95 protein-coding genes and 2 pseudogenes (2 of these 97 only partly in view) are annotated in these 115,343 nt (G+C 29.4%); 41 read left to right on the top strand and 56 right to left on the bottom strand.

Translation table 4 applies throughout. The features are described from left to right. The 6 genes from ACM0IS_RS02265 to ACM0IS_RS02240 form a co-directional block, all read left to right on the top strand. Positions 1 to 1,525, top strand: partial view of a hypothetical protein gene (locus ACM0IS_RS02265; protein WP_416755867.1) — the end only. It extends 8,627 nt beyond the left edge of the window; only the last 1,525 of its 10,152 coding nucleotides appear in the window; its start codon lies off the left edge, out of view; it ends in the stop codon at positions 1,523 to 1,525. Between the two features lie 151 nt (positions 1,526 to 1,676). After that, positions 1,677 to 2,333: a LemA family protein gene (locus tag ACM0IS_RS02260; protein ID WP_416755866.1), complete on the top strand. Its 657-nt coding sequence runs from the start codon at positions 1,677 to 1,679 to the stop codon at positions 2,331 to 2,333. 4 nt (positions 2,334 to 2,337) lie between these two features. After that, on the top strand, positions 2,338 to 3,441 hold the full coding sequence (locus ACM0IS_RS02255) for a DUF3137 domain-containing protein (RefSeq protein ID WP_416755865.1): 1,104 nt from the start codon (positions 2,338 to 2,340) through the stop codon (positions 3,439 to 3,441). 87 nt (positions 3,442 to 3,528) lie between these two features. Then, positions 3,529 to 4,713, top strand: a complete 1,185-nt coding sequence (locus ACM0IS_RS02250) for a phosphoglycerate kinase (protein WP_416755864.1) — start codon at positions 3,529 to 3,531, stop codon at positions 4,711 to 4,713. A 107-nt stretch (positions 4,714 to 4,820) separates the two neighbouring features. After that, positions 4,821 to 6,326, top strand: coding sequence for a 2,3-bisphosphoglycerate-independent phosphoglycerate mutase (gene gpmI, locus ACM0IS_RS02245; RefSeq protein WP_416755862.1), 1,506 nt, complete (start codon positions 4,821 to 4,823; stop codon positions 6,324 to 6,326). A gap of 776 nt (positions 6,327 to 7,102) precedes the next feature. Beyond that, positions 7,103 to 8,803 (top strand): hypothetical protein, encoded by a 1,701-nt coding sequence (locus tag ACM0IS_RS02240; protein WP_416755860.1) that lies wholly within the window; start codon positions 7,103 to 7,105, stop codon positions 8,801 to 8,803. Between the two features lie 132 nt (positions 8,804 to 8,935). Here the strand turns inward: ACM0IS_RS02240 and ACM0IS_RS02235 are convergent, their stop codons facing one another. Genes ACM0IS_RS02235 through ACM0IS_RS02220 form a run of 4 tightly spaced genes read right to left on the bottom strand, consistent with a single transcriptional unit; the run spans position 8,936 to position 12,764 of the window. Further along, positions 8,936 to 10,186, bottom strand: coding sequence for a cell division protein FtsZ (locus ACM0IS_RS02235; protein ID WP_416755859.1), 1,251 nt, complete (start codon positions 10,184 to 10,186; stop codon positions 8,936 to 8,938). A 9-nt stretch (positions 10,187 to 10,195) separates the two neighbouring features. After that, positions 10,196 to 11,401, bottom strand: a complete 1,206-nt coding sequence (locus ACM0IS_RS02230; RefSeq protein WP_416755858.1) for an MAG3720 family protein — start codon at positions 11,399 to 11,401, stop codon at positions 10,196 to 10,198. Positions 11,402 to 11,434: 33 nt separating this feature from the next. After that, complete coding sequence (rsmH, locus tag ACM0IS_RS02225; protein WP_416755077.1) at positions 11,435 to 12,343, bottom strand: 16S rRNA (cytosine(1402)-N(4))-methyltransferase RsmH; 909 nt, start codon at positions 12,341 to 12,343, stop codon at positions 11,435 to 11,437. Beyond that, positions 12,330 to 12,764, bottom strand: a complete 435-nt coding sequence (locus ACM0IS_RS02220) for a division/cell wall cluster transcriptional repressor MraZ (protein ID WP_416755856.1) — start codon at positions 12,762 to 12,764, stop codon at positions 12,330 to 12,332. Before ACM0IS_RS02220 ends, rsmH begins: the two co-directional genes overlap by 14 nt. Positions 12,765 to 13,143: 379 nt before the next feature. Here ACM0IS_RS02220 and ACM0IS_RS02215 point away from each other — a divergent pair, with 379 nt between their 5' ends. Continuing rightward, positions 13,144 to 14,133, top strand: a complete 990-nt coding sequence (locus ACM0IS_RS02215; protein WP_416755855.1) for a hypothetical protein — start codon at positions 13,144 to 13,146, stop codon at positions 14,131 to 14,133. Positions 14,134 to 14,148: 15 nt separating this feature from the next. Here the strand turns inward: ACM0IS_RS02215 and ACM0IS_RS02210 are convergent, their stop codons facing one another. The 4 genes from ACM0IS_RS02210 to deoD all read right to left on the bottom strand — a co-directional run bounded on the left by ACM0IS_RS02210 (position 14,149) and on the right by deoD (position 22,900). Further along, positions 14,149 to 20,067, bottom strand: a complete 5,919-nt coding sequence (locus ACM0IS_RS02210; protein ID WP_416755854.1) for a hypothetical protein — start codon at positions 20,065 to 20,067, stop codon at positions 14,149 to 14,151. A gap of 142 nt (positions 20,068 to 20,209) precedes the next feature. Then, positions 20,210 to 20,872 carry a deoxyribose-phosphate aldolase gene (gene deoC / locus ACM0IS_RS02205; RefSeq protein WP_416755852.1) on the bottom strand — a complete coding sequence of 221 codons (663 nt, stop codon included), beginning with the start codon at positions 20,870 to 20,872 and terminating at the stop codon, positions 20,210 to 20,212. 25 nt (positions 20,873 to 20,897) lie between these two features. Beyond that, positions 20,898 to 22,193 carry a pyrimidine-nucleoside phosphorylase gene (locus ACM0IS_RS02200; RefSeq protein ID WP_416755851.1) on the bottom strand — a complete coding sequence of 432 codons (1,296 nt, stop codon included), beginning with the start codon at positions 22,191 to 22,193 and terminating at the stop codon, positions 20,898 to 20,900. 2 nt (positions 22,194 to 22,195) lie between these two features. Next, the gene (deoD, locus tag ACM0IS_RS02195; RefSeq protein WP_416755850.1) at positions 22,196 to 22,900 is read right to left on the bottom strand and encodes a purine-nucleoside phosphorylase; all 705 of its coding nucleotides are present in this window, start codon (positions 22,898 to 22,900) and stop codon (positions 22,196 to 22,198) included. A gap of 651 nt (positions 22,901 to 23,551) precedes the next feature. Between deoD and ACM0IS_RS02190 the strand changes: the two genes are divergently transcribed. The 4 genes from ACM0IS_RS02190 (at position 23,552) to ACM0IS_RS02175 (ending at position 27,163) form a co-directional block, all read left to right on the top strand. Continuing rightward, positions 23,552 to 23,683, top strand: coding sequence for a hypothetical protein (locus ACM0IS_RS02190; RefSeq protein WP_416755849.1), 132 nt, complete (start codon positions 23,552 to 23,554; stop codon positions 23,681 to 23,683). Positions 23,684 to 23,834: 151 nt separating this feature from the next. Then, the gene (locus ACM0IS_RS02185) at positions 23,835 to 23,957 is read left to right on the top strand and encodes a hypothetical protein (protein ID WP_416755848.1); all 123 of its coding nucleotides are present in this window, start codon (positions 23,835 to 23,837) and stop codon (positions 23,955 to 23,957) included. A gap of 289 nt (positions 23,958 to 24,246) precedes the next feature. Beyond that, a complete protein-coding gene (locus ACM0IS_RS02180; protein WP_416755847.1) occupies positions 24,247 to 25,200 on the top strand; it encodes a hypothetical protein in 954 nt (317 codons plus the stop codon). Between the two features lie 169 nt (positions 25,201 to 25,369). Continuing rightward, on the top strand, positions 25,370 to 27,163 hold the full coding sequence (locus ACM0IS_RS02175; RefSeq protein ID WP_416755845.1) for an endonuclease: 1,794 nt from the start codon (positions 25,370 to 25,372) through the stop codon (positions 27,161 to 27,163). A gap of 43 nt (positions 27,164 to 27,206) precedes the next feature. On the opposite strand, the gene ACM0IS_RS02170 is transcribed toward ACM0IS_RS02175, so the two are convergent. Further along, positions 27,207 to 27,680 (bottom strand): Sua5/YciO/YrdC/YwlC family protein, encoded by a 474-nt coding sequence (locus tag ACM0IS_RS02170; protein ID WP_416755844.1) that lies wholly within the window; start codon positions 27,678 to 27,680, stop codon positions 27,207 to 27,209. A gap of 124 nt (positions 27,681 to 27,804) precedes the next feature. On the opposite strand from ACM0IS_RS02170, the gene ACM0IS_RS02165 reads away from it, so the two are divergent. From ACM0IS_RS02165 to ACM0IS_RS02135, 7 genes are all read left to right on the top strand, one after another. Further along, on the top strand, positions 27,805 to 28,158 hold the full coding sequence (locus ACM0IS_RS02165) for a PTS glucose transporter subunit IIB (protein ID WP_416755843.1): 354 nt from the start codon (positions 27,805 to 27,807) through the stop codon (positions 28,156 to 28,158). 9 nt (positions 28,159 to 28,167) lie between these two features. Further along, entirely contained in the window at positions 28,168 to 32,379 is a 4,212-nt protein-coding gene (locus ACM0IS_RS02160; RefSeq protein ID WP_416755841.1) for an AAA domain-containing protein, read from the top strand. A gap of 11 nt (positions 32,380 to 32,390) precedes the next feature. Further along, the gene (locus ACM0IS_RS02155) at positions 32,391 to 32,774 is read left to right on the top strand and encodes an ArsR/SmtB family transcription factor (protein WP_416755052.1); all 384 of its coding nucleotides are present in this window, start codon (positions 32,391 to 32,393) and stop codon (positions 32,772 to 32,774) included. Next, positions 32,761 to 34,542, top strand: coding sequence for an ABC transporter ATP-binding protein (locus ACM0IS_RS02150; protein WP_416755840.1), 1,782 nt, complete (start codon positions 32,761 to 32,763; stop codon positions 34,540 to 34,542). Before ACM0IS_RS02155 ends, ACM0IS_RS02150 begins: the two co-directional genes overlap by 14 nt. Then, positions 34,526 to 36,478 carry an ABC transporter ATP-binding protein gene (locus ACM0IS_RS02145; protein ID WP_416755839.1) on the top strand — a complete coding sequence of 651 codons (1,953 nt, stop codon included), beginning with the start codon at positions 34,526 to 34,528 and terminating at the stop codon, positions 36,476 to 36,478. Before ACM0IS_RS02150 ends, ACM0IS_RS02145 begins: the two co-directional genes overlap by 17 nt. Positions 36,479 to 36,550: 72 nt before the next feature. After that, complete coding sequence (locus ACM0IS_RS02140) at positions 36,551 to 37,624, top strand: DNA-methyltransferase (RefSeq protein ID WP_416755838.1); 1,074 nt, start codon at positions 36,551 to 36,553, stop codon at positions 37,622 to 37,624. Positions 37,625 to 37,627: 3 nt separating this feature from the next. Next, the gene (locus tag ACM0IS_RS02135; protein WP_416755837.1) at positions 37,628 to 38,437 is read left to right on the top strand and encodes a HinfI family type II restriction enzyme; all 810 of its coding nucleotides are present in this window, start codon (positions 37,628 to 37,630) and stop codon (positions 38,435 to 38,437) included. A gap of 241 nt (positions 38,438 to 38,678) precedes the next feature. Here the strand turns inward: ACM0IS_RS02135 and ACM0IS_RS02130 are convergent. Beyond that, positions 38,679 to 40,277, bottom strand: a pseudogene (locus ACM0IS_RS02130) (IS1634 family transposase). Between the two features lie 193 nt (positions 40,278 to 40,470). Here ACM0IS_RS02130 and ACM0IS_RS02125 point away from each other — a divergent pair. The 3 genes from ACM0IS_RS02125 to rpsT all read left to right on the top strand — a co-directional run bounded on the left by ACM0IS_RS02125 (position 40,471) and on the right by rpsT (position 42,146). Then, positions 40,471 to 40,599, top strand: a complete 129-nt coding sequence (locus ACM0IS_RS02125) for a hypothetical protein (RefSeq protein WP_416755836.1) — start codon at positions 40,471 to 40,473, stop codon at positions 40,597 to 40,599. Positions 40,600 to 40,801: 202 nt separating this feature from the next. Continuing rightward, positions 40,802 to 40,975: a hypothetical protein gene (locus ACM0IS_RS02120; protein WP_416755835.1), complete on the top strand. Its 174-nt coding sequence runs from the start codon at positions 40,802 to 40,804 to the stop codon at positions 40,973 to 40,975. A 910-nt stretch (positions 40,976 to 41,885) separates the two neighbouring features. Continuing rightward, the gene (gene rpsT / locus ACM0IS_RS02115) at positions 41,886 to 42,146 is read left to right on the top strand and encodes a 30S ribosomal protein S20 (protein ID WP_416741452.1); all 261 of its coding nucleotides are present in this window, start codon (positions 41,886 to 41,888) and stop codon (positions 42,144 to 42,146) included. A gap of 134 nt (positions 42,147 to 42,280) precedes the next feature. Here the strand turns inward: rpsT and asnS are convergent, their stop codons facing one another. From asnS to dnaE, 8 genes are all read right to left on the bottom strand, one after another. Beyond that, on the bottom strand, positions 42,281 to 43,639 hold the full coding sequence (gene asnS, locus ACM0IS_RS02110; protein WP_416755834.1) for an asparagine--tRNA ligase: 1,359 nt from the start codon (positions 43,637 to 43,639) through the stop codon (positions 42,281 to 42,283). Between the two features lie 12 nt (positions 43,640 to 43,651). Then, positions 43,652 to 44,104 carry a YhcH/YjgK/YiaL family protein gene (locus ACM0IS_RS02105; protein WP_416755833.1) on the bottom strand — a complete coding sequence of 151 codons (453 nt, stop codon included), beginning with the start codon at positions 44,102 to 44,104 and terminating at the stop codon, positions 43,652 to 43,654. 130 nt (positions 44,105 to 44,234) lie between these two features. Further along, positions 44,235 to 45,080: a methionyl-tRNA formyltransferase gene (gene fmt / locus ACM0IS_RS02100; protein ID WP_416755832.1), complete on the bottom strand. Its 846-nt coding sequence runs from the start codon at positions 45,078 to 45,080 to the stop codon at positions 44,235 to 44,237. A gap of 11 nt (positions 45,081 to 45,091) precedes the next feature. Further along, on the bottom strand, positions 45,092 to 45,997 hold the full coding sequence (locus tag ACM0IS_RS02095; protein WP_416755830.1) for a hypothetical protein: 906 nt from the start codon (positions 45,995 to 45,997) through the stop codon (positions 45,092 to 45,094). A gap of 12 nt (positions 45,998 to 46,009) precedes the next feature. After that, positions 46,010 to 46,996, bottom strand: coding sequence for a hypothetical protein (locus ACM0IS_RS02090; RefSeq protein ID WP_416755829.1), 987 nt, complete (start codon positions 46,994 to 46,996; stop codon positions 46,010 to 46,012). Positions 46,997 to 47,040: 44 nt separating this feature from the next. Beyond that, a complete protein-coding gene (locus ACM0IS_RS02085) occupies positions 47,041 to 47,622 on the bottom strand; it encodes a dephospho-CoA kinase (protein WP_416755828.1) in 582 nt (193 codons plus the stop codon). Further along, on the bottom strand, positions 47,607 to 48,500 hold the full coding sequence (locus ACM0IS_RS02080) for a 5'-3' exonuclease (RefSeq protein WP_416756646.1): 894 nt from the start codon (positions 48,498 to 48,500) through the stop codon (positions 47,607 to 47,609). Before ACM0IS_RS02080 ends, ACM0IS_RS02085 begins: the two co-directional genes overlap by 16 nt. Beyond that, on the bottom strand, positions 48,484 to 51,414 hold the full coding sequence (gene dnaE, locus ACM0IS_RS02075) for a DNA polymerase III subunit alpha (RefSeq protein WP_416756644.1): 2,931 nt from the start codon (positions 51,412 to 51,414) through the stop codon (positions 48,484 to 48,486). The genes ACM0IS_RS02080 and dnaE overlap by 17 nt, the downstream gene beginning before the upstream one ends. A gap of 317 nt (positions 51,415 to 51,731) precedes the next feature. Here dnaE and ACM0IS_RS02070 point away from each other — a divergent pair, with 317 nt between their 5' ends. From ACM0IS_RS02070 to gyrA, 5 genes are all read left to right on the top strand, one after another. Further along, the gene (locus ACM0IS_RS02070; RefSeq protein WP_416756643.1) at positions 51,732 to 52,802 is read left to right on the top strand and encodes a M42 family metallopeptidase; all 1,071 of its coding nucleotides are present in this window, start codon (positions 51,732 to 51,734) and stop codon (positions 52,800 to 52,802) included. 28 nt (positions 52,803 to 52,830) lie between these two features. Next, positions 52,831 to 53,064: a YneF family protein gene (locus ACM0IS_RS02065; protein ID WP_416756642.1), complete on the top strand. Its 234-nt coding sequence runs from the start codon at positions 52,831 to 52,833 to the stop codon at positions 53,062 to 53,064. Between the two features lie 257 nt (positions 53,065 to 53,321). Beyond that, positions 53,322 to 55,109, top strand: a complete 1,788-nt coding sequence (locus ACM0IS_RS02060) for a TrkH family potassium uptake protein (protein WP_416756641.1) — start codon at positions 53,322 to 53,324, stop codon at positions 55,107 to 55,109. Between the two features lie 8 nt (positions 55,110 to 55,117). Continuing rightward, positions 55,118 to 55,813, top strand: a complete 696-nt coding sequence (locus ACM0IS_RS02055; RefSeq protein ID WP_416754105.1) for a potassium channel family protein — start codon at positions 55,118 to 55,120, stop codon at positions 55,811 to 55,813. A 143-nt stretch (positions 55,814 to 55,956) separates the two neighbouring features. After that, a complete protein-coding gene (gyrA, locus tag ACM0IS_RS02050) occupies positions 55,957 to 58,575 on the top strand; it encodes a DNA gyrase subunit A (RefSeq protein WP_416756640.1) in 2,619 nt (872 codons plus the stop codon). Positions 58,576 to 58,664: 89 nt separating this feature from the next. Here the strand turns inward: gyrA and ACM0IS_RS02045 are convergent, their stop codons facing one another. The 6 genes from ACM0IS_RS02045 to ACM0IS_RS02020 form a co-directional block, all read right to left on the bottom strand. Further along, on the bottom strand, positions 58,665 to 59,603 hold the full coding sequence (locus tag ACM0IS_RS02045) for a DDE-type integrase/transposase/recombinase (protein ID WP_416756639.1): 939 nt from the start codon (positions 59,601 to 59,603) through the stop codon (positions 58,665 to 58,667). After that, positions 59,588 to 59,944, bottom strand: coding sequence for a hypothetical protein (locus ACM0IS_RS02040; protein WP_416756072.1), 357 nt, complete (start codon positions 59,942 to 59,944; stop codon positions 59,588 to 59,590). The genes ACM0IS_RS02045 and ACM0IS_RS02040 overlap by 16 nt, the downstream gene beginning before the upstream one ends. A 487-nt stretch (positions 59,945 to 60,431) precedes the next feature. Further along, a complete protein-coding gene (locus ACM0IS_RS02035) occupies positions 60,432 to 60,530 on the bottom strand; it encodes a hypothetical protein (protein WP_416756652.1) in 99 nt (32 codons plus the stop codon). After that, a complete protein-coding gene (locus ACM0IS_RS02030) occupies positions 60,523 to 61,308 on the bottom strand; it encodes a transposase (RefSeq protein ID WP_416756638.1) in 786 nt (261 codons plus the stop codon). The genes ACM0IS_RS02035 and ACM0IS_RS02030 overlap by 8 nt, the downstream gene beginning before the upstream one ends. A 339-nt stretch (positions 61,309 to 61,647) precedes the next feature. Next, entirely contained in the window at positions 61,648 to 63,345 is a 1,698-nt protein-coding gene (locus ACM0IS_RS02025; protein ID WP_416756637.1) for a hypothetical protein, read from the bottom strand. Positions 63,346 to 63,577: 232 nt separating this feature from the next. After that, positions 63,578 to 65,113 carry a leucine-rich repeat protein gene (locus tag ACM0IS_RS02020; protein ID WP_416756635.1) on the bottom strand — a complete coding sequence of 512 codons (1,536 nt, stop codon included), beginning with the start codon at positions 65,111 to 65,113 and terminating at the stop codon, positions 63,578 to 63,580. A gap of 404 nt (positions 65,114 to 65,517) precedes the next feature. On the opposite strand from ACM0IS_RS02020, the gene ACM0IS_RS02015 reads away from it, so the two are divergent. From ACM0IS_RS02015 to ACM0IS_RS01970, 10 genes are all read left to right on the top strand, one after another. Next, the gene (locus tag ACM0IS_RS02015) at positions 65,518 to 66,000 is read left to right on the top strand and encodes an MscL family protein (RefSeq protein WP_416756634.1); all 483 of its coding nucleotides are present in this window, start codon (positions 65,518 to 65,520) and stop codon (positions 65,998 to 66,000) included. 158 nt (positions 66,001 to 66,158) lie between these two features. Then, positions 66,159 to 66,590, top strand: coding sequence for a hypothetical protein (locus ACM0IS_RS02010; protein WP_416756633.1), 432 nt, complete (start codon positions 66,159 to 66,161; stop codon positions 66,588 to 66,590). Beyond that, positions 66,590 to 67,138: a hypothetical protein gene (locus tag ACM0IS_RS02005; protein ID WP_416756632.1), complete on the top strand. Its 549-nt coding sequence runs from the start codon at positions 66,590 to 66,592 to the stop codon at positions 67,136 to 67,138. The genes ACM0IS_RS02010 and ACM0IS_RS02005 overlap by 1 nt, the downstream gene beginning before the upstream one ends. 148 nt (positions 67,139 to 67,286) lie before the next feature. Next, positions 67,287 to 67,763, top strand: coding sequence for a transcription antitermination factor NusB (locus ACM0IS_RS02000; protein WP_416756631.1), 477 nt, complete (start codon positions 67,287 to 67,289; stop codon positions 67,761 to 67,763). Then, a complete protein-coding gene (locus ACM0IS_RS01995) occupies positions 67,756 to 68,274 on the top strand; it encodes a hypothetical protein (RefSeq protein ID WP_416756629.1) in 519 nt (172 codons plus the stop codon). Before ACM0IS_RS02000 ends, ACM0IS_RS01995 begins: the two co-directional genes overlap by 8 nt. Next, the gene (locus tag ACM0IS_RS01990; RefSeq protein WP_416756628.1) at positions 68,274 to 69,428 is read left to right on the top strand and encodes an aminotransferase class V-fold PLP-dependent enzyme; all 1,155 of its coding nucleotides are present in this window, start codon (positions 68,274 to 68,276) and stop codon (positions 69,426 to 69,428) included. The genes ACM0IS_RS01995 and ACM0IS_RS01990 overlap by 1 nt, the downstream gene beginning before the upstream one ends. Further along, on the top strand, positions 69,418 to 69,831 hold the full coding sequence (locus ACM0IS_RS01985; RefSeq protein ID WP_416756627.1) for an iron-sulfur cluster assembly scaffold protein: 414 nt from the start codon (positions 69,418 to 69,420) through the stop codon (positions 69,829 to 69,831). Before ACM0IS_RS01990 ends, ACM0IS_RS01985 begins: the two co-directional genes overlap by 11 nt. Next, positions 69,824 to 71,065, top strand: a complete 1,242-nt coding sequence (locus ACM0IS_RS01980) for a Y-family DNA polymerase (protein ID WP_416756626.1) — start codon at positions 69,824 to 69,826, stop codon at positions 71,063 to 71,065. The genes ACM0IS_RS01985 and ACM0IS_RS01980 overlap by 8 nt, the downstream gene beginning before the upstream one ends. 5 nt (positions 71,066 to 71,070) lie before the next feature. Then, entirely contained in the window at positions 71,071 to 72,159 is a 1,089-nt protein-coding gene (locus ACM0IS_RS01975) for a nicotinate-nucleotide adenylyltransferase (protein ID WP_416756625.1), read from the top strand. After that, positions 72,146 to 72,880, top strand: a complete 735-nt coding sequence (locus ACM0IS_RS01970) for a pseudouridine synthase (RefSeq protein WP_416756624.1) — start codon at positions 72,146 to 72,148, stop codon at positions 72,878 to 72,880. Before ACM0IS_RS01975 ends, ACM0IS_RS01970 begins: the two co-directional genes overlap by 14 nt. A 141-nt stretch (positions 72,881 to 73,021) precedes the next feature. Here the strand turns inward: ACM0IS_RS01970 and ACM0IS_RS01965 are convergent, their stop codons facing one another. Further along, on the bottom strand, positions 73,022 to 73,420 hold the full coding sequence (locus ACM0IS_RS01965) for a hypothetical protein (protein WP_416756623.1): 399 nt from the start codon (positions 73,418 to 73,420) through the stop codon (positions 73,022 to 73,024). Between the two features lie 299 nt (positions 73,421 to 73,719). On the opposite strand from ACM0IS_RS01965, the gene ACM0IS_RS01960 reads away from it, so the two are divergent. The 3 genes and pseudogenes from ACM0IS_RS01960 to ACM0IS_RS01950 all read left to right on the top strand — a co-directional run bounded on the left by ACM0IS_RS01960 (position 73,720) and on the right by ACM0IS_RS01950 (position 78,183). Then, on the top strand, positions 73,720 to 76,527 hold the full coding sequence (locus tag ACM0IS_RS01960) for a leucine-rich repeat protein (RefSeq protein ID WP_416756622.1): 2,808 nt from the start codon (positions 73,720 to 73,722) through the stop codon (positions 76,525 to 76,527). A 483-nt stretch (positions 76,528 to 77,010) separates the two neighbouring features. Continuing rightward, positions 77,011 to 77,433, top strand: coding sequence for a transposase (locus tag ACM0IS_RS01955; RefSeq protein ID WP_416755872.1), 423 nt, complete (start codon positions 77,011 to 77,013; stop codon positions 77,431 to 77,433). A 22-nt stretch (positions 77,434 to 77,455) separates the two neighbouring features. Further along, a pseudogene (locus ACM0IS_RS01950) lies at positions 77,456 to 78,183 on the top strand (IS256 family transposase). Positions 78,184 to 78,383: 200 nt separating this feature from the next. On the opposite strand, the gene ACM0IS_RS01945 reads toward ACM0IS_RS01950, so the two are convergent. The 24 genes from ACM0IS_RS01945 to ACM0IS_RS01830 form a co-directional block, all read right to left on the bottom strand. Then, positions 78,384 to 80,585 (bottom strand): hypothetical protein, encoded by a 2,202-nt coding sequence (locus ACM0IS_RS01945; protein ID WP_416756621.1) that lies wholly within the window; start codon positions 80,583 to 80,585, stop codon positions 78,384 to 78,386. Beyond that, a complete protein-coding gene (locus ACM0IS_RS01940) occupies positions 80,585 to 81,373 on the bottom strand; it encodes an ABC transporter permease (RefSeq protein WP_416754966.1) in 789 nt (262 codons plus the stop codon). Before ACM0IS_RS01940 ends, ACM0IS_RS01945 begins: the two co-directional genes overlap by 1 nt. Then, positions 81,366 to 82,205: an ABC transporter permease gene (locus ACM0IS_RS01935; protein WP_416754965.1), complete on the bottom strand. Its 840-nt coding sequence runs from the start codon at positions 82,203 to 82,205 to the stop codon at positions 81,366 to 81,368. Before ACM0IS_RS01935 ends, ACM0IS_RS01940 begins: the two co-directional genes overlap by 8 nt. Then, complete coding sequence (locus ACM0IS_RS01930; protein WP_416756620.1) at positions 82,189 to 83,574, bottom strand: ABC transporter ATP-binding protein; 1,386 nt, start codon at positions 83,572 to 83,574, stop codon at positions 82,189 to 82,191. The genes ACM0IS_RS01935 and ACM0IS_RS01930 overlap by 17 nt, the downstream gene beginning before the upstream one ends. Before the next feature lie 38 nt (positions 83,575 to 83,612). Continuing rightward, positions 83,613 to 83,750 (bottom strand): hypothetical protein, encoded by a 138-nt coding sequence (locus ACM0IS_RS01925; protein WP_416754963.1) that lies wholly within the window; start codon positions 83,748 to 83,750, stop codon positions 83,613 to 83,615. 93 nt (positions 83,751 to 83,843) lie between these two features. Beyond that, a complete protein-coding gene (locus ACM0IS_RS01920) occupies positions 83,844 to 84,734 on the bottom strand; it encodes a variable surface lipoprotein (RefSeq protein WP_416754962.1) in 891 nt (296 codons plus the stop codon). 1 nt (position 84,735) lies between these two features. Further along, complete coding sequence (locus ACM0IS_RS01915; protein ID WP_416756619.1) at positions 84,736 to 85,707, bottom strand: aromatic motif membrane protein; 972 nt, start codon at positions 85,705 to 85,707, stop codon at positions 84,736 to 84,738. Continuing rightward, on the bottom strand, positions 85,676 to 86,713 hold the full coding sequence (locus ACM0IS_RS01910; RefSeq protein ID WP_416756618.1) for an aromatic motif membrane protein: 1,038 nt from the start codon (positions 86,711 to 86,713) through the stop codon (positions 85,676 to 85,678). The genes ACM0IS_RS01915 and ACM0IS_RS01910 overlap by 32 nt, the downstream gene beginning before the upstream one ends. After that, positions 86,703 to 87,773: an aromatic motif membrane protein gene (locus tag ACM0IS_RS01905; RefSeq protein ID WP_416756616.1), complete on the bottom strand. Its 1,071-nt coding sequence runs from the start codon at positions 87,771 to 87,773 to the stop codon at positions 86,703 to 86,705. Before ACM0IS_RS01905 ends, ACM0IS_RS01910 begins: the two co-directional genes overlap by 11 nt. Next, positions 87,751 to 88,458: an ABC transporter ATP-binding protein gene (locus ACM0IS_RS01900; protein WP_416756651.1), complete on the bottom strand. Its 708-nt coding sequence runs from the start codon at positions 88,456 to 88,458 to the stop codon at positions 87,751 to 87,753. Before ACM0IS_RS01900 ends, ACM0IS_RS01905 begins: the two co-directional genes overlap by 23 nt. Beyond that, complete coding sequence (locus tag ACM0IS_RS01895; protein WP_416756615.1) at positions 88,455 to 90,284, bottom strand: ABC transporter permease; 1,830 nt, start codon at positions 90,282 to 90,284, stop codon at positions 88,455 to 88,457. Before ACM0IS_RS01895 ends, ACM0IS_RS01900 begins: the two co-directional genes overlap by 4 nt. Before the next feature lie 128 nt (positions 90,285 to 90,412). After that, positions 90,413 to 95,956 (bottom strand): leucine-rich repeat protein, encoded by a 5,544-nt coding sequence (locus ACM0IS_RS01890; protein WP_416756613.1) that lies wholly within the window; start codon positions 95,954 to 95,956, stop codon positions 90,413 to 90,415. Between the two features lie 196 nt (positions 95,957 to 96,152). Beyond that, positions 96,153 to 96,524: a transposase gene (locus tag ACM0IS_RS01885; protein WP_416756265.1), complete on the bottom strand. Its 372-nt coding sequence runs from the start codon at positions 96,522 to 96,524 to the stop codon at positions 96,153 to 96,155. A 416-nt stretch (positions 96,525 to 96,940) separates the two neighbouring features. Then, positions 96,941 to 97,270, bottom strand: a complete 330-nt coding sequence (locus tag ACM0IS_RS01880; protein ID WP_416756476.1) for a transposase — start codon at positions 97,268 to 97,270, stop codon at positions 96,941 to 96,943. A 20-nt stretch (positions 97,271 to 97,290) separates the two neighbouring features. Beyond that, a complete protein-coding gene (locus ACM0IS_RS01875; RefSeq protein WP_416756262.1) occupies positions 97,291 to 97,797 on the bottom strand; it encodes a hypothetical protein in 507 nt (168 codons plus the stop codon). 338 nt (positions 97,798 to 98,135) lie between these two features. Further along, a complete protein-coding gene (locus ACM0IS_RS01870) occupies positions 98,136 to 99,401 on the bottom strand; it encodes an IS256 family transposase (protein WP_416756612.1) in 1,266 nt (421 codons plus the stop codon). Between the two features lie 139 nt (positions 99,402 to 99,540). Beyond that, a complete protein-coding gene (rpsR, locus tag ACM0IS_RS01865; protein WP_416742023.1) occupies positions 99,541 to 99,804 on the bottom strand; it encodes a 30S ribosomal protein S18 in 264 nt (87 codons plus the stop codon). A 14-nt stretch (positions 99,805 to 99,818) separates the two neighbouring features. Further along, complete coding sequence (locus ACM0IS_RS01860; protein ID WP_416756611.1) at positions 99,819 to 100,382, bottom strand: single-stranded DNA-binding protein; 564 nt, start codon at positions 100,380 to 100,382, stop codon at positions 99,819 to 99,821. A gap of 23 nt (positions 100,383 to 100,405) precedes the next feature. Continuing rightward, positions 100,406 to 100,813: a 30S ribosomal protein S6 gene (rpsF, locus tag ACM0IS_RS01855; protein WP_416756610.1), complete on the bottom strand. Its 408-nt coding sequence runs from the start codon at positions 100,811 to 100,813 to the stop codon at positions 100,406 to 100,408. A 193-nt stretch (positions 100,814 to 101,006) separates the two neighbouring features. Beyond that, positions 101,007 to 103,970 (bottom strand): hypothetical protein, encoded by a 2,964-nt coding sequence (locus tag ACM0IS_RS01850; RefSeq protein WP_416756609.1) that lies wholly within the window; start codon positions 103,968 to 103,970, stop codon positions 101,007 to 101,009. A 187-nt stretch (positions 103,971 to 104,157) separates the two neighbouring features. Next, complete coding sequence (locus tag ACM0IS_RS01845) at positions 104,158 to 105,471, bottom strand: lipoprotein 17-related variable surface protein (RefSeq protein ID WP_416756608.1); 1,314 nt, start codon at positions 105,469 to 105,471, stop codon at positions 104,158 to 104,160. Positions 105,472 to 105,500: 29 nt separating this feature from the next. Then, positions 105,501 to 105,839 (bottom strand): 30S ribosome-binding factor RbfA, encoded by a 339-nt coding sequence (rbfA, locus tag ACM0IS_RS01840; RefSeq protein WP_416756607.1) that lies wholly within the window; start codon positions 105,837 to 105,839, stop codon positions 105,501 to 105,503. Positions 105,840 to 105,978: 139 nt separating this feature from the next. Then, positions 105,979 to 107,754: a hypothetical protein gene (locus ACM0IS_RS01835; RefSeq protein WP_416756606.1), complete on the bottom strand. Its 1,776-nt coding sequence runs from the start codon at positions 107,752 to 107,754 to the stop codon at positions 105,979 to 105,981. 244 nt (positions 107,755 to 107,998) lie between these two features. Next, complete coding sequence (locus ACM0IS_RS01830; RefSeq protein WP_416756605.1) at positions 107,999 to 109,243, bottom strand: restriction endonuclease subunit S; 1,245 nt, start codon at positions 109,241 to 109,243, stop codon at positions 107,999 to 108,001. A gap of 216 nt (positions 109,244 to 109,459) precedes the next feature. On the opposite strand from ACM0IS_RS01830, the gene ACM0IS_RS01825 reads away from it, so the two are divergent. Both ACM0IS_RS01825 and ACM0IS_RS01820 read left to right on the top strand, forming a co-directional pair. After that, a complete protein-coding gene (locus ACM0IS_RS01825; RefSeq protein ID WP_416756604.1) occupies positions 109,460 to 110,314 on the top strand; it encodes a DegV family protein in 855 nt (284 codons plus the stop codon). Continuing rightward, positions 110,314 to 110,592 (top strand): hypothetical protein, encoded by a 279-nt coding sequence (locus ACM0IS_RS01820; RefSeq protein WP_416756602.1) that lies wholly within the window; start codon positions 110,314 to 110,316, stop codon positions 110,590 to 110,592. The genes ACM0IS_RS01825 and ACM0IS_RS01820 overlap by 1 nt, the downstream gene beginning before the upstream one ends. On the opposite strand, the gene ACM0IS_RS01815 is transcribed toward ACM0IS_RS01820, so the two are convergent. The 7 genes in view from ACM0IS_RS01815 to ACM0IS_RS01785 are tightly spaced (at most 25 nt apart) and all read right to left on the bottom strand, a layout consistent with a single transcriptional unit that may run on beyond the window. After that, positions 110,589 to 111,407 carry a hypothetical protein gene (locus tag ACM0IS_RS01815; RefSeq protein WP_416756601.1) on the bottom strand — a complete coding sequence of 273 codons (819 nt, stop codon included), beginning with the start codon at positions 111,405 to 111,407 and terminating at the stop codon, positions 110,589 to 110,591. The two genes, ACM0IS_RS01820 and ACM0IS_RS01815, sit on opposite strands and share 4 nt — an antisense overlap. Positions 111,408 to 111,432: 25 nt before the next feature. Further along, positions 111,433 to 112,095, bottom strand: a complete 663-nt coding sequence (pgsA, locus tag ACM0IS_RS01810) for a CDP-diacylglycerol--glycerol-3-phosphate 3-phosphatidyltransferase (RefSeq protein ID WP_416756650.1) — start codon at positions 112,093 to 112,095, stop codon at positions 111,433 to 111,435. Further along, positions 112,079 to 112,660, bottom strand: coding sequence for an MHJ_0274 family protein (locus ACM0IS_RS01805; RefSeq protein ID WP_416756600.1), 582 nt, complete (start codon positions 112,658 to 112,660; stop codon positions 112,079 to 112,081). Before ACM0IS_RS01805 ends, pgsA begins: the two co-directional genes overlap by 17 nt. Before the next feature lie 12 nt (positions 112,661 to 112,672). Continuing rightward, positions 112,673 to 112,996 carry a hypothetical protein gene (locus ACM0IS_RS01800; protein WP_416756598.1) on the bottom strand — a complete coding sequence of 108 codons (324 nt, stop codon included), beginning with the start codon at positions 112,994 to 112,996 and terminating at the stop codon, positions 112,673 to 112,675. Between the two features lie 9 nt (positions 112,997 to 113,005). After that, positions 113,006 to 114,478 (bottom strand): magnesium transporter, encoded by a 1,473-nt coding sequence (gene mgtE, locus ACM0IS_RS01795; RefSeq protein WP_416756597.1) that lies wholly within the window; start codon positions 114,476 to 114,478, stop codon positions 113,006 to 113,008. Further along, on the bottom strand, positions 114,478 to 115,119 hold the full coding sequence (locus ACM0IS_RS01790) for a diadenylate cyclase (protein ID WP_416756595.1): 642 nt from the start codon (positions 115,117 to 115,119) through the stop codon (positions 114,478 to 114,480). Before ACM0IS_RS01790 ends, mgtE begins: the two co-directional genes overlap by 1 nt. After that, positions 115,119 to 115,343, bottom strand: the 3' portion of a protein-coding gene (locus ACM0IS_RS01785; RefSeq protein WP_416756593.1) for a hypothetical protein. It continues 27 nt past the right edge of the window; the window shows 225 of its 252 coding nt (coding positions 28-252); its start codon lies beyond the right edge, outside the window; it ends in the stop codon at positions 115,119 to 115,121. The genes ACM0IS_RS01790 and ACM0IS_RS01785 overlap by 1 nt, the downstream gene beginning before the upstream one ends.

Raw genomic sequence — 115,343 nt, 5'->3', positions numbered from 1 at the left:
ATATTTAAATAATGCTCAAAAACAAGCTTTATATAACGAATTAGAAAATACATTAGCTCAGCCAAATGTAAATGAAAATAGCATTGAAACAATTAAAACTAAGGCAAGTTCACTTGAAGATAATATGAAAGCATTAAACAATTATGTTCAAGATATTGCACCAGCTTTAAAAGATAACCCAATTTCATCAATTAAATACACTTACGCAGATGCAAACAAGCAAAAAGCTTACATGCAAGCTTTAAACAACGCAAATTCAGTGTTAAATAAAACTACAGGTGGAGTAATTGAAAATAATGCTCCTGCAGCAATTGGACAATATTTAACTGACTTAAAAAATGCTTTGAATGCTTTAAATGGTAATCAGAATTTAGATCAAATTAAACAATCAGCTAGTGCACAAATTGATTCAGCAAGCCAATTAAGCAATGGTAATAAATACTTTAATGCTCCAGTTGCGTTACAAAATGCTTATCAAAAAGCAATTGAACAAGCAAATGAAGCACTTAAGGTAGTAAATCAAATGGAATCAGCAACTGATCACAGTAAGACCGATGCATTAAGTAAGGCTTTAGGAGATGTTAAAAATCTAGAAAATCAAATTAATCAATTCCCAGATACTGCTTACCAAAATGGTGATGATAAAATTCCTAATATTGATCATGTTTTAGATGGCTTAAATAACTTATCTCCTAGTGCAAAAGAACAATTTAAGCAAGCATATAATAAAACAATGAATCTTACTGACGCAAATAAAGTAATTCAACAAGCACAAGAACAAAACAATAAAGTTGCTGATGAAATAAATAATATTAGTCAACAAATTAAAACAGCAATCACCGCACTACCAAACGTTGATAAGCAAGCATTAAGTAATATTTCAAAACAAGCTAGTGATATTAGCTCATATGCACCAGCTCAAAAGGTTGCTGATATTAATAGTTTAGTTCAATCATTAACTAATGCAGATGCTTTAATAGATGCATTAAATCAATATAAAGCAAGTGATATTAAGGATTCTAAAACTTATAATAGAACTTTAACTAACTTAAATAATGCTATTGCAAAAGCAAATAAGACAATTGTTGCAAAACCTGCTAATATTGCATTAGCAAAAGAGTTGGACAGCAAGGTGACAAACTTGCAAGCTCAAGCTCGCGAACTTGAAAAAATGGTTAAAGCACTTGCTAATAATGAACCAGCTGCATTCAGTAAAGCAGCGCAAGCGTTAAGCATGACAAGCAAAAATCCAAATTACAATGCTTTAGCTAATGAACTTCAAAATAACAATTACTTCAATATTCTTTCTACACCAAAAGAAAAAATTAGTAAACAACAAGTGGCTGCTTTGAATAACATTCTTAACTCAACTGCTTTCAAAACTAGTGACAATGTTATCCGTTCAGCTATTATTACACAATTAAAAGTAGCTAGATCAAATATGCCATGATGAGCATATCTAATACTTGTTTCCTCAATTTTATGAGTGTCAGGAATGATTATTCTATACAATCGTAAAAAATAAATTAAAAATTAATTAATAAGCAATGGAAATGTCTGGAGTTTACTCTAGGCATTTTTTGCCTCTTGCTACAAGGGGCAAACATTTTAGTACTAAGCAAAAAATTACTGAGCTGCAATTTAAAAAAATATATAATTACAATAAAGGAGAAATTATGTCAAATTTATTTAATAACTCAGAAGTAAAAAATCCAGAAGGACTAGAACCAGTTGCAGACAACACAGAAGTTGCTGCTAAAGCATCAACACCTGCAAAAGTTGTTGTTTATGCATCATTTATTTTCATTATTCCTGTTATCTGATACATCTTTCGTAGAAATAAGTTTTTAAGAATGCAAAACGAAATCAACGAAGCAGCTTCAGGAATTGATACACAATTACAAAAACGTTCAGATACATTAAACAAAATTGTGTTACAAGTAAAATCTTACAAAATTCACGAAGAAAAAGTATTTGAAGATGTTGCAAAATTACGTTCATTAACTTTAGCTGGAAACACTGCTGCTAACAGCGAAGAAATTGAAAGCTTAAACAATTCAATCTTTGGTCGTTTAATGGCTGTTGGAGAAAACTATCCAGAACTTAAAGCAGATGGTTTATACAAAGAATTAATGGAAGAAACAGTTTATCTTGAAAGAGAAATTGCTGCTGCCAGAAGATTATATAACTCTAAAGCAAATGCATTTAACATGCAAATTATGACATGACCAGACAATGTTGTCTCATCAAATATGAAATTATCAACAGTTCCTCTATTCCAAGCTTCAGCTAAAGCTAGAAAAGATGTTGATATGAATGAATTAGGATTATAGTAAAATGAAACGCGTAGCTGACTATTTAAACTATGCAGATTTTAAAAGTGAAGCTGACCAAAAAGTCTTACCTGTTATTAAAAAAATAGTTAACGACTGTTTTCAAACACCTTTATATGCTAAATATAAAAACAGTTTAAAATTATTTTTTATTATAGGATCAGTTGCATTAGTATTACTAGTTATCACATTAAGTGTTTTTATCCCATGTGCTATTAGCGATAAAGAACCTGGGATGATTGTAGGTGGGGTATTTGGAGTAATTACTCTTCCAATTATTATTGTTGCAGCAGTTTACTTATGACAAGCATTGTCTGCAGCTAAAAGTATTTCATCAATGATTCGCAATAAGATTTCAAAAGATGATGTTTATAAAATGACAATTGATATCTTACAACCAAATTGAAACTTTAAAGGTATGAACTATGAAGATCCAAGTGCTGGAGTTAAATACTCATTTGCACCAGATACTCATGTTTTTACAATGGCTGAATATAAAAATTGCATGCCTGCAAATATCCCTAATGGTGCTAGATTAGTGCAGGCTAAGCCATGTCAAACTTTAATTATTGATGATAAGTATCCTGCTCATTTTTCTAACACCCATTGAATATATGAAACTACTTATACTGATTCAAAAGGTAATGTGCACCATAGTGAAACACATTATTATGCTACTTTGCTAAAAATTGATGCAAGATCGCTAGATCCAAAACATTGAACATCATTTTCATACTTTGAAGCGTTTGCAGGAAACAAGAAAAAGATTACACTTGAAAACCCTGAATTTAACAAGATTTTCAAACTTAAAGCAGATGATGAGCTTAAGGCTCGCGCAATGTTTACACCATTAGCTATGGAAAATCTAACTAATATGTGAAAAAGAAACCTTAAGTTTACTAATACTAACAATATTAAATTACATGCAGAAAATGATTTAATTTATATGGCTTTTATTTCGCCTCAAGGATTTGGAATAATTGATGTTCCTCAATATTCAACAAAACCAGAAAAAGTAACTAGAGCCATTTATAATGATGTTTTAAAAGATATTTTTTCACTTTATTTTTTACTTGAACTAGTTTACATTCCTAATTATTTATACTAGAAATATAGCGCTAAAAAGCTATATTTTTTTAATTTATTTTACTTAAAATAAAATATAATTTCAAAAGATAACATAGAGGAGATATCGATGAAAAAAACAATTGATGACCTTAATTTAAAAGGTAAAAAAGTATTAGTTAGAGTTGATTTTAACGTACCAGTAAAAAATGGTGTGATTACATCAACAAAAAGAATTGTTTCTGCTTTACCAACAATTAATAAAATTATTGCTGAAGGTGGAAAAGTTATTTTATTCTCACACTTAGGAAGAATTAAATCAGCTGAAGATTTAGTTTCAAAAACACTTAGACCAGTAGCTGTTGAACTAGCAAACGAATTACAACGTCCAGTTACATTTGTGCCTGAAACAAGAGGTGAATTATTAGAAAAAACAGTTGCAAACATGCAACCTGGTGATGTTGTTTTGGTTGAAAACACACGTTTTGAAGACTTAAATGACAAAGCTGAATCAAAAAATAATCCAGAACTTGGTGCTTACTGAGCTTCATTAGGTGATGTGTTTATTAATGACGCATTTGGAACAGCTCACAGAGCTCATGCTTCAAACGTTGGAATTTCTTCAAACATTAAAGAATCTGCACTTGGATATTTAATGCAAAAAGAAGTTGAATCACTTAACAAGGTAATTACAAACCCAGAACACCCATATGTAGCAATTATTGGTGGTGCTAAAGTTTCAGATAAAATTCAAGTTTTAGAAAATCTAGCTAAAATTGCTGACAAAATGATTATTGGTGGAGCTATGGCTTACACATTTATGGCAGCAAGAGGTGAAACAACAGGAACATCATTAGTTGAAAATGACTATGTTGAACTTGCAAAAGAATTCTTAGCAAAATATGGTGACAAAGTTATTTTACCAGTTGATCACGCTTGTGCAAAAGAATTCAAGGATGTAGAACCCGAAATGCAAGAAGGGTCAATTAAAGATGGCTACATGGGACTTGACCTTGGACCTAAATCAATTGAAAACATTAAAAATGCATTAAAAGATGCTAAAACAGTTGTTTGAAATGGACCTATGGGAGTGGCTGAATTTGTCAACTATGAAAAAGGAACACTTGCTGTTTGTGAATCAATTGCACAACTAAAAGGTGCTTACTCAGTAGTTGGTGGTGGTGACTCAGTTGCTGCTGTTGAAAAATTAGGTATGGAAGATAAATTTACCCATGTATCAACAGGTGGTGGAGCTTCACTTGAATTACTTCAAGGACTTAAATTACCTGGTGTAGAAGCTGTACAAGATAAATAATTTTAGTAAGAAGCTTAGGCTTCTTATTTTTTGATTATTGCAAGTTTTTATTTACATATTTATAAGAAAACAATATAATTTTTTTAATTAATTTAAAAGGAGAAAAAATGAAAAAAACTGTACTTATCGTTATTGATGGATTAGGGCTTAGAGCAGAAAAACAAGGGAATGCCTTTGCTTTAGCTAACACTCCTACATTTGATAACTTACTTACAAATTATCCAAACTCAGTGCTTCAAGCTTCTGGAGAATATGTAGGGCTTCCAAAAGGGCAAATGGGAAACTCAGAAGTTGGACACTTAAACATCGGGGCTGGAACTGTGGTATACACAGGGCTATCTTTAATTCAAAAAGCTTTGGATGATGGGACATTTGGTGAAAATAAAGCTTTTATTGAAGCTTTTGAAGCTGTTAAGAAAAATAATAAAACATTACATGTGATGGGATTACTTTCTCCTGGGGGAGTTCACTCACTTGAAAACCACTTATTTGAATTATTAAAATCAGCACATGCACATGGTGTTAAAAAAGTTGCAATTCACGCTTTCGGGGATGGACGTGATGTTGCTCCTAGAAGCATTAAACCTTCATTTGAAAAATTAGATGCTTTATGTAAAGAATACGGATATAATGTAGCTTCAATTTCAGGAAGATTTTATGCCATGGATAGAGACTCAATGTTTGATAGAGTCGAAAAAGCCTATGAAGCTATTTTAGGTAATTCAGATCATAAATTTAATACACCACTAGAATATGTTGATGCACAATATAGTCAAGATATTAGTGATGAATTCTTTGTACCAGCAATTAATGCTAACTTAACTAAAGAAGACTTTGCACAAGATGGAGATTCAATTATCTTCTTTAACTTTAGACCTGATAGAGCAAGACAATTAACACACTTATTTATTGGATCACCATTATATGATGTAAAACCAACACACCCAAGAAACATTGATAAATTTGTTTCAATGATGAAATATGAAGGAATTAATACAATTATTGCCTTTGATGAAATGCAAATTACAATGCCAATTGGTAGAGTTCTTGAACAAGCTGGATTAAAACAATTAAGAATCGCTGAAACTCAAAAATATGCTCACGTAACTTACTTCATGGATGGTGGAAACGATATTGAGTTTAAAAACTCAAAACGTATCATGGTAGATTCACTTAAAGTTGAATCATATGCTGATGCACCTCAAATGTCAGCTCAAGGAATTACAGATGAATTGCTCGCTAATGCGCTTGATTTTGATGTAACCATTATGAACTATGCTAACCCTGATATGGTAGGGCACACCGGTAATCTACAAGCTGCAATTAAAGCTGTTGAATTCTTAGATGGCCAAATTGCTAGAGTTATAAAATGAGCTCAAGAAAACGATGTAACAATCTTTATTACAGCTGATCATGGTAATGCTGAAATTACTGAAGATGCTAATGGTAAACCAGCTACAAAACACACTTCAAGTCCTGTAATGTTTGTATGTAGTGATAAAAGTGTTAAATTAGCAGATGGTAAACTTGCTAATGTAGCTCCAACTGTATTAGACTACATTCATGTAGCACAACCAAAAGAAATGGATGAACCATCTTTATTAGTTAAATAATATAAACAAGGACATAAACGAATAATTTAAGTTTACAGGGTAACAATAGTAACAGCATTTTGCTCTAACAAATAGTTTTGCATTCAAACATTAGTTCGTTTTTATGCAAAATAATTATTGTGGTAATTAAAGAAATCTGAAGAAATATCAGTCTTAGTGCAAAAAAAGCTACTAGAAATACATATCCCATATTAAATAAAATGATAAAAAGAATCAACTCTAATAAGGCAATAAGCAATTAATTTTAAAGACAATTTATTGAGCTAATATCTTATATATCTATAACAGCATTCTTTTTATATATTTCGCTTATAAGGTACATTTTCTATAAATGCTTTTTTTGTGAAACTGCGTAAGGATTTAGATGAATATTTAAGCCTAGATGTAGATATTTCGAATAATATTGAATGAATATCTTTTATAGGTAAAAATAGTAAGCATTATATTGCAAAAATTTATACACCAGCTATAAAAAAATTAGCGAAGCTACGCACTAGGTAGTTTCGTTTTTCTTTGCTTTATTAAAATCGAAATTAATGATCTAAATTATTTATTGTTTGAACATATCGTTTAAAAATTTTATTAAGAGTTCATTAATGCTCTTATTTATTTTACTTGATTTCTAAGTTTAAAGTATTTTAAGCTAAGAAATCTGAAAAAAAGGGAAAAAATGTGGAAATTTCCACACGAAATCAAATTTTATAATGTACTTAAGAACATAAGCCTATAATTATTGTATATACAATTATTTTTTGTATATAAATTAAAGAGGAAAAATGAAAAAACATAAATCATTATTATTACTTTTGGGTTCAATATCCTTTTTACCATTTTGCTCACTTGTATCATGCCATCAAACAGAAAAAAGTGAATTGAATGATAATTTGAACAAAATTAAAGGCATAAAAGAATTAATTTGAGTAAATCCAAACAAAAACTTTGATCTTGATGGGCTAAATAAAGCAGTATTAAAATTTATTCCAGCACAGGATCATGAAATTTACTATCCTTCAGAAACCTATTTAGAGTCGCTTAATTTAATTATTAAAACCATAAATAGAAATCCAAAGTTATACAACAATGATGGAACAATAAATAAAACAGCTTGAGTAAATATTAATTTAGTGAATAATTACTTAAACTATATGAATAGTTCTGATTGCTATTTTATAAAAAAAGAAGAGAAAAAAAGTAAACCAGGAGATATGGTACCAACTGTTTATATAGCATATAAGAAGATTACTATACCTTTATATAAACAAATGGATTTATCAAATAAAGATATTGGATTTTTTGCTCCTATAGAGGAAGGCAAAAACATAAATTTCTTACAGGATATTTTACAAAGTAAAAATAAAATTAATTTAGTTCAATATAGCAATGAACACAAGAAGCTTGTGCGGGATAATAGAAAATATGGACTAGATTTGGTCACTTCTCTTAGTCTTGCACAATTAGAAGGTAATCAAAAAGCAGAAATGATACCTGCATGAAATGTCGAAGAACAGATTTTTAATAAGCTTTACCCAAATTATGAATTTAATATTTCAAGTTTTTTAGCACAAGCTTGAGATAATAAGTTAGAATTTAGTGCTAAAAGTAAGGACCCAGAGTTTAATGCTCCTTTATCATACTTAAATAAAGATAAACTTGTGCAAGCTATAAATGGTTATACAGTACAAGAATTGTCATACGCAAATAATAAACTATCTACATTATTGGAAGATAAGAAACTATCAAGCAGCATGCATGAATCATTAGTTGCTTTAAAAAATAGTTTTTTATCTAATTATGATTTAGCGTACTTAGATAAGGATAAATTATATATCGACTATAAGCCAGAATTTGAAAAGAATAAATTAGAGGAATTAAATCCTAATGTACACTTTTATAAAATTTCTATTCCTGTAAACGTTCAACATGGCGAATTTAAGCCAGAATTATATATGGTTTATGGAATAACAAATAAGGTTTTTATTAACTATCAGCCAATAAAACATGTACCAGAAAGTCATGCATATACATATAACTCTTTTGAAAGTTTTAAATTATATTATCAAAAAGTCTTTAGTGATCAATTTGATAGATATCAAATAAAACCAAGTAATGAGCAAGCCTACATTGATCAATTATATGATTCAATAAAAGGTGATCAACTAAGCAGCGATATACAAAATACTATAGTGAATGAAACAGCTGAAACATTTGACTTCATTGTCCCACTAATCTTACAAGATAATGAACCTGAATTTGTTATAAATAAGGTTCCAAATGATTTTATTACAAGTCTAGTATATAGAACTTTTGATTACTTTAAACTTGATTCTCGTTTAAAATGACAGCCACATATGGCTATGGCTGCAGAAGACTTTGATAAACGCATTAGTAAAACTTATTTAAATAAAAATCCTTATGACTTAGCTACATTGCATAATTTATCAATGCCTGAAATTGCTGCTTTATTAAGCAAAAAATAGTTAAATGCTCTACTTTATTGTAGGGCATTTTTAACTAAAATATTATTAAACTGAGGGATAATAAAACAGCCTAGGTATTCGCTAGGCTGTTAACAAGGAAATGTTAATTATTCCAAGTCTTCGCAACATCGACTATTTTGAAATAAATCAACTTGTTTCTTCTTGTTCATCTGTTAATGAAGTATCATCAATATCAAAATATGAGTTTAATTCTTTAGTTTGAGCATATTTAACTTCCTCGGTAGCATGTAACAAGGCATTTGAATCTGCTTCTAAAGTATTTTTGATCATTTCATTTTCTTCTTCTTGTTCAAGCATTACTTCTTCGGTATTTTCAATTTCAGGTTGCAAGTCTGCAATTGCATCAATCTTAGAAGTTGCCTTTTTTTCTTGCACATCATCTGTAGTTGCATCTACACCTGAGGCAATAATAGAAACTTTGAAAATTTGTTTGTTATCTTCAGTTTCAACGATTTCTTGACCAATTTTGCAATCATTGATAAAGCCATCTTGACCTGAAAGAATTTCGTGTATAGTAGAAACAGCATTTCTAATTTCTTTGTTTGTGACTAATTTGTCATGTTGGATATTAATTAAAAGCTTAGATGCATGTTTAATGTCATATTCGTATAGATTTGTTTCGAAAGCTTTTTTAACAGCTTTTTCAGCACGATTTTCACCAACAGCTTGTCCGATACCAACAATAGTTAGACCAGAATCTTTAAGTGTGTGCTTAATGTCAGCAAAATCAATATTAATTGTACCAACACGATTTAAAACATCATGGATTGCCATAATAATATTTTTTAATGTTATGTTTGATAATTTAAGAGAATCAGCAAATGGGACATCTGGATTTTCATCAGATAATTTTTCATTTGAAAGAACAATATAAGAGTCAACAGCTTGTTTAAGTTGTTCAATACCATTTTGCGCTACAAGCATGCGATTTTTTCCTTCGTAAATAAATGGTGTAGTAACTAGACCAATAGTTAGTGCGCCACTTTCTTTTGCGATTTGAGCAATTTTAGGGCTGGCACCTGTACCGGTTCCACCACCAAATCCAGCAGTAATAATTACAACATCAGCGTCTTTTAAGGCTTCTTTGACTTCTGTTGTTGATTCATCAACTGCCTTGGCTCCAAGTTTAGGATCTGACCCTGCACCAAAACCACGATTTTCTTTTCCTAAAGCAACCTTATGAGTACATTTACTTTTTTCTAGTGATTGAAGATCTGTATTAGCAACGATAAAATCTACATTTGGTAAGTTTTCATCATACATCATATTAACTGCGTTGTTTCCAGCACCTCCAACCCCTATGACCTTTAGGGAAATGGCTGTCTTATATGATGCTGTGTTATTATTGAATTCATTATTCATAGTTTGCTCCTATCTTAAGAAAAATCTACTAAAGAGTTTGCTTAATACGTTATTTTTGGCTTTAGGGTGTGCATAATCAATTTTGCTTAGCACAGTGTTATTTTGGATTGTTTCAACTTTGTGTTCATTGGTAATTAGAACAACTTGTTCTAAAAGTGAATCTTCTAGAGCAAATAATCTAAAGTTGTTGTCATTGTCAAGACTTTGAATTGTCATATTGTGTTCATTAAAACGAGCGAAAAATGTTTCTTCAATATCCTTAACCATTCATGCAAGTTGACCAGTAAATGCAATATGGCTTAGTTGATTAATAAGAGGATTTTTGAAACTTGTCATAGTGTATTTTAATAATTCGTTAAGTAAGGAGTTTTTGAATGCACTATATTGTTGATTAATTCCTTCAAGTGCAGGAATTAATGATTCTTCTACTATTTCATTGTCTTCATTTTTGATTCTATTTTTAACTTGATATTTAATAACTTCTAAAGTATCAAGTTGGCTACTATTATCAAGTACATTGTAACCTAGAGGCAATTTTTTATAGGTTAAAATTGCGCCATTTTTAACTACAAAGAAAGCAATATAGTCAGCTTGTAAATCTACTACTAGGCTTGAAGTAGGAATATTTTTCATACTTGCTGCTAATACTTGACTTTGTAAAAAGTAATTAATTTGGCAATTTGGAATGTTAGCTGAAAAGCAAGCTTTAAAATCATTGATTGAATTTAAATTTGTTTTGAAAACTGATAAATATTGAGTAATTGTTTCAGCTATACGATTTTTGGGAATATCTTTATATTCCTTGATAATTTCATTTTTTTGCATGGTGTAATTGATTGGAAAACTAGCTAAGAAATCCTCAATTACATTAGCTTTAGTTAATGTGGCATTTTTTTGAGCAAATAATTCAGCTAGAATTCTTGAATCATAACTAGTGCTTTGACAATTTAGTTTATTAACCATAATTTTTTGTTCTAAATTAGGAAATAAATTGTCATCAAACACATAGTTTAATGTCACAATATCTTTTTTGACAATTTCCTTAACTTGAGACATAATGTCATCATGTCAAGAAACTAAGTCACTTGGATGTGAATAAGAAATATGATTTGTGGTGCTTAATTTAACATTTAAGTAGTTATCGTTTGTGTTATTGATGAACGCAAAAGAACATTCATTGGTACGAATGTGAAAGTTTATAAAATAATTCTTCATAACTACTCCTTTATAAATTATTGATTTATGTTGTTAAATTAATTTCTTTATGACACGTAATTTTGCGCTACGAGAGCGATTATTTTCTTCTATTTCTTGTTTTGAAGGTTTAACCTGTTTTACTAAGAATTTTTTCTCTTCCATAACAGGCATCTTGCTTGGAAGATCGCTTTTGGTTAAGTCTTTAATAAAATCCTTAACCATTTTATCTTCTAGCGAGTGGAATGTAATGATACTTAATGTTCCGTCCTTATTTAATAATTCAGTTGCATCAAGTAATAATTGTTTAAGCGAATCCAATTCATTGTTAACTTCAATTCTGATTGCTTGAAAGATTGCTTTAGCTGGATTTTTTTGTCTTAATAAAGCTGCTGGGTAGGCAGATTTAACAACATCAACTAACTGCATGGTGGTTGAAATTGGTCTAGCATTTACGATGGCTTTCGCAACTTTTTTGTTAAGTTTTACATCAGCGTATTTTCATAAAATATCAGCCAGTTTCTCTTCAGAGTATGAATTTACTACATCATAAGCACTTAGCTCTTGTTGTTGATTCATCCGCATATCTAATTTAGCATCTTTGTTATAACTAAATCCACGTTCGGCTTGATCTATTTGAGGTGAAGAAATTCCTAAATCAGCAATAATACCATCTACCTTATATATACCTAGTTGATAAAGTTTAGCTTTAATATCTTTAAAGTCACTTTTAACTAGGGTAAAATTAGAAGCAATTGCGCTTAATCTTATTTGTGATTGTGCTAAAGCATAATCATCTTTGTCGAAAGCAATTAGCCTTCCATTTGGTATCTTGGCTAGAATAGCGGAAGAGTGTCCGCCCATACCAACAGTTAAGTCTACATAAATACCATCAGGTTTTATATTTAGCGACTCAATAGTTTCATCTAGCATAACTGAGTAATGTAATTTATTTTGAGACATCTTGAGACAAGAATTGTGCTAATTCTGCCATATCCTCCACTGTATATTGATTTTGATTTTCATCATATTTTTCTTTAGCTCAGAGTTCAACAATTGAACCCACTCCGATAAAGATTACTTCTTTTTGGATAGATAATTTTTCAATTATTGGTTTAGGTAGGGAAATTCTGTTTTGGTTATCAAGTACGATTTCGAAAGTGTTTCCAAAAATATATCTAGCTAATGTTCTGGTTTTGACATCAAATCTAGATTTGTTTTCAATCATCGCAATGTATGCTTGAAAACCTTCTTGAGAACGCACTTCAGCATTACCATCAAATCCGATGGTGATGTAAAGTTTGCTTCCGAGTTCATCTCTAAAAACAGGAGGTAAAACTACTCTGTTTTTATCGTCGATATTTCGTGTTTGTGATCCGTACATATTTACCACTTCCTCCCACTATCCACCATAATTCTACCATTTATTAATAACACGAATCAAAAAAAGTTAAAAATTTTCTTGGAATTTTGGCGCTTTTGTAGTAGAAAAAACTATATAAAGCCATTTTTGAACTCTCAAATTAGCTAAAAAATTAAAAAACAGCTTATTTTATTGCTATTTTTTAATTTTTTTAGTATTATGAGTATATATTGCACAAAAAGCATAAATGTGGAAATTATGCAATTTTGTTCCACATTTTGCTTTTGGGTAAATAGTGGGAGGAAGTTATAAAGGTGCTAAAAATTAACTTTTTAGCTGTCATAATGCGATTTGTAAATTAGCATTTTTACTTTATAATATTACTTATTGAAAGGAAGTAATGAATTTAGAACAAAAGTATTGATACCTTAAACATTCTTTTTTATCTTGAACTGGGACAGATAATAACTTTGCTAGCAACTTATCGATTACTTTATTATTAATGAAACTTGGGCTAATTGCTACTGTAATCTTTGTGGTGCTATGATGAATATTTAAACGTCAAATAGCAGCTTCATGGCAAAAGAATAAACCATCTGAAAAAATGCAAGAGATCTTAATTAGAGCCACTGGAATTTTATTGCTACTTGGAATGTTTTTACGTTCATTAAATATGGGACTAAGTCATTATCCAAGAATTTGAGAGTCAATTCCATTGCACTTTTGTCGTTTAGTTGGTTTATGTATTGGATTTACTTTAGCGCTTAATAAACCCAAAGCCTTACGTTATTTTGCTTCACCTGCATATTTAGGAGCCTTTATTGCATTAGCAATTCCTGATGTTAAAATTGTATTTACTCCGAGTGAAACTTTTACTGTCTTTGGCCAAAGTTTCCAAGCTGGAGTAAATACCACATATTATGTAGCTTGAAACAATGTTTATTTCTATGATCTAATGGGATTACATATCTTTATGATTGTCTCTGTTTCTGTTTTTGCTGTACTTTACCCTTATAAGATGACTAAAAATGATGTTGTTACTCAATGTAAGATTTTTCTTTCATTCCTATTAACTGTCTTTACTATTAATGCTTTCACTGATGCGCTGGCACCAATTGAATGAAAGAGTAACTATTTCTATACAGGAATGAATCAATATAATGGTTTTGCTAACTTAATAGGTCCATTACTTCGTTGACCAGTAAGTCTAGTTACATTATCTGTTTTTGGAGCCTTTTACCTCTTTGCAAGTGCTTATCTATTTGATATCCAAGATAAAGTTGTATTTTCATTTAGTAAAGGAAAGAAATTTATTTCCTTAGCACCAAGCTCTAAAGGTTTTAAAGAATCATTTATAAGAAAAAGAGAATGCAAAAAAGCCCGTTGTTAACGGACTTTTTTCATACTATTTTTTGCGTTTTTTAAGTTTAAGTGGAAGATAAATTAGTAAACCTATAACTGGAATTAAAAGTAAGCTAAATCATGCATAAGCTGCATGAGAGTTTGAACCTTGAGTAGGTTTTTGTTCCTCTGGTGTAGGTTTAGAATCCGGATTATTTGGTTTTGAATTTGGCTTAGGATCTGGAATATGAATTGATTTTTTAACTTCAGAGAAGAAATTTTGAATTTTTGTATAAATATCATTTAGTTCGCTGAATGTTAAGTTATCCATACTAGCTTTTTGAATTTGATCATTAATAAATTTAGTTATTGTTTCTTTTTGTACACTTAGTTTGGCTTGATTATCTACTAAGAATTGTTTAAAGCTGTTAGCTAATTGATTAATTTCTTCTTGGATAGCTTGATACTTTTGAATCAGCATATTTGATTGCTCTTTAGTAGAATTGTATGCTTCATGAGCTTTTTGCTCAAGGATAAGTAATTGATTTATATTGAAGTTATATTGTAATTCTTTAGTAATGGCATCAATTTGAGCTTGATAGTTAGCTTGGATATCTTTTTCAATTGGTAAAGAGAAATCTTTAGCTTGCGCAAGTAATCCTTGCAATTCTTTTACAGCTGTTTCGTAGGCATTATTGTAGGCTAATTCATTTGTTAGATTTTGTTTTAATGCTTTCATTTGATCTTGAATGTTAATAGCGTTCGAAATTTTATCTAGCGAGTCAATTTGATTTAGTAAGTTTTTAAATTTGGCTTCATTAGCTTGAATGATAGCTGGGATTTCATTTTGCATTTTTGCTATTGTGCTTAATTCAAGTTTTAAGTCATTTTGTTTCATTTCTAATTCATGTTTAGCTTGTAGGGCTTTTTTGTAGGCTTGAGCAATTTCTTGACTTGTAGCTTGAATCAAGGAAACTGAAACTTGCTCTAATTCGTTAGGAGCAAAAATGGAATGTGCTGCAATAGCTTTTAAATCATTTAAGTAAGCATTATAAATTAGCTTTAAATTAGCGGGTTGTTGGAATTCATTTGCTTTAGTTTGATACTCTTGCAGAGTATTAAGCAATTCTTTATATTGAGGTTGCAGTTCAATAGTAGATTGGATAGTACTATCTAATGTTTTAATTTCTGTTTGATATTGAGCCAGATTATCTAAATTAAAACTTAGCGGACTAATATTAGCACTAATTTTTTGGCTTTGTTCAAGTAATTGTTCTTTAATCACTTTGAAGTTTGAGATTTCTAGGTTCGTAAGTTTATCTGTAGTATTAGTTAGTGATACTTTTAAGTTATTTATAACTTGATTAATTAGTTCTTTTTCTTGAGTTTGCCCATTTACTAATTGGCCTTGAATTTGACTGGTTAAAGTTTTAATTTGTTGTGTGCTTAATTCTGGACTTAATTGGTCTTGAGCAATAATATTTTCTAATGAAGCTTTAAGATCTTTAAATAAAGGATTTGTAAGTATGCTTGCATAGTTTGACAATTGCTTTAGGGCTATATCGTAGGCTTCTTTAGCTGAATTATATTGACTTAAAGCTAGTGTTCTAGCCTGAGCAGCATTGTCTATATATTTGCCAAAGTCTTGTTGTATTTTAGCTAGTTCTTGGGTATTGAAGTTAAAGTTTAGTTCATTTTGTAAGTTATCTAGACCTGTAACATAAGGTTGAAGCATATTATGATAAGCTGGTAAATTATAAAGACTTGCAGCTTGACTTTTAGCTTCTTGTATTTGGCTTTGTAACTTTTTATAAGCTTGAACGTAGTTATTATCACTAACGATTGAGTTTTCTAAAGTATCAATGTCTTGTGATATTATCCCAGCACCTTGAATCTGACTTAATTGATTAATCTTATCTTTAATTTGATTTATTAAGCTTGCTAAGTGGGCTAAAACTTTTTCTTTAGCTTCAGGAAGAATATTTTTTATAACTTCTTGTAATTGATTATTAAGCTCTTGTTTTTTGATAGCTAGATCAATTTGCTTGCATTGTTTTATACCATCTTGGTAGGTTTGAGTTAGCTCTTCAAGTAATGGTTGTAATGCGTTTGAATCAATAGAAGCAAAATCTTTAGCTTGATATTGATTTGAGGTAGTAACTTGAGTAACAACCTTAATAAATTGTTCTAATACAGTTTGATATGCAGGCTTATCAAATGCTTTTTTGCCTTGGGCAATTAAATCATTGATTTTGTCATAGTCGCGTTTCCAATTAGGAGCCACTTGTAATAAGTGAGAGATATTTTTGATTAAATCAAGTACTTCAGCTTTTTGGCTAAATGGCTTAGTATCATCATTTAATAAATCTATGTATTGATTTGCTAAGTTTAAATAGTTAGTTTTATAGGTTTCAAGATGAGGAATAGAGAATTCTTGTAATTGTTTAATTAAACTATTTAATTGTTTAATTAGTTCTTTTTTATTTGCTAGATACTCTAAATATTTTTCTTTTAATTGGTTTAGAGCGTTTAGCAATGCATCATAACTATCTTGAATTTGCTTTTTATCTAAACTAGTTGCTACTTTTGAACTAAAATCACTAGCAAGAGAATTGATATTTTCTTGCTCTTGACTAGAAGCATTAATATAGTAGGCTTCTTTACTATAGTTTAATGCATTAAAGGATGAATTTATAGTCTTAATAAAATCATTTAAATCAAGTGCTTGAGATAACTTGTTATTAAAACTTTCTTGATCTTGTTCTGCATTTAAGATTACAATTTCAGCTTGCTTTTGTTCTTGTGATAAGGCATCTAATAAAGCTTCTTTCGCTTGTGGCAAGTTTTGATTTTGTGCTTGAGTGAATTCTTTTTCAGCTAGAATATAGGCTTTTATGTTATCAATAGTAAGGTCTTGACCAGTAATTTGCCCTTTTAAAATATTTTTTTGGTATGTAAATAATTTGTTTGAAGTATTAATTTGATTAATTATTTTATCAACAGATTGTTTATAGTCATTTGCAAGTGAATCTTGCATTTTTGCAATGCTTTGTAATGCTGTAGTATAAGCTGATAAATCTGAAGAATTAGCCAGTGTTTCTTCACTTTGGCTTAATATTTTAGTTAATTCATCTTTTTGCTCAGTTGATAAGATATCAGTATCAGCAAGAGCTAAAGAGATATTATTTAGTGTTTGACTAGCTTGTGATAAAGCTATAGTTTTATTTCTTAATTTTAGAATGCTATTGAACTTAGCGATAAATGTTTCTGGATCTAAATCAGTGCTAGGATTAAAATCTAGTAATTTGCGTTCATTGCTATTTAGTGGGGCTAAAAAGTCTTCTTGAGTAACTTGCAATGGGTTTAGATCATTAATTTGTTTGATTTGTTCCATTAGTTGAGTTACTTGAGTTTGTTTATTATCTTCACTAAGACTAGAAAGCATTTTTATATAATCAGTTTTTTGTCAGTCAAATAAGTTTTTTGATTCATAAATAGTTTTTTCATTAGGATATAGCTTAATTATTTTTGACTTCAGTTCTTCAATTTGCGCTATTTGGGCCTTTAAATCTGCAAGTACAATAGGATTTTGTTTTTGAGCTTGCATTTCTAAAATAAGTTTATTAATTTGATCTAAATAAGCTTGTCTAGTTTCGGTCATAAAGGCGTTAAATTGGTAAGTAGTTTGGAAAGTGTCATTTTGTTCAATTAAGCTATGCGCTTGAGTTAAAGTGTTACCATAATCTTTGAAAGCTTCTTCCACTTGTTCTAGATTTGAAAGAGATTCAATTGCTGGCTTAATTTCAGATGCAAACAGTAAAACTTCTGGCTCTGCAAGTTGATATTTAGCAATTAGATCATTTAATTGAGATATAAAATTAGATACCTTAAGCAATTCGGTTGAAAATTCTGATAATTGTACTTTTAAAGCTAAATAGGTGTTAAGGCCATTTTTAATATCATAGCTTTGATTAAATGCACTATCTAGTGTGCTAAGGGTTTCTTTGTATGAATCTAGTTTCTTTTTTCAAACTTCTAGCCCTAAATTTTCGTATCTAAAACTTGCTTCAATCTTACTCATTAATTTAGTTACTCTTGCAAAAATATCAGCATCTAAACATAAGTTGACATTCATATTAAGATAATTGTTAATGTAATCTTTTACACTAGAAAAATTAATCTCGCTATTAGAAATATTATTATTAAGTTGAACATTAAAGTTAACTTTTAAGTCTAGCTTTAAGGCGTGGATGGTATTAGCTTGTAAAAGTGATGCTAGATTAGTATTATTTTTTTCTAATAAAGCATTATTTGTACTAATAGTGCTTTGTAATAGCTTGCTTAAATTATCCATGTTTAAGACATCTTGTTCAAATTTGCTTTTTAGTTGGCTTAATTTAGTTTCATTTTCAACTGTTGGCCTTAAAATTGTGCCAATCACATCTAAATAAGTTGTCTTTAAGTAAGTATCTAAATTACTTAAATTATATTCGTGTAGAATTTTATCTTTTCATTGGCTAATTTCGGCTTCAAAAGCTTCAATATTTTGATTATGTGGAGTGTTAATTACAGTTACATTGTAGCTAAATTGGTTATAGGCTCTAGCTTGATAAAAGGCATTAGCTGGAGTAAGTTTGTAAGCATTTACTGTATAGCTTGCATCTAATGGGAAATATAAGTCTTCACGTAAAGTAGCTGTATATTGGTTGCTAGTTCCTTCAGGCACTTCAAAGCTAGCAATTACTTTATTGCCTTGTTTAATATCAACATGATATCCAGCTAGATTTTGCCCTTGAATGGTAATGTGATTATCATTTACTAAAGGATTTGAGGCAGTAAGGGCTGAATTTCAGGTATTAATGTAATTATTTTGTAATTGCATATCGGTTAAATAGTAATTACGTTTATAAACATTTTGAATAATAGCAGGCCCTGGATAGTCCATATAAACTATTCCAAGCTTAGTAAATTGTTCATTGTCACTAAGGTATTTATTAAATTTTGGATCTAGGGTTTGAGATGAATTGTATGGATATCCACCAGCAACTGAAAAGAAGTTTAAATATAACATTCTAGAATCATAACTATTAGCATTAGCTATTGGCATAAAGTTAATTCCATCAGTATACTTTTGTTCAACGGAATCATTGAAGTTATCTTGCATAGTATTTCTTTGGATAGCTTCTCAGTAGTTAAATCCTCCTGATCAAACTTTAGCTTTATAGTCTTTTTGAATATCAATCATTTTACCAAGTACTTTATGGTGTCAAAAGTTAGCTATAACAATCTTTCCTCTCAAGTTTTTAAGTCTAAAATCATCCATTGTTAGTTGATCATATTCCTTACCTGTAGGGTTAAATAGTTTATTATAGATTCTTGGCTCACTAAGTAATTTTAAGTATTCCTTTGCAACATTATTTTGATTTCAAGAATTGTTAACATTAATTGCATCAGGCTCATCTTTGACTCTGAGGAAGACGAATTCACTTGGGTTTTTATCCAAGAAGGTAACAATATTATTTAATACATCCTCAAATTTTGATGCTAAATAAGTAACACCATGGCGCACATTTAAATAAGCATCACATCTAATATCAAAAGCACGAATTCCAGCATACATTTGTTGCATGTAGTTCATTGATTGAGTACGAGCAAATCTTCACCCAAGCCCTCAAGCTGGCCCTGCTCCTTCTCAAGCTCCGGAATCATGAGTTCCAGGCAGTGACATTTGGAAAATAGTTTTCATTCCATTAACATCTTTCATTCATTGATTAGCTTGATATTGTCCATAATATTTTGGATACTCGGTGCTTGCTCATTGCGTACCAAAATAAACGTATGATAAGTCATTATTTTTTCATACGTCGGTATTTGATACAGATACTGGACTAGTAGTTGTATTGCTACTTGCTCCTAAAACTGTAAGGGTACTTAGAGGAAGAGCTAGACAACTAGCTAAAAGAAGTGCTTTGCGTTTTTTCATATTGTGTTCCTATATTAAAATATTTATTTATAAATTATAATACAAACAAAAATACTAAAAAAAGCAAAAATGCTATTTTTTTAAGCACTTTTGCCTTTTTTAGTAAAGAAAAAATGCCTATTACTAGGCATTTGAAAGGTTATTAATATCCACCTTTAGATTCTTTTCCTTCAATAATTGCTACTGAACGACTTGTTCCGAATCTTGTAGCTCCAGCTTCATACATAGCGATTAAATCGTCCATGTTTGAAATTCCACCTGCAGCTTTAATTAATAATGTGTCTCCACATACGCTTTTCATGATTTTAATATCGTTTAAGTTAGCACCTCTAAAGCTAAATCCTGTAGATGTTTTGATAAATTCAGCTCCTGATTTCATAACGATTTCTGTAGCTTTTCTAATTTCATCTTCAGTTAATAAAGCTGTTTCGATAATAACTTTTAATACATGTGATCCACATGCTTCTTTAACTTTTTTAATGTCGTTTAATACGTATTCGTAATCACCTTGTTTAAATCTACCAATGTTAATTACCATATCGATTTCATCTGCACCATGTTCGATAGCTAATTTAGCTTCGTGAGCTTTAGCTTGAGTAATCATTGCACCTAGAGGGAAACCAACTACTGATGTAACTCCTACACCTGTTCCTTGTAATTTTTCAGCAACATATTTAACTCATGATGAGTTTACACAAACTGTTTTAAAGTCATATTTAATAGCTTCGTCTACTAATTTGTCAATATCTTTTTTAGTAGCTTCTGGTTTTAAGTATGTGTGGTCGATCATTTTATTGTAATTCATAATCTTTATCCTTTTTTTCTTTCTCTTATTTTAATTTATCTAAAATAATTTTGTTTTCCACTTTAGCTTGATTGAATTTGTATCCATTCTTAAGCTCTTCAACTAATTCAAGATCAATTGGGTTTGATGAGTAAAGTGTGAATAATACATCACCTTTTTTAACTTCTTCATTAGTCTTCTTGTTAAGAGTAATTCCAGCTTCGAAGTCAATTGAATCTTCTTTAGTTTTTCTACCTGCTCCAAGTTTCATTGAAACAATTCCGAATGTTAATGCGTCAAAGATTTCTAAGTAACCTTCTTGGTCCGCAATAACTTCTAATTTATATTTAGGGTTTCAGAATGTTGGAGATTTTAAAGCTTCTACATCACCATGTTGAACTGTAACAAATTCAAAGAATTTGTCTAAAGCTCTACCTGATTCAATAGCATCTTTAACCATTGCAAGGGCTTCTTCGTGGTTTGAAGCGATTTTAGCTTGTTCTAATATTGTTGCACATGAAGAGTAAACTAATTCATTAAAGTCTTGTGGTCCTTTACCTTGTAAAGTTCACATAGCTTCTAGTACTTCGTTTTTATTTCCAATTTCTCTACCTATTGGTCTAGACATGTTTGTGATTTCAGCTCTAACGTCAACATTTAATTCTTTTCCAATGTTAATCATTGTACGAGCTAATTCACGAGCAGATTCAAGATTTTTCATGAATGCACCATTACCACATTTTACGTCTAGTAAAATGGCATTTGATCCAGTAGCAAGTTTTTTAGACATGATAGATGATGCAATAAGAGGGATAGATTCAACTGTTGATGTAACGTCTCTTAAAGCATATAGTTTTTTGTCAGCTGGAACAAGTTGTGCACTTTGTCCAATAACTGCAATACCATGTGTTTTAACTTGTTCAATAAAGTCTTTTTCGCTAACTTCAACTGTAAAACCAGGGATTGATTCAAGTTTGTCAATAGTTCCACCTGTGTGTCCTAATCCACGTCCACTCATTTTAGCAACTGGAGCTCCACATGCTGCAACAATTGGTGCTACAGCTAATGTAGTTTTATCTCCAATTCCACCTGTTGAGTGTTTGTCAACTTTAATACCTGGGATAGCTGATAAGTCAATAACATCACCTGAGTGCATCATGTATTTTGTCATTGTGGCAATTTCTCTTGATGTCATTCCATTAAACATAACTGCCATTAGGAAAGCACTCATTTGGTAATCTGGTGTTTCGTTTTTAACATATGAAGTAATTAAGAATTTAATTTCTTCATTAGTTAATTCTTTGTTTAAACGTTTTTTTTCGATTATATCTACTACACGCATAATTATCTTGCTAATTTAAGAGCAATCTCCATCATTTTTGTGAATGCGAATTGACGTTCTTCAGCAGATGTTTCTTCGTGTGTAATAATGTTGTCGCTAATTGTTAATAAACAAGCAGCTTCTTTTCCAGTTGCTTCAGCGTTTGTGAATAATGCGTATGATTCCATTTCAACGCAAATTGTTTGTGTGTCTTCGATTCTCTTTTCAACTGGTACTACTGAGTAAAATACGTCAGATGAGTGAACTCTACCAACTGTAAGTGGTGTTCCGTTTTCTTTAGCAATAGCTTTAATTTCTTCATTTAATTTTGATGAAGGATAAGCAACATTTCCTTCTTTACCTAAAGCGATTCTTCTGAATGCATCAGCATCAGCAACAGCTTCTGAAGCAAGAACAACTTCGTATAATCCTAAATCAGCTTTGTATGATCCTGCTGACCCGATTCTGATAATTCTATCAACATCGTAGAATTTGAATAGTTCGTATGAGTAAATACCGATTGAAGGACATCCCATACCACTAGCAGCAACTGTGATTGGTTTTCCTTTGTATGTACCTGTGAACATAAACATGTTTCTAACTGTGTTAACTAGTCTGTATCCAGGGTCTAAGTAAGTTTCAGCAATAAATTTTGCTCTTAATGGGTCTCCTGGCATAATAACTGTTTTAGCAATATCTTCTTTTTTTGCATTAATGTGTGGTGTCATAATTAATAACCTCCTATTAATTAAATTAAAATGTTTATGACATTTGGACTTTTAAATAGTCAATATAATTTTAACACTTCAACCGCAAACGTAAATAAATAACTTTATTTTTATTATGGAATTTCAAATCGATTATTTAGGCAAATCATTTCAACTTATGTCATTATTAAAATAACAAAAAAACATAGTCATTTTTAAGCTAAATTATTTTATTTTAGTAAGCTTGAAAATTTTAAAATAATGTCTAAAAGGCTTATAAATGAGGCAAATAGTATAAAAATGTGAAAATAATGAACTATTTCCACAAATAATAGATAAATTAGGCTCGTTTTAAGGGAGAATTTTATAATAAATATGAAAGAGGCTAAATGAAACTAAAAACTAATTTATTATTTTATACACTACCCCCTAGTTAGGGTATTATCTTTTACAACAGTTGCTTGTTATAATAAGACTAAAACAGATAAAAAGCCAACAAAAGAGAAAACTAAATTAGTGTTTTCTCTCGAGTTTAAAGCAAAAATTGCAAAGCATTATCCATCATTAATTTCAAAAAATTTACTTAAAGATAATATTAGAATAGAAAACTTCGACGCTCATATTTATAGTAGCTATGATATCCGAGATATTAGTTATGATGCTAAAAGTAAAATGTTATATGCAACATATAAAGGCAAAAAATTTGCTTTATTAAATGAAATTAATCTAGCTAAAGATGAAAATCTTGTTGGTATAGAACTAAATATTAAGAATGAAAGCATTATAAATCCTGAAAAATACTAATCAAAGTGTATTCAAACACTCATTGTTTAGATATTTCCTATCGAGTATGTAAAAATGAAAATGTAATTGAGTTATTAACTAAAGAAAAACTCAACATATTCGCTTTAACCAAGTTGCAAAAGAAGAGCCTTATACTAGAAGTCGTCTTGATTTGGCATCTGAAACCGAAAAAGGTTTTGATAATGAAATTACAGAAAACTTAATTACTATAAGTGAGCAATATAATAAAAACAAAGATGCAATACTTGATTATTTAAAAGCAGAAAAGAGTTAAAAGTAGTCCGCAATGTCAAAGCAAAAGAATTACAAAATTTTATTATTTGTGTCTTAATTAAAGGCAAGGAAATAGCGATTTTAAATGCTAATGAAGACTTAACATACTTCAGCAACAATCACAATGTAACTTATAAATTTAACTAATTTTAGCTGCACTATATAATGGCGCAGCTTTATTACAAATGTGGAACAAAATGTGGAAATTATTTCTATTTTCACTGATTTTTTAACCAATGCTTAAAAATAGTAATAGAATAAAATTGGAATTAGAATTTTAGGAGAAACACATGAATAAATTAAAAACTATGTTCCTTGCAATTGCAGGGACTACAATAACTTTACTTCCAGTTGCTGCAACAGTAGCATGCAAACATGAAAATGAAGACAAAAAGCCGGCTAATAACAATGCCGGAGGAACTACTGCAACACCTGTAACCCAAGAAGGTGGAAAAACAACGTCAGGAACTCAAGAAGGTGGAAGCACCGCAGGTGAAGCAAAAGCCTCTGCAATCGTAGAAGCAGCTAAAAAATTAGCTTTAAATATTGAAGATAATTACCTAAATAATCCTGAATATAGAGCTTACTTAAATGCCTCAGCTTATTCATTAATATATGGAAAAGTTGGTGTAACTGGAATGGATACAGCTAAATATGATGTTAAAGTCAAAAACTTTACAATTGATGATGCAAACGGAAAAGTTACTTTTAATGTTGAAGCAACAGATAAAGCTGATAAAAGTCAAACTGTAACAAAAGCTTTAGAATTAACTGGCTTTAGACCAACGACAGCTGAAGAATTAGCTAAAGTCAATACTAAAGAAGTTCGTATTACACCAGTAACGAATGCAGAAGATATTAAATTCTATTTTGATTCAGATCCTAAATATATAGGATACTACTTTAGTACTTCTAAATTAAATAGTAAAAAAGATGGGCCAAATAGTTACTTTGATTTGTCAGAACCTATTTTTGAAGATAAAGACTCATTCCAATTATGTCAAGCAGATGATGTCTTATATGGAAAAAAGAATAAAAATGGAGATCTTAGAGTAAATCCAAGTTCTAGACTTACACTTAAAGCTGTGGACAAGGCTAAAAAGACAATTACATTTACATATAGAGTTGTTTATGTAATTAAATCATCAAATAAAAAGGTTCACCAAAAATATGTAATTTCAGAACCTAAAGAAATTACAGTAAGTTTTGCTGTTAAAGAAACAGCTGCTCAACCAGCTGCCTAGCAAGTACTTCAAGCCCATTATGGGCTTGATTTTTTTATCTAATTTTGTGGAAAACAAAGATTATATTCCACAAAATGTGGAAAGTTTCCACATATTAGAGCAAATGTTTTACCCTCCTAAAATAAGGTGTTAATATTAAATGGTTAGGTAACTAAATGAAGGAGAAAAAATGAAAAAATTCAAAACATTATTATTAACATTAGTCGGAGCTAGTTTAATTGCAACTCCATTAGTTGCTTCTCAATGTGATGATAAAAAAGCTAACGATAAAGATGATACCAATACAGCGGGTGTAGATAAGAATGGTAAAAGTCAAGATAAGCCTTCAAATGATGTGTTAAATAAAACTCCGGGTACAAATTTAAATGATGAAGATAAAAAACCTGATAAAAGTAAACTATCTGATGGAGACAAAAAGCCAGATGAACATAAAAAACTTGGTAAAAGTAAACCATCTGATGAAAGCAAAAAACCAGATGAAGATAAAAAACCTGGTGAAAGTAAGCCATCTGATGGAGACAAAAAGCCAGATGAAGATAAAAAACCTGATGAAAGTAAACCATCTGATGGAAACAAAAAACTAGTTGATAGCAAAGATAAAGAAGGAAATAAACCCGAAGCTCAAACTCAAGATCCAGAATTGGCAGCTGTTAATTTAGTAGATGGGAATTCATTATTCCAATTAATGCCTAATTTTGATAAAGCAGCAGTATTAAACCACATTAAAATTAGCGACAAATATGTTCAATTTGATCACAAGTCTAGAAAAATTACTACAAGTAAAAAGAATGGTACTAGCTTTTTACAATTCAAGCCAGAATATAGTGCAAGCGCTGTGCAACCTGTTAATGTAAGTAAAACCACATTTACCTATAAAAATAGAAATTTACCAAATGGAAATTTAAACTTTGTTTATGATGAAACAAGTGGATTACTACTAATTAAATATAAATTAGCACTGCAACAAGCTGATGGAACATTTAAATATACAAATAAAGCTTATACTTCAATAGTTAAGATTACAAATGAAACCGAAAATACTAATAACAATAATAATGGCACACCAACTAGTGATTCAGATATTCGTCCTGGAGAAAGCGATAATAATGTAACTCCAATAAATGTGGCAGCAAATGGCTATAATTATGTTTATGATGCAAATAATGACTATTATGCAAGTGCTAATGGCAAAAAAGGAAAAGATCTAATTGATGAATTATTAAGAATTCAAAAGTCACACTTAAAAGGAATACATAATTACAATTCTTTGCCAAGCTTTTACAATAAATCAAAAGCCTTTAGAGATCTATTTTATGAAAATGACAACACTATGTTGGATGTGTATTCAGAAAATCCATCTGGTAAAGATCCATATACGTATGCTAACTACAGCGGTGGTAGCGGAGGAGGTGAAGGCATAGGAATGAACCGTGAACACATGATTCCGCAATCATGATTTGGAAAAGCTAGCCCAATGGTTAGTGATGTCAACCACATCTTCCCTACAGATATAAAAGTAAATGGTGTTAGAAGTCACTTTGCTCATGATTATGTCACTTCACCAAAAGTAGTCTTTAGACAAGAAAGCACAATGGGTAGAAATAACCTAGGACTAAATGCGATGGAACCATTAGATGAATTTAAGGGAGATATAGCTAGAGCGTACTTATACTTTACAGCTACATACAATGATAAAAGCTTAAATAACATGTCTGAATCAATCTTTACTAGAACATTCCCTTATATCAAAGAACATTACTTAGCTACTTATCTAGAATGAAATAAAAATGATCAAGTTGGACCATGAGATGTTTTAAGAAATAATGAAATAGCTAAATTCCAAGAAGTTAGAAATCCATTTATTGATTATCCTGATTTAGCTAATAATATTTTTGGCCCAGACCCTAAGCCATTTGTTAACAAAGGTATTTTAATTAAGGCAGAGCCTATTAATAATAATTAATCCCGTAAGGGATTTTTTTGTTAAAAAAAGTAGCTTTGGCTTGCTACTTAGTACGAATAATTACTTCCCCAGTATCTAAATTATAGATATCACTAGGCTTACCATTTGGAGTGCAGAAATCATAAATATTTGTGACTTGTGGAAATACGTTTGCAACTTCGTGCAAGGTTAAAACAGTTTGCCCTGAAATATTAGCACTACTCATATAAATTGGTCCATTGGCAAGTAAATATGCTTGTAATAAAGGGCAATTTGGCATTCTAAAGCCTTGATCATTAACTACAATACTAACACCACCAGGTCATTTTTCTTGAGCTAGTTCTGTTGCTTGTTGGTTTCATTGAGGAAAGGCTTGAGCTTGTTGCAGTGAGCCAACTAAAATCATAATTTTCTTACTTTTAGGTCTATGTTTAAGTTCATAAATTAATTCTAGGGTTTGTTCATTAACAGGACCACCAATGCCACAAACTGTATCAGTTGAGCAAATTATTATATCTTTATATTTATCATTATTCATGTCTACCTACTTTAATAATTGATATTTTACTTCTTAATTATAAAAGCCAAAATATTTATCTTTAAGGCTAAAAAATGCATTTATTTATAAATTAATTTATAAATAAATAATATAATAAATGCATATGAAAAAGGATAAATTTTTAATAGTATTTTTAACAATCATTACATTTGGTCTAATTTGAATAAAATGAAACAAACAAACCAAAAAAGAAAAGAACACAATTTATCAAAATGATAAGTTGCCTTTTAAATTCAATGAGTTTTTAGCTCTACTTGGACAAGATAACATTCAAGAAGTGCAAACTAGACTCAATCGAATTAATATTTCGGTTAAAGATATTAAACTAGTCAAATTACAAGAATTAAATAAATTGAAAGGAATTGGTGGGATTGTTGCTCGTAGCAACGGAGTGTCTTTAGTTTTAGGTGAATATACAACAGTTGTTTATAACGAACTAAAAAAAATAATTAAGTAAGGAGGAAACATGCAAGAACAATTAAAATATAAAATCGTACTTGACAATTTACTTGATATTACGCAAAGTGATCCATCAATCTTTACTAGAATCAATGATAAAGATTATATGGATTTATATCAACTTGTAGGTGATAATAACATTGCCACAATTTTTGATAATGAAACTTTTGAAGTTTCAGCACTTGATGATAGTATTGTTGAACACATTAAGCGAATTATGAATCTTTCAAATTCAGAAAACTTAGTGCAATACATGGAAGCACATAGTGCTGATTTTGAACGTCTTAATATTAAGTTTAATTCAGAAAATATTTATGAAAATTATGAACATAACAAAGAAAAGATTTTAAACCAATTAGAACTTAGAGTCCAAAAGTCCATTTTAAAATGGAAAATTTTAAATGATAAAGTAACTAATATCTTGGATGAAACTAACATTTGACCATTACACATTGGTTTCTTATTTTTATCTCTAAAAAAAGATGATCGGGTAATTTATGCCCCACTATTTTTAAAAGAAGCTAATATTATCTTTAAAAATGGGAAGCCTATTATTAAAAGTGATGGTGATATCAAAGTTAATGAAAAATTATTATTTTTCTTAAACAATAATGAATTTAACTTAACAATTGATACAGACTTTAAAAACTACAAGATTTCTTCATTAATTCAAAAATTACGTGCAGATTGAGATGGCTTATATAAATTACCTGAAAATATCGCAGCACCTTTTGAAAAATTTACTTATGAAGATATAAATAATGAAAACATGAGATTTTATCCAGGAGCTGTATTAGGGATTTATAAACCTTGAGGTGGATATTCACGTAATCGGATGAAAGATATCATCATTAATAATGAAATGGATGACATTATTAAGGTTGAATTCAATAAAAATGTTTATAAAGAAGTAATTAATAAATTAATTTTTAATCCTAACTTAACATTACTTAGAATCACTGAGTCAAACTTATCACAAGATAAAGCTATTGTTTCGGCTCTAAATCAAAATACTGTAATTTGAGGTCCACCTGGAACGGGTAAATCTCAAACAATTGTTAACTTACTTGCTAATATTTTATTCTATGGAAAAACAGCTATTGTAGCTAGTCAAAAGAAAGCTGCACTTGATGTTATTAAAAATAGAATGAATTCACTAGCTCCATTCTGTCTTTTTATTCTAAATAGCAAAGATCTGAATCGTAAAGCATTCTATAAACCAATTAAAGACTATCTTGATATGCTAGAAAACTTTAATGATTCACGTAAGATTGAATCAATTGGCACTATCACAAAACGTGAACTTGAGTTTATTTCACAAGCTTCTGAATACCTTAATGATGCTTTAGCTCAAAACGTGCTAAAAGCTTACTACTACATTGCGGAGCATAAAGATAATTTTGACTTTAATAAAGATATGGAATTTATCTTATCTTTACCAAGAGATATCAAATATCCTCAAAATCCAACACATTGTCAAACTGCTAAAGAATTACTTAAGATTTCGCGTTTAACTTTCTTCCCATTTGTGAAGAAATATTATGAATTAAAACGCATTGGAAACGAAATTGATAGTCGTATGCCTAATTTTGATGGTTCATGAGCTGATCTAATGAACTTTATTATTAGCATTGGATTTAATAATATTGATTCAGAATATTCTCCATTTAGAAGACTAAATGAATTAATTAAACTGAATGCTGACATTGCTCATAAACCTTTAATTTCAAATGAAGAAGCCTTAAAACAAATTATTACTGAAAAAATCTTTAATCGAATTAATCATTTTAACGAAGACCAAAAACGTTTATACCGTGAATTTGCTCAATCTGTACGGATCAATAATTTGGAACCATATAGATTTGTTAAAAAATACTCAGAAATGATTAAATTAATTTTTCCAATTATTATTGCCACACCAAATACAGATTTATCTGGTTGAGGTAAAGAAGAATTTGACTATGCTATCTTAGATGAATCAAGCCAAATCTTTATTGAAAATGCTTTACCAATTTTATATTTAGCGAAAGTAAATATTTTAGCTGGTGATACTGAACAAATGAAGCCTAGTAACTGATTTGGAATCCGTTATACTGACGATTCAATCTTTGGTCAAGTTGAATCTGTACTTGATTATGCCTTATCTTTAGGTGTGCATTCAATTATGCTAAATAAAAACTATAGATCAAATCATGCTGCCTTAATGACCTTTTCATCTCGCAATTTCTATGAAGGAAAACTTGATGTTTTAGATGCAGCTAGTGTTTGAAACAATGATCCAATCGAAGTATATGAAGTCAATGGAGAATGAGATAATAACCGTAATATACTAGAAGCTCATTTAGCTATCCAAAAAGTTAAAGAAAACCTAGACAAATACAATAAGATTATTTTGTTAGCCTTTAACGCTAAACAAAGTGAATACTTAACTAATGAAATTTATAAACAACACCATGAATTAGAAGATGCAATTGCAGCTAAACGTTTACTTATTAGAAATATTGAAAATATTCAAGGGGATGAAGCTGATTTAGTTGTAGCCACTGTAGCTTACGATAAAAATACTAAGTTAAATTCAACTTATGTATGTAGGCCTGGCGGTAAAAATGCACTTAATGTTGCTATTTCACGTGCTAAAGATAAAATGATTGTGATTAAAACAATTAAATCAAGTGATATTGTTTCTCAATATGAAATGAGCGATGATATGCGCATCTTTAAAAAATGACTAGAATTCCTAGAACGCAGTCCTGAACAACGCTTAAAGATGCTTAAAAATTCATTCGAATCAAAACATGATGCTATTTCAAATACCTTTAATAAAGATCAATGATTCAAGGATATAGTGTTTGATAAAATTGCTCGAACGATTGCTAATAATCCAAGATTTGAAATTTTTAAAGACTACACAGTAGGTTCACTTGATATTGATATTGTAGTTACATATAACAAGATACCATTCAAATGCATTTGTTTTGATACATTTAATTATTCAAATTCAATTGAAAAATACGTTAAATTATATGATGCAATCAAATTCTTAAAATCTAAGAAATATGATGTTACTGTTATTAATCCGATTTCATGAATTTATGAACAAAATAATGTTGAAAAATGATTTAATGCTAAAGAAATTAATAGCTTTGAAAAAACTTCAGTTGCCAATAAGACTAATACTTATGCAATCAACAAGATTGAACAAGATGAATTTGAGGATAATGAAGATGTTTTAGGCCTAAATGTTAAGCCTGAACAATTAGCTACAGCAACCTATAAGTTAAATTCAGAAGCTAAGTTAGATCAAGCAAGTGATAATATGACCCAAAATTCAGTTGAAAGTATTATTGAACAAGAAACTAATTTAGATTCAAGCACTCAAGATTTAATATTAGAAGAAGATAACTTAGAAGCTAAACCTGATCAAGAAGTTATGGCATATGAAGCCGAAGATCAAAATGATTTTGATACCTATGAAGCTACATATGAATCTGAGTCTATTCAAGAAGATATAACTCAAAAAGATATATTAGAAGAAAACAATGGTGAGCAATTACCTCAAGAGCAAATTGAAAATGAAGCTGCAATCCAACCTAATAGTCAAGATGCACAAAATAACCTAGAAGAGGAAGATGCAAATATTGAACAATTTGATGAAGACCTAACAACTGAAGATGAATACGAAACTGATTTTTCTGAATTAGGTATTAATCTTTCTAAACTAGAAGAAAAAATTTCAATTTATGCTAATGATCAAATTTATAATGAACCAACTAAATTAATTGAAAATGATGAAGAAGATAGCGCCCAAATTTCACTTGCAATCGAAACTTCTTCTGAACAATTAACTAAAGAAGTAACACAATTTATTAAAAAAGTTGAAAATGATGAAAGTAATGCTGCAGAAAACATCATTGATACTGATATAAACGTTCAAGATATTGAATTAAGGCAAGAACAAACAAGTGCTGAGTCTAATTGAGTTGAAGATGATGAAGACTTAGCTGATGATGATTTTGTAATCAATTTCAATTTTGATGATGTAGATGATGAGTCTAATAAAACACAAGTTATCTCACATGAAGAAATTGAACAAAGCGCCTTAAACAAAGTGCAACAAGTCGAAAACAAAGTAAAAAGAAACACAAAAACAATAGATCAACCAAGTATGCAAGATGCGACTGCTGAATGAATAATTGAATCTATTGATGAAGAAGAATAAGGAGATGCTATATGGATACATTACAAATTTTAAATTTCTTATCAAAGGATGTTAAATTAAAGTTAATTATTCACCTTTATACCTGCCACGAACGTGAGTGTGATGTTAATGACTTGCTTAATGCCTTAAATGAAAAACAAGCTAATGTTTCAAAACACTTAGGTAATTTAAAAAGAGCCGGAGTGGTAAAAATTAGAAAAGAAGGTGTAGCTAGTTATTACTATTTAGCCCCGGCATTTATTAAAAAATATGGTGTGCTAATTGAAGAAATTATGCGACTTGTTAAAGAAGACGTTTATCAAAAATATACATGTAAATGTTTTAATGACGGACACGAACAAATACATGAACATAGCGAAAAAGATTGTTTATTAAATAGTCATGACAAAAAGTAAAGAACAAAAAATAGTAAAGAGGGTAAAAACTAAAATGCCCTCTTTATTCCGACTTACCAAAGGTGCCCGTTGGTATTCGGCAATTTGTATTATTTTAGTAATTGCAGAAGTACTTATGCAAGTATTTATGCCTAAAATAGTAGGGAATGTAATTGACAGTGGAATTATTCAAGGTAATAAAACTGTCGTTATTCAAAAAGGACTTATTTTAATTGGATTAGCTCTTGCTTCGCTAGCCTCTGGTGTGATAGTATCCTTTGTATCAGCTAAGGCAGCAACTATCTTTTCACGCAATATTCGCCACGCAATATTCGCTCAAGTCCAAGAATTTTCATTTAATGATATTGACAAATACAGCAATGGGGTAATTCTAAATCGTTTAAATAATGATGTTAATAACATTCAAATGGCCTTTATGATGATTATAAGAGCCTTTATTAGATTACCTTTTATGTTTATTGCAGCAATTGTTTTTGCAATTAAAGTTTCACTAAAACTTTCAACCATTTTTACAGTGTCTCTACCTTTAATTGCTGCTTTATTCTTGGTTATTTGATACACTTCATATCCAAAATATAAATTACTATACAAGGAATATGATGCATATAACCAAAAGATTCAAGAAAACCTTAATGGAATGAGAACAATTAAGGCTTATGTTACTGAAAAATCAGAAGCTGATAAGGTTGAATTATTAGCTAATAAGCTAAAAAGTACTAATACAAAAGTAGACAAAATAGTATCTTGAAATACTCCAATTATTTTTGGAACCATCTTTATGTCAGTGGTGGCTCTTGGTGGGATTGGAACACGTTTAGCCCTTGGTGGAAGCATCCAAGTTGGGGATATAGTTGCCTTTGGTTCTTATATTTGAATGATTTCAGGTTCTTTAATGGGAATTATGAATGTGCTTGGAATGGTTTTAATGGCTATACCAAGTTCAAAACGTGTTAAAGAAATTATTAATCATCAACCAAGTATTGTTAATAAACCCAATGCTCTAAAAGCAAACTTACAAGGTGGAATTACTTTTGAAAATGTAACATTTAACTATTTAGGTACTAATCACCCAAGTATTAAAAATGTTTCAATTAAAATTCAGCCAGGTGAATCGATAGGTATTATTGGAGAAACTGGTTCAGGAAAGACAACTTTCACATCCTTAATTGCTAGATTTTATGATCCACAAGAAGGAAGAATTTTACTTGATGATCATGATATTAAAGATTTAGATTTACACTACACCAAAGCACAAATCGCTCAAGTGTTCCAAGAATCTATCCTCTTTAAAGGTACTATTCGAGACAATATGTTATGAGGTAAGCAAGATGCTAGTGATGAAGAAATTTATCATGCATTAGCTCAAGCTAATATAGAAGACTATGTCACAGGCTTAAAAGAAAAACTGGATTCACCAGTTGAACAAAAAGGACAAAATTTCTCAGGTGGTCAAAAGCAACGTTTATGTATAGCACGTGCCTTAATAAAACAACCAAGAATTTTAATTTTAGATGATGCAACTTCTGCTGTTGACTTTAAAACAGAAGCACAAATCAAACACGCAATTAGCCAAATTGATAATTGCACCAAAATCATTATTGCTCAAAAAATTAATTCAATCAAAGACTGTGATCGGATCTTAGTCTTTGACAACGGAGAAATTAAGCACATTGGTTCACACCAAGAATTGCTTAAGGAATCAAGCTTTTATGCTGAGTTATACAAAGCTCAACAAGCTATGGGAGGTATTGATGAAATCCTTCAATAAAATGGGTTCTAGACCAGTTTATACCAAATTAACTAAGCAACAAAAGAAAGCTACTTTCTCTCGCTTAATTAAAATCCTATGAGGTGATAATAAGTGATGATTAATTCTAGCTGCTGGCTTAATTTTACTTTCAACAGTAGGTATGCTATACCAACAAGTCTTTATAGGTAAAATTGTTGTGCAATTATTCTTACAACCTGCGCTAGATAATGGACTAACGGTTGAGACCTTTAACTGAGATCAATTCTACTTAATGTTATTTGGCTCAGTAGCTTTATTCTTAGTAAGTATATTTTCAGGTTTTGCAGCCAACAGAATCATGATTAATATTACTTACAAAACAATGACTAGCATGCGGGTAAAACTTTATCGCCATATGCAATCATTGCCAATTAAATTCTTTGATTCTAATGCTAAGGGAAATTTAGTTTCTCGGCTTACAGCTGATATTGATACTTTAAGACAATTCTTATCAAAAACTTTCCCTTCAATTACTCAATCATTAATTATCTTAACTGCTTCAATTATTATTATGTTAGTGCTAGATTGAGCTTTAAGCTTAATTATGATTGGAGTTATTATTCTAATTTTTGCTGCCAGCTTTATAATTGGAAAATTCTCTTCTAAAGCCTTTGTTAAGAGACAAAAGCAAATTGGAGAATTAACTGGATATGCTGAAGAAATGATTAGTGGACTTAAAACTGTTAAAATCTTCGGTCAAGAAGCTAATGCGATTAATCAATATGATCAAATTAATGCAAAACTAGCTAAAGTAAGTTTCAAATCAGAATTTTGAGCTAACGTAATTTTCCCAACTAGCCAAAACTTAGGAAACATTGCTTATGCAATAGTTACTATTTTTGGTGGAATTATGGTAATTAATAATTTCACTAGTGGCAATATTGCGACTGCTGGTTCACTAGCTGGACTTGAACTTGGAACCTTTATTGCTTTTACACAATTTGCTAAATCATTTTCAGGACCAGTTTCTTCTATGACACAAAATGCCAATTCAGTAGTATTAGCACTTGCCGGTGCTAATCGTGTGTTTGATATTATGGATCAAAAACCAGAAGCTGATGAAGGTAAAATCACTTTAGTACGCGTTGAAGAAGCAATGGGCAAATACATAGAAGTGCCACTTGCTGAAGGTTATGGAAAATTTGCATGAAAAATACCTGTTGGTTCAAGCTATGAATATAAATTATTACAAGGTCATATTGAGTTTAAAAATGTATCATTCAAATATCAAAATGAATATACATTGAAAAATATTTCATTTGAAGCTTTACCTGGCCAAAAAATAGCTTTAGTCGGAGCGACTGGAGCTGGTAAAACAACAATAACAAGTTTAATCTCACGCTTTTATGAAATTGCTGAAGGAGAAATCTTGTATGATGGAATCTTAATTCAAGCAATTCAAAAAGATTCATTGCGTAAGTCCTTAGGATATGTACTACAAGAAACTGTTCTTTTTAGTGATACAGTTAAAAATAACATCGCCTATGGAGCTGAAGGAATTAATGAATATGTCCTTAATGATGTAACAGAAGCTGCTCACTTAAATGGACATATTGATAAATTAAATGATAAGTACGAAACTATACTGGTAAATTCAGGATCTAACTTGTCTCAAGGGCAAAGACAATTGGTTTCAATTGCACGTGCAAGTTATAAAAATCCTCCAGTATTAATTTTGGATGAAGCTACTTCAAATATTGATACACATACTGAAATCATTGTTGAAAAAGCCATGAATAAACTAGTTGAAAACAGAACTTCATTTATCATTGCACATAGACTTTCAACTATAGTTAATGCTGATAAAATTATTGTTCTTAATAATGGACAAATACTAGAACAAGGTAATCATAAAGAATTGCTTAAAGCCAAGGGTGCTTATTGATCTTTATGGCAAAATGCTGCAGGGAAATAAGACAAAAAAATATAAGATTTTAATCTTATATTTTTTTTGTTATATATAATTAAAGTGCTAATGAGGAGAAAAATGGAAAATAAGATAAATACAATAATAAAAGGTGATTCTATAGATGAATTAAAGAAAATGCCAGATAATTCAATTGATTTTATCTTCGCAGACCCACCATATTTTATGCAAACTGAAGGTAATTTAATGCGATATGAAGGAACTGTTTTTAATGGTGTAGATGATGAATGAGACAAATTTAGCAGTTTTAAAGAATACGATAAGTTTTCTCTTGAATGACTTATGGAATGCAAAAGAGTTTTAAAAAAAGATGGAAGCATCTGTGTTATCGGATCATTTCAAAACATTTATAGATTGGGATATTTCATGCAAAATTTAGATTACTGAATTTTAAATGATATTGTATGAAATAAATTAAATCCCGTTCCTAATTTTGCTGGTAAGAGATTTTGCAATTCACATGAAACTATGATTTGAGCTGCGAAAAGTAAAACATCAAAAGTTACTTTTAACTATAAAACTATGAAATATTTAAATGGTGGTAAGCAAGAAAAATCAGTTTGAAATATCGCGTTATGTACCGGTAAAGAAAGACTTAAAGACGAAAATGGTAAAAAAATTCATTCGACACAAAAACCAGAAGAACTATTATATAAGATTATATTAGCAGCTACTAAACCTGGGGATGTTATACTAGATCCATTTTTTGGCACAGGAACAACAGGTGCGGTTGCAAAAAAATTAGGACGCAATTACATCGGTATAGAACGTGAGATGAAATACATAGAAGCTGCTGAAAAGAGATTAAGCAGTATTGTTCCCAAATTAGATGATATATCTTTATTGAAACATGAGATAAAGCCTCCAAAAGTTCCTATGAAAAAATTACTTGATTCTGGATTTATTTCACCTGGTGATAAACTTTTCGACAAGAATGAAAAATTTATTTGCACTGTATCACAAAATGGAACAGTTATTGATCCTGATACCAATAATGAGCTTTCTATTCATCAAATGAGCGCAAAAGCTTTGGGCAAAATAAATCATAATGGCTGACAATATTTTTACTTGTTTGATAAAGACAATGGAAGATTAATTTCACTAGATGAATTAAGATATAAATATAAGGAATAAAATATGCTTGATAAACAAATTCAAATATATGCAAAAACGTTTCTTAAGGATACAATTAATAAATCTTTCAGTGACAAAGAAATTACAAAAATTGTTTCAAAACATAATTTAAAAAGTCATTTTATACCCTTAAAGTATCGTGTTGCAGCGGGTGTTATCCAAAGTTTGAATATTAAGTTTGGCAATTTTTTAGAAGAGTTTTTAAGATTAATCATAAGTTCATCATATTCAGAATTTGAATTAGTAAATGAATATTTATCAACACGTAAAAATAAATTTTCACTTCGTTTTGAAACAGATGATTTAATAGATAAATATATAACAAAACAACAAATAGAATCTCAAAATGTTCTTGAAGCTTTTACTGAATTAAAGAATAATATAACTAAATTAGCTTCAGAACCATCATCTGATAATAAGTTAATAAAACATGATATTGATTTATTATTCAAGAATGATGACAAAAAAATTATTTACTACGTCGAAGTAAAGTATAATGATGACCATGACTCCGGAAAGTTTATAGATATTAATCGAAAAATAATAAAAACATATGCGTATTTAGAAGAAGAATTTGCTCATAAAAACTATAAAATTATCCCAATTCTTTACTATTTTAATAAAGGCATAAAAAGTAGTGTAAATCCTTATTTGCCGGCTGATAATATAATGTACGGCTCAGATTTTTTTGAAAGATTTACATCCATTAAATATGCTGATGTTATAGAATTTATACAAAATTTATCAAGTGATCCAGAAATAGCAGAACTTTTTGATACATGATTAAACATTATATTCAATGGACATTTTTAAATTTTAATTATTGTGTTTTAGTTAAAAATACTTTTAGCGATAATAAACCAAATAATATGTTTTTTAAACGACTCATTCGAAAGAATGGGTTGTTTTTGTTTTAATTAATTTAAACAAATCTATCAGTAAATAATTGACAGTAGTAGGAAGGCAAATGAAAGAACTATCACAACCTACGTTTCCCAGCAGTAGCATAATAAAATAAACCAGCCACAGTGAATGCTGTAGTTGGCTTGAAACTTTATTTAATATTTAAATGATTAAAAATATTTAATATTAATTGGTAGTCTTCCCAGCTTTGTTGTAAGGCTGGGTTTTTAATTTCGATTGTATTTATAAGTTTTTTGTCAAAATAGTGTTCAACTTGTTTAACATCATTAATCATAGTAATGATTCTAGATGTAGTCATTTTATCCTTCTTAGCAAGACCTAAAAAATCATTAATTTTATAGGTAAGGAATTTTAACATTACTAAAGAAAGAAAACATAAACAAATATATCCTTGTATATTTTTTCATGTAGAAAGATACATTGGTCTTAATGATAATGCGCCTTTTAATGTTCTAAAGTTTTCTTCAGCCTGTCATTGTTTTGCATATAGCTCAACGATTTCAGTTTCTTTAAGATCAACTCTATTAGTTTCGTAAACATAAAATCCATCGAATTTTTCATCTTCTAGGACTTTATCATAGTCTAATTCATAAAAACCTGACTTATCTGTTGGTTTAAAGAAACGATATTTCTTTCCTCCAACCATATCTTCATATGACACTTTTCCATTTTTAGCTTTCTTATTGAAGTTATCAATAAGAATTTTTCTATCTTCATAGTCTTTTTTTGCTCTTTTTTCACTAAAAGTGATTATTTGTTTTCTAGTGTGACCATTTTTTCTTCCATTACGGTATAGAGATATTATCTCTCTGCTCTTATATAAGAGTCCATTTTCATTAATGTAATCCTTTTCGCTAAGAACATATTCTTTGAATTCTTTTGAACCTTTTTTCATTCTGTATGAAATAATGTAATTTAGTTTTTTATCTTCTAAAAATCTTATATTTTTATTTACAGACATTCCTTTATCAGCAATAACAGTAACTGTGGTTATGTTGTATATTTTTGCAGTTCAAGTATAAAAGGAATAAAAGTGGATGAATCAGCTGTATTTCCGGGGAAAACTTTGTAGTGCACTGGTATACCATTACTATCAGTGGCGAGTCCAATAACGATTTGGTCTTCTTTAAATTTTCCATCTTTTGAATAACCTGGTTTCTTATAACCATCTCGACTAAATGTTTCAAAATAAGCTGTTGTTGAGTCAAATCAAACTATACTTACATCTCTTTTGTACTCATTTTTCATGGTTTCATTTATATTGCTTAAGTATTTGATTTTTGTTATCAGCAATATATTCTAGTGATCTATAAAACGAATTTTTAGAATAAAAATCTTGTTTTTCTTTAGTTGCATTTTTGTACGTAGCATAAACACTTAAGTGGATTTTTAATTCTTTGATATATTTGTTGCTTTACAACATCATTTAAACTTACTGATTTTGTAGTTTTACAATCCTTGAAAATATCAAAATAATCAATTAATCGAGAAATTAAGTCGAATCCAACAAATTTTTCATATGTCTCATTTATTTTAGGGCTTTTATTTTTGATCTTTTATTAATTTCATTAATAACCTCTTCTTTTGTCATTGAGAGAGGAAGAGTTTTTATAATTTGTTTTATTTTTTCGACTGAATTTTCTTGGTATTTATCAAAATCTTCTTCATATCCTATCCCGAATCTTACAGCATATCCTGTTTTGTTTGTGCTTTGATATCCAACAGATATATAAGTTCCTTTTTGTCTTTTAGATCTTGAAATTATTCAATTTATTTCATGTAGGTTCTTCTTTTTCATGAATATATTATACCACATTTAGTAGCATAGTAGCATAATATTTATATTTTTTTCAAAAATATAGCCACCTAAAAAGTGACTATATTTGGCCCAAGTGGGAAACGCAGGAGTAGTAGGAAGGCAAATGAAAGAACTATCACAAATTTTAGTTATAAGTGCAGAATCTATGGTTAAGCAATTAAATGATGCTATGAAAAAAAGTAAAGTCTTTTATTTGAGAAGGAAAAAGTTTAAATCCAGGCAGCAATATTAAAAGAAATGGCTATAGAAAGTCTGCAAAGTATACTTTAAGCAAAAAAATTACTTTGGAAATGCTAAGAGTAAGAGGAAAGAACTTTATCCCTAGCGCATTAGTAAAATAAAAAAATTAAATTTATTATCTTCTGGAATGTTTAAACAAACCATTCTCCTTGAATGGTTAGCTTTATTTATTGGCGCATTCATATCACGATGTTATGAAGCGATACAATCCTATAACAGGAGAAATTGCTGAAAACATTTTGGGTGTTGAAGATAAGAAGAATTTTATCAAAAAGAGCTATAAGGTAGGCGTATATACAGCAATAGGGATAAATATAGATGATATAAAGAACTTTTATTTGTACAAGTTAAAGATGCAGGTTCTATAATAAATTGAAGTAAATTCCTATATAAATTAAAGGAAAGAGGGATGATTGATCCTAAATTCATAATATACAATAATTTTTCTGAGAATGATATTTTCAAAGAAATATTTAAAACTTCTGAAATGCAAAAATGCGTTATTCATAAGATAAGAAACTAACTTTCATAAGTAAACTATAAAGATAGAAAATCCTTTGTTGAAGCATTTAAAAAAATACTCAGAATCAAACTTAGAAATTGTACAAAAGTTTATTTATTTTAAGCAAATGAATTTTGATAAATATCAAAAGCTAGAAATATTAAAAAACATTAGATGGAATTTTGAAATTCATGAAATTATCTGCAAAGCTTAGAGAATAAATTTATACAAACAATATAATCTAATCGCATGCACAGTGCCCTACTTATAAATGTAAAAAAGTGGAGCACTGTTTTTGTGCTCCACTGAAAACCCCTCAGAAAGGATTTCGCATAAATTATACTTTTACTTGGTAGTATACAATACTACCTAATGTAATTATAACATTATTATGTGAAATAAGATTTATTTTGTCACCACCTTATAAAATAATTGTGAAATAAGATTTATTTTGTCACCCCTCCAAATAAGATTTATTTTGTCACCACCTTATAAAATAATGGTTAATATATAAAATTCTTGTATGAATTTCAAAATAGACATAAATAAAATAAATGGACTAACAGATTATGAATAAAGCGTTATTTCTTCTCATATTTATTTGCTCATTATATTGAAAAATATTCCTGTGGATGATTAATAACTTTAAACTATTAAAATATAAATTATTTGTTTAATAACTATAATTAAGGAATATTTGTATTTTACTAATATCTAAAATTAATATATAATATACTTGATTTTTCAATAAACAATATTAGAAAAAGGGGGACATAATGGCAAACATTAAGTCAAAAATCAAAAGTATAGCTAAAATGGAAGAAGCACACAAAAAGAATTCAGCAATGAAATCTCGTGTTAAAACAGCTGTACGTAAAGCTAGAGAAGCTGTATTAGCTAAAGATGAAAAAGCTGCTGAATTAGTAGCATTCGCACACAAAACAATTGCTAAAGCAGTTTCAAAAGGTGTTTTCCACGCTAACAAAGGTGCTAGAAAACACGCTAGATTAGATGATTTTGTTAACAAAAACAAATAATCTATTAAATTAGTTAACTAATCTAATTAGTTCCAGGCCATTCCTGGAATTTTTTATTTCTAAAAATGAGAGTTAAAAAATGTATCACCATTTTACTGGCAATACATGCATTTTTATTGATATAGCGAAAAACTTTACATCTTAATGTTACCATTTGTTCTAGGATAAGGAATAGCTTCTCTAATATTTTCTGTACCTGTTACATACATAACAAGTCTTTCAAATCCAAGGCCAAATCCTGAAGTTAACATATGACCATATCTACGTAAGTTTAAGTATCATTCTAGGTCTTTTTCATCAATTCCGAGTTCTCTAACTCTAGTTAATAATTTATTGTAATCTGATTCACGTTGAGAACCACCTACAAGTTCACCAACACCAGGAACAAGTAAGTCGAATGCTGCTACAGTTTTACCATCTTCATTTTGCTTCATGTAGAAAGCTTTGAAATCTTTAGGAAAGTTAATAACTGCAATTGGGGCGTTGTATACTTTTTCAGTTAAGTATTTTTCGTGTTCTGAACCTAAGTCTAAACCAAATTCAATATCTTTGTTTTCGAATATATCTCTTACTTTTTGCAATTCTTTGATTGCGTCCTTATAATCAACTACTAAAAGTGGTGTTTCAACAAAATGGTTTAGTCTATCTAAAAGCCCATTGTTTGTTACTTGATCTAAGTATTCTAATTCAAGCTTGTTTTTAGCCATTGTGTTTCTAATTACAACTTTAAGCATATCATCAGCTAAAGCAATTGTGTCAAATAAATCGTAAAAAGCAACTTCAGGTTCAATCATTCAGAATTCAGCTAAATGTCTCTTTGTATTTGATTTTTCAGCTCTAAAAGTAGGTGCAAAAGTATAAATTTTCTTCATACCTACAGCATAAGATTCACCGTGTAATTGACCAGTAACTCCAAGAGTTGCTTTCTTGCTTTTACCAAAGAATGGGTCAGCTCAGCTTGGATCTGAAACAATAAAAGTTTCTCCAGCCCCTTCTCCATCATTGCTTGTAATAATTGGACTAGCCATTAAGAAGAAGTCTTTATTAATAAAGAACTTGTGGATTTCTTGAGCTAAAGTTGAACGGACTAACATAATTGCTCTTAATAAGTTAGTTCTATGTCTTAGATGAGGAATTTCACGTAAAGTTTCTAAGTTAATTTCTTGGTTTTGAATTGGATAGTCTTCATCTACTTTCTTGTATTCAACTAAAGTATCAGCAACTAACTCAATTGGTTGAGGTGCATTAGGTGTAGCGTGTAAAGTACCCTTAACCACAATAGCTGAACCAGGTTTTAAACTATCTAAGGCTTCGAAATCAAAGTTTTCTCCCTTAAATACTACTTGTAAGTTTTTTACTGTAGAACCATCATTTACTTCGATAAAACGAATTTTTTTGTTTCCACGGTTAGATGAAACTCACCCTTTAACTGTGACATCTGTTCATGTGTCATAAAACCCAGGTTTTAATATAAATTTTTTAATAGAATGCATAGCATTATCTCCTTAATATTTAACTTTAATAATAATTTTGTCTTTATTTGTTAATTGCTCATTAGCAAAAGTAATCTTGTGTAATTCGCCAGGGAAAAATAAAGCAAATGTCCCTTGACTTAATCTAATTTGATTATGATATTGTGGTGCTTTAATGTAGAAGACATCATTTGGTTTGGAAGCACTTAAAATATCTGCTTGGGTATAATGTGATTGTGGGTCGAAGTAAATTACTTCATCCCCAGCATAATAAACATGAATATCAATGTGTTGGTCATGTAATTCACCATAATTTTCTTCAAATAAGGGGCTAAAATTCCGTTTGACAAGCTTAATGTCATCATTAAACTCATGAATCCCGTATTCATACGTATCAAAATCAGCATTTGCAGCTAATTCTAGTGCTGCCTTAATTGCTGGATTGACTTGATATTTCTTAATATTTGAAAGTTTGTCAAAAATCATTTTTTCCTCCTTAAAATAGCTTGTTAAATTATAAACATTTTTAGCTAGATTGATATAAATATTTTATTTATATCAGTATAAAAAATAAATCAAGCTAGTAAAAGTATATTTTCTAACTTGATTTAAGATCTTAAACAATTTTGACACGTTTCTTAGTTTCGAATTGATAATCGGTTGCCCATAAAGAACCATTGGCAAAATCCAATTTTATGCCATTTGCAACTTTTTGTTTAGAAGCATAATATATTTTTATTCTTTTGCCATTAATTATGTAGTAACATCCAGGATTTGAGCTAAAAGCTCTAATACGATTAAAAGCTTCCTCCAGATCAAAACTTGGATCTAAATAAGCATCTTCTTTATTTAATTTAGGGCTTAGGGACACTAGTAAAGGATCTTGAACTTCTGGTTTATATTTGCCTTGAGCAAAATTAGTAATTCAATTCACAATATTGCTTGCTGCTAGAGATGATAATTTCTCAAACAGTGTATCACTAGTATCTGTAGGCAAGATATCTAAGCTAGCTTTTACTATCATATCGCCTGCATCCATAGCTTTAACCATATACATCAAAGTAATTCCAGTAGTACTGTCTCCATTTCATAAAGCATATTGAATTGGTGCAGCTCCACGATATTTAGGTAGTAAACTACCATGTACATTTAAAGCAGCTAAATTAGGCAAAGCTAATACTTTTTCAGGAATAATTTGACCAAAAGCACAAGTTAGAAAAATATCGAAATCCATTTTTGCTAATTGATCATAAATTTCAGAAATTTTATTGGGTTGAAAAACTGGTATGTTGTATTTTTGAGCTAATAATTTAGTTGGTGTAGGTTCAAGCTTATATCCACGATTAGCCGGTCTATCAGGTTGAGAAATCAAAGCGATGACATCAAAATTTTTAATAACTTCTTCAAAAACTGGGACAGCAAATTGTGGCGTTCCAGCTAAAACAATTTTTATTTTATCCATAAAGTTCCTTTCTAAACCCCTATAAATGTTTCGACTTTAGTAAGTTCAATAATTAAATGAATGATTTTATCAATCAAAGGTTTTGGAATAGTGCTTACTACATTCCCTTTTTTAGTTGCTATTAAGGTTTTAGCTAATGCGCTAAGGGGGTAGAATGATCCAAAATAAGTCAATAAATGATTTTGAGCACGATTTTGTAAAACTTTAACTAAAACTGTATCTAAAAATCACTCAGTATAATTTTTTAATCCTATTTCATCAAGAATTAACACAGGCACACGTGAAAGTTCATTGACTAAATATTTAATATCATCATTATTTCCGATAAGTTGTTTAACTCATTCATCAAGTTGATTTACATCAATATAAGCGACTGGAATATCATTTAAAGCAAAAGTATTTGCTATAGAAGATAAATATTTAGTGCGATAACTGTTAGCTGGTCCGTGGAAATAAACTCCATATAGTAAGTTAGAATTTTGATGTTTTGGTTCTAATGACAACAATATTTCAGCTCGAATCCCAGCTAAATCATAATATAAGTTGTCATTGATATCCAAATCTTGCAAAGTAGTATCATAAAAAGGCGAAGAAATATGTTGTAATAATAAATTATTTAATAAACGAAATCGATTGCCTTTTTCATTATGTGCAAGTTTTTTTTCTATTATAAGTTTATTTTCACTATCACGTTTAAAATCAAACAAATAAGGTGATTGATTAGGATTGATAATTTGATTTTTATAATCAATAAAATAATTAAAGTAATCTCAGATTTCTGAATCTGAGACTTTTAATTTTTTAAATAATTTATTAAGCAATGGATCTTTTTTGACCTGTTTAATTAAGTTTTCTTTATTTATTGGAGCTTCTTTTAAGAAATCAAACGTTTGCATTGGTTTATTGATTGAACTCATAATTAACTCCTTTTACTTTAACATCGATTTAAGAATTTCCTTCTTTTGGAAAATTTTAATATCATAGGTATTTCTGATTTTGCCATCGAAGTAGTTTTCTACTACTGTGAAATCAAGTAAATTCATTTGTAATACTTCATTAATCATACTTCCAGCATGCTTAAATCATTCTTTTAATGGTCTACCTGTGCTTTTAGCTGAATGATAAAATGATAAGAATAAGATTAAGTTAATGATTTTATCATCTTGTACTTTATCTTGTCATTGTTGTAGTGTTGCAACATAACTTGCCTCTAATTCATCATTGATTAATTGTTGGGCAAATTCAATAGAATTTAGCTTTAAAATTGCTTCATATTCATTTGAATACTTGATTTTACCAATTTCTAGTCTAGTAGCTGTTGAGAATGATAGTTTTTCATTTTCGAGGCGACTTTTTCTCATTTCACCAAGACGTAAAACATCTTCAACAAAACTATTTTGAAACATTATTTGTTTTTTATTAGTTTGACTATTATTAGCGAATTCAGTAAAGAAATCTGTAGTAACATCTTCGACATCAAACGCATCTCTATAAGTGGCAGGACGAGTTTTTGCTAGTACCATGTGTTTATAGTTTTCTTCACCTACTTTGTCACGTAATAAGTCAGTAATTAATTGATTTTGTTTAATACCAAAAGCATTCAATGGCTTTTGTAATGAAAAGATCATAATTTTTTTACTGTGGTCAGCATATGTATTGATAAGACCAGTTGCTTCCAATTGTCTTCTAGCTTTTGATAAAGCAGCCTCATCCATATTTAAAAATACAGTTAAGGATAAAAAGTCATAAGCAAAACGTTTAAATTGGCTATCTCTAACATAATCTAATAAATATTGGTATAAAAAGATTGGGTTAGAACCTAAAAATGGCCCATAAAACTCTCTAAAATTAACTAAATCATCATTTGTGATTTCTGAATTTTTTTCAACTGCGAAATATGAATATTGTAGGTCCATTTTTGCTCCTTTTAACGTAAAAAATATTTGATAGTAATCATATTTTACCTGACTATAGCAAGCTCATGAAGCACTTTTGAAATTTTTTCTATATTATCACGCTTATCCAATGAGATATGCACAACCCTTTTTTCACGAAAAAATTTTTTTATCCCTCAATCATAGGCGTTTTGGTTATCTAAAAATTGCAAAGTAAAGTTATCCACACCCTTTTGTTGTAGAAATTTTTGTCTGATATCTTCTGAAATTTGCATATGAAAAATACAGCTAAATAAAGGCGCAAAGTCTACAACATCTGTATATAAAATTGGGATTTCTACAAAATCATATTGATGTTCTAATAAATGCGATTTTAGCTTTAAAAATACCTCTTTTTCTAACTTTTTTAAATTAGTTGAGTCTTGCAAAATTCATTTTTTAATTTCGCTCTTATCAAGCACATTATCTTTAAGTAAAAAAGTACCAAATTTTTCTGCAATTAATTTAATAAACTCTTTATCTTGGCTATATAAATAACTAACATATTGATCGCAGTTAAAAGTGCTATATCCTAACTGAGCACAAGCAGCTAAAAAGGTGCTTTTGCCAGAAGCCATGCGCCCAACAATTGCTATCATTTGTTTCATTTTTCAATAATTGATCTAAGTTCAAGTTGTTCTAATAATGGTAGAGCATTTTGAATGTTTAATTTTAAAACGTAAGCTTCTTTTTCTGGATTAAAACTATCAACATTAGGATTCAATGTCGCCATTTTTAAACAAAATAAAGCATCATTTTTACCCGCAATCAGTTTATTGATTACTCCTTTAGTAAGCATGGCGCTTCATTTATCCTGTGAAGCATATAAATTAGGAACAGTATGAAATTTCTCAAGAATTGAAATAGCTGTTTTTTCTCCAATTCCTTTTACTCCAGGTAAATTATCGCTACTATCTCCTGCCAATGCTTTATAGTCTACTACTTGAGATGGTAAAAATCCATAGTTTTCAAAATAGTTTTCATTTGTAAGTAAAGAATATCCGTAATTTTCTTTTTGAATAATACTAATATTTGTCGCAATTAATTGATGTAAATCTTTATCTCTTGAAAAAATAATTTTAGGCTCATTTAAAGCCACTTTGTTACAGTAAGCTGCGACCAAATCATCTGCTTCAAAACCTGCCAATTCTTGTTGAACAACTCCTAAGAGATCTAAAATTTGTTTAATTAAGTTAAATTGAACATAAAGTTCATTAGGTGCCTTAGCACGCCCTGCTTTATATTCATCATATAGTTCGTGCCGAAAACTTTTATCTTTTGAGTCAAAAGCAATATATAAATATTTAGGACGATAAAACTCAATTAATTTATTTAATTGATGTAAAAATAAGTTAATTCCATTAGTTGGAGTTCCATTAGAAGCACGCATAATATTATCGGGGTTACCATAATAGGTAGCATAAAATGATTGGAACATTAAGTAATTTCCATCAATTATTAAGTGGGTATTAGTTGTTGTTTTCATCTTGAATCTCTTTTCAGTCTATAAATGTGTAGTAATTAGCTTTTGACAATTTTAATAATGCAACAATCATGCGTGGTTGAGTGTGGTTTAAAATTTCGGTAGCACGAGAAGTAAATCCAAAAGCCATAATACTTTTGCTTTTATCAGTTAATGAAACTCTAGGTCTACCTTTAGCATCTTTTTGAACCTTTGACATAAGACATTTAACTCAAATTGGGATTAGTCCAACATCAACTATTTGTTTATAACCAGTTGATTCTTGTAATGAATTTAATGCATTATATACATCACCAAGTAAATTTGCTTCTGATTTCATTTCTTCAATTAAATTAGTAGGGATTAATTCCATTACTATTTCATTAATCCCTTGTGACTTGATGAAATTTAAAAGTAAGTCACTTTTATCACCATCAACTTTTTTATATGAATCTTCAAATAATTTATTAAATGGTAGAGCATATTTATCTTTAGCATTCAATAAAGTATCAATTCCACCAAATTCTCTAAAGGTATTGGATTTAATTAAATTATCTAAAATGCTTTCGGAAACATTAGCTATATTTCTAAGTCTTAAATAAGCTTCTAAAAAGCTATTGTAAGAACCATTTATCTTACGTTCTTCTACTATTTTATGTGCTGCAACAGCACCTAACCCTTTAATCATTACCAAAGGTAAATATAACTGCTCATCAACAATTTCAACAATTTCTGATGAATGATTAATTTCGGGTGAAAATACTTTAATTCCTTGACTTGAAGCATCAGCAACATATTTTTTAATATTTTGTTGATCAGATGATGAATTTGAAATCAATACTTTATAAAAAATAAGAGGGTATTTCACTTTATAATAAGCTAATTTGTAGGCTATAAGAGCATAAGCAACAGCATGGGATTTGTTAAATCCATATGCAGCAAAACGCTCAATATTTGAATATATTTTTTCCAATACTTCTGCTGAAATTCCATTCTTAAGCCCACCAGCAAAAAAATCACTCTTATAACTGTGCAACTTTGTTTCGTCTTTTTTAGAAATAGCTCTTCGCAATAAATCTGCTTGAGCAAAAGACATTCCGGCTACTTTTTGAGCAATTTGCATAATTTGCTCTTGATATAAAATTATTCCGAATGTATTTTTTACAATTTCGTCATATGCTGGATGTAATTTTTCAATATTATTAGGATTTAGCTTATTTCGACTGTATGTTGAAATATATTGCATTGGTCCAGGTCTAAAAAGTGAAATAATTGCATAAATATCATCGAAGGAATCGATATGTACTTCTTTAATAGCATTTTGCATACCAGGTGATTCTAATTGAAAAATCCCGTTAGTTAGCAAATTATTTAATAGTTTAGCCACATCTGGATCAATAAACTTACCATAGCTTCTTCCAACTAGATTATCGAATCGATAATTGCTTGGGATAAGGTCTTCTATTTCTTGCAATATTGTTAAGTTTTTCAAACCTAAGAAATCAATTTTAATTAGTCCAAATCTTTCAAGATAATTAAGTGTAAATTGCACTTGCGGCAAGGTGCTGGTGTTATTTGAAACCGGAATAATGTGTTTTATATTTCTATCGCAAATAATTACCCCAGCAGCATGAATTCCAACTTGCCGAGGTAAACCTTCAATTTGACTAGCATATTGATGCAATTTTGGATACATATCTACTAGCATCTTGTATTTTTCATTATTTTCATAAGCTTTTATTAAACTTTCGTCACTGTTTTTTAAAGCATTACAAATCTTATCAACTTCTGGCACTGGAATGGAAAGGTAACGAGCAATATCTCTTAATGAGTTTTTTAATGCTAATGTTTGAAAAACACTAATTAAAGCAACATTATTTTCGCCATATTTATCCTTAATATATTGCAATAATTCATCACGCCGAGTATCTTGAATGTCAATATCGATATCAGGTAATGATACTCTATCAACATTTAAAAATCTTTCAAATAGTAAATCAAATTCAAGGGGATTAATGTCAGTAATTCCTAGTAAATATGAAATTAATGATCCGGATGCTGAGCCCCGTCCTGGCCCGATTGCAATCCCTTTATTTTTAGCATAATTAATAATGTCTTGAATGATTAAAAAATAATCTAGAAAACCTAATTTTTTGATGACATTATATTCATAATAAACTCGGTTAGTAACTACATCTTCACCATATGTATAAATTAAATCCAATGCTTTTTTATTAGACATCAAGCGAGCTAGTTCTTCCTTTACATTTCCTTGAAATTTAGCTAATTTAATACTTTTATCAGGCATTACAACATTGCAACTTTCAGCAATAAATAAAATATTTTGTTCTACTTGTGGATCTAGGTTAGAAAAATCATCATCATCTAAATATTCAGTATAAAAAACATGTTCAATTTCTTTACCTGCAATGCTATTTAAAATTGGAATTAATTCATTTTGCTCGCTATATAAAATCTTTTTGCATGGAGCATAAACTGTTTGAATTTCTTGCGTTGTTTTCGCGTTTAAGTAAAAGTTGCTCAAGTATTTTTTTACTTGAATGTTTTTTGCTTTCATTCCTAGGAATTGGTGATCAATGACAAAAACGTGTTCATTTTCTAATTCATAGTATGATATGTCTTTACCACTTGTTCTAGCGTAAATTAAATCATTTAAAAAACAATATCCATCATTATCTTTAGCAAGTAAAAAAACACTAAACCCTTCAATTAGATTTAGTTCTAAACCAATTAAAGGCTTAATACCATAAGTCGCTTGTGCTTCTCAGTAATATTGCAATGCATATAGATTATCAATATCGGTTAAAGGTAAATATTTTATGTCATTTTCTCTAGCTAAATTTATTAATTCTTTAACACGAATTGTTGAATTTAAAAAAGAATACTCAGTATTTGTGTGTAGATATATTTTATTCATGTTGTTATTATATTTTATTTAACTTAAAAAGGTAAAAAATAAATCTTTAATAATATAATTCGAGTATTGTAAAATTAAAATACAAACTAAAAAATCTAGCTAAAAAAACCTTAGTTAGAATAACTAACTATAAAAATATTATTAAATTTGACGTTATAATAGACCCTTATATTAAGGAAATTGAAAATATCTTTAGAATAAGGAAGTAGAACTTAATATTATTTTTTAACAATGTAATAAAAAGCCTTTGTCAAGCTATTTATTAAAATTTTAATTAGAATTTGATAAACTTTAAATATTATATTTAAGGAGTGGAAATGAATCAAACATTTAAAGAAAGAATCATCAAATATATGGAAATTGAAGCAATGTCAAGATATGAAGAACCTGTTGCTGACGAATTGAGAAAAAATATTACAGGTTATGAAGTATCACGTGATAAAATGGGCTCAATTATTTTCCATAAACCTTCTAAAAATCCTAATGCACCTAAGGTGATGGTTGCTGCTCATATGGATGAAGTTGGTTATATTGTTCGTAGAATTGATAAGTCTGGTCAAATTTTACTTAGCCCAATTGGCGGAATTTGAGCAAGTACGGTGATTGGAACTAAAGCTAAGCTAATTACAAGTAAAAAAACATATTTAGGAGTATTCGGGCATACTTCAATTCATATCATGGAAAGAGAAAAAGTTTCAAAAGCCATTTCTAATGATGATCTATATGCTGATTTTGGTTTTAGATCTGAACAAGAAGCTATTGAAGCTGGTGTAGAGATTGGTAACCAAGTTCGCATGAGTGGAGAAACAATTATTTTTGACAATGAAGATTTAATTGGTGGAAAAGCGATGGATAATCGTGCAGGAGTTGCTGTATTTGAACGTATTGCTCAAAGTGTTGCTAATGCAGATTTAGACTGTGATTTATACATGGTTGGTACTGTACAAGAAGAAGTTGGAACTAGAGGTGCTAAAACTTCAGTATCAATAGTAAATCCTGATATCGCAATTGCTTTGGATACTACTTCATCACACGATACAATTGGAACAATCCCTGGCACAACAGCTTTATTTAAAGGAGCTGCATTAAGAATTAAAGATGGTGGAAACTTAATGGACATTGGTCTTATTGCACAAATGGAAGAAGTGGCAAAAAAACACAATATTCCTGCTTATAAATTTGTATCAATGGGTGGTGGAACAGATGCTCATGAATTACAATATGCACGTGGTGGAGCTGCTACTTTAACAATTTCATTGCCACAAAGATATTTACACTCACCAATTGGTGTTTGCGCAATATCGGATTTATTAGCTGCAAGTGACTTAATCTCTAATTTTATATTAGAGTTTAATTCAGAAAAATATGATAAAATAAAATACAAATAAAGCAATATAGGAGGTGAATATGGTCAATATGACAACAGGCGCTTTTGTTGGAATGATTATTGGTGTTGTGCTTTTAGTTGGTATCGCTGTTGCATTAGTTACATTTTTTGTTACTAAAAGAATCTTTGAAAAACAACTAAGAGAAAACCCACCTATTAATGAAAAAATGATTCGTATCATGTTTAAACAAATGGGAAGAACAGCAAGCGAATCACAAATTAGACAAATTATGAAGTCTATGAATGATGCTAAAAATAAATAAATTCAATAAATCATATTAATTCACTTTAAAGTGAATTTTTATATATCTAAAAGCAAGTAAAAAAAGAATTTTTTGCCATTTTCTTTGCTCATAATTGAAAAAATAGTTTTTAAATACATGATAAAACTATTGTAATTACTTTTGTGCCTATAAAATAGGGTAAAAAAATATAAAAAAGCATTATTATTCATTTTAACTGCATTTATATTTTTATATAAATTTAATATAATCATTTTATAGACTAAATTAGGAGTACGATGAAGCGACTGAAATATAACTTAAAAAGTAAATTAGTAAATTCTAAGTTCATTAAAAGTATAATGCGTTTTTGACGCTGAAAATCGAATGTTTCAAAATTAAAATATTTATTATTTGTTTATTTTTTAATTGTTTTAATTTCTAGCTTATTGCTATTTTCGCCATGAGCGCAAAATCAATCAGCAAATAGAATCTCTTATATTGATGCTGTATTTACTACTGCTTCTGCTTTTAGTGATACTGGGCTAGTCGTTGCTGATACCTTCCAACAATGAAATGATTTCGGGCAAGCAATTATTGCAATATTAATTTTATCTGGTGGTATTGGAATATTTGCCTTAAAATTCTTTATTATCAATTTTATTTTCCGTAAAAAATCCTCCTCACTTGGTGAAATTAAGTTAATCCAAAGTGAACGTGGAGGAACTGATATTGCTAAAATCACTCAAATTATTATTTCTTCAATAAAATTCCTTTTCATTTGTATTTTTATTTTTAGTGTTGCATTAACAATTTATTTTTATTTTGCTTCACCAATTCATACAAATGGAATTGATTTAATGTTATCTAATGGGTTAAGACCTAATGATCCTGATTACATTAAAAACATGAATCAGAATTTTATTTCACCACAAGGAAATTTCCTCTTATCTTTAAAATTTGGAATTTTCCACACTATTTCAGCAATTAATAATGCAGGATTTGATATTATGTCTTCATCAAGTTTGATGCCATACTATCAAAATTATTTCCTACAAATCTGTTTTATTATTTTGCTAGTAATTGGAGGAATAGGATACCCAGCAATTTACGATTTAACTTGCTTTATTAAGCATAAAATCAGAAGAGAAAAAGCGACATATCATTTCTCAGTTTTTACAAAAATTTCGTTAGTAACATATGTCTTAGTTTTTATTGTAGGTTTCTTAATTTCAATTGGATTTGAAGCCAGTTCGCAAAATGCTTATGCTTTATGAAACCAATATTACATACCTGAAAATTTAAAACACGCAAATGGTCAGATATATACAACTAATGACATGTATATTTTCCACACTCAATATGTTGAATGGTTTAAAAATGGTCATCATTTAGAACAACTTAGTGATCCGAAATATGCATTACTAAACCAACAAAGATGAATTTTTGAAAATGGCCAATTATATGGAAATTGATTCGACAAAACTTTTGCAACACTCTTTACCTCACTTTCAACCCGAAGTGCAGGATTTGCAACCGTTAATATCAAACACTTTACACAAGGATCTACTTTTACCTTTATTTTCATGATGATTATTGGATCTGCTCCAGCCTCAACTGGTGGAGGAATTAGAACAACAACATTTGCTCTAATTATTATGGGAATTGTGCGGGTATTGTTTGGATTGCCTCGAGTAAGAATGTTTAAACGTTCAATCAATCAAGATACAGTTAATATGTCATCACAAGTTTTAGCAATTGCATTTATTTTAATTGTTATCGCTTCATTAGTTTTATTCTCATCATTTAAAGATTATGGCGGGCAAATTCAAACACTATCAAATACAAATAATGCGAATGAAATTTATACAACTCAAAACATTATTTTTGAAGTTGCTAGTGCCTTCGGGACAACTGGACTAACTTCTGGAATTACTAAAAGTTTAAACACTGTTTCTAAATTAGCATTAATACTTGTTATGTTTATTGGGCAATTTGGAATTTCTTCAACGTTACTTGTTTGAAAACGTAAGAAGAACTGAAAACGTACATTTGAATACGTCGATGCAGACGTTGCAATTGGATAGGAGAATATATGAAATTAAATTATAAAAATGATATTGTAGTTATTGGTACTGGTCGTTTTGGCCAAGCAGTAATAGAACAATTGATCAAAATGGAAAAAAGCGTTTTTGTTTTAGATAAAGACCAAGAAACAGCTAAATTATTTGCAGATGAAGTAGATCGTATCGTTATCGGAGATGCTGCAGACACAAGAACATTAAAATCACTTGGTATTGATCAAGCAGAAACAGTTGTTGTTGCTGTTTCAGATAACATCGAAATTGTTGCTGCCTTATTAGAATTAAAAGTTAAAAATATTATTGCTCGTGCTACATCTAAACGTCATGCTAGAGTACTAAAACAAATTGGAGTAGATGTTATTATTAGACCTGAATATGAATCAGGAATTAGAGCTGCCCTTATTGCAACAAATCGTAATTTCATTCGTTATTCTCAAAATTTACAAGAAATTGGTGGAAATTTTGTTATTGGGTCAACTAAAGTTAATAATAATGAACTTGAAAACAAACAAATTAAAGATCTACATTTATCTCAAATGGGGATTACAATTGTGCTAATTAAAACAGGTAATACATTTAAACGTGCTACTGGTGATACTGTTATTCAAAAAGATGATATTATCACAATTATTGGTGAAGTTGGAAATGTTACAAATGCACTAGAATGATTAAACGATAAAGAAGATGTAACAGAAGAAAACAAATAATTAAATTTCTAATACTTCGGTATTAGATTTTTTTTATTTTTATCTCTATCATATAGGGCTGAAAACTCAAGTAGCTTATTAGGCAAAAGTACAAAAATCTATATAATTTAATTAATTATATTAATTAAATTATGAGGTAAAACATGAATGATAAAGATAAAATCTTAGTAAATGATAATGAAGAAGAAAAAGTAAAAATTCAAGATGATACAGAGTTTGAATATGAAGAAAACAACACAATGATTTTTAGAAAGAAAAAGCCTGTGGTTATTGAAGAAGATGAAGAAGAAATTCCTCAAGAAAGTGAAGAATATGTTGTTACATCACAAATTATTACTGAACCAACTGATGGTCTACATCCAGTAGTAATTGATAATGAAATGAAACAATCATTCCTTGAATACTCAATGAGTGTTATTGTTTCTCGTGCTTTACCAGATGCAAGAGATGGATTAAAACCTGTACATCGTAGAATTTTATATGATATGAGTGAGCTAGGAATTACTCCAGGCAGTCAACACCGTAAGTCAGCTCGTATTGTTGGGGATGTACTTGGTAAGTACCACCCACATGGTGATTCTTCAGTGTATGAAGCAATGGTTAGAATGGCACAAGACTTCTCAATGCGTTATCCATTAGTAGATGGGCACGGAAACTTTGGATCAATTGATGGTGATGCTGCAGCTGCGATGCGTTATACTGAAGCTAGAATGGCTAAAATAGCAGTTGAAATGCTGGATGGTATTAAGAAAGATACTGTAGATTTTGTTGATAACTATGATGGTAGTGAACAAGAACCTACAGTGCTTCCATGTCGTTTTCCTAACTTACTTGTTTCAGGTTCTTCAGGTATTGCTGTTGGGATGGCAACAGAAATTCCGCCACACAACCTTGGAGAAACCATTGATGCTACAATTGCACTCGCTAAAAACCCTGAAATTACAGTCAAAGAATTAATGCAATATATTAAAGGACCTGATTTCCCTACTGGAGCAATTATTTTAGGTACTAAAGGCATTTTAGAAGCTTATGAAACAGGTAGAGGAAGTATACCAGTACGCTCTAAGTGTGAAGTAATTGAACAAAGCAATGGAAAAAGCAAGATTATTATTCGTGAAATTCCTTATGCAATTAAGAAGACTACAATCATTGAAAAGATTGCTGAATTACACAAAACTAAAGTTATCGAAGGAATTGTTGACTTAAGAGATGAATCTAACCGTGAAGGTATTAGACTTGTTATTGACGTTAAAAAAGGAGTAAATCCTCATATTTTACTTAATAAGCTATACCAAAAATCAAATATCCAAACTACATTTAATTTTAACTTAGTTGCTATTGTTAATAATGAACCAAAAACTTTAAACTTAAAACAAGCTTTAGAAGTCTTTATTGATCACCAAAAAGAAGTAGTAACTCGTAGATTAAAATTTGACTTAAATAAAGCTGAAGAAAGAGCTCATATCTTAGATGGATTAAAAATCGCTGTTTCTAATATTGATGAAGTTGTAGCAATTATTAAGAAATCTAAGACAGATGTAGACGCACAACAAGCTTTAGGTCAAAGATTCGGCTTAAGTGAAAAACAAACAAAAGCTATCTTAGAAATGCGTTTAAGTCGTCTTACAGGTTTAAGCATAGAAAAGATGGATGCAGAAATCACTGAACTACAAGTTGAAATAGCTCATTACAAAGATATCTTATCTTCAGAAGCTAAATTAATTGATGAAATCGTGCTCGAATTACAAGAAGTTAAAGAAAAATACAATGATGAAAGAAGAACTGTAATTGATGCTTCTGCAGTTGGCTCAATTTCGGATGAAGATTTAATTCCTGAAAGAGAAATTGTTATTACAATGTCTTCAAAAGGTTATGTAAAACGTATGGATCTAGATGAATACAACACTCAACGTCGTGGTGGAATGGGCTCAGTTTCAATGAAGACTTATGACGATGATGATATAGCAATGATTATTCATGCTTCAACCCATACAGACTTATTACTATTTTCAAACTATGGAAAAGTATATAGCCTTAGAGGACACCAAATTCCTGAAGGTTCTAAACAATCAAAAGGATTACCATTTATCAATATTATTCAAGGACTTGATACTGAAAATGGTGAAAAGATCGTTTCAATTTTAGATATTGATTCTTATGCTGATAATCAATATTTAGTAACTGTAACTAAACAAGGTATGTTTAAAAAGTCTGAACTTAACTTATTTAGCAACATTAGAAGAAATGGATTAATTGCGTTTAAACTACGTGAAGGTGACCAATTAGTAAGAGCTTTTGTAATTGGCAAAAATGACGCTGTTTTACTAGCTAATAACGTTAAAAATATCGTAATGTTTAAATCAGATGATGTTAGACCACTTGGGCGTTCTTCTTTAGGAGTTAAAGGTATTTCGCTAGCTCCTGGTCAAGAAGTAATTTCAGCTTCTGCAGACAATGAAGGGGATTATGTTCTAACACTTGGAGAAAAAGGATTTGGAAAATTAACTTCTAAAGATCAATTTAGATTAACTAACCGTGGTGTTAAAGGTGTAACTGGAATTAATGCAGAAAAAGCCGGAAAACTAGTTTTTGCTCGCTTTGTTAACCTAAGTGATGAATTACTAGTTATTACTTCTTCAGGTGTTACAATTCGTACTCAAGTTGATCAAATTTCAGAGGCTTCACGTAACACTAAAGGGGTTAAAATCATTAACCTTAAAGATGGTGATAGTATTGTTGATGTTGAAGTTATCAAACAATAATTTAAGTAATTGTAAGCTTATGCCTATGGCATAGGCTTTTTTATTTAAAAACCCAGCACCTATTGGTGCTGTATATTAGGATAAAAATTTTAGACACATAGCGCCATATGATTAGAAATATCATATGGTGTTTTATATTCTAAATTTCTTTGTGGTCTTTCTGTGTTATATCAAAACACGAATGAATTAATTAAATTATAAACTATTTCATATTCTAAATTGGATGTATTATAAAAGTCAAAAAGTTCTCTTTGAAATATTGAAAATAAGAATTCTGATGGCCTATTTCTTAATGAATTGCCCTTTGGAGACATTGATTGAGCTATATTAAGAGACTTTAAAAAATTTGAAAACATTTTGTTTGCATATTCGATACCATGATCAGAGTGAAAAACACTTGGTTTTATATTATATTTATCGATGCATGCCTGCAATAAATTTATACTTGCTTGTGCAGTTCTATCAATAGATAATGTTCAGCCAAGTATCGCACCAGAATAAGTTTCAGTAACCACATGTAAATAATGTCAAACACCATTTACTTTCACATATTTAATATCTGCATGTAAAACTTCTCCAAAATAACTTGAAACGAAATTTCCTTTAATCAAATCTGGAGCCCAAACTCTATCATATTTTTCTTCCTTTGGTGGTTTATCTTTTCTTCTATTTTTATATGCATTTGATTTATAACCCAAAGAATCAAAATTAATTCTAAAAGCATAAGTTGAAATTTTATGCCCTGTCTCATAGACGTATTTGTGAAAAAGTTTATCTCTTCCAATGACATTATTTGATAATTCGATTTGCGTTTTTAGCCAATCAATAACAGTATCATCTAAATATTGATTTCTTCTATCTATTTTTTCTGCTTTTTCATATGTGCTGTAAATAGATGTTCTGTTTACATGAAATACCTCAGCTGCTAATTTATTGTTATGAAATGATTGATTTTTTTGCTTTCTTTCTTTTATCTTTTGAATGATTACATTTGGATTAATACCATTTTCCTCTAATATTTCTTCCATAATTTCTTGATATAAATTTCTATCATGATCATCGAATTCATTAATGCTTCTACGTTTAGGTGGCCTACCTGATGCTTTCCCTTTTTAGAAGATTTTCCGGTTTGAGATTCTAATTTTGTCATATCAGTATTATATATGTTAATTCAATATTTGATATATTTGTATGCGTATCGATAAGGATTAACATTACGTTTTCTTCTGGCATATGAAGTGTATACGTCTTTGTATCTTTCTTCTCAAAATTCTTCAACAAATTCTATTTGAGCATACTCGATTCCTTTATTTAAAGCAAGATTAATATATTTTAATTTTTGTTCTACAGTGAATTGTTTTCTTGACATAAAAAACACATTCCTTTCTTAATTTTGGAATGTGTCTTAAAATTTTCTCCTAATATACACCTATTGGTGCTGTGTCCTGCATTCTTATCGTGTATTTCTCACTTAGGGATAACGGACCTACTAGTGGGTCCAAACTCGTTCTTAATTTATAAGAACTTGTAAAAATTAAATATAATTTATCTGCATTGTCTATAAGATAATGAGTTTGTTAGCTTAGTTTTTCATTATTCAGAGGCTAACAAGATTACAAAAATATTGAAGCGTTCTCGCACTAGCGTGAGAGCGTTTTTCATTTATGTATCTTTTTAGCGCTGAATTAAAATTTTCACTTATATTATTTGTGTAAATAAATTTTCTAAGCTTTATAGGTAGTTTCATAAATTTCAAAATTTCATCTAATGATTTTTTCTAGTATTTCTACAGCTTTTGGATATTTATCATAGTAATTTGTTTAAAGTTTAAAATAAATAAACTCTTTTTCTACAATTTATAGGTTTGACGCTGTATAAATCTTTTTAAATGCTTCAACAAAAGATTTTCTGTCTTTATAGTTTACATTTGTAAGTGCATTTTGCTTCTTATGAATAACGCATTTTTTGTATTTGTGATGTGGGGAATATTTCTTTTAAAATGGCATTGCCTAAAAAGTCATCGCAAATTATAAATTCCGGATCAACTAGTCCTCTTTCTTTTAATCCATATAGAAACTTACTTAAATTTATCTTAGATTCAGCATCTTGTACTTTCATAGATAAAAGTTCTTTATAACCATCTTTATTTATACCAATTGCTGTGTATACTTCTACCTTATAGCTCTTTTTGATAAAATTCTTCTTATCTTCAACATCAAAAATGTTTTCAGCAATTTCTCCTGTTATAGGATTGTATCACTTCATAACATTGTGATATGAAGCATCAATAAATAGAGCTAATCATTCTCCTTGAATATCATGCTTAAACATTTGTGATGATAATACATCTATCTTTTGTTTTATCCTGTTTATTAAAGAATGTCCAACTTTAATTCCTGTGAATAGTTCAACAATTCTTGAAACTTGTTCATATGATAAGAAAGAAGCTAGAAGTATTGCAATTAAAGTTTCAAAATCTCTTGAGCATTTTTCGTATTTTGTTAATGCACTAGGTATAAAGTTTTTGCCTCTTACTCTTGGTATTTTTAATGTAATTTTTCCATTCAAAGTATATTTTGTGGATTCTCTGTAACCATTTCTTTTGACATTGCTATCTGGATTTAAATCTTTTTCTTCTCTTATAAAAGACTTCGCTTCTTTATCCATAGTATCATTAAATTGTTCAATCATAGATTCTGTAGTTATACCTAAAATTTGTGCTAATTCTTTCATCTGTCTTCCTACTTCTGTCAATTGTTTGATTTATATATTTGTTTATATTAATCATAACAAAAAAGCCCTTCTTTGGAACGAGTGATTTAAAAGTCGCATTATTTAGCCTGTTATCTGTTATTTTTTGAGTTGAAATTCCGAAACTCAAGAAAATTATTGACAGCATCATCCGAGCTTTAATTAATCATATATATTGACTGTTAAATTAATATTAAAAAAACCAGAGTTTAACTCTGGAATTTAGTAAAAGATGGTAACTAACCAATTTAATTTCCTTATTTTAAGGTATAAAAGTAAAAAATAAATTACTATGTACATTTATTCCATTTATATTAGATATTAACAACGCCCTTTAATATGAAAGTAAATATTTAATCCTTTCAAAATCGCTTCTTGAATTTCGCTATTTGAATATTGCAACAATTCTAATGCTTTTAAATCAAATCATGAATCTTGATTAAATATAGTACGATTAAATGCTTTAAAGTTTACATTAGCTGCATTAAAACGAATGAAAAAGGCTTGTGGGTGTATGATAGAAAAATCTAGGTTTTTGCTTCCTAAGAAATATAAACTCGTAAAAATGTCATAAATTACATAAAAATCTTCAAAAATTTCTTCTTTCGAAAATATTATTGGATGCTGTTGATATGTTCGATTTTCTCAAAATCTCAAGTTTTCATCTAGATATTGAATGTACATTCCCATGTCCTGTCCCTCAACCTCAGAGCCTACTATGCCCATCAGTTCATTGTTGATGTCAAATAGTGAATTAATTATCTTGAATTCACATAAATATTTGTTAAATGCCTTAATATGTTCTGCTGGTACATCGCTAATATCATTTTCTGAAATATTAAATTGAACTTCTTGCTTGCTGCGCAACATCGGTGCAAACATAATTTCTCTAAATAATTTTTTAGTAAGTTTTTGGAATGACTCTTTCTTAGGCGATTTAAAACGTTTAAATGTTAATAATTCTGATATAACTTCATTTACAAATGGTATAAATTCATTATAAGTTCCAATTTTAGAACTCCCCTTTTTCTCACTTATTTCGAATTTGTTATGGCATTGATTTCCAAAAATAGCCTTATGTCCTAATGTGAAATAGTTTTTATAATTTTCTAATTCTTGACTTAATTCTCATGCAACGTTTTTTTGGTTGTTGTTCTTGTTTACTCGAATGTTTTTGTTGTAAGAGAACAAGAAATCTAAAGCAGTTTCTACATTATATTGTTCTTCTTCATGTTTTTGCAATGCACCGTAATACATAACGAATAAAATTAAAGAAACGACAGTGAAGTGGTACTCTGATACAGAATTTAAATAAAAGTAATATTTAGAATTTGATCATTCGGTTCTAAAATGCTTATACACACTAGGCATAAAGTTCTTATACATTTTATAAAAAGAGTGATCTAAAGTTTGTTGAATCTGCTTGATACAGTGTTCAAATATCTTACCTTCTTGTGATATTGTATGATCACTAAAATATTGCCGAGCATATTTTTGATTGTCGGGAATATCCTCTCATTGATTAACTTCTATTGGTAATGAAAAGAAACTGCATAAGCCCATTTTATAAAATTCGCTTGTGCAAAATAACTCGTAACATTTTCGCTTATCCTTATTTTTAAAATTAGCAAATAAATTAAAGTGTTGAATAATATCATCAAAGTAATTATAAGCTAATGAATCAACTGAATGAATATGAGTACTTTTTCTTATTAACTCCTCTTTTATAGTGTGCTCACAATGACTTCTAGAATTAGATGGCATATCTATAATCTTTTGTAAAGATTCTAAAAGTCCTAATAGTTCATCTTTTGTAGTTTCTATAGGGAAGTCTGCTTCTTTTAATAATCTATCACTAAGAAATTCTAATATTTCATTAAAATCAGGAAACCTTTGAAGAACATTTTTTAATTTTCCAATTTTAAATTCTTTTACTTTTTTTCCTTTGACTAGAGTGAGAATTACCTCATCTTCTGGTTTACAGTTTTGATTATTTCATGTTATTGATTGTGTTTTCATATCTATATTATAATGGCACTTTAATTATTTCTTTCTAAAAAATATTTTTTATGTTTATGAAATAATCGAAACAATATTTAAGAAATTTGTACAAGTAATTTAATATAAGGAAAAACTAATAGCTCTACAATACTGTGCTATTCGTTTTTAAACCTTTAAAACTCCGAAACCAAGGATAATAATAGCATTCAAAAAGCCAGTGGCAATATAACCACTGACTAATACAAAATTATTATTTTTTTGTTACGGTAGGTATTTTTTCAAGATGATCAGCTCCTGAAAATGCTGCATCACCTATTTGTTCTAGTTTAGGGAAATCAGCTGTTTTTAATTTAATAGCTCCTGAAAATGCCAATGTATCAATGAATGTGACTTTAGGGAATGAAACGGATGTCAATTCAATTGCTTCTTTAAATGCCTCATTTCCTATTCTTGTGACATTTGGTGCATCTATATTTGTTAGGCTTGAAGCTTTTTTAAATGCATAATCAGATATGATAGTTGCTTTAGGGAATGAAACAGTTGTTAGCGCTTCGGCGTTTTCAAATAAAGCATCAGAAATATTGGTTACATTAGGAAATGAAGCAGAAGTTATTTCTTTATTATCGCGGAAAACAGCACCCACTATAGCAGTAACTTCATTATTAGATACTTCTCCTTTTGCATCATCTCATTTAACTAAAATCTTATTAATTATCATTTTAGTTGGTAATTTTGGCGTCATATAAAAGGCAGCTTTATCAATTGACTTGACTTCAGGAAATTCGATATGTTCTAAGTTTTTATTATTGTAAAATGCATATTCACCAATTGATGTAACTTTAGGGAAGCTAACCATTTTTAAGCTTTCAGCATTGTAGAATGCACTATTACCAATAACCTCTAATTTCGGTGCTGAAATTGAAATTAAATTTTTGGCATTTTCGAATGCACAATAATCAATTTCAGTTACATTAGGGAATAAAACTGAAGTGATTTTATCATTGCCAGAAAAGACTTTTGAAAATATTATTTTAATACTGTCATCGTTAATTTCGCCTGTTGCATTTGGATATTTAATTAATATTCCATTTAATACAATTTTGTCGTTAATGTCAGGGAAGATTTTTCCTTCTGGGCCTAAAAATGCTTCGCCATCAATACTTTTAACATTAGGGAAATCTACTCCAGTAATTTTTGCAGTATCCATAAAAGCATATTTTACAATTTTAGTTACATTAGGATCTGTTATATTCCCTGATGCTTTATCTCACTTAATCAAAAGGCCATTTATAGTTACTTTATCATCGCTTAAGTTTTTAAAAAGTCATGGTCTTGTTGGCGCACCAAAAATTGGCTGCGTATATCCGTTTACACTTTCTAATTTTGGAGCAATAAGTTTTTTAACTTTTATTGATGTATCTCCTGGATATCCAGCTCAAATAGTTTTGGTATCAGGACATTCTAGAGTAATATCTCCTACATTATGAATAAGTTCATCATCTAACTTTCTAATAAATTCACTTAAAATTTTATAAGTAATAGTTGGAGCATTTTTAATTGTCATTACTTTTGTTTCTTTATTAAATTCCATTTTTACATTAGGGTCTGAAGATTTTAAGTCAATTAATGCTGGAATTTCTTCTTTGTTTCTGTCGCCTGAACCATCACTTGGATTAGTTTGAATAATTTTATCATCAGGTTTATTACATGCACCTGCCACCAAAGGAGCACATACAACTGAGAGCGAAGAAATCCCTAATAAAATGAATAATTTGTTACGTTTCATATTTTCTCCTTAAATTATTAATCTAACCTTATTTAAAATTCTTGTTCGCATATTAATTATTAATTAAATAAACAATATCATCATATTATAATTATTTCACTTTTCTACATTTTGACAATTACTAATATCCCAATAGGCTAGTGAATAAAATTTTCTTTCATTCATTTAAAAAACATTTATCATAGCAAGCCAAAGAAATAGTCAAAAAATATAATAATGATTAAATATAATTAATGAAATTTATGACGTTATATTTTAATTTCCTAATAAAAAATAAGAAAATAACATTTTTTTAGTCAAAAAAATAACTTTTTAGTTTTAAATATTATGCTAAAATATCAAAGTCTATTCCAATATAATTTAAAAAGTGATAAGATAAATAACAGACACAAAAAGGAGTTACTATGTCATCAAAATCAACATGCAAAGATTTACATAAAAAATCTTGATCAGAATCTAAAGCTCAAATGAAACGTGGAAACTTATTGATGTTAGCAATCGGTTTCTTACTTGGGGGAGTTTTTACAGCATTAGTATCATCATTTGCAAATGATATTATTATGGCTGCTATTACAACAGCATTCGGTAAAACACCAGATACATGAGTAATAGCTCAAAAATCTGATGGAACAGGTGGAATTTATATCGGTAAATTCTTAGCTGCATTAATCCAATTTATTATTGTATCTGCAGTAGTATTTGGAATCTTATACTTCTACTTCCTAATTAGAAATTACAGAGCTTACCGTAAAGAGCTTAAAAACCCAGTTGTTGAAGCACCAGCAGCACCTGCTCCAGTTCCTACAACAGAAGAATTAATCTTAGCTGAATTAAAGAAATTAAATTCAAATGTTGACGATTCTAAATCACTATTTAACGTAAAATAAATATAGTATTTCCACTATCTGCTCTAGCAGGTAGTGTTTTTATATCTAACACTCCATATAATAAAATTAAGTTATAATATTTAATATATAAAATAAAAGCAAACATAGTATATTTTCTATAGTAAGCTAGATATAAAAGTATATGGAGAGAGGATAAAATGCAAGAAATTCAAAATCAAGAGGCTCATGCAAAAGCAAAAATATCACTTGATAAAGCGATGAGTAAATATCGAAAAATAATGTTGATTAGAGCGCTACTTATTTTGCCAGTGCTTATGGCAGTATTTGCTATTATTTCTCTTGTTAAATGGAACACAGTTGCGGGTTGAATATTGTTGGCACTTTGCATCGTTACATTAATTTGCTATTGAGTTTATTCTACATTTAGAATAAATCCTAGAATTAAAAAAATGGAGCAGTGGTTAGAGATTTATAAGCCCTATTTTAAGGAATATTACTTTAAATTATCGTTTTTTAACAAATTCATTTTTAAATATTTTTTCATTATCGAACTTTATGATCAAGAGCAAGTTAATATATTATTAAACGATGACAAAGCAGAACAAGATACCAATATCAAGGAGAATTAATGAAGAAAACTATGGATGAATTAAATGCATTAGATAAAGAAAAATATTTAACAGCTGAAAAATGTCTACTTCAATCTTTGAAATTTTATAAAAAGAACTTATTAGTAAAATTACTTTTATTTATTCCCTTTGCCATTATTATATCAGCTATCTTTCTAGGCGTATTTTTATCTCAAATGTGGTATATTGCTTTAATATTGATTGTAGCAATTATTGTAATTTGCCATATTTGTTACATTATGTTGGTAATTAATCCATCAATTCGTGAATCAGCAAAGTTTTTAGCTCAATATAAGTCACAAATGGCTGCATTTTATAAAAGTACAAAATTAAATTGATTTAATAGATTTATTTTTAAACAATTTTTCTTAGTAGATATGTATGGTGTACATGAGGCTATATCTATTATGAAATTTCCAGAAAAATATGAAAGAGTACAAGCGAATTTAGAAGACAAAACTGGCCTTAATATGACTAATGAGGAGCAAAATAAAGAACCTGGAATTTTTGAGACAATAATGCGTGCTAGTAGTCAAGATAATGAATAATTTTTATCATTAAGTCAAATATCCAAGTGAGGATATTTTTTATTATTTTTTATCTATAACTCTATTATTAAGCATTAGATTTTCATACTCTTTAAGCTGAAAAAATTCTAAATTATAATATAATTTAGAAACTAAATAAGGAGCGCATATGCAACAACAAAAAAAATCAAGAAGAGAAATGAGAAAAACAGTTATTGCTGTTTTATACAAATATGAATTATTAGAAGAACCAATTAAAGTGGAAGAAGCCTTTGAAGAGTTTTTTCTAGATCGCGAAGAGTTACTAAGATTAGAGCTAATAGCAAGAAACTATGCATTTTTACGCAAATCTTTAAATGCATTATTAAATAAAAACTGAAAATGAGAAAGAATTTCTCCTTTAATTCGAGCTATTATTTTAAATGGTGCTTTTGAACTATATAACACGAATCCAAAAATTGTTATTAATGAAGCAATCGAAATAACTAAAATTTATTTCCCTAAAGATCTCCCTGATCAACCAGCCACATTACAAGGTAAGCAATACAAATTTGTTAATGCTATCTTAGAAAATTATTTAAAACTAATTCAAACCTTTGAACTAGCTGAAAAATTAGAAAAACAAACAAGTCAAGACAATGAGTAAGATAAACAATCGCAGATTGTGATCTAAGATGGTTTTATCATTTGCTTACAAATCACATTATCATGGAATTTTAAATAAAATCAACTCAACCTATAAAAAATTTCATGAGATGCATTTATTGTCTCATGAACAATTGGAAAAATTTGAAACTAAAAAATTTGCTGAACGTAGTAAAAACTTAAATGAATTTATTGATAACTTTAACCAAGAACTAGAATTTTACCCCGAAGTTACCAATGAGCAAAAAGAAATGATTTATAACTTTTATTATTATTTGTTTTACGATCTTTTTATCAAATATTATGATCGAGACGAGTTAGAGGTGAAAAACTTTCTGGGTGAAGTTTTTAAAACTATTGATCTTGATAAAGATAAGAAGATTCGCAAGCAACAGTTTCAAATTATTGTTAATAAAGTCAAGCGTGAATATTACTATTTATTTCTTGATGAATTTCAAAAAATCCCAGGGTACAACACTGCTCTAAGAGAAATTTTAAGAAAGGTCCTATAATGAATCAAAATGATATTCGCAAGCATTTCCCTATTTTAGAAAAAATTACTTATTTTGATTCAGCTGCTTTAGTGCTTAAGCCTAAAGAAGCTAGTGATGCAATTTATGATTACTATTGCAATAAGTCAATTTCTTCCCGTACTGCTGACACTCCTTTAGGCAATGAAGTTAATTCAACTATATTACGTGTACGTAGTAAAGTTGCTAACTTATTGCAAGCCAATGAAAATGAAGTAATCTTTACAAGTGGCACAACTGAAAGTATTAATCTTTTTGTTAATATGTTTCAGTCTTTACTTGCGCCTGGAGATGAAATTTTACTTAGTGCATATAACCACTCATCTAATTTGATTCCTTGAATTGAAATGAGCAAAAAAGTAGGAGCTAAAATAGTTATAGCACAAGATATTTTGGCTGCCATTAATCCTAAAACTAAAATTGTGGCCTTAAGTCATGAAACCAATAATTTTAATCAACATTTTGATATAGAGACTATTGCTGCAAAAGCTCATCAATATGGGGCATTTTTATTTGATGATGCAGCTCAAGCTATTTCACATGAGCCTGTTTCATTACAAGTAGTTGATGCAATAGCTTTTTCAACTAATAAATTTTATGGACCAACTGGTATGGGTGTATTGGCTATTAATAAAAACTTACTTACACAATTAAAGCCAGTTAAATTTGGTGGAGGATCAGTTAATGCCATTGATACAAATGCCTGCTGAGATCCTAAACAAACTATAGCTGCCTATGAACCTGGAACTCCTGATATTGCTGGTTTCTTTATGTTTGATAAAGCACTAGATTTCTTTGCTCAAGTTGGATATAAGCAAACGCAAGAAATCTTATATGAGTTATCTACTTATTTACATGAAGCTTTAGCTAGCTTACCTAATGTTACAGTATATACTAAAGCAGGAGACAATATTGCTCTAATCAATGTCAATGGAATTAATGCTCAAGATGTAGCCACTTATCTAGGAAGCAAAAACATTTATACGATAGCCGGTATCTTTTGTGCCCCTTACTTAAGAAATATTCAAGATACTTATTCTTTCTTAAGAATTTCACTTGGAATTTATAATACAAAAGCAGATATCGATAAGTTAGTCGAAGAATTAAAAAATGGAGGTGATTTTTATGCATTTTAATCAAAATGAAGCTAGAGAAATAATCATGAATCACTATATGAATCCAACTAATAAAATAACTTTAAATGGTGATTTTATGACTTGTTATAGTAATACATGTTCAGATAAATTGGAACTACAAGTAAATTGAGAAAATGGTAAAGTGTCTCAAGCTAAATTCAATGGTCATGGGTGTGCTGTTTTTATAGCTGCTACAGATATTTTTCTTAGCCTAATTGTAGGTAAAACCAAGCAAGAAATTGCTGCTTTAGTGGATACATTTACTAAATTTGTGGCACAAGAGCCACTAGATGAAGCCAGCATCGCTTCACTTGGAGAGTTATGAGCCTTTTATAATGTTAAAACACATTTAAATCGAGTAGCATGTGCATTATTAACTCCAAATACTTTTATTAATGAATAAACCAATTTTATTTCATATTGATTTTGACTGTTATTTTGTCTCGGCTGCTCGAACAATTCAGCCAGAATTGAACAATAAGCCTGTAGCAATTTCTCGCTCCTCAGCGCATGCTATTGCTGTTTCGATTTCATATGAATTAAAAAACAAAGGGATTAAAGCTGGAATGAAAAACTTTGAGATTTTAGCCTTAGAGCCTAGCACCATTATAGTTCCCAGCAATATGGCTTTATATGAGGAACTTTCTAGCAAGATTTTTGAATATCTTGCAACTGCATACAGCGGAAATATCCAAATAGCTTCTATTGATGAATGCTATATGGATGTTACTGATCTGGTTGCTAAACTTGGGATTAGACCTGTACAACTAGCTCAAAAGGTGCAAAGAGATATTATGTCAAAATTTAGAATACCAATTACAATTGGAATTTCACATAATAAATTTGCAGCTAAAATGACTACAAACATATCTAAACCATTTGGAATTGGCTATACTACAGAGCAAAATTTTGCTAGCCATTTTTTTGATTTAGATATTGAAAAGTACCACGGAATAGGTAAAAAAACAGCAGCTAAATTACGTCAGGTTAATATCAATACCATTGGTCAACTAGCAAGTAAAAAAGTTAGCGATCTAGAAATTAGTGCCATCTTTGGGCGTATTGGCCAAGATATCTTACGTAATTTAGATCCATATGTTTATGAACATATTACTTTTAAAGACGAAAAGGCCTTAGGTATAGGCAACGAAATCACTTTTGAGCATTACGATATGCCTTATGAAATGAAGATGGAATATCTAGATTCATTATGTAATAAAGTTTCTTCGCGTTTAATTCAAGAAAATTTAGCCGGAAATGTTATAGCATTAACTATTCGTTATAAATCTAAAAAATGAACCACTAAGCAAGTTAAAATTGCCTCTTATATTAATTCTGCAAGTGATTTATATAAAATTATTTATAACATCTTTATTAAGAATTTTTCTGAGAGTGAATTTATAGGTCTTGGAGTTAGGGTTACAAATTTAATAGATCTAAACAATATGTATCTGCTAGTGAGTTTAATCAATAACATTAAACCAAATATACAAGATAATATTATTAAAGAGGTAATTGCAGAAGTACAAGGGCTTTTTGCTAATCCAACATTAAAAGTATTGAGTGAAGAAGAAATAAAAAATAGCAATTTACATAAAGGCGCTTATCGCTTTAAGAAAATGCTATTTAGAAAGTAGGGATTATGAAAATTGGAATTTATGGAGGATCATTTGATCCTATACACAAAGGACATATCAAGACTGCTCGTTATGTAATTAATAAACTAGGGCTAGATAAATTATTAATTGTACCAGCTGCTACTTCACCTTTTAAAACTAAAGGCAAGAAAGCTAGTGGTCAAGATCGCCAAAACATGGTGCAATTAGTACTCGAAGATAAAATGGAACTTTGTGACTTTGAACTAAAACGTGGAGGAGTTTCTTACACAATTGATACAGTTCAATATTTAGCTAATAAATATAAAGATGCCCAACTTTACTTAATTATAGGAAGTGATTTAGTTCCTAATATTTCAGGTTGAAAAAATATTGAGCAAATTGCTAGCTTAGCAAAAATTACTGTAGTTCGTCGTAATAGCAAAATTAATAAAGTTAATATTAAGAAATACAATGGTATTTTACTTGATAATCCTATTTTTGAGGCTTCTTCAACTGACTTTAAAAAAGGAATGTTTAACTTAGTTGATGATAAAGTAGCTCAATATATTGCTGCTCATAATCTTTATTTAGAACAACTAGTGCATAATACTCTATCAGCTAAACGAGCAAAACATTGTGTTTCTACTGCTTCCTTTGCAGCAGAATTAGCCAAAGCACATGGTCTAGATGCTAAAAAAGCTTACCTAGCTGGATTATTGCACGATATTGCTAAAGAATTTAGTGATGAGCAAGTACTTTACTTAATAAACAAATACGAGCCAGCTTTAGCTAATGGTTTATTACCTTATAAATATCATCAAACAGCTGGATATATATGGGTTAAATATGGATATAAACTTCCGGACGAAGAAATTGCACAAGCCATTTTATGTCATACATCAATGCGTGAAGACATGACTTGACTTGATAAAGTACTGTTTATAGCAGATAAAATTTGTGAAGGAAGAAGATACCCAGATATCCAGCAAACACGTAAATTGTGCTTTGAAAACTTAGAAGCAGGATTTGCACAAGTTGTACAAGAAACTTATCAATATAATCTTGATAAAGGAGTAGTTTTTACACCAGATCAAGTAAAACTTTATAATAAATATAGAAATGGAAACAAATAATATGGTTAAAGAAGAAAGAATTCAAAAACTCCTTTCTCAAGCAGGAATTGCCTCAAGAAGAGAAGCAGAAAGTATGATACTAGCCGGTAGAGTAAAACTAAATGGACGTCTTGCTAAATTAGGCGATAAAGCTACTTTTGCAGATACAATTTTAGTTGATAATCAACCAATTCAAGGGCAAGAAGAAAAGGTTTATTTTGTACTAAATAAACCACCTAAAACAGTATGTACATTAAAAGATAATTTTAATCGTACTATTGTAACTGATTTAATTGATACCCCTTATCGTATCTTTCCAGTCGGAAGACTAGATTACGATACTACTGGAGTATTAATTCTTACAAATGATGGAGAATTAGCAAGTAAACTTACACACCCTTCTTACGGTGTAGTTCGTGTATATCGTGCTAGATTAAATGAACCATTAGACAAACGTCAAATGGCTAAATTAAACAAGCCAGTAATGATTAATGGAACTTGATCAAAACAAGATGTAATTCAAGCTGATGTCAAAAGTTACTTTGTAGTTTTAACTCAAGGAACATACCACCACGTTAAAGAACTATTTAAAACTGTTGATCGCCAAGTAATCAACCTTAAAAGAGTTGAATATGGTGGAATTACATGTAAAAACATCCCGGTTGGGATGTATCGTCCTTTAACCATTAAAGAAGTAAAAACTCTTTACAGTTTAGTTAAAAATCCTAAAAAAGAACAATAATTTCGATCTTAAGCTAGCTAATGCTGGCTTTTATTATACTTTTATGCCTTATCTAAGGATATATTAAATCAAAATTGATTTTTCATAAGCATTCTTTAATACAGCATTATAGTTACTTGAATAATAAAGCCAACTACCTTATTATTTAGTAGCTAGCTCTTCATTATTTTGTTCTTTTTTATCCATTATTGCTTGTTGCAGTTTAGAATATCCATAGCTCATTCCAAAAAACAATATCATAAGAATATAGAAACCACGAGCAATGAAATTTAATGATAAGTAATATTCAGCTGCCTTATCATAATTATCATTGTAAATATCACGGAATTTATTTATGTAGAATAAAGTCCCAGTTCTAATGATTGCTGGTACCAAAATTAATATAGCTCCACAAATTAAAAATGTCATATATCTATCATCTTCTATTTCTAATGTGCTTCCTAATACAACCAAAGTTATCCCTGCAACAATGCAAGCAAGCATTAATATGAATAATATATTAAAAATAAAAAAGATTCTTTTATTTGATTTTTCAAACATATATCTCCTTATATATTAATGCTATTATTATAATTTATTTATTAATAGTACATATTAAATAAAGTTTAAGGAGCTAGTTAAATCCTTAAATGTGGAAATTTTCAAAAGTTTGTTCCATTTTCTTCTGTTTTTTTTTTTTTTTGTAAATTAGTTATAGGAGAATTTTAAATTTAGCAAATAAAATAAAAAAGACATTTATTTTTAGGGTTAAAAAGAGAATCTTTTATGCTTTCCATAGTAAATTTAAAATTATTCCTTTATATTTAACATAATAATTTTGCGTTATGAGAGAGGAATTTATGCACAAAAATAAGAAAATATTTATAGGTGCCTTAGTAGGGACTGCTATTTCTCTACCTTTAATATCAGCATCTTGTGGAAGTGATAAAGAAAGCAAGATTTCTGAATTAGAAAAGGATATTAAGAATCTGCAAGGCAAACTTGAAAAAAGCGAATCGAATCTAGACGGAGAAAAAAATGCTAATAGTGAATTGAATAATAAAATTCCAGAAAAGGATAAACAAATAGAGGATTTATCAAAAACCATTAGCAGTAGTGCGCCAAAACAAAATCTGGCTAATAACACAATTACTTTTTCATGTTACCCAGATGCTAATAGCCAAATAGATGTTATATATGATAAAAAGAATAAAACCCTTACTCTATCAGGTGCAAAAACTATAAATAATGCATTATTGACAGCCATAGATAATGCTTTATCCAAGTTTTTACATTCTAGCGAAAGAGTAACTTTAATTTCAAACGATACAACAAGAATTAATCCTTATATAACTCAGCTAAGTTTTATAGAAATAATTGATTTGCAATTACCTAAATTAATTGAAGTATCAAGTTCTTCTGATCACAATCTTAAAAACCTATTTGATTATTTGCAAATAAGTAAAGTAGTTCAAAATGGAATATTGTTAAAATGGTCAGGGGCATTTGGAGAGATAAATGATGATCAAGTTACAGCAATAGCACCTGAAGTATTTTCACGTAATGAAGGCATTACATCTGCAAGCTTTATTAATGTTAAAAATATAGGAGCAAGTAGTTTTGAAGGCTGCCGTAAATTAAAATCCATTCACTTTCCTAATGCTATCACCATAGAAAAAAGCGCTTTTAAAAATTGTGATTTAAATTCAGCAATTTTTGATAAAGTTCAAACTATTAATGATTCTGTATTCGAGGAAAATACAAACCTAGTAACAGCACTTTTCCCTAAAGCGATAGCAATCGGTAACAACGCTTTTAAAAGTGCTCACAACTTAATTGCTACAGATTTTAATAAGTGTCAAACCATAGGTGATGAAGCGTTTTGAGGTGCAGATAAGTTATTATCAATTAATTTGCCCAACGTGACCACAATAGGTAATGATTCATTTGCTTACAGTCAATCTCTTGCTGAAATTCATTGTCCAAGTGTTACAAGTATTGGAAAAAGAGCCTTTTCTAAAACAAAATTAAAAAATGTTTCTTTACAACAATTAGCAAAACTTGGCGAATCAGCTTTTAGTGAATGTACAAACTTAAAAGCAGTTGATTTTCCACTATTAAATCATATTGAACCTAATACTTTTAGTGATTGTACAAATTTATCTTCTGCAAGAATACCTAATTCGCTAATTATTGGTAAAAGTGCATTTTCTAATACAACAAGTTTGCATGGAATAGAATTAAATAATGTATTAAAAATTGAGACCGGTGCATTTAAAGACTCTAAACTTGAAAATATAGATTTTAACCAGCTAGAATATGTAGGAGCAGAAGCATTTAAAAATAATAAAAATCTAAGAACTGTTATTTTACCTAATGTAACAGTAATACATGCCAAAGCGTTTGAAGAAAATACTTCATTAGAAAAAATCTATATTCCGAGTGTTGAATATATCGATAATGAAGCTTTTTATCATGCATCTAATATTAATGAAATATCACTCCCAAAAGTAAAAAGCATAGGATATAAAGCGTTTTCTTGTATCGATCATCTACAATCATTTATTGCTCCTGAATTATCTATTATTAGTGACTATGCTTTGTCCGGCAATAACGATTTAATACATGTAGAAATACCAAATGCAGAAATCATTAGTTCTTACGCACTTAGCAATAATTCATCTTTAGCCACGGTTGCAATGAATAAAAAAATTAAATTAGGAAGGGGTGTTTTTTACAATACTCCTAAACTTAAAAGCAAAATAGTAGTTAATAGAAAATTAATTAAATGAACTGGTGCTAGTGGTGATATTCTCGATGATAGTATCACAAGTATAGCTGATGGTGCTTTTGAAAATAATAAAGCTATTACATCAATTTCATTCCCTAATGTGACAAGTATTGGAGATAGAGCTTTTAAAGGCACAACAAGCCTAACATCAATTTCATTCCCTAATGTGACAAGTATAGGAAATAGTGCTTTTAAAGGCACAACAAGCCTAACATCAGTATCATTTCCTAATGCCACAATTATTGAAGAGGGTGCTTTTGAAAATAATAAAGCTATTACATCAATTTCATTCCCTAATGTTACAAGTATTGGAGATAGAGCTTTTGCATATGCAACAAATCTAAATTCTGTTTCATTCCCTAATGTGACAAGTATAGGAAATAGTGCTTTTGAAAATAATAAAGCTATTACATCAATTTCATTCCCTAATGTGACAAGTATTGGATATAGAGCTTTTAAAGACACAACAAGCCTAACATCAATTTCATTCCCTAATGTGACAAGTATAGGAGATGAGGCTTTTTGAGGTGCCACAAACCTAACATCGGTAGATATGCCAAAATTAAAAGAATTAGGGTCGTGAGCATTTGAAAACACACCAAAACTAACAAGTAAAATTGTAGTCAATGGCGAATTGATTAGATGAGATGGCGCTAGTGGTGATGTTGTTGATGATAGTATCACAAAAATAGATGATGGTGTATTTAAATATAATTGAAGCATTACTTCGGCTTCATTCCCTAATGTAACAAGTATAGGAAATCAAGCTTTTAAAGGTGCAATAAACCTAACAATGGCAGACATGCCGAAATTAGAAAAGATTGGATACTCCGCATTTGAAAATACCCCGAAACTAATTAACAAACCAGGTCAGTAATGTATTAAAAGTCTATTTTATATTCATATCATTCTATTCTTATATACAGTGAAATATTAAAAATTTATGCCAATTATCCAGCTAAATCAAGAGAAAATACTAGACACATTCTTTAAAATTAAAGGAGTGTGTTTTTCTATGCCTAGAAAATAGTTTACAATTGGTAAAAACTAAGATATTTTATATTTTCAAGTTGATAAGATTAAAAAAGCAAAATAATATAGGATTATTTAATTTCTTAACACTTAAAACTCCGAAACTCAGGAGCAAAAAAATACTCAGCAACCATCTGGAATCCAAAATTTAAACAGTGAAATAATTGCATACTTCCTTATTAGTTACGTAGTTTCTTTCTCAGGAACATACATTGCAACAATGCTAATAAAAGCATTCATTCATAATACATATCCAAAACTTAGCTAAATAGAATTTATATTTGTGTGCCTATTATAGGTACACTTTTTTTTGATACTATCCAAAATCTTGTGTAAATTTAAAATTACCCAAAAAAGGGTAAAAAGAAAAGATAAGTTACCTTATAATTTTTTTGAACAAGAAAGGAACTTATCTATGAATAATTTTAAACTATTAAACCAAGATTTTATTAAAAACTTTTCTAAAAGTATAAATAGTATTGATGACTTTATGAAACTAATGCTTGAACAATACAAAAACGATATTCAACATATATTAAACGAACTATTAAAAGATGGATTAACTGAATTTCTTAAATACGAGAAATACAAAAGAGCAGATACTGATAATTATAGAAATGGGTACTACACAAGAAAATTATTATTAGAAATCGGAGAAATTGAACTAAATATTCCTAGAGATAGAAATGGGGATTTCAATAATAAACTAATTAAAAATATCAAAGAACACAAGAAGAAGTGACAAAATTAGTCAAAATTTTATTTAAAAGGGAATGGATTATTCAGATATTATCGATGTCACGACTGATTTATTTGGAAAGCAGTTATCTAAACAATCTATAACAAATATAACTGATAAATTTTTGGTAAATGTTGAAGAATTTAAGAAAAGACAACTTAAAAAGAATATAAAGTTGTCTACTTGGATGCAACATTTTTGAGCATTAAACGTGGTACATATAGCAAAGAAGCTGTTTATATAGCACTCGGTATAAGCCTTGAAGGAAATAAAGAGGTACTAGCTTTTGATATTAATCCTAATGAAAGCGCAAACAACTGAGATGAAATACTTCAAGATATAAAGAATCGTGGTGTTGAGAACGTCGAACTTTTTGTTACTGATGGATTAGCCGGAATTAAAGATGTAATCTTCAAAAACTTTCCATCTACTAAATTTCAAAGATGTTGAACGCATATATCTCGTAATATATCTACAAAAGTGAAACCATCAGATAATTTTGAAATTATCCAAGACTTAAAATTAATTTACAATCAAACCGATGAAGAACAAGCTATTCAAAAATTCAATTCATTTTTAAATAAGTGAAACAAGAAATACCCAAACATTACAAGAGGACTCCTTAAAATTGCGGATGATTTATTTGCGTTCTATTCTTTTCCTTATGCAATACGAAAATCAATATATACGACTAACTTAATAGAAGCATTAAATTCACAAATAAAAAGACAATTAAAGGGTAAAAACAATTCTCCACAGTAGAAGCTGCGGAGAAAATACTTGTTGCAATGTTTGAAGAGTACAATTTTAAGAATTCTCAATACAAACATTGTGGGTTTAAAAACATTTAATAAATTATGTATAATTTGTATACCATAAGAATTATAAAACTTATCTTTACAAATTTACACAAAATTATTTATAGTATCTTTTTTTTATAAAAAACCAGGATTGCTCCTGATTTAACTTTTTGTTTCCATAAAATAATATTGTGAAGCTTCTGAAGAAATTTGTTCACTAATTGGGCTTAGAGCTTTATGTTCAATAATTCCATTGTTCTTTCAAGCCTTAATAATAATTGGATTATGTTTTTCTTTTTCGATATTATTTAATAAATTATCGATTTCAGCTTCATTATTTTGATTTAAAGCTGTTTTAATTAAGTTTAATTTTTCTTCAGCTTGATCTAAGTATTCACGATCTTCATCACTTAAAGTAGAATTGCTACTAAACTTATTAATTAATTCTTGTAATTCGCTAGCAAAGATTTCAAGCTTATCACTTTGATTTGAAACATCAACTATTTTATAGATGTCAATTACATTTTTGTCTTGACCATCTACTACATCAGCAAAATAGTTACGTAATACTAATTGATAATCAATTTCCTGAGTAGGTACATAGTTAATGTAATTGAAGTTAGTTAAGTTACCTCAACCTTCAATATTTTCCTCATCAGAGATATCAATAAAAGCTATTTTGCGACCTAGGTACAAGGCTAAAGCATCTTTTTTGTCTTCTTCTTGTGCTATAAATTCTTGAATTTGTTCTTTATTACTTGCTACAATAGCACTTAATATAGCATCTTCGCTAGAAGGAGATTCTAAAGTCATATTTTTAGCTTCTGAATCATTTAAAAAGGCTAAGAATTGTTCTAATAATGCATCTTTTGACTCAATAAAATAAGATTGTAACATGCTAGGAGCAATGTTGATTTTAGCATCATAATTTTCTATCTCTTCATCTCTTTGCGCTTGCATATGAGCATACTTTTCAAATCATGATTTATTTTGAGGCAATGATAAGTTAATTAAATCACTATATTTAGTTATCAATTCATTTACTTGATTTTCCTCAATTGGCTGACTTAATAAACTAGGATCTCATAGATGTTTAAAAGCGCCTTGCTCTTGGATTTTCTTTCAAACTTGAGCAGTGACATTTTCGCTAAATTGAACTTTTGCTGTTTTATTATAGTTATCTAATGAAATTTGATCTTTCCCAATTTCTCAGTAAGCATTCAAATTGCTATAAATGCTTTGGCCAAGAATTTGTAAATATAAAGAATTTTCACGTTCATTATTGGCTGAAGAAAGCATAATTCCATCAACTAATAATAAATTTTGCTTAGGTTTAATCACTCTGATATCGCCATCATGGCTAATTCCTAATGCTTCTTCTTTTTCACTTGCGGGATAGTTATCAGATCCATAGTAAGCATCAATTGCATCACCATTATACATAATGGCAGCTGTAATATCAGGGCGTTTTGGATTAATTAGCTGATTTAAAAGCTCTAATCCATCACCTTCAAATGAAATATGACGATTATTTCGAACATCATAACCAGTACCATCTTTAATTAATTGCTTAAATGAATCAATTAAAATTTTATAAGTATCTGATTTAACATCACCAGTAAATTTGCTTGAAGTTCTTTCTCCGTCAGGTAAAAGTCAATATGAAGATCCATAAAGCATATTATCACGCATAGCGTCTGTAATGATAAAAGAATTAAACCCATTAGCATGTACAGCTTTTAATACGTTAATAAATGAATTATAAGCTTCTTTATTGTTAAAATCTTGTTCTTTAATTCATGAAGTAGCAATACCAGATAGCTGATCTGTTTCATCTTCACGATTTGCTGGTGCAATTGGATTTTTACGGGTGTTATAAGCCACTACAGCGTCTTGAGAATAATATGGGAAAAAGTATTCTCATAATTCGCCTTTATTAGCTTGTGCTAGTTCATCATTATAGTGTGCTAAATGATTTCAAATTTCATCCCGTAAAAATAAACGAACTATATTTTTAGTTTTTTGATAATTATTTTTTAAACTAGGGTCATTGAATAGAATTGAATAATCAATTTTACTAATTAAACCTTTTTTAGCAAGCTGAGCAGCTAGGAAATCAGTTCCTACTCCAGCTGCAGCTTTATGGTTTATTAGTGCATTATTAAATTCACTAATTTCACTAAACTGTGTATATGTAAAGTGCTCTCTCAAAATATCTTGATTGTCTTCTGACATATATGATTTAAAGTTATAAAATGCTGGTTTGTATTGGTGAGTAGCTTTATAAGCTAATGCACTACCTACAACTGCCCCTGTAACCAGTAGGCTGGAACAAATAAGTAAATTACGATAAAGTTTTCTCATTACTTTTTATTCTTCTTAACTAAGGTGTAAATGATATTAGCAACTATTGTAATAAATAAAATAATAGTTCCTAAAACAAGTCCTCAAGGTTCAAATGAACCTTCATATAATTTAGTTCCAAGTGTAGGTGAGTTAGACACAGTACGTGTAATAATAAAGTCATCAAAACTAAGTACAGAAGAAACCACTACTGCCATAATGATTGACGGAATCATATAAATGAAATATGTTCTAAATCATGATCTAATTTTTGAATATCCGAGGTCTTGACTTGCCTCAAATAAGTTATTATTAAATTTTTCGCTTCTAGGTAGCATTAAAGAAATTCCATATGGTATTGCCATTACGGTATGAGCAACGATAACACGAGCAAATCCTTCATTATCAGTTTGTACCACCCCGAAGAAAGCACCAAAGACTAAAACAAGTCCTATTGCAGTAATGTTATCAGGGTTAATAAGAGGAACATTCGAACTAGCTGTAACAAATCCACGTACAGTTTTATTTTTTTGACGATATAAAGCATAAACTGTAACTAGCGAAATAACACAAACTAAGAATGAAACAATAATTGCTAACAAAATTGAGTTTACTAATGCTGAAATTCTATCATTGTCAAATAAATGAATTCAGTTTTCTACAGTTCCTTTAGTTCAAGTTGTGTTAAATAAACCTTTTGGAGTAGCTTCGTTGAATGTGAAAATTGCTCCAAAAAAGAGAGGAATATAAACTATTGCCAGAATTAAGTAAATGTAACTTTTTCTTAAAAATGAGCTAATTTTACTCATAGTGTGCTCCTTTCTTAAGTTTAAAAATTAACTTAGGTATAAAGAGCATTAATGCATAAATTGAAATAAATACTAAAGAAACAACAATAACTAAAGAAGAACCAGCTGACAGGTCAAATTTATTTCCTGGGTTAATCTTTGAGTTAATAATATCTCCAATTAATTGGTGTTGCGATCCATCTGGTAGCAATTTAGCTGAAATAATAAAGGTAGTTGCACTGGCTAAGAAAATCATAGCCAAACCAGATAAAATCGCTTTAGTTCCATAAGGAATAATAACTTTGAAAATTGTTTGCACATTATTGTATCCAAGGTCATTACTTGCTTCAACAATGTTTTTAGGCATGTCTTTAAATACTGTATATAAAGGCATAATCATTAAAGGTAAGTTTAAATAAGTTAGTCCAAATACAATAAACATCTCATTATTTAAACTTTTTGGATCTGAAGCAAAAATTGCCAAAAATAAAGCTTTAATTGAATAAACTCTTGCAATGGTAAAAATAGCCATCGGAGAAAGGATTAAGCTTAAAGCATAAATCCGAAAAACTTTAGATTTAGAGGTTGAAATAAAATAAGCATACGGAAAGCCTATAATTAGGCAAAAGATAGCAGAAACTAGTCCAATTCAAAGGCTACGCCCCATAATTCTTCAAGTGTTTTTACTTGTTACTAGTTCCCATGAATTAAAGTTATCTCCTGTAACCGAAAAGGCAGAATAAATAATCATAATTAATGGCAAAATAATAAGTAAAATAGCCACTAAAATATATGGGATAGCTAAATAAAGCTTACGATTTAGAGCAAGTTTATCTTTAATTTTGGAAATCATTATTTGAATAATCTCACTTCGGATCTTTTTTCATCAAGTGAATTGAATCTATGGTTCAACTCATATAAACTTTTTCATCTAAATCGAACTTTTTAGCTGTTTCAACATAAATATATTCATCTTCAGCAATTTCCACTTTTAAGTAGTAATAAGAACCACGATATGAAATATCAACGATTTTTCCTGCAATTTTGTCTTTTGTTGTTGATGGGTTGGCGTTAATATCAATATCTTCTGGACGAATTAAAGCATCTAACATTTCGTTTGGAGCAAACTCATCCATTTCATGAATAGTTTTAAATTCTTTACCAAGGAGTTTAATTTTTCCATTTTTAGGGTTGAATTTAGCGTTAAAAATATTTGAATCACCAATAAATTTAGCTACTCAAATATTTACTGGGTAGTCATAAATATTTTTTGGTGTGTCATATTGTTCAATTCTTCCATCACGCATAACTGCAATTCGATCTGAAAGTTCTAATGCCTCATCTTGGTCATGAGTAACAAAAATAAAGGTTAGTCCTAATTCTTGCTGTACGCTTCTTAAAAGTACTTGCATTTTTTTTCTAATTTTAGCATCTAGTGCTGATAAAGGTTCATCAAGTAATAAAATTTCAGGTTCGATAACTAGAGATCTAGCTAGTGCTACTCTTTGTTTCATACCACCTGAAAGTGCACTAATGGGTTTAGTAGCATTGCCACTAAGTCCAACTAAGTCAATCATTTGAGCAATTTTGCTATTCATTTCATCTTTGGTCATCTTACGTTTGAAATAACGATTTTTAAAGGCTTCAGATTTTTGATTTACATAGTTTTCTCAATATGAGTATTTGAAGTCAGAATCATCAAGTCAATTTTGACGTCTTCTGTATTGATATGTTCCAGGTTTTGTAGATTCCAGTTCAGCTTCATATTTTTCTTGAATCTTGTCAAGTTGAGCCATTTTTGCTTCTGAAAGCGCTGTTCATTGAGCTAATTTCTTTTGGTATAAAGCATTATATTTATCATTAATTACTTCACGAGGAACTCTTTTAAGTTTAAGTCCATATGCAATATTACCTTCAACATTTAAATGTGGAAATAAAGCATAATCTTGGAAAATTGTTGATACATTTCTTTTATATGGTTCTAAGTCTTTAATGTCATAACCATCGAACTTAATTTCACCACGAGTAGCTCATTCAAAGCCACCAATTAGTCTTAAAATTGTGGTTTTACCTGATCCAGAAGGCCCAAGTAAAGTAACAAATTCGCCACGCTTAATTTGTAAATTAATACTGTGTAAAACAGTTTTGTCTTGGAATTCTTTAACAACATCAATTAATTCAATAACTGGTTGTTCTTCTTTATTGATTTTTTTCTTTGCCATTTTGTGTCTCCTTTCATAATTTTAAAAATCAATTATGCTTACAGGGAGACAGTATCATATAAATTTTCAGAGTATTCTTCAACTAAGTATTGTGCACTTGAATATTCAATATCATTAAAAACTCTAAAGATATTTTTGATCTGAAGAATTTGAATTAACATTGCTTTATTTTTCATATTGACTATTTTACTAAAAGATAACAAAAAAACAGCAAAATTTTACAATTTCTTATGTTGTAAATTCTGCTGTTTTATAGGTTTAAAAGTTAATTAATAAATAAGATTAAATTGAGGGTATTTAATATCTGGCATTGTAGCGAACTTTTCTTCAAACAGATTGATATCTTTATTAGTCAACTTAGCTTCATTTTTTTCCATTGCTTCAAGAGTTTCTTGTGGGTTAACTGCCTTAGTTGGATCTGATTGTGAGAAGTATATACATAAAGGATCTAATGTTATTGCTCCCTCAGGTGAAACATAAATTTTTAATATTGTGCTTTTAAATGAAACATATAGAACTTTATATCCTGGTTTTTTCTCAGAATCTTGTAATTTTGAAAAAGTCAAGTGTTTAACTAGAATATTTGGCTTTACGTTATTACGATTATATGTAAAGTGCTTGTGAATAGCCTCATTGCTAGCTGAAAATTCATTTTTAACATTAGCAGCTCAGTGTAAATATCTTGGAGAATGAACTGCATGTGTATTTGATTCTTTTTCAAATGTCAATAATCCATAATCATAAAACTTGGTAGTAAAGTTATATAAGTATTTTAAATAAGGTAGTAAATTTAAGGATAATATCTCTTCGTTTTGTTGCAATAATTGATTAATTTGAGCTTGTTTAGCTGAAGTTTGTTCTGCAGTTAAAGAATCATTAGCTAATTCAGCTTTAAGCGCAAAGATACTTTTAGCATTCGTTTGTAGAGATTGATTTATTTCATTATATGCTTTTATATCAAAATTTTGATAAGCTTGTTCTTGTTGAGAAGAAAAATGAACATTATATTTAGCTAATTCAGCTTTTACTTCTGTTGCAAAGTGTTCTTTTGCTAATCTTAAGCTTGTTTGAGTTCCAGATCCATCACATGCTGCTGCCACAAAAGGCATGCTAGCTAATGGTAAAATACTTAATGAAAAGAGAAATTTAAATTTTTTCATGCTATTTAACATCTATTGCTGAATATTGCAATAGAATACCTCCATAATAATCTTTGTATAAAACTTCCTCAGTTTGAGTTTTATTTGAATTATCTAAGTCAAAAGAAGCAAATAAAGAAACATATTTATTTAAATTAAAAATTGTATCTTTATTACTTGCACTGAGTAGTTTTGGGAATGTTTTGATGTAACTAAAAACACTAGCTTTAGCAGTAACTTCTTTAGTTTCGTCATCTATTTGTTTGCTAATATCAATTTGTAAAATAAAACCATCTTTATTTAATAAATAATAATGCACATCATTTGAGTTTGCTTCTACTTGTTTAACAAACTGTGTAAATATATTTGATTTAATATTTGAGAAAATTGAATAAATTAACTTATTTTCATGGTCTCTTAAACTAAATGAAGATTCAGATTCATTATTATCACGAGTAAAAGTGCTATTTTGCATAAAAATAAAACGATTGATATTAAATAAAGTTCACAATCAATTAGTTTCATTAGCTTGATCAATAACTTTATCAGCTTGTTTTACTGGGTAAGGATATGCTCGTGATGTCATTCAAAAGAATTCACCTGGCTCTTCATATGAAGAAGACTGACGAGTAATAACATTAGCATATTTGAGTGCTGTTGATAACTGTTTTAAATAATCATTATGTAACAAAGCTTCTTGAGAAGCAATATATTTTTCTTTTGCTTCAGCATTTGTGCCATACACTTCATTAAGAAGTGATTCAATTGCAGCTTGTTTTAAAAACATTTTTCAACGCAATGTTAAGTCATCTTCAAACTTAATACCATCATTTATTTTAGCATTAATGTCTTTATTTGATTCTTGCTTAGACAGCATACTTGTTGTAGCTTTTTGCTGTTTATTGCTAATGGCAGAAATGCTAGGAGCAAGAATTGCACAACCTGCTGTTAAAGCAAAAAAACTAGTTAGCATTATTTTCAGTGACTTTTTCATTTTGCTCCTTTCCAAATGGGAATACAAAAGCTGGATAACCATATCTTTGCTTTACTGGCATATCTTCTTGATATTGTTTAAGACCTGATTCATAGTCATGAATAAATCCACTATGAATAGTTTGAGAAATTAAGTTAAGTGAAATTGTTTTAGCTTGTGCAGCTCCAAAATAAATTCCAACAAAGCTTAAATCTACTTGTGAAATATTGCTTGAAATATTTCTAATCATAATGCGGAAAACTAATTTATCTTTTTTGATATAGTAAGCATCATTATCTCCTATTTCAGAAGACTCATCACCTAATTTAATATCGTCTAGATAGCTATCTTTGAAATTTAATGTAGTAAAAGGTTTTTGTTTATTAGCATTATTAATATATTCATCCGTAAGCATTTTTTTCTTGCTTGTAGGTTCATAAGGATTAAATGCCATTGATACAAAATCTCAATCAAACTTATCTAAATTATTTAAAATAAAATATCAATTTTGATTAATTAACTCTTTATACTGTGCTAAATAATCAAGAGCAGAGATGGCTGGTTTATTATTTTTTGCTTCATCAATTTGACTTTGTAATGATTTGATTTCATCTAAGGTTTCTTGATAACGTTTTTTATCACCTCTTAAGAAAACTAGCATAGAATTTAATCGATTGATTTTTGCTTCTAGCTCACCAATATTGATGCTTTTATAGATCTTTTTATATTCTGATGCTATTTCGGTAAACTTAGCTAAAATAGTACCCTGATCTTGTTGTTGTTTTAGTAGATAAATTTCTTTTGCATTTTGTGCTTCTGGGGTATTTTTGTACACTAATGAAAGTAATTGATTCATAATTTTTTGATGACTTAAGGCTTCTGCAGATGTTGCTGCTGGAGAAGTGTCTTTATCATAATCAATATATGCATTTAACTTAGTTCCTTGCTCATAATTGCTGCATGAAACTGTTGCAAATCCTAATGGAGCAAAGCCTAATATAGTTAAAATTTTTCATTTAGTTTTCATCAATTTCCCCTCATGTGTATCTTAAAATTTGCATTTTACTTTTATTTAATTCCATAAAAGCTTTATAAAATATCGTAGAATAATTATTTTCATTATATAGTTGAATTAAGTTTGCATCATTATGCTTTAAGTATACTTGTGCAGCTGTTTGTTCATCATTTGGCTCACCAGTTTTAACTGCATAATCTATATCAGATTGAATGATGGATTGATATGCAGTTTTAAAGGCTTGTACAAAGGCATTAATAGTACCATCAATATCATTATTTAAAACTAAAAAAACATCTGGGATTATTAAAATAGCTTTTTTTATAATTTCTTGTTTCTCATTCTTTATAATTTTGTTATATGTGAAATAAGGAATAAAACGATTTTGATCCAGTACCAAGAAGTTTAAATATTTACTTATATAAACATCTTTGATTTTTGCAGGCAGTTCAAAACTTTGAATTTTCATTATTTTAGCATCATTAAGTGTTAACGAGTATGAACCATATTTTTCCGCTACATAGTCAAATAATTCTTGAGTACTGCGAGGAATTACTTGTTGCTTCTCTTCATTTTTTTCAGTTGATAAAGTACTATTTTGATTAGAAGTTGAATCTATTCCAGTTAAATTTTTGTAATCAGCATCAAATGGATTAAAAACATAGGTATTGTGAGATAAGTGATCTAAGTATCAATATCAATTAATACTTAAAACATTAACAATTGAATTAATTGAATTTTTGACTTGTCCGGCTAAAGTACTTGGTGATTTTTCAAGCACTTTTACATTTGAAATATTGGCATAAATCATTGCTGATTTTAATTCTGTGTAAATTGCTGCTGGAATATTTTGCTGAGTTTTTAAATATAAATCTTGTTCCTGTATATTGCTATTAAGTGTTTTTAGTATTTCGTTTAATTTAATTTGGTTTTGGCTTAAAGGCTTAATTTCTTTAAGTTTAATATCATCATCATTTAGTTTATCTTGTTTGCTGCAAGCTACCATAGTAACTGAGCATGGTAAAGAACCTAGGGATAATCATAGTAACTTATTTTTTAATAACTTTTTCATAAAAGATATCTTCCAATGGTTGTTTTTTAATCCCTGAAGAAACAATTTTTCCATGATGTATTAATGTATAAGAATCAACATATTTGTCAATTTCACTCAAAACGTGTGAAGAAATAAAAATACTTTTTCCTTCTTTATGTAAGTCTTCAAGTAAGCTAAATAATTGATATCTAGCAGTTGGGTCTAAGTTAGCAGCTGGCTCATCTAGAATAATTAAGTCAGGATCATTAATTAAAGCTTGAATTAATAAAACCTTTTTCTTTTGCCCAGATGAGAAAGCATATGGTTTTGACTTAGCAAGTGAGCTAATTTCAAACTTTTCAAGTAACATATTTATTTTATCCTTAGCTTGTGCTTTTGGCATTCCTGACAGTAAGGCTAAGGAATATAAATATTCTCAAGTAGTTAATTCTTTAGGGAAAATTGCATTTTCAGGCACATATCCTAACTTAGCTTTGGATTCAGGTTTTCTTGCATTAATACCGTTGATTAAAATTTCTCCATCATATTTATCATAAGAACCAATAATAGATTTAATTGTTGTAGTCTTACCAGCACCATTTTCACCAATAAAGGCATGAAATGAACCTTGCGGTACTGCAAAATTAAGATTAAAGATTCCACGAGCTTCATGTTTATCTTGATAAACTTTGCTTAAGTTTTTTACTTCTAAAATATCCATTATCTATAGTCCTTTCTAATGTATAGTACATTGTTAATTAAGATGAAGATAAATCCAAGAGCAATTCAAATGCCAATGAATCCATATTTATTAATAATTTGTTTATCACGACTTACTTGATACATTTGATCAAGTGATTGGAATAAATAATTATTTGATTTTTTCAAGTCATATCTAATCACAACTTGATTGTCTTTTACTTCTTGTTTTGTACTGTAGCTTGCATATCCACCAATGCTATAGGTATATCCTCCAATTTGAAACTCATAGCTTTTTGGAGTGTAATCACTTGTTTTGCTGTTGTATAAAATTGCATTACCTAAATTAGTATTATTGTAGTTAAAATAAATGAAGTATAACATTGCACTTAATAAATAAACTTCTTTTTCAGTTTTTGACTTAATAATTTTTTTGGTTATGGCTTCATCATTAAGCACTGTCACATTAGCATCATCTAGCTTATTAAGCATTGAGTTTTCATCATCAATTTCAGCTTGAAGCTTATTATTAATTAATCCAGCAATTAATGAATAATCATTTGCTTCGGCTTCTTTATAGTTTTCGTCATTTAAGATTTCACGCACAAATTTTTGCCCGTATGCATTAAATACTCTTGAATTAAGTAATTCTTTTAAGTATTTTCATTCAAGTTTTCCAACTAATGTATCACCGATTGTATTACTGTAAGAATCTTCAGGGAAAGTTATATTAAAATCATTCGCACCATTTCTTACATAAATAATATTAGTATTAGTAAAAAGTCCGGTTAAATCAGGATTAACTTGATTTTTTAAAGCTCCTGGGATTAAATACACATCCTTTTTAATTTGTTTTTTATTAATATCTGATATTGAAATTTGATATTTAGGCATACTTGCATCAGTTTTAAGTGCATAACTATATGCAGGTGAATCTAAATGGTTGTAGTAAATATAATTATCTAGATTACTACTTACGTTACTTGCAAAACTATCAAATATATTTTTGTTTTCTATATTAAAGATGTCAACTAATTGATATGGCATAATTAATCATGAATATGCTTGTCATTCCTTAGCTGAAGCTTTTGAAAAATTATATGCTTGTTTAATATAATTTGCTTGGTTAGCACTAAAGGTATTAGCATCATAACCATTTGGCATGATATAAAAACTATCTTGATCATTATTTAGATAAAACATTTCAATGTCAGCCTTATTACCAGCAGGCTGTAAATTACGTGGCGCATTTAAATAAAATGCTAAATTGTTACTTGTAGCTGTTGATTGAGAAGCAATTACACTCCCTCCAATTACAAGAGGTGTAAAAGCTACCATTGGTACAGCTAAAGCTATTTTTCCATTTAGCTTATATCCAATAATTGAAGCAATCATTCCAAACATAATGTAGCTTAAGAAAAATACTACAAATGATAGTAAGGTATATGCTACTAAATAAACATAATGCATTCCTAATCCTATAAATAGGTTAGAAAGTAGCATAGTTAAACCTCAGTAAGCTCCAAATATTATAAAAATACTAAATTTTCCTAAAAAGATTGATTTTCTAGAAATAGGTTTTGAATAAGTTAATAATTCAACTCCTTCTTCTTCTAAATCCTTATATATATGTAGTGACTTCATACTTGCATAAAAGATTGTAATTAATAATTCTGCAAAAACTATTGCATAAATCACAAAATTGCTTTTAAGATCATTTAATTGTAATGTCGCAAAAATGATGCTTAGAATAATAGCAATTCCCATTCAAACAATAGGAACTATAAAGGTGGATTTCTTTTTTAATACAATTTTATGCAAGAATGAAATATAACTAGCGGTTGTTTTCATTTCTTCTCCTTATTTATTAGTCTTATATTACTGTTTGGTAATTCATATATAATATTGTAGTACAAAATTACTAAACAGTAATAAAAAAAATAAGAAAAAATACAGCCTATTTCAGCTGTATTTGTATTTTATGGTTGAACTATTTCGTACTTTTCTTTTGAATCAAAAGCATTTTGTGCTATTTGAACTGTACTTGGTACTTTTAATGTTACTTTATTGACTTCGTATAACTTAACAAAAGCATTTGAGCCTATAATTTCTATTTTTGGTGCTATAAATTCTTGAATACCTGAATTATAGAATGCGCCTAATGTACCAACATAAGGTTCAGTATTACCATCTTCTATGGTTGTTAATTTATTAAATGTGGCTTTTTTCAATGTTGCAACTTTTCAGAATGCTCTATTTGGTAAAGTTTCTATTGCATTCATTTCTACTTCAGTGATTTTAGTATTAGCAAACACATCACTGCCTAATGTTGTTAATTTATTAGCAGTAACTTTGCCAGAAGTTTTTGTATTACTTAATGCATAACTTCCTATTGCAGTAACTTTAGGTAAGTTTAATTCACCTTCTAATAAAGAACTTTCGAATGCATAATCTCCAATTGTTTCTAGATTTTCAAAATTAAATTTCTTTATTTTTGAAGATTGGAATGCATATGCTTTTATCGTTGTTACTTTAGGAATACTAATTTGATTTAAAGATGATTTGGCAAAAGCATATTTTCCTATAGTTGTTAATTCAGGTGCATTAAATTCTTGAATACCTGAATTATAGAATGCGCCTAATGTGCCAACATAAGGTTCAGCATCACCATCTTCTATGGTTGTTAATTTATTAAATGTGGCTTTTTTCAATGTTGCAGCTTTTCAAAATGCACTATTTGGTAAAGTTTCTATTGCATTCATTTCTACTTCAGTGATTTTAGTATTAGCAAACACATCACTGCCTAATGTTGTTAATTTATTAGCAGTAACTTTGCCAGAAATTTTTGTATTTTTAAATGCATTCGACATCATGCTTTTTATGGTACTAAAGTCAAAAGTTTTCAATGGCGTACCCGCGAATGTAGAATTACCAATCCTTTCTAATTTAGGAGTAACTACTTTATCTAATTTACTAAAGTTTTCAAAAACCCCATTATTGCTATTTGTATCAATAGATAACATATTATTAGCTGTAAATTCTTCTAAAGTATCTTTTGAGCCAATAAATGTTTCTCTTGCTTCCAATGATGAAAGTCCAACATTAGCTTTTCTTAAAGCAACATTTTGTAATGCATCATAAGAAATTTCACGCAATTTAGGCGCATTTAGTTCACTAATCTTTGTATTGCTTAATGCACCAGATTTTATTGTTTCTGCATTATCAAGGTTAATTTCTTTAATTGCAGTATTAGCTAGCGCGTAGTTTCCAAGTGTAATCAATTTAGTTGATGTGAGATTTTTAATTGCTGTATTAGCTAGTGCATAATCTTCAATAGTTTCTAATACAGGGAAATTATATTCGGTAATGTTTTTGTTTTTATAGAATGCATATGAACCTAATGATTTTAGTTTTGGAGCTTCAAATGTTACTAAATCACTAGCTGCACTAAAGGCTCCAACTTCGTAACTACCAGAAGTAATGGTTTCAAGCGCTTCGAATTTAGCTGATGTAATCTTTTTCATACCTCTAAATGCATCAGCAGGTAATTTGACTAAAGCCTTCATTTCAATTGTTTGTAGGTTATCATTTTGTATAAATGAATCTGGATCTATTCGTGTAACCTTATTTGCTACTAGATTAATAATATTATTGTGTCTAAAGGCTTTTTCTCTAATATCTAAAGCTTCTGGAATATCTACATTTGTTATGTTTTCACACAAATCAAAGGCCCCGACCCCTATATATTGTACCTTAGGTAAAGATACAGTAGTTAATGCCTTATTTGTATCGAATGCACCAGCTGATGTTCTTCCATATTCTTCATTAACTTTTCAATCATTAATTCTAAGTAATTTATTAAATGAAATAGATTTAAGTAGTGGATTCATACCAAAAGCACCTGCTTCTAGAGTTTGTAATTCATTCATCTCTACACTGATTAGGTTCTTAGATCCTGCAAAAGCATATTCGCCCATAGAAGTCGCTTTATTAGCCACAACTTCTGTAAGAAGAGAATTAATAAAGGCTCCTGCACCAATTGTTTCTACATTACTAAAATCTAATGATGTAAGTGCTGAATTCTTAAAGGCGTAATTACCAATAGTTTTTAATTTTGGAGCAATAAGTGCTTTAATTTTAGCTTCTTGGAAAGCTCTTTCACCAATATTTTCTAGGTTTGCAGCACTAATTGTTAAATTAGATTGTGAATTATAGAATGCTTTAGCTGAAATGTTTTTCAAGCTAGGAACATTAAGGCTAGTTAAGGTATTTAATTCTTGGAATGCGTTAAGATCATCACTAGCTACATTATCCATAGTTTGAGCACTATTTAATGTAATATCATTAATTACTTTGTTGCGAGCAAAAGCTCCAGCCGGAATGGTTTCTAAAGCTTGTAGTGTTATAGATTTAAGTAAATTGTTTCCAGCAAAAGCATATTTACCTGCTGTAGTTACTTTAGGTAAGTTAAGTGATACTAATTGAGTGTTATAGAAAGCTTTATCACCTACTAAAGCTAATTCAGGAGCTGAAATTACTGCTAATGATGAATTTTCAAAAGCATTAGCTCCAACACTTGTAGCTTTTCCTAGTGTTAAATTAGCAACGCTAGAATTTTTAAAGGCGTTTTCGCCAATAGTTTTTACTTCAGGCAATGCTAAAGTTTTTATTGCTTTACTATTAGCAAATAATCCATCAGGAATATTTTCAAGTACAGGAAGTGTTAAGTTAGTTAAAGCAATATTATTTGCAAATAAACTTGTATTATTTTCACCGGCAGAAATAGTTTTTAAGTTAGCAAATGAAGCACTTCTAAGTCCAGTATCGTTTGCAAATACGTCATTTGGCAATGATGTAACAGAATTAAATTGCACACTAGATAAACTTGGGTTGTTGGCAAATGCTTTAGAACCAATAGTTTTTAATTTTGGAGCGACTAATGTGGTAATTCTAGTATTATCAAAAGCATTGTTGAATATTTCTGTAACTTCAGGCGCAATAATTGTGCTTAATGAAGTTACATCTTTAAAGGCATTAGCAGGAATTGTACTAATGTGACCTAAATTAATGCTCTTAAGTCCATTAAATTTAAATGGCGTACCATTTACTTCTCTTAAGTTAGGAAAAGCAAATGAATAATTAGAACTAGCTGACTTATAAGTATTATCAAAAGCATCAGCTTCCACTTTTCATACTTGTGGTAATACATAGTCACCAGGTTGTAAATTGCTTACGCTAATTAAAACCCCGTTATTAATAGTAAATGTTGCATCATTTACTTCAATAGTTACATTTCCTTTAGCAAAAGGTGCGAAATTATTAAAGTAATTTGTTTCGACATATTGCATTGCTTGTTGCACCATTGAAGGTCTAACCAGCGTTGGATCTTCAATTTTTGCTACATATTCAGTAATTTTAGCTGGATTTACTACTTTTAAGTAATCATAAGCTTCAATTTCTGCTTTATATTGCATTTTTAAATTATTTACATTTGCTTCATTAATTTGGTTTTGAGGTTGAATTGTAGTTAATAAATAAGTTGCAAATTCATCAATCTTATTTTCATTTAATAATTGTAATAAGTGTTCTTTATATTGAACTCTTTCACTGTCTTCAAGTGCTGTAAAACCACTAGTTAATTCATCAAGATACTTGTCATATATTGCACGACTGATATCATTTTTAACTGTTTGGTAATAGGTTAAAACATCAATAAAATCTTTAATTGCAAGCTCTTGGTCAATTTTTTGTTGTAATTGTTCTTTAGCTTGAGGTGTAATTTTAGCATCATTTTGGGCAAAATAAGAGCTGAGTTGTTCTTTAGCAGCTTGTAGATATTTTGCACGGTATTGAGTTAGAATTTCTTCAAGTTTAGCATGTGATTGTTCATAGTCTAAACTTAAATCAATACCATTAATTGCATTAATTAAGTTTAATACTGTAGGTTGATCAAAGAATACTAAACTTGGTAACTTACTTGTTACAAAAATGTTAGTTTCACTTAATAAGTGCATTTGATTTTTACTAAATTTATTAAATTTATCCAAAGTTGGTTCAATAGCTATATTAGCTAGCATATCAAGAGCTTTGGTTTTTAAAATATTAATTCTAGCATCATAGCCATTAATTAATGTTTCCAAACTTCCTTTTGCTTGGGCCAAGTTATCTTTAGAAGCTTCTTGAAGAACTTCTTTAACAAAAGCATTATTACTTGCTTGATCAATTTGACCGATATATTTAGTTATGTTAGTTGCTGAAATATATTCAAATGAATTTGATACTTGATTTTTTGCTCACTCTTGGTATCTTACTAAATCTTTAGTTTGAATTAAACTAAGCATTTGTTGCATTTGTCCTTCAGTTACAAGAGCTGTTTTTAGAATTTCATCTTTAAATTCAACAATATCTTGTTGGCTAAGATATGGGAATTTTTCTTTAGCATCTAGAATTGCATATAAGCTATTAATATTTCTGGCTTCTTGCATCACACTTTGAAATTCTTCAATTTCCTTGTAATTTGTTTTCATTTGAGCTAATTGAGCAAGAAGTCTTTGTTTCATTTCATCACTATATGACGAGAAATGTTGATTAATTTCCTTACTATAGATTTCAAATAATTGATTTGCTACACTAGCTTGAGCTTCTTGTTGCAATTGTTCTAATGTAGTTAAATTGCTTTCTGAGTATTCAGCAATCGCTTTAACTTTGTTGTCTAATGAGTCACGTAAAGCAGCTGTAAATTCACGTGCTTGATTGTCTTTAATAAACTCAAGAATTTCATTTCTTAAATTATTAAAATTTGTTTCTTTCGCAGCTTTTAAAATAGCATCATAAGGTGCTGATTCTAATTCTTTATTAGATTTGATTTGACTAATAAAATTATCATATTGTTGAGAAGTTAATCTTTTTTGCAACTTTTTGATTTCAGAAATATAGGTTGCTTGTTTATCGTCTAATAATTTATTAAAAGCTTTATCACTTTGGGTTTTATATTCATTATAAATATCGAATAAAGTTTTAACTTCATTTGTTTTATCACTATTAGATTGTAACTCCATTTTAATTTCGTTTGATAAATACTTATCAGCTGTAATTGCTTGCTTAATTTGCTCTTTATATCAGTTTTGTAAAGCATTTAAAGCAGCTTGATATTTGCTTAATGAGTTAATGTTTAAATCAACGCTATTATCTAATTGCTTATTAAACACTTTAAAAGTATTATCGTTAACATAAGCAATAAGATCATTAGCTTTGGTTTTAATGTCATTAGCTTTTGCTTTTAGATCATTTAAATATTGATCAACTTTTGTGACACTTGAAGCGCCCATTATAAGTTTTGTGGTTTCTTCTTTGGCTTCAGGGGCCACAAATTCATAAGTTTTATCAACTTTTAATTCATTTAATGCATTATCTTTTGCTTCTTGTACTGGATTAGAACAAGCCACAGCTAGGCTTGAAACTCCAGCCAATGAAGCACCAAGAATAGTTGCACTAATCAGTTTTGTTTTAACTTTCTTTTGCATGTTAATATGCTCCTTTAAAAATTAGTTTTTATTCATTTTTTATCCATTTAAAATTATTTCAAAAAAAAAAAAAAAAAAAAACAAAGGACCTAAAGCCCTACACCATAAGAATAAACATTTTTTCCTGAGTTTCGGAGTTTTAAGGGTCAAAAAAACGAATAGTCCTATATTATGGGGCTATTCGTTTTTTCATACATTAAATTACTTGTACAAATTTTTTAAATATCGTTTCGATTGTTTCATAATCTGAAATATGGTCTGAGTTTTGAGTGTTTTTAATATAAATTTCTTCTTTAACTTCACCATTTACAACTTTCACTACCTTTTCAGCTGATTTTATCGCTGTGATAAGTCTATCATTAGAAAATTTATCAATAACTCCTGTGCTTGCAAGAACTGTATTGATCTTGTGAAGTAGAAATTTTATAATAACAAGAGATATGAAGCACAAAATTAAATGCGCATTAATGTGATCATCAGTTCATACATACATAGGTCTAACTTGAAGTGATGACTTCATTGTTCTAAAGTTTTCTTCTATTTGTCATTGTTTTGCATAAATATTCACCACTTCTTCTGGTGATAAGTCATGTCTTGAAGTTTCATAAATATAAAATCCATCTAATTGACTGTCTTGACTTAATTTTTGGCTATCTAATTCATAAAATGAACTTCCAATTTTCTTAAAGAATCTATATTTTTACCACTGGTTAGCTTGCTTGCTTCAACTAATCCATTTTTGTTTTTTAACTTGTTAAAGTTATCAATTAATATTTGTCTGTCTGCTTTATCTTTTGCTGCTCTTTTTTACTAAATGTAACAATTCTTCTTCTAACTATACCATTAGGTCTTTTTTATTAAAGAGTGAAACAACTTCTTGCTCTTTAAATTTGAATTCTTCATTTCCTTGATAATTACTTTCATCGAGCACGTATTCTTTAAAAGCTTTAGTTCCTGTTTTTAATCTATAAGAAATTACATAATCTATTCCTTTTGCTCTAGAAATCTAAGTGTTTTAGAAGTTGACATTCCTTTATCAGCAATAATGGTTACATTTTTAATTTCGTATGTTTTAAGCATTTCTAAAATAAATGGGATAAATGTGTTTGCGTCTGCTGTATTTCCTTTAAAGGTTTTAAAATGAATTGGAATTCCATTTCCATCTGTTGCCATTCCAACCACCACTTGGTCTTCTTTGAATTTTCCATCTTTTGAATATCCACTGTGTCTTAATCCTGAACGGGAAAAACTTTCAAAATACATTGTTGTTGAGTCATAGAAAACTAATTCAACTTTTCTTGTTGTGTTTTTCATTATTTTTTCATTAACTTTATTTAGAATTGCTTTTTATTTTGATTAACCAGATCTAGTAGTGTATAGTATCCATCTTTACTTGTTTCTGGAGCACCTTCATATTTATACTTATCTTTATGCATTAATATGTAACTTTTCGCATCAATGATTCTGCTAGCAATTGTGTATTTTAAAAGTTTTTCAAGGTCTTTATGTCTTGTTTTTGGCAGGGCATTAAAAATCTCAAATTTATCAATTACACTGTAAAGTGTATTAATACCATAATTCACATTGTATACCTCGGTTTGAGAAGAATTTAATGCAAACATTATGCTTTGCTTAATTTTTTCTTTTGAATCATCAATATTTAAAGTCTCACATACATTTTTAATTACATTTATCGGGTCCGAACATAATGTTTCGAGTTTTTCTAATCTTCCAATTCCAACTTGGTTACTATATCCTTTCCCATATCCATTTGATGTGGCAACTGAAATATATGTGTGATCTTTTCTTTTGTGTTTTATTAGTATGAACTTATCTGACATATTCATATTATAGCACTTTATACAAGTAATACAAGTAGAAAAATAATAAAATTTAGAAGAATTAAAAAGTCCATATATCTTTGATATATGAACGTAAAACTTTTAAAATAATTGTTGTTTTTCAGGCTCAAACTCCGAAACTCAGGAGTTGCACTAATCAGTTTTGTTTTAACTTTCTTTTGCATGTTAATATGCTCCTTTAAAAATTAGTTTTTATTCATTTTTTATCCATTTAAAATTATTTCAAAAAAAAAAAAAACGATACTATAAATAATTTTGTGTAAATTTGTAAAGATAAGTTTTATAATTCTTATGGTATACAAATTATACATAATTTATTAAATGTTTTTAAACCCACAATGTTTGTATTGAGAATTCTTAAAATTGTACTCTTCAAACATTGCAACAAGTATTTTCTCCGCAGCTTCTACTGTGGAGAATTGTTTTTTACCCTTTAATTGTCTTTTTATTTGTGAATTTAATGCTTCTATTAAGTTAGTCGTATATATTGATTTTCGTATTGCATAAGGAAAAGAATAGAACGCAAATAAATCATCCGCAATTTTAAGGAGTCCTCTTGTAATGTTTGGGTATTTCTTGTTTCACTTATTTAAAAATGAATTGAATTTTTGAATAGCTTGTTCTTCATCGGTTTGATTGTAAATTAATTTTAAGTCTTGGATAATTTCAAAATTATCTGATGGTTTCACTTTTGTAGATATATTACGAGATATATGCGTTCAACATCTTTGAAATTTAGTAGATGGAAAGTTTTTGAAGATTACATCTTTAATTCCGGCTAATCCATCAGTAACAAAAAGTTCGACGTTCTCAACACCACGATTCTTTATATCTTGAAGTATTTCATCTCAGTTGTTTGCGCTTTCATTAGGATTAATATCAAAAGCTAGTACCTCTTTATTTCCTTCAAGGCTTATACCGAGTGCTATATAAACAGCTTCTTTGCTATATGTACCACGTTTAATGCTCAAAAATGTTGCATCCAAGTAGACAACTTTATATTCTTTTTTAAGTTGTCTTTTCTTAAATTCTTCAACATTTACCAAAAATTTATCAGTTATATTTGTTATAGATTGTTTAGATAACTGCTTTCCAAATAAATCAGTCGTGACATCGATAATATCTGAATAATCCATTCCCTTTTTAAATAAAATTTTGACTAATTTTGTCACTTCTTCTTGTGTTCTTTGATATTTTTTAATTAGTTTATTATTGAAATCCCCATTTCTATCTCTAGGAATATTTAGTTCAATTTCTCCGATTTCTAATAATAATTTTCTTGTGTAGTACCCATTTCTATAATTATCAGTATCTGCTCTTTTGTATTTCTCGTATTTAAGAAATTCAGTTAATCCATCTTTTAATAGTTCGTTTAATATATGTTGAATATCGTTTTTGTATTGTTCAAGCATTAGTTTCATAAAGTCATCAATACTATTTATACTTTTAGAAAAGTTTTTAATAAAATCTTGGTTTAATAGTTTAAAATTATTCATAGATAAGTTCCTTTCTTGTTCAAAAAAATTATAAGGTAACTTATCTTTTCTTTTTACCCTTTTTTGGGTAATTTTAAATTTACACAAGATTTTGGATAGTATCAAAAAAACAAAGGACCTAAAGCCCTACACCATAAGAATAAACATTTTTTATCTGCAAAAATAATATAAAAAACCACAACTAAAATAAATAGTTGTGGGTAGTGTCATACTTTAAGTATATATATTAGTTGCTTTTTGCTACACGTGGACGAACTACGTGGTAAGGCATTAAAGCAATAAATCTTGCTCTTTTAACTGCGTTTGCTACTTTTCTTTGGTGTTTTGCACATGTACCTGTTGATGATTTAGCTTTGATTTGTCCTGTAGCTGTTACAAATTTGTTTAATAATTCAACATTTTTGTAGTCTACATATTCCATGTGGTTATCACAAAATTCGCATGATTTTCTTCTTCCGAAAGCTTTTTTGTTACGTTTAATGAAAGCCATAATTGTCTCCTTTATTAATCTAAATCATTTCCAAAGTCAAATAAGGCAGAAATGTCTTGTTCAACTTCGTTTGATTTAGCTTCGTTATTATTAATTTCAGTAGTTACATTTGGAGTTTGTTTCTTTTCAACAGATGAATAATCAATGTTTTCATTTCTGGTGTATGTACGTTGATTATTATTTGCTGGTGCATTGTTAAATGTTGGTGTAAAGCTATTATTTGCCACTGATACAGCGTTATTTCTCATATCGCGTACAGCTTTAGATTCAAGTGGCACTACACGATCTACAGTAACATCTAGCGATCTAACTAATTGGTTAGTTTGATTGCTATTGTATGTTGATGAATGTAATGAACCTTCAACTAAAATTAAGGCACCTTTAGGTAAGTTGTTGGCAATAAATTCAGCCGATTGTCTTCACGCTACTAGCGGAATAAAATCAGTGATATCATTGTTATTTCCAAAACTTGGTCTATTTACTGCAAGTGTTAATCTAACATATGCAATATTATTTGAGGTATGTGATAACTCAGGTGTACTGGTTATACGACCAACAAGTGTAATTTTGTTATACATGCTACTCCTTTAAAAATGTAAAACTATTTTTCTGAGTTTTCTTTACGAACTCTAGGTTGACGTGGTTTTGCAACTCTTTCTTGAGCGTTGTTTGCGTCTTTTGTAACTCTTTTTCTTCCACGTGCTTTTGCTTTATCATCAGCTTTTTTGTTATATCCTTTTTCTGTATCAAGGTTAATAACTAGTACTCTTCAGATATCTTTAACGATATTTGAACGACGTGTAAATTCAGCAATTGCATTTCCTTCAGCTTCAACTAAAGCTAAAACGTATTGAGCGTGTTTTGATTTGTTAATTTCGTAAGCAAGTTCGTTTTTTTCAAGTTTTTCAACTTTAGAAACACCTTTCCCAAAAACTTCTGTTAATAAGTCGTTTAAAACTTTAACATCAGCTTTAGGGTTTACGATTGACATAATTTCGTATTTGTTCATTTTTTCTCCTTATGGTCATTTCTGGGCTATATTAGCCAAGGAGTATTGCTATATACTCTTGTATATTATACAAGAGATATTGTTTTTTTACTGCGTCTGTTATTTTTTTAAATAACTAGGTTATAGGCATTTTATAAATTATTTTTAAAAATAAAGAAAATATAGCACGATTAAATGCTATATTTCGTAAGTGTTATTCTAAGGTAAATGTTTGTGTAACATCAACAAACTTTTTATTAATTTCTTGTTGATATTTAACGATTAAAGTTTTCTTTTCTGCATCAAATTCACCATCTAAGTATTCTTTTCCATTTTTCACTGTAAATTTGATGTCACCTTTTTTAATTCCATCTGCAAATAGAATAATTTTATTTTTATCTTTAAATTGACCACCTGATGTTATTCCTAAATAATATTCATTTTCATTTTTGCCATAAAGTTGGAATAATTTACCAACTTTTTTGATTGATGAGGCTTTTGCGTTGGTAATTTCACTGACATTTGCAAATATGCCACTTACTTTGTTTAAAGTAAACGCTGTTCCTTGTACAACTTCTGTTTCTGGTTTTGGTTGTTCAGGTTCGGGTGCATTTTGTTTTAAGCCTTCTAACACAATAACAAATGTACCAACTTGAGCTTTAGCAGCTTCTTCATCAGTTGTTTGGGTATTTGGAGAAGCTAGCATGTAAAGAGCATTTGGTTTAGTAATTGTGTCAAATGTTACTGTTACTAATAATTTTCCTTCAGCATCTACTGCTTCAATGTTTGTTACTCTTCCATTCATTTTTGCAAGCATATCTGATGTAATAGCAAATTTATCAGCTTCATTTGATCCAACTAATGTAACTTCTTTTGTATCTAATACAATTTGTTCTGGGCTAATTTCAGATGGCAGCACTTGGTCTAATGCTTTTCCTAATTTTGCAACAGTTTTTTCTACATCTACAGCATATGGTTTATTAGCACCACGTCCATAGAAGTTTGAAATAGCTTTGGCTGAAAGCACTGGAGTTGGTAATTCATTGACAGTAACTTTACTTGTTTCTGATGAAACATCACTTTTATCTTTAAAAGCAAAAATGTAATCTCTAGAATATCTGTCTAAATATATTACAGGTTCTAAAACAGCGCTTTGTGTTTTAGGATCGCTTGAAATAATGTTGTTATCAACTTTAATTTCAACACTTCCTTCTGGTGAAGTTACTTCTACAAGAGCTAATTTCTTTAGACTGTTTTGTTCATATGTACCATGTAAGAATTTGTAAGCCTTCGTCATTCCTTTTGTGTTATCAGGTTGAATTTTAACTTGGTCTTTATTTATATTAGCTACTGGTTTAATATCTAATGCTTTGAAAATTGCATCTGCACTAGCCTTTGAAATAAATCCAGCTACATCATAGGTTTTTTCAATTGTCTTAGTATCACTGGCATCTTTTTTAGATGTAACCTTAATGGTGTATGTGATTTCATTAATTCCATTTAGCATTTTAGCCTTTAAAGCTTCTTTTGCTTCTGGACTTAATGCAGATTTATTGCTTAAAGCATCTGCGTAAAATACTGGATCAATTGCTTCAATAATATAGTCTTTATTTTCAGCAAATTTAGGTGCAACAAAGTCTGCTTCAGTAGCACTAAAAGCTGTTTTCTTGCTTGCAGCTTCCACTAGAGTTGGAACTGCTTTTCCCATAAGAGCTTCAATTTCAGCTTGGTCTAATTCAGCTGCTTTTTTGATTTCATCTTTCTTTAATTTTAAATTATCAACTAAAGTTGCAAGGTTCATTGTTTCTTTAACTAATAATTCTAAGTTTGATTGCACTGAAGCTTCTAATGCTTCATATTTAGCTTTTAATGCAGCTTTAACAGCATCATAATCTTTTTGGTCAGGTAAAAGGTCATGTGCTTTTTTAGCTGCTGCTTCTTTCATTTCAGGTAAAAATTCTTGAATAGTTGCAAGTGCTGCTACTGGAGATTCACCTGATTTAATTTTCATTGCTTTTGCCTTTTGAGCAATAGCTGTGATTTGATTTTTAAAGAAATCACTCATTTCAGCACTTAATGCTTCTAAATTAGCTACATTCTTAGTGCTGTCATTTGTTTTTAATGTGTCAAATACTGCTTTAGCCACTTGACCAAAGTCATCTGCCTTAGCAGTAAGCGCATTTGCTATGTCTTCAATAATTGCATTCATTTTGTCCGCATTAATGAAGTCTTTAATTGTATTTATCCCGGTTTCAGATTTTTGATTTATTGCGTTTTGTAATGCATCAACTAATACTTTATTTAGAACTAAAGCTACTTGGTTATAGATGCTTGCTACCATTTCGTTTTCACTTGCTGGTAGTACACCTTCTACAGCCTTAAGTACACCTAAACTTTCTTTTGCTAAACCTTGAGCTACTGAAGTTGCATAGCTTGTTATTAATTGTTTTTGTTCTTCTGATAAAGCATTTGTTTTACTATTAATAATTTGGCTATAACTTGCTGAAACAGGTGCCAAGATAGTATTAGCTACTTCTTCTGCACTTTTTCCAGCTGGAGTAACTGGTTCAGGTTCTGGCACTACTGGTGTAGGTTCAGGTTCTGGCACTGGTTCTGGAATTGGCTTAGCAGCTTCAAATTTAATTTGTACTGTTTTAACTTTAGAAAAGGCAAAAACACCTGCAGTAATTTGCTTGTTAACTCTAAAGTGTAAGGTGATTGTCTTGTTAGCTGCATCTACTTCAACTTTAATTTCTGATGAAGGTAGAACAGAAACTTTTTCATTTTCTTTACCTTTATTTATTGTTTTTGAGAAAATAAATTCTTCTGCTCCAGATAATCCTAGACCTGATTCAGCGTCAAAGACTCTATCTGTTTTAGATGTTATTTCAGCAAAATCATTTTTGCCTTTGCCACTCTTGTAGTTTAAAATTCCACCTTTAAAGTAATATTTAATAATTTTGTTGTTTTCTAAATATTTAAATAATGCATCTATTTTATCTGCGTCAGTAATTGTTACAAATTTTGGTTGAGCTTGTTCAAGTTGATCAATCGCACTTTGATCCACTTTTGCGAAATCAGCAATAACAATGTCTTTTGTAACTTTGTCTTCTGGTTTCGCTTTATTTGCGAGTTCAACTGTAAAAGTAATTTTTCCTTCTGCATTATTAGCTTCCATTTTAGTTACTTTTACATCGTATTTATCTGTATCAACACCTGTAATTTGAGGTTTAACTTCAAAAGCTGAAGCGTTAGCATGTGCTTTATAGTTGTTACTAAATTCATCTAAAGCTAATACAGCTTTATCTAACTCAGCTTTTAAAGCTGCTTTTGCTTCGTCAGTTGAAGGAGTATCTGATCCCGGGTTATTTCCTCGGATTTCCTGGTTGTGGAGTTGGATTTACTTCAGGAGCTGTTCCTAGCTTTGGCTCAGGTTGAGACGCTTCTTCAGCTAATTTTAAGCTGTTGATTAAGTCTCCTAAACTCTTAGTTTCCTTAATTAACAATGCTATATTGCTTTTTACTGAAGCTTCTAATGCTTCATATTTTGATTTAAGAATTGCTCTTACAGCCATGTATTCATTTTCACTTGTTAGTAAAGCGTGAGCTTTGTTGGCTGCAGCTGTCTTAAGTTCTGGTAATAAACTTTTCAATTGATCTAGAGCAGCTGATTGAGATGTTCCTTCTGCAAATGATATGTCTTTAACTTTTTTAGCAATTTCTGCTACTTGTGTTTGGAAGAATTCTGTCATTTCAGTTACAAATGTATCTAATGTAGCAATGTTTTTTGTACTTTCTTCCATTTTTAATGATTCGAAGATTGATTTTCCAACATTAGCAATTGTTTCAGCATTTGTGCTTAAAACATCAGCAACATCGTTTTTAATTTCACCCATTTTTGTAGGTGTTAAGTATGCTTTAATTTGGTCAATACCAGTTGTTTTCGCTTTTGTTTCAATAGCGTTTTTAAGCATGTTAACTAGTACGTCATTTAATTTAGAAGCAACTTGTGTATATAATGTAGTTACAGTTTCATATTGTGCTTCAGGTAATACTCCTTCCACTGCTTTAAGTACAGCGACAACTTCAGTTCCTAAACCATTTTGAACTTCTGTAGAGTAAGTTTCAATTTTAGACACTTGGTCTGCACTTAATTTGTAATCTTTATTATCTACAATTGCTTTATATGCACTAGCAATGCTTTCGCTAACAGCATTTTTAGCATCTTGTTCATTTGTTGATGATACTGATGGAGCAATATATTTAATTTTAAATCCATCCAATGTAGCTTCTAAAGTAACTTTTAAGTCTTTAAAGCTCTTTGATTGAATTGTATAGCTAAATGTTAATGTTCCTTCTGTATCATTTGCATCAAGTTTAGCAACTGGTTTTGCTTTTGCATCCTGAGTATCATCTGTGTCGATTGCTACAGTAAATAATGATTTATTGTATCCTGTAAATATAATATCTGATGCTTTAATTGATGAAGCATATACTTCGCTCTTATTGATTGTATCTACTAAAGATACTCTAATATTAGTTTTAGCTTGTTGTAATTTACTTTGTTGATCTTGATAATTTCTTTGGTTTTTGTAAATTACTGATGGAATTGCAACGGCTGCAGCACCAATTCCAAGTCCCCCAACTACTACTAATAAAAATTTTCCGACTTTTGACATTTAATTGTCCTTTCAACTTTTAATAAGTTTTATTTTTCATTTTTGATTGATGCAAGTATCTGTTCAATTCTTTGGCCATTTTTTGATACTTCATCTAAGTAAAAGTGTACACTTGGTACCTTTCTTCAATCAAGTGATTGAGAAAGCACCTTTCTTACATATCCTGAGGCATTATTTAATGCTTCAAGCCCTTTTTGCTCATTGTTTAAAAATGAAACAAAAACTTTTACATGTGATAAGTCATTAGAAAGCGATACATCCATGACTACTGGATCAATTACGTTAGTATTAGTGATATCATTTGCAACAATATCAGCAATTAACTGTTGTAATCTCGCTTCTTTACGTTTTAAATTGATTTCATTCATATTTTAATTATAAATGTTTTTTAACTAAATAGCCTTTAAAATGGTGTTTTTTATATTCTTATTATCTAAATTAACAATATAAAAATTAAAAACAACATTAACTTGTTTTTAAGCTAATTGTTATTTTTAATTTGCTAGTTTAATTTAATGTAATGGTTTGCTTATATAATTTTCCAACTTGGTTGCTTAATTTAAATTTGACTATTAATTGTTTATTTTCTTCATCCAAAATCGCATCTAAGAATTTGTCATTTCCTTTAGGATTAGTGGTTAAAATTGAGTCTGCATCAAGTTCGCTATTGTCTTTTATCACTAATACCTTGTTGTCGTTTCCTTGACCATTTGAAGTAATTCCATAAAAGACTTTGCCTTTTTTACCAGCATACTTTTGAATAGCTCCACCTCTTGATTTAAATTTATCTTTTTTATTATTTCATAAAGTAAGAATATTTTCAAAACTCATATCTGGTTGAAGTGCAAAAATTTCTTTTTCTTCATATGCAGCTTCTTCAGGTGCAGGAGCAGCTTTAAATCCACCCTTTTTGACTACAAAAGTAGCATTATTGAACTGATTTACATCTTGGCTTTGTTCAATACCTTTACCTAAATATATTGTTCCATTTGGATCATTATTTGGGATTGTGTTAAATGTAAATTCAACATTAATGCTTCCTTCATTATCATTACTTTTAACACTAGAAATGTGTAGATTTGATTTTGAGACAAAATCAGATGAAACCATAAACTTATCAATTTGATTATTTGTTTTAGACATAACTTCTATGTGATTTACACTTAATGCTTTATTTAACATCTCTACTGTAACTTCACTAGGATTGATTTCATTTAATTTTTTGCCAGCTATTTCTTCTAATTTTCCTTTATCAAAATTAAAAGCTTGATATAAATTGTAGTTTGTTGCAATTGCAACAGCTGATAAAGCTCTTGAAGGTAAGTTTTTAAAAAGAACTGATGTGTTTTGATCACCTTCAATATATTGTTTTCCATTGCGGTAAGCAAATAGGGTATTTTGTGATTTATCATCTAGGTATAAATATGGTTCAATTCTAAGTTCATTTTTTGCAGGATTTACTGACAGTTTATTATATTCATAAGAAGCTTTCGCAATAGTTCCGGCTGTTTTAATGCTAATTGCAGCTTCTACAGATTTTGGATAATAAGGACCATAAATGAATTTATAAGAATTATTTGTTCCCTTAAAGTCTTCTCTAGTACTATCGATATCGATTAAAAGTTTTGACTTATCAATTTCAAAGTTAGAGTCATCTAATAAATTCATTGCAGCAGCAAAAATTTCTTTAGCTTTTGTTTCCGAAATATATCCACCAATTTCATATGAAGTGGTGAATTCTTTCGCAACTGAAGCATCTGCTTTAGATGTAACTTTAAAGCGATAATCAACCTTTATTTTTCCTTGTTTAAGTCAGTCATCTAGATGAACATATCTTTCTTCATCTTCTGGCATTGTTATCGAAATAACTGTTACATTTTCAGTTTCTGTAGGGATTAATTCAATATCATTTAAGTCTTGAACTTCAGCCACTCAAGCTGTTTTCTTTTCGTGTGCTTCTTCTTTTAATAAAGGAGCGGATTTAATATACTTTTGCACTAAGGCATCATTATTCAACTGTAAAAATTCATCATTAATTTTAACACTAGGTTTTTTATCTAATTCTAATCCTGGATTAGGTATTTCTTCATTTTTAGGTTTTTTGTTATCTGTTGAACCTTGAGAGTCTTTTCCATCCGCTGGGTTTTGTGTACTTTTTCCATCTTTCGGATCTTTAGGCTGTTTGTTAATTTGTTTTTCATTTTGACATTGTGATGCAACTAATGGTAAAGTTGTTAAACAAACTCCCGAAATAGTTGTAAGTAATAATTTAATTTTTTTCATTTTTCCTCCATAATTACTGACATTTTATTATATTAACATTACCAAAAAGGCTATGTAAAAGAGTCAGAATTGTGGAAAATTCCACAAAATGTGGAAAAAAGTGAAAAAAGAGTCATCTTGTTACCAAGATGACTTATATCCTCTGTTTTGTCTTGCTACTTATGTAGCAAAAATATTTTACCATATCCTTGGTTAGTGGAATGCTGAATTTTTATTTTTTATTTTATTCTATAAAATCAAGCCACTAGCAAAACATTTTTTCTAATAAAGCTTGCTTGATGTTGTTAAGCTTTTCAAGTTTAAGTTCTTGAGATTGAATAAGAGAGTCGAGATTTGAAAAGAATTGGCCAATTTTTTGTTGTTCAGCATAAATTGGGAAAGTTAAGGATACTTCAAGGAATTTATTTTTAGATATATTAAATCTGGAAATCCCTTGAGCTAATAAAATTATTTGTTTTCTAACCAGTAGACTTCTAAAAAGGTATGCTGAAAAATCTATGTTTATGTTTTCAAGATTTTTAGGTCTAAGTCCAAAACAAAAACTATTAAGATACACATTTTCAAAATTATAATTTCAAATAGAAGTCATTCCAACTTCCTCCGGTGTCTCAGATGAGCCAGTTACTAATATATCGCCCTTTATCAAATTATTTTGCTTAGAATGAATATTTACTTTTTCTAAATCATTCAGCTTTGCCATTGGATTAGAAAAAACATTTAAATATGTTACATAGTAATTTTCACCAAAAGAAAAATCTTCTTTTGCAACATTAGTAAGCCCGGAAAATGTTGTTACTAATTTTTTTAATATCTCTTTAGTTCATTCTTCTTCAAAGCCTTTAAATCTTATTTCTGGAGATTTTTGATTTTCTGAAGCAAACATTTTATTTAATAGCGATTGTTTTACTTCGTTGAGTTTTTTAAGTTTTAATTCTTGAGATTGAATAAGGATAAGTAAATTATTAAAGAAGTCTGAAATAGTTGATTGCTCATTTAAGGTTGTAAATTTTCACTTTGTATTTTTTAATCCAGAAGCATACATGTGCGATATTGTTGTGCCTGATATTATTGGAAATAATTTATATTTTTGAGCATTTATTTGATAACTGACAAATTGTGAATCAACATTATCTTTAATAGGCCTTGCGCAAATAATATCTCCACCTAATTTTACCCCATTTAACATTATCGCATTTGCTTGGGCAGTCCCGAGTGGAACGGTACTTGACCCCGGGAAAAGTAAGTCATTCTTTTTTGATATTAATGAAGTTTTTTCATTAGATGATAAATGTACTGCATTAATTACAGGACCATAGATAGTGTACAAGTGACCATATGCAATAGCTTTCTTATCATTTGAATAATAAAAAGAATCCTGCGATAAATTTGAACCTTTTAAAAAAGAATATAAAGAGCCTAACTCATATTCTACCCACTTTCCCTCAAACCCTTTAAATCTTATTTCTGGCACTAATTTTTCTTTTTGCATATATCTCTCCATCTCAAGCTAACTTGTTATAAATTAATTTTATCATAGCTAAATAATAAGTTACTAAAATGTACAAATTTTGTACCTAGATTAATTTAAAAATGTAAGTTCATATTTAGCAAAAATTACAACAATCATTATGTGCAAGTACTTTTGGATTAATGAGCTAAAAAAATTAGGGGAACAAAATTTCGCTTTTTCTTATATAATTAAGACATGAAAAAATTAGGAATTATTTTAGACTCATTTTGTGGTCTATATCAAGAAGAAGCTGAAAAGGCTGGATTTAAATTTATTCCATTACAAGTTGATATTGATGGAATCGTATACCAAGATGGATTAGAAAATAAAGAAGTTATTTTAGAAAAGCTTTCTAAAGCTACTAGTTTTAAATCTTCTAGTCCTAAATTAGAAATAATCAACAATATTGTACAAGAGGCTAGTGAAGAGTTTGATGACGTAATTTATTTTGGAATTAATCCAGGTATCAGTTCTACATCAAGTCATGTTCGTACAGTAGCAAATGATTATAAAAATGTTTATGTGTTCGAAAATCATTGAAGTGGTATTCAATTAGTTAACGCTGCTAAATATGCTTTAAGACTATACAGTGATGGATTATCAATGAAAGAAATTTTTGATTTATTACAAAAAATCGATGATTCATCAGCCACATTTTTAGTACCATTTGACATGAAATACATGATTCAAGGTGGAAGATTACATGGTGTTAAAAAGTTCATTATGACTAAGATCAATTTAATACCTATTTTAGAATATACTTCAGATGGAAAAGTAAGCCCTGTATTTTTAAAACGTACAGCTAATGGAGCAATTGCTAAAGCGATAGAAAAAGCGTACTTTTACAATGAAGGTGAAAATTTGGCAGACTACGAATTTAACTGAATGCATGGAATTGATTCAAATATAAACGCCGAAGTTGCTAAACAATGTGCGGAACTAGATATTAAACTAACTCATGAACAAATTACCTCAAGTGTTATTGCCATTCATACTGGCCCACAAGCTTTTGCTATTACAGTCATGCCTAAACTTAAATTAGAAAACTAATGCCTACAAACAATAAGAATAAAACAAAAAAAGTAAAAAAATCAAAGCATGAAGCCTTAAAGGCTGAAATGAAATGCAATAGTACAACTTCATTAAATGATAAACGTTTTACTAAATTAGTTGATAGTATCATTATTGAAAATCAGCAAGATGAGTTTGAAATAAAAAAATATCGCAAGAATAAGTGAGCTTACATACTTGCGATAGGTTCAATTATTGTAATAATTGCTTTAGTAGTTATTATTATACTTGCCATCATTTATAAATGAGCTGGCTAATGAATGAATAAAGCTGAATTATGATTAATTGGAAGTTCTACATAGACTAGCGAAACTAGTGCTGTTGAAATTATATAAGCTAATGCAACAAATATGATATATGTTGTGTTAGCTTTTATTTTATCTCGATCATAGATGAGAGAAACAACATAAGAACCTGTAGAAACATAAATATTAGTTGGGAATGATAAACGTAGCATTCATGAAGCTACAAGTAAAATAATATAAGTTAGCAATCCCGTGTATGTAGAAGATAAAATATAATTATTACTTTTTTTATTAATTACATATTGAATAATGAATGTTAATAAAGTAAAGACAAGAATAAAGCCACTGTCTCAACTTAATTCCTTGCTTTGTATTAAAGCAACATTTTTATATGAATTATTTAATCCAGGTCTTTTCTTTTTAATTAGTGCTCATATTAATCCGCCAATGATTCCTCCAATAAAATGCCCTAGGATAATTAGTCAGATATTGGCTACATGAATTTGAGTTTTGACTGGATTAAATACATATGTAAAAACATAAAAGAGTGTAACCATAGGGTTAACAATTGGCGGAATACTGTTATTAATTTTTTCATACATGCTCTTAGGTTCGAAAATTTGAGCCAGTATTCTTAAGACAGCAAATGAAATAAAAGCTGATGTTAATGTTGCTAATGCATAAAAGAACGGATATGTAAAATTACGATACTTGTATTTTTTAGCAAAATGGGTACATAAAAAAGACATAAGTGTTAAAAACGCAACACTAAAGAGTTCTGCTATAAAGAATTCTCAAATAAAGTTATTGGTTAATAAATATTGCACTTATGTCTCCTAAAATGATAGTGAGTTATTTTTTAGCTTGAGTTTTTGAATTTTGTTTCATGTATTTTGAACCTTTAATTACATAAATGATTCCTGAAATAACACTTAAAACTAATGCGATATAAATTGGTATGTTTAACACATACATAAAGCGATATTGTGTAACAAATCCGGTGTCGGTGTATGGTAATCAAATTAGCATTAATAATGTAACACAAATTCCAATTGATAAAATTAATGTTTTAATTTTACCTAATTTTCCAGCAGCAACTGAAACTCCAATTTTTGCTAGAAACATTCTAACACCATCAACAATAATATCACGTAAGATAAAGATGGCTACTGCTCAAAATGGAAGCACATTAATTACTCCAAAATAAATTAGCACTAAATTAGTCATCACCTTATCTGCAATTGGATCTCATACAATTCCAAAATCAGTGACTAAGTTTTGTTTACGAGCAATTTTTCCATCAAAGAAGTCAGTTATCATTGCTGCACCAAAAATTACTAAAATAAATGCTGTAATTATTGAAAATGCAATTTTATACCCTGTTTGGGTTAAATTTGCTAAATTTCCATTAAATTCAGATCCCTTAGATAAAGTGTAGTAGCCAGCAATCATTAATAAGAAGGCTGGAATCACTAGTATTAAACGAAGTAAAGTTAATTTATTTGGCTTGTTCATTGTTTTCAAACTCATTTTTGTACACTCCTCTTATCTTATCTTTAATTTCGTTTTCATCCTTAAATAAGGATTCAATTTCAGTTTTGTTGAATTCTTCAACTTTTTTTGCAAATTTATCTGGTGCTGTAGCAAAATATTCAAGATATTTAGCACCTTTTTTATCTCATAAATTAGCATTTAAATCTCTTAATGCTACTAAATTATGTTCGAGTTCATGATATTCGGCTGATGGAATTTCTTTTATATAATCACGGAATTCAGGTGATTTATATAAAGAAAGTACAACATTACGGGTATTTTTATTAATTTCACCCATTGAATATTTTCCAATACTTGGAACAAATTCTTCAAGTGTTGTGCGGTTAAGAACAACTAATTCGTTGATCATGATAGATAATTCATAAGCATAAACAGCAGCATTTTTGCTAATTTCAACCATTTGAGCTGCTGCTTTCTTTTTTAAACGTTTGTCTTTAATGTATTGGTATAAAATTCAACCAATAAATAACACCATTACGACAGCAAATAGTATCCAAATGGCTACTGTGGCATTCATTTGTTGCATATTTTTTCTCCTTTATTTTGTTATTTTCAATACTCATTTTGAGTCTTTTTTAACCACGAATTGCTTCATGATTTCGTCAAGTTGTTCTTCGGTATATGTTATTCCTTGTATCATTGCTGTATATAAATAATTTGAATATCCCTTGAAATCAAAAGTTGCTTTTGGTGTTACCTCAGTATATAAAATTTTTCCACCTTCTGATAAAGATTCGGAAATAGCAACTTCAGTATCAGCAACTTCTTGTTTAATTTGATTTAGATATTCTTTCATATCAGCCTTAGCTCTTAAGTAATTTTCAGCTAATAACTTTACTTTTTCGATGTCTGCTACTTTCATTAGTTCTCCTTAAATTCAACTCATAGCATGTGCAAATGCTAATACCCCAATATTTAATCCAAAGAAGATTAAAGTAGAAATAGCATCACTTAATGTAGCTAAAATTGGTGCTGACATAACAGCTGGGTCTTTTTTATGTTTAATTGCTACAAGTGGAATTACTGTTCCTAAGAATTTAGCAAAAATAACTACCACAAAAAGTGAAATTGAACTAGCTAGAATAATGAAGGAAATTGGCCCTCAACTCGCTTCTGTTCCATCACCATTATCTCTAAAACTTGGGATTGCGAAATAAATATAAAGTCTAGCTACATTCACTAAAAATAAAATTGAACCAATTACAGAACCAACAGAAATTTCCTTACGGATAACTTTTCAAATATCTTTATGTTCAATTTCGCCTAAGGCACTAGCCCGAGTAATAGTGGTTGATGATTGTGAACCAGCATTACCAGCTGACCCAGAAATAATCGGAATTAGTCCAACTATAATCCCGGTTGATACTGCTACACCTAATCCTTTAATAAAGTTTTCTGAGATATTTGAAAATTGTTGAATGATGTATTGAGAAAAGGTGGCTGAAATCATTAGAATAATTAGTCAAACTACCCGCGATTTAACTATTTGTAATAGTTTGGTTTTTAGATAACTTTCTTCGGCAGCTTCAGGGTTAATACCAGCAAGCTTATACATATCTTCAGTTGCTTGTTCTTGAATAACATCAATAACTGCATCAGAAGAAATCATCCCAATTAGACGATTATCTGCTGAAACAACTGGAAGAGTTGATCTATCGTGATCAGCAAAGATGTTAGCTGCATCTTCTTTGTTGTCATAAGGGTGCACTGTAGCAACTGCGTTATATAAATTATCTAGTGTTTCATTTTCATCGTCAGCGAAAACTAGTTCTTCTAAAGTAATATCACCGATTAAAAAGCCATCTTCATCTGTAATGTAAAAGTTGTGGCTAAGTTCAATATTGCTCTTATAGTCCTTTTTAATCTTTCTAATTGCTTTTTTAGCACTTCAGGTGTCTTTTAAAACTGAAAGGTCCACTGACATAATGCTTCCAACGTGTTCATCATCATATGAAAGCAAGTTATTTAATTTAGCTCTTTTTTCATCAGGAGTTTGAGCTAATATTTTTTTAGTAAAGTTAACTGGTAAGTCTTCTAAAACATCAACCAACTCATCACTTTCTAGATCTTGAAGAATTTTCATCCCTCAATCTTCAGTAAAGGATTTAGCAAGGTTAACTTTAGTAGTATCTTCTAAATAAGAAAATACTTCAGCTGCTTCTGCTGTTTTTAAGACTCTTAAAACATATAGTTGTTCTTCAGCAGTTAAGCTTTCAACTGCTTCAGCAAAATCTGCATATGGGTATTCTTCACACAATTCGCGAACTGCAATAATTTTCTTTTCTTTAATTAATTCAACTAAGTTGTTAATTAAAGATTCTTTTACTTCAGGAGTAAATTCCATTATTGTTCTTTCAAGTACTTAATTAATTGTTCTTGGAATTGTTCGAGTTTAACTGGTTGTATTATACTTCCTTTAAGGATTTTAATACTTCCATCTTCTTCTGATACCACGACTGTAGTAGCATCACATTGTTCTGAAATTCCCATTGCTGCTCTATGGCGTGAGCCATATTTTGAGTCTACACTTTTACGTGTGATCTTGTAAAAAGTAGCTGCGTAATAAATTTTGTTATCTCTAATAACTACTGCGCCATCATGAAGTGGACTAGTTTTATTAAAGATCGCGATTAGTAAAGAACTTGAAATGTTTGAGTTAAGCACAACACCATCAGTTCTTAAGTTATCAATATTGTCATTATTTTCAATAGTGATTAATGCACCTATTTTGTTCTTTGAAAAATATTCGACACTTTCTCTTAATTGGTTGATTAAACGAATTTGACTGCTTTTACCTAATTTTTCATATTTAGTCTTTTTAATCTTTGAAGCCACAAAGCTATAAATGTGTGGCCATAAGTAAAGACCTAAAATGATAAATGCTACAACTAAAACGATTGAAGCAATTACAATTAAAGCAGTAATTGATTGGCTTGAAACTGTAATTTCATTTTTACTTACAGCTTCAGCAAAATATTTAATCATTATAATCCCTTAACTAAATAAGCAATTAAGATAATAAGTATCATTACACTCAGTGCAACTGCTGCACCTAGAAGATTAAGAAATAAATCTCGCTTATATCAAGGCAACGCCTTTTGAGATGTCTTATATTCTTCCTTTTCATTTTCTTTTTGAGCGGAAAGAATGGCGTGTTGAATTTCTTGTTTACGGAATTCAACTAAATCAATATATTTTGTTTTTTTGGT

It is taken from the genome of Mycoplasma aquilae ATCC BAA-1896 (assembly GCF_048074525.1).
Lineage (GTDB): Bacteria > Bacillota_I > Bacilli_A > Mycoplasmatales > Metamycoplasmataceae > Mycoplasmopsis > Mycoplasmopsis aquilae.
Note: the sequence above shows the minus strand (reverse complement) of the source record. Positions and strands in the feature narration are given on the sequence as shown.